The 115,343-nt window shown below is 56.9% G+C and carries 74 protein-coding genes (2 of these 74 only partly in view); 44 read left to right on the top strand and 30 right to left on the bottom strand.

Annotated elements, in window-relative coordinates:
• Positions 1-222, bottom strand: partial view of a HEAT repeat domain-containing protein gene (locus Poly21_RS22130; RefSeq protein ID WP_146409217.1) — the 5' end (the start) only. The gene continues 1,449 nt to the left of window position 1, outside the view; the window shows 222 of its 1,671 coding nt (coding positions 1-222); its start codon is at positions 220-222; its stop codon lies beyond the left edge, outside the window.
• Positions 223-440: 218 nt separating this feature from the next.
• Between Poly21_RS22130 and Poly21_RS22135 the strand changes: the two genes are divergently transcribed.
• From Poly21_RS22135 to Poly21_RS22220, 18 genes are all read left to right on the top strand, one after another.
• Positions 441-1,487 (top strand): AAA family ATPase, encoded by a 1,047-nt coding sequence (locus Poly21_RS22135; RefSeq protein WP_146409218.1) that lies wholly within the window; start codon positions 441-443, stop codon positions 1,485-1,487.
• Positions 1,477-2,343, top strand: coding sequence for a DUF58 domain-containing protein (locus Poly21_RS22140; protein ID WP_146409496.1), 867 nt, complete (start codon positions 1,477-1,479; stop codon positions 2,341-2,343). The genes Poly21_RS22135 and Poly21_RS22140 overlap by 11 nt, the downstream gene beginning before the upstream one ends.
• Before the next feature lie 72 nt (positions 2,344-2,415).
• Positions 2,416-5,037 carry a BatA domain-containing protein gene (locus Poly21_RS22145; RefSeq protein ID WP_146409219.1) on the top strand — a complete coding sequence of 874 codons (2,622 nt, stop codon included), beginning with the start codon at positions 2,416-2,418 and terminating at the stop codon, positions 5,035-5,037.
• Positions 5,034-7,952, top strand: coding sequence for a VWA domain-containing protein (locus Poly21_RS22150; protein ID WP_146409220.1), 2,919 nt, complete (start codon positions 5,034-5,036; stop codon positions 7,950-7,952). The genes Poly21_RS22145 and Poly21_RS22150 overlap by 4 nt, the downstream gene beginning before the upstream one ends.
• Before the next feature lie 416 nt (positions 7,953-8,368).
• Positions 8,369-8,815, top strand: a complete 447-nt coding sequence (locus Poly21_RS22155; RefSeq protein WP_146409221.1) for a hypothetical protein — start codon at positions 8,369-8,371, stop codon at positions 8,813-8,815.
• Positions 8,816-9,043: 228 nt separating this feature from the next.
• The gene (locus Poly21_RS22160) at positions 9,044-9,886 is read left to right on the top strand and encodes a transglutaminase-like domain-containing protein (protein ID WP_146409222.1); all 843 of its coding nucleotides are present in this window, start codon (positions 9,044-9,046) and stop codon (positions 9,884-9,886) included.
• A 183-nt stretch (positions 9,887-10,069) separates the two neighbouring features.
• On the top strand, positions 10,070-11,422 hold the full coding sequence (locus Poly21_RS22165; RefSeq protein ID WP_302120151.1) for a glycoside hydrolase family 130 protein: 1,353 nt from the start codon (positions 10,070-10,072) through the stop codon (positions 11,420-11,422).
• Between the two features lie 176 nt (positions 11,423-11,598).
• Entirely contained in the window at positions 11,599-13,854 is a 2,256-nt protein-coding gene (locus Poly21_RS22170) for a glycosyltransferase family 4 protein (RefSeq protein WP_146409223.1), read from the top strand.
• A 119-nt stretch (positions 13,855-13,973) separates the two neighbouring features.
• Entirely contained in the window at positions 13,974-15,455 is a 1,482-nt protein-coding gene (locus tag Poly21_RS22175) for a glycoside hydrolase family 130 protein (RefSeq protein ID WP_146409224.1), read from the top strand.
• A gap of 229 nt (positions 15,456-15,684) precedes the next feature.
• Positions 15,685-16,758 carry a cytochrome c oxidase subunit II gene (coxB, locus tag Poly21_RS22180; RefSeq protein ID WP_146409225.1) on the top strand — a complete coding sequence of 358 codons (1,074 nt, stop codon included), beginning with the start codon at positions 15,685-15,687 and terminating at the stop codon, positions 16,756-16,758.
• A 3-nt stretch (positions 16,759-16,761) separates the two neighbouring features.
• Entirely contained in the window at positions 16,762-18,426 is a 1,665-nt protein-coding gene (ctaD, locus tag Poly21_RS22185; RefSeq protein WP_146409226.1) for a cytochrome c oxidase subunit I, read from the top strand.
• Positions 18,419-19,030, top strand: a complete 612-nt coding sequence (locus Poly21_RS22190) for a cytochrome c oxidase subunit 3 (protein ID WP_146409227.1) — start codon at positions 18,419-18,421, stop codon at positions 19,028-19,030. The genes ctaD and Poly21_RS22190 overlap by 8 nt, the downstream gene beginning before the upstream one ends.
• A 30-nt stretch (positions 19,031-19,060) precedes the next feature.
• Positions 19,061-19,885, top strand: coding sequence for an aa3-type cytochrome oxidase subunit IV (gene ctaF, locus Poly21_RS22195; protein WP_146409228.1), 825 nt, complete (start codon positions 19,061-19,063; stop codon positions 19,883-19,885).
• A complete protein-coding gene (locus tag Poly21_RS22200) occupies positions 19,882-20,592 on the top strand; it encodes a cytochrome c (protein WP_146409229.1) in 711 nt (236 codons plus the stop codon). The genes ctaF and Poly21_RS22200 overlap by 4 nt, the downstream gene beginning before the upstream one ends.
• Positions 20,585-21,115 (top strand): QcrA and Rieske domain-containing protein, encoded by a 531-nt coding sequence (locus Poly21_RS22205; RefSeq protein WP_146409230.1) that lies wholly within the window; start codon positions 20,585-20,587, stop codon positions 21,113-21,115. The genes Poly21_RS22200 and Poly21_RS22205 overlap by 8 nt, the downstream gene beginning before the upstream one ends.
• Positions 21,112-22,719: a cytochrome b N-terminal domain-containing protein gene (locus Poly21_RS22210; RefSeq protein ID WP_146409231.1), complete on the top strand. Its 1,608-nt coding sequence runs from the start codon at positions 21,112-21,114 to the stop codon at positions 22,717-22,719. The genes Poly21_RS22205 and Poly21_RS22210 overlap by 4 nt, the downstream gene beginning before the upstream one ends.
• The gene (locus tag Poly21_RS22215; RefSeq protein WP_146409232.1) at positions 22,716-25,043 is read left to right on the top strand and encodes a cytochrome c oxidase assembly protein; all 2,328 of its coding nucleotides are present in this window, start codon (positions 22,716-22,718) and stop codon (positions 25,041-25,043) included. Before Poly21_RS22210 ends, Poly21_RS22215 begins: the two co-directional genes overlap by 4 nt.
• 31 nt (positions 25,044-25,074) lie before the next feature.
• Positions 25,075-25,569 carry a hypothetical protein gene (locus Poly21_RS22220; protein ID WP_302120156.1) on the top strand — a complete coding sequence of 165 codons (495 nt, stop codon included), beginning with the start codon at positions 25,075-25,077 and terminating at the stop codon, positions 25,567-25,569.
• Here Poly21_RS22220 and Poly21_RS22225 read toward each other — a convergent pair.
• The gene (locus Poly21_RS22225; RefSeq protein ID WP_146409234.1) at positions 25,566-26,921 is read right to left on the bottom strand and encodes an outer membrane beta-barrel protein; all 1,356 of its coding nucleotides are present in this window, start codon (positions 26,919-26,921) and stop codon (positions 25,566-25,568) included. The two genes, Poly21_RS22220 and Poly21_RS22225, sit on opposite strands and share 4 nt — an antisense overlap.
• Positions 26,922-27,490: 569 nt before the next feature.
• Here Poly21_RS22225 and Poly21_RS22230 point away from each other — a divergent pair.
• A complete protein-coding gene (locus Poly21_RS22230) occupies positions 27,491-31,312 on the top strand; it encodes a DUF7133 domain-containing protein (protein ID WP_302120158.1) in 3,822 nt (1,273 codons plus the stop codon).
• 69 nt (positions 31,313-31,381) lie between these two features.
• On the opposite strand, the gene Poly21_RS22235 is transcribed toward Poly21_RS22230, so the two are convergent.
• Together Poly21_RS22235 and Poly21_RS22240 are read right to left on the bottom strand one after the other, a co-directional pair.
• Positions 31,382-32,038 (bottom strand): class I SAM-dependent methyltransferase, encoded by a 657-nt coding sequence (locus Poly21_RS22235; protein WP_302120160.1) that lies wholly within the window; start codon positions 32,036-32,038, stop codon positions 31,382-31,384.
• 8 nt (positions 32,039-32,046) lie between these two features.
• The gene (locus tag Poly21_RS22240; protein WP_146409237.1) at positions 32,047-32,571 is read right to left on the bottom strand and encodes a gamma carbonic anhydrase family protein; all 525 of its coding nucleotides are present in this window, start codon (positions 32,569-32,571) and stop codon (positions 32,047-32,049) included.
• Positions 32,572-32,787: 216 nt separating this feature from the next.
• Between Poly21_RS22240 and Poly21_RS22245 the strand changes: the two genes are divergently transcribed.
• The 5 genes from Poly21_RS22245 to Poly21_RS22270 all read left to right on the top strand — a co-directional run bounded on the left by Poly21_RS22245 (position 32,788) and on the right by Poly21_RS22270 (position 42,021).
• Positions 32,788-33,615, top strand: a complete 828-nt coding sequence (locus Poly21_RS22245; protein WP_146409238.1) for a ThuA domain-containing protein — start codon at positions 32,788-32,790, stop codon at positions 33,613-33,615.
• Between the two features lie 201 nt (positions 33,616-33,816).
• Positions 33,817-34,722, top strand: coding sequence for a DUF6655 family protein (locus Poly21_RS22250; protein ID WP_302120163.1), 906 nt, complete (start codon positions 33,817-33,819; stop codon positions 34,720-34,722).
• A 905-nt stretch (positions 34,723-35,627) separates the two neighbouring features.
• Positions 35,628-40,388: a VWA domain-containing protein gene (locus Poly21_RS22260; protein ID WP_302120165.1), complete on the top strand. Its 4,761-nt coding sequence runs from the start codon at positions 35,628-35,630 to the stop codon at positions 40,386-40,388.
• Between the two features lie 415 nt (positions 40,389-40,803).
• Complete coding sequence (locus tag Poly21_RS22265; protein ID WP_302120167.1) at positions 40,804-41,391, top strand: hypothetical protein; 588 nt, start codon at positions 40,804-40,806, stop codon at positions 41,389-41,391.
• A gap of 225 nt (positions 41,392-41,616) precedes the next feature.
• On the top strand, positions 41,617-42,021 hold the full coding sequence (locus tag Poly21_RS22270; RefSeq protein ID WP_146409240.1) for a DnaJ family domain-containing protein: 405 nt from the start codon (positions 41,617-41,619) through the stop codon (positions 42,019-42,021).
• Between the two features lie 686 nt (positions 42,022-42,707).
• Here the strand turns inward: Poly21_RS22270 and Poly21_RS22275 are convergent.
• The 3 genes from Poly21_RS22275 to Poly21_RS22285 are packed head-to-tail and all read right to left on the bottom strand — an operon-like array spanning position 42,708 to position 47,529.
• The gene (locus Poly21_RS22275) at positions 42,708-44,669 is read right to left on the bottom strand and encodes an ICP22 family protein (protein WP_302120170.1); all 1,962 of its coding nucleotides are present in this window, start codon (positions 44,667-44,669) and stop codon (positions 42,708-42,710) included.
• The gene (locus tag Poly21_RS22280) at positions 44,666-46,558 is read right to left on the bottom strand and encodes an ABC transporter permease (protein ID WP_146409241.1); all 1,893 of its coding nucleotides are present in this window, start codon (positions 46,556-46,558) and stop codon (positions 44,666-44,668) included. Before Poly21_RS22280 ends, Poly21_RS22275 begins: the two co-directional genes overlap by 4 nt.
• Positions 46,555-47,529: an ABC transporter ATP-binding protein gene (locus Poly21_RS22285; protein ID WP_302120347.1), complete on the bottom strand. Its 975-nt coding sequence runs from the start codon at positions 47,527-47,529 to the stop codon at positions 46,555-46,557. Before Poly21_RS22285 ends, Poly21_RS22280 begins: the two co-directional genes overlap by 4 nt.
• A gap of 33 nt (positions 47,530-47,562) precedes the next feature.
• Here Poly21_RS22285 and Poly21_RS22290 point away from each other — a divergent pair, with 33 nt between their 5' ends.
• Positions 47,563-49,323, top strand: coding sequence for a bifunctional folylpolyglutamate synthase/dihydrofolate synthase (locus Poly21_RS22290; protein WP_146409243.1), 1,761 nt, complete (start codon positions 47,563-47,565; stop codon positions 49,321-49,323).
• Here Poly21_RS22290 and Poly21_RS22295 read toward each other — a convergent pair.
• Positions 49,311-50,093: a 4'-phosphopantetheinyl transferase family protein gene (locus Poly21_RS22295; protein WP_146409244.1), complete on the bottom strand. Its 783-nt coding sequence runs from the start codon at positions 50,091-50,093 to the stop codon at positions 49,311-49,313. The genes Poly21_RS22290 and Poly21_RS22295 overlap by 13 nt on opposite strands.
• Here Poly21_RS22295 and Poly21_RS22300 point away from each other — a divergent pair.
• From Poly21_RS22300 to Poly21_RS22325, 6 genes are all read left to right on the top strand, one after another.
• Entirely contained in the window at positions 50,092-50,799 is a 708-nt protein-coding gene (locus tag Poly21_RS22300) for a putative signal transducing protein (RefSeq protein WP_302120173.1), read from the top strand. The genes Poly21_RS22295 and Poly21_RS22300 overlap by 2 nt on opposite strands.
• A 460-nt stretch (positions 50,800-51,259) precedes the next feature.
• Positions 51,260-51,574 (top strand): response regulator, encoded by a 315-nt coding sequence (locus Poly21_RS22305; protein WP_302120175.1) that lies wholly within the window; start codon positions 51,260-51,262, stop codon positions 51,572-51,574.
• Between the two features lie 5 nt (positions 51,575-51,579).
• Positions 51,580-52,065 (top strand): aspartate 1-decarboxylase, encoded by a 486-nt coding sequence (gene panD / locus Poly21_RS22310; protein ID WP_146409246.1) that lies wholly within the window; start codon positions 51,580-51,582, stop codon positions 52,063-52,065.
• 17 nt (positions 52,066-52,082) lie between these two features.
• Complete coding sequence (locus Poly21_RS22315; RefSeq protein WP_146409247.1) at positions 52,083-52,718, top strand: Maf family protein; 636 nt, start codon at positions 52,083-52,085, stop codon at positions 52,716-52,718.
• A gap of 81 nt (positions 52,719-52,799) precedes the next feature.
• A complete protein-coding gene (locus tag Poly21_RS22320; RefSeq protein ID WP_436967518.1) occupies positions 52,800-53,819 on the top strand; it encodes a DUF1573 domain-containing protein in 1,020 nt (339 codons plus the stop codon).
• An 82-nt stretch (positions 53,820-53,901) separates the two neighbouring features.
• The gene (locus tag Poly21_RS22325; protein WP_146409248.1) at positions 53,902-54,558 is read left to right on the top strand and encodes a ribonuclease H1 domain-containing protein; all 657 of its coding nucleotides are present in this window, start codon (positions 53,902-53,904) and stop codon (positions 54,556-54,558) included.
• 38 nt (positions 54,559-54,596) lie between these two features.
• Here the strand turns inward: Poly21_RS22325 and Poly21_RS22330 are convergent, their stop codons facing one another.
• The 4 genes from Poly21_RS22330 to Poly21_RS22345 form a co-directional block, all read right to left on the bottom strand.
• A complete protein-coding gene (locus Poly21_RS22330) occupies positions 54,597-55,028 on the bottom strand; it encodes an FKBP-type peptidyl-prolyl cis-trans isomerase (RefSeq protein WP_302120178.1) in 432 nt (143 codons plus the stop codon).
• Between the two features lie 74 nt (positions 55,029-55,102).
• A complete protein-coding gene (locus Poly21_RS22335) occupies positions 55,103-55,960 on the bottom strand; it encodes an ABC transporter permease (RefSeq protein ID WP_146409501.1) in 858 nt (285 codons plus the stop codon).
• Positions 55,961-55,965: 5 nt separating this feature from the next.
• Positions 55,966-56,877, bottom strand: coding sequence for an ABC transporter permease (locus Poly21_RS22340; protein WP_146409250.1), 912 nt, complete (start codon positions 56,875-56,877; stop codon positions 55,966-55,968).
• Between the two features lie 91 nt (positions 56,878-56,968).
• Positions 56,969-58,009: a Gfo/Idh/MocA family protein gene (locus Poly21_RS22345; RefSeq protein ID WP_146409251.1), complete on the bottom strand. Its 1,041-nt coding sequence runs from the start codon at positions 58,007-58,009 to the stop codon at positions 56,969-56,971.
• 115 nt (positions 58,010-58,124) lie between these two features.
• Here Poly21_RS22345 and mfd point away from each other — a divergent pair, with 115 nt between their 5' ends.
• On the top strand, positions 58,125-61,544 hold the full coding sequence (mfd, locus tag Poly21_RS22350) for a transcription-repair coupling factor (protein WP_146409252.1): 3,420 nt from the start codon (positions 58,125-58,127) through the stop codon (positions 61,542-61,544).
• A 125-nt stretch (positions 61,545-61,669) separates the two neighbouring features.
• Here the strand turns inward: mfd and Poly21_RS22355 are convergent, their stop codons facing one another.
• A complete protein-coding gene (locus Poly21_RS22355; protein WP_146409253.1) occupies positions 61,670-62,161 on the bottom strand; it encodes a 6-pyruvoyl trahydropterin synthase family protein in 492 nt (163 codons plus the stop codon).
• A 375-nt stretch (positions 62,162-62,536) separates the two neighbouring features.
• On the opposite strand from Poly21_RS22355, the gene Poly21_RS22360 reads away from it, so the two are divergent.
• Positions 62,537-63,628: a DUF3500 domain-containing protein gene (locus Poly21_RS22360; RefSeq protein WP_146409254.1), complete on the top strand. Its 1,092-nt coding sequence runs from the start codon at positions 62,537-62,539 to the stop codon at positions 63,626-63,628.
• A gap of 151 nt (positions 63,629-63,779) precedes the next feature.
• On the opposite strand, the gene Poly21_RS22365 is transcribed toward Poly21_RS22360, so the two are convergent.
• The 5 genes from Poly21_RS22365 to Poly21_RS22385 all read right to left on the bottom strand — a co-directional run bounded on the left by Poly21_RS22365 (position 63,780) and on the right by Poly21_RS22385 (position 76,101).
• Entirely contained in the window at positions 63,780-67,898 is a 4,119-nt protein-coding gene (locus tag Poly21_RS22365; RefSeq protein ID WP_146409255.1) for a CheR family methyltransferase, read from the bottom strand.
• Positions 67,899-68,079: 181 nt separating this feature from the next.
• Complete coding sequence (locus tag Poly21_RS22370; protein ID WP_302120184.1) at positions 68,080-70,524, bottom strand: hypothetical protein; 2,445 nt, start codon at positions 70,522-70,524, stop codon at positions 68,080-68,082.
• Positions 70,521-73,286, bottom strand: a complete 2,766-nt coding sequence (locus Poly21_RS22375; RefSeq protein ID WP_146409256.1) for a BatA domain-containing protein — start codon at positions 73,284-73,286, stop codon at positions 70,521-70,523. The genes Poly21_RS22370 and Poly21_RS22375 overlap by 4 nt, the downstream gene beginning before the upstream one ends.
• On the bottom strand, positions 73,283-74,056 hold the full coding sequence (locus Poly21_RS22380) for an alpha/beta hydrolase (RefSeq protein WP_146409257.1): 774 nt from the start codon (positions 74,054-74,056) through the stop codon (positions 73,283-73,285). Before Poly21_RS22380 ends, Poly21_RS22375 begins: the two co-directional genes overlap by 4 nt.
• A gap of 131 nt (positions 74,057-74,187) precedes the next feature.
• Positions 74,188-76,101, bottom strand: a complete 1,914-nt coding sequence (locus Poly21_RS22385; protein WP_302120186.1) for a sigma-54-dependent Fis family transcriptional regulator — start codon at positions 76,099-76,101, stop codon at positions 74,188-74,190.
• A 281-nt stretch (positions 76,102-76,382) separates the two neighbouring features.
• Between Poly21_RS22385 and Poly21_RS22390 the strand changes: the two genes are divergently transcribed.
• Positions 76,383-77,210: an enoyl-ACP reductase FabI gene (locus Poly21_RS22390; protein WP_146409504.1), complete on the top strand. Its 828-nt coding sequence runs from the start codon at positions 76,383-76,385 to the stop codon at positions 77,208-77,210.
• A gap of 5 nt (positions 77,211-77,215) precedes the next feature.
• Here the strand turns inward: Poly21_RS22390 and Poly21_RS22395 are convergent, their stop codons facing one another.
• The 3 genes from Poly21_RS22395 to aroB form a co-directional block, all read right to left on the bottom strand.
• Positions 77,216-77,953 (bottom strand): class I SAM-dependent methyltransferase, encoded by a 738-nt coding sequence (locus Poly21_RS22395; protein ID WP_146409258.1) that lies wholly within the window; start codon positions 77,951-77,953, stop codon positions 77,216-77,218.
• Between the two features lie 468 nt (positions 77,954-78,421).
• Positions 78,422-79,192, bottom strand: coding sequence for a carbonic anhydrase family protein (locus tag Poly21_RS22400; protein ID WP_146409259.1), 771 nt, complete (start codon positions 79,190-79,192; stop codon positions 78,422-78,424).
• Between the two features lie 396 nt (positions 79,193-79,588).
• On the bottom strand, positions 79,589-80,701 hold the full coding sequence (aroB, locus tag Poly21_RS22405) for a 3-dehydroquinate synthase (RefSeq protein ID WP_302120188.1): 1,113 nt from the start codon (positions 80,699-80,701) through the stop codon (positions 79,589-79,591).
• A gap of 181 nt (positions 80,702-80,882) precedes the next feature.
• Here aroB and Poly21_RS22410 point away from each other — a divergent pair, with 181 nt between their 5' ends.
• Entirely contained in the window at positions 80,883-81,566 is a 684-nt protein-coding gene (locus tag Poly21_RS22410) for a hypothetical protein (RefSeq protein WP_302120191.1), read from the top strand.
• 224 nt (positions 81,567-81,790) lie between these two features.
• On the opposite strand, the gene Poly21_RS22415 is transcribed toward Poly21_RS22410, so the two are convergent.
• From Poly21_RS22415 to Poly21_RS22425, 3 genes are all read right to left on the bottom strand, one after another.
• A complete protein-coding gene (locus Poly21_RS22415; protein ID WP_146409506.1) occupies positions 81,791-82,780 on the bottom strand; it encodes a collagen-binding domain-containing protein in 990 nt (329 codons plus the stop codon).
• Between the two features lie 229 nt (positions 82,781-83,009).
• Positions 83,010-83,219: a hypothetical protein gene (locus Poly21_RS22420; protein ID WP_302120193.1), complete on the bottom strand. Its 210-nt coding sequence runs from the start codon at positions 83,217-83,219 to the stop codon at positions 83,010-83,012.
• Between the two features lie 70 nt (positions 83,220-83,289).
• A complete protein-coding gene (locus tag Poly21_RS22425; protein WP_302120195.1) occupies positions 83,290-83,958 on the bottom strand; it encodes a tetratricopeptide repeat protein in 669 nt (222 codons plus the stop codon).
• 431 nt (positions 83,959-84,389) lie between these two features.
• On the opposite strand from Poly21_RS22425, the gene Poly21_RS22430 reads away from it, so the two are divergent.
• Positions 84,390-85,382 (top strand): hypothetical protein, encoded by a 993-nt coding sequence (locus Poly21_RS22430; protein ID WP_146409261.1) that lies wholly within the window; start codon positions 84,390-84,392, stop codon positions 85,380-85,382.
• Positions 85,383-85,562: 180 nt separating this feature from the next.
• Here the strand turns inward: Poly21_RS22430 and Poly21_RS22435 are convergent, their stop codons facing one another.
• The gene (locus Poly21_RS22435) at positions 85,563-88,229 is read right to left on the bottom strand and encodes a coiled-coil domain-containing protein (protein ID WP_146409262.1); all 2,667 of its coding nucleotides are present in this window, start codon (positions 88,227-88,229) and stop codon (positions 85,563-85,565) included.
• Positions 88,230-88,729: 500 nt separating this feature from the next.
• On the opposite strand from Poly21_RS22435, the gene Poly21_RS22440 reads away from it, so the two are divergent.
• From Poly21_RS22440 to Poly21_RS22470, 7 genes are all read left to right on the top strand, one after another.
• A complete protein-coding gene (locus Poly21_RS22440) occupies positions 88,730-94,141 on the top strand; it encodes a non-ribosomal peptide synthetase (protein WP_146409263.1) in 5,412 nt (1,803 codons plus the stop codon).
• The gene (locus Poly21_RS22445) at positions 94,138-95,898 is read left to right on the top strand and encodes an NAD(P)-binding domain-containing protein (protein WP_146409264.1); all 1,761 of its coding nucleotides are present in this window, start codon (positions 94,138-94,140) and stop codon (positions 95,896-95,898) included. The genes Poly21_RS22440 and Poly21_RS22445 overlap by 4 nt, the downstream gene beginning before the upstream one ends.
• Complete coding sequence (locus tag Poly21_RS22450; RefSeq protein WP_302120198.1) at positions 95,874-101,276, top strand: non-ribosomal peptide synthetase; 5,403 nt, start codon at positions 95,874-95,876, stop codon at positions 101,274-101,276. Before Poly21_RS22445 ends, Poly21_RS22450 begins: the two co-directional genes overlap by 25 nt.
• 332 nt (positions 101,277-101,608) lie before the next feature.
• Complete coding sequence (locus Poly21_RS22455; RefSeq protein ID WP_146409265.1) at positions 101,609-102,976, top strand: outer membrane protein assembly factor BamB family protein; 1,368 nt, start codon at positions 101,609-101,611, stop codon at positions 102,974-102,976.
• A 1,141-nt stretch (positions 102,977-104,117) separates the two neighbouring features.
• Positions 104,118-104,924 carry a PEP-CTERM sorting domain-containing protein gene (locus tag Poly21_RS22460; RefSeq protein ID WP_146409266.1) on the top strand — a complete coding sequence of 269 codons (807 nt, stop codon included), beginning with the start codon at positions 104,118-104,120 and terminating at the stop codon, positions 104,922-104,924.
• 225 nt (positions 104,925-105,149) lie between these two features.
• Positions 105,150-106,565, top strand: coding sequence for an arylsulfatase (locus Poly21_RS22465; protein WP_302120201.1), 1,416 nt, complete (start codon positions 105,150-105,152; stop codon positions 106,563-106,565).
• 286 nt (positions 106,566-106,851) lie between these two features.
• On the top strand, positions 106,852-107,205 hold the full coding sequence (locus tag Poly21_RS22470) for a VOC family protein (RefSeq protein WP_146409268.1): 354 nt from the start codon (positions 106,852-106,854) through the stop codon (positions 107,203-107,205).
• A 119-nt stretch (positions 107,206-107,324) separates the two neighbouring features.
• On the opposite strand, the gene Poly21_RS22475 is transcribed toward Poly21_RS22470, so the two are convergent.
• Complete coding sequence (locus tag Poly21_RS22475) at positions 107,325-108,164, bottom strand: glycerophosphodiester phosphodiesterase (RefSeq protein ID WP_146409269.1); 840 nt, start codon at positions 108,162-108,164, stop codon at positions 107,325-107,327.
• A gap of 204 nt (positions 108,165-108,368) precedes the next feature.
• The gene (locus Poly21_RS22480) at positions 108,369-109,304 is read right to left on the bottom strand and encodes a 2-hydroxyacid dehydrogenase (RefSeq protein WP_302120203.1); all 936 of its coding nucleotides are present in this window, start codon (positions 109,302-109,304) and stop codon (positions 108,369-108,371) included.
• Between the two features lie 342 nt (positions 109,305-109,646).
• Between Poly21_RS22480 and Poly21_RS22485 the strand changes: the two genes are divergently transcribed.
• On the top strand, positions 109,647-111,308 hold the full coding sequence (locus Poly21_RS22485; protein WP_302120205.1) for a serine hydrolase: 1,662 nt from the start codon (positions 109,647-109,649) through the stop codon (positions 111,306-111,308).
• Between the two features lie 134 nt (positions 111,309-111,442).
• Here the strand turns inward: Poly21_RS22485 and Poly21_RS22490 are convergent, their stop codons facing one another.
• The 3 genes from Poly21_RS22490 to Poly21_RS22500 all read right to left on the bottom strand — a co-directional run.
• Positions 111,443-112,525, bottom strand: a complete 1,083-nt coding sequence (locus Poly21_RS22490; protein ID WP_146409271.1) for a helix-turn-helix transcriptional regulator — start codon at positions 112,523-112,525, stop codon at positions 111,443-111,445.
• A 15-nt stretch (positions 112,526-112,540) separates the two neighbouring features.
• Entirely contained in the window at positions 112,541-113,413 is an 873-nt protein-coding gene (locus tag Poly21_RS22495) for a fumarylacetoacetate hydrolase family protein (protein ID WP_146409272.1), read from the bottom strand.
• Between the two features lie 236 nt (positions 113,414-113,649).
• Positions 113,650-115,343, bottom strand: the 3' portion of a protein-coding gene (locus tag Poly21_RS22500) for a S9 family peptidase (RefSeq protein WP_146409511.1). The gene runs 739 nt beyond the window's last position; the window shows 1,694 of its 2,433 coding nt (coding positions 740-2,433); its start codon lies beyond the right edge, outside the window; the stop codon is at positions 113,650-113,652.

Below are 115,343 nucleotides of genomic sequence, written 5' to 3' on the forward strand. Positions count from 1 at the left end.
TTGATTGATGACGGCTACACCATCGACACTGATGGGCTGCATGCCGTTGGGGATGGCTGCTTCCCGAATCAGATTGGGCAACTCAGGAACATGGAGCAACTTTTGCAGATGTTCCGAATCGTCTGTGGCATTTCTCCCCAGCCAGCTCGCGCAGCCGACCGGCACGACGACCCAAACAGCTAGCAATGCTGTAGAGAAAAGGCGGTATTGCGAGCGATACATGGCTGAATTGTGGTGGCGGGGAGGAACGGAACGGCATTTAACAGGAACGCACCCATGATTTGATAAAACCGCAGAGCTAGCGAATTTGCGTCCTTGAGCACAAGATCAAGCTAGGAAAACCCGCGGGGAACCGCTTCCCCCGGCATCACAAACCTGCCGCGTGGGTTAAACTGCGTTGACTCATTGATTAACATTTGTCCTCGATCGAGACCGTCTGAATGAACCAACCCCCTGTCAGTGAATCCGACGTGGGCTTGCTCCATGCCGCCCGCGAGCGGGTTTTAGCCCAATTGGGCAAGATCATCGTTGGCCAAGAACACGTGATCGACGAGATTTTGATCTGTTTGTTCAGTCGTGGACACGTGTTGCTCGAAGGCGTGCCGGGGTTGGCGAAAACGCTGATGATCAGCACGCTGGCTAAAACGCTTGATTTGTCGTTCAGCCGTATCCAGTTCACGCCTGACCTGATGCCGGCGGACGTGACGGGGACGGAAATCATCGAGGAGGACCGGGCGTCGGGCCATCGTGCCCTGCGGTTCATGCCCGGACCCCTGTTCGCCAATATTGTTTTGGCCGATGAAATTAACCGGACCCCCCCGAAAACTCAGGCCTCTCTGCTCGAAGCGATGCAAGAGCGGCAGGTCACTGCGGGCCGCGAGCGACACGTGCTCGACGACCCATTCTTCGTGCTCGCGACCCAAAACCCGATCGAGCAAGAAGGCACCTATCCGCTGCCAGAAGCGCAGCAAGACCGGTTCATGTTCAAGATTTTTGTCGACTATCCCAGTTTCGATGAGGAATTTGAGGTGGCTCGGCGGACGACTGGTACCGCGACCGAGGTGGCCGAAGCGGTGTTGACTGCGGAGGAGATTCTGCGACTGCAGCACCTCGTTCGCCAAGTTCCGGTGAGCGACCATGTGATCCGTTACGCGTTGTCACTCGTCCGGCAAACACGTGTTGGCGGCGCGGGCGTGCCCGATTTCGTTGACGACCTCGTCGGCTGGGGGGCCGGCCCCCGAGCGGTCCAGTTCTTAATCTTGGGCGGCAAAGCCCGCGCGCTGCTCCAAGGGCGACACCACGTGCAAGTTGACGATATCGCCGCCCTTGCGGGGCCGGTCCTCCGCCACCGGATGGTGGTAAACTTTACAGCCGAGAGCGAAGGTATCACGAGCGATGACGTGATTGAACGAATCATCGGAGCGACCCCTACGACCGAAGACGAATTGTCACGCGATGCCCGATTCCAAAAAATATTTGCGACCTGAGGTCACTGCTCGCATTCGTCGCTTGGAACTGACGGCCCGCCGGGTCGTCGAAGGGTTTCTCTCGGGGATGCATCGCAGTCCGTACTTTGGCCAGTCGATCGAGTTCCTGCAGCACCGACCTTATGTGGCCGGCGATGAGTTGCGGCACATCGACTGGAAGGTGTACGCGCGCCAGGATCGGTTGTCGATCAAACAGTACGAGGAGGAGACGAACCTTCGCTTGCATCTTTTGGTCGACTGCAGTGGCAGCATGGGATATGGCGAGGGCGACCGGAACAAATTCCAGTATGCCGCTTCGATCGCCGCTTCGCTGGCTTACCTCGCGCTGCGTCAGAAAGATGCGGTGGGACTGTTTACGTTCGATACCCAAATTCGCGACAGCATTCCAGCACGCAGCAACCAACATCAATTGCATCGGATGCTGCGGTCATTGGCGTCGTCGGACACCGATGGTGATACGGAGCTACCCAAAGTCACCCGCCAAGTCGCTGCGACAATTCCTCGGGGCGGTTTAGTGTGCGTCATCTCAGACTTGCTCGGTGTGGAGTCGCTCACCGAAGGTCTGCGTTTGCTACGTGCCCAAGGCCATGACGTGGCCCTGTTTCAGGTCTTGCATGACGACGAAGTGGATTTTGAGTTCACCGGCGCAACGCGGTTCGAGGGACTGGAAGATCCCATGTTTTTGAACTGCAACCCGGCTGCCTTGCGTGCGGGATACCTCGAGGCCCTCGATCAGTTTCTGGAGCAGGTTCGTCGAACGTGCGGCCGACTGAAGATCGATGCGATGCAGGTCCGCACCTCGGACCCACTCGATGCTGTCCTCGCCAAATTCCTCTCGGCAAGACAACGTAAATAAGAAATAGATAGTTCGTCGGAAGTTCAGCCGTCGCACTCCAGCCTCTCCCGCTCTCCCCGCTCCTACTCTCCCTTGTTTCTCTACCCCACTCTCGCCGCTGGTTTCCTGTTTGTCGGTGTTCCGTTACTGGTTCACTTGATCAATCTGCTGCGCCACCGTCGAACCCAGTGGGCGGCGATGGATTTTTTGCTGGCGAGTTACCGCAAACAGCGGCGCTGGATTGTGTTGCGGCAGCTGTTGCTGCTGTTGGCTCGATTGGCTGTGGCGGCGTTGCTGATCGCGGTGTTGGCAGGGTTGATTGGCGGCAAACGGTTGATCGGCGCGATTGGTGGACAGACGACGCATCACGTGATCGTGCTCGATGACAGTTACTCGATGCGGCAGCGGGTCGGGGGGCTTAGCGGTGAGAGTGAACAGACCGGCGAACCAGCATCGGACGCAACTGCCTACGATCGCGCCTTGGGGGCGATCGGTACCTTGGTTCGTCGGCTAAGTGCGGATGAAGGTGTGCATCAATTAACGGTGATGCGGGCGAGTCGAGCGGCGGTGCTCGGGAACTCGCAGACCGGGACGGCGGATGCGGCAGCAGACATAGCCGCCCAGACGGTCACGCAAGATGCTCGTCAGATCGAGCGACTAATGAGCACCCGGGCTTCAACGCTACGCACCGATCTCGTTCCAGCGATCGACCTTGCTGGTGACCTGCTCGATGCGAACCCATCCGACGAGCGACGTCTGTACGTGATCAGCGATTTTTCGCGGCGGGATTGGCAGTCCCCTCGCCGCTTGGCGGCCTCGTTGGAGAAGGCTGAGAAGAGCGGCGCTGAAATTCGCATGATTGATTGCGTTGACAGCGCGGACATTGCGTCGCCACGCAATCTGGCGATCACTGATCTGGCTCCCGAACCGGATGTTTGGGTCGCTGGAGTCCCGGTGATGGTCAATGTAACCGTGAAGAATTACTCGGACACCGAAGTTAAAAACGTTGCGTTGTCGGCCGCGGTGATCACCTACGGTGACGATGTTAAAGTCGCCGATCCGACGTCAGCAATCAGCGGTAAGACGCAGAGTCTGCCAGCGATCATGATTGAGTCGATTCCTGCCGGCCAGCAGTTAACAAAGTCGTTTCAGATTTACATCGACCGTCAAGGAACACATGTCGTTCGCGTGGGACTGCCCGAAGACGCGCTGTCGATTGACAATACCCGGGTCTGCACGATCCCATTGGCCGACGCTCAGCGCGTATTGGTCATCGACGGCAACGCCGATGGGCTTGGTGCCTACCATGTTTCATCGGTGCTCGATCCAGGTAGCCAGGTTCGCATTGGAGCGATACCGGAGGTGCGTCCCGCGGCGATGCTCCGCGACGCGTCGCTGGAAACGCTCCAGCGATACCGCGCCATCTACCTGATTGATCTTCCCGAGATCAGAGACCGAACGGCACAGATTCTCCAGCAATATGTGCGTGATGGCGGTGGGCTCGCGTGGTTCTTGGGAGCCGACGTTTCTGGTGAGAATTACAACCGAGTGCTCGCTGGCGATGATCGCCGTCTATTGCCATTTGAACTTGATCGTGTGCAGGGCGTTCAAGATGTGTCTCCGGCGAGCGGTGATGCCGTCACGCCCCGTGAATCGCAGCGGGGGGGCCTCGTGTTTGGCAAGGATGGTGAACTGCTCGGCCCTATCTCTCGCGCCGGTAATGCCGTTTTTGGTCTTGTCAACATGCAGCGAGCTTGGGCTCCGGTCGAACCAGTGGTAACAGACGACTTCGATGCTGCACCGGCGGATGTAACGTCAGCAGCGACGTCCGAGCCGGACGGCGTGTCCTCGGATCCGAAGACCGCCGAGTTGCTCGATACTCGTGTCTTACTCGCACGCTCCGATGGCCAACCGATTGCGGTACGTCATGGGCTGGGACGTGGCCGTATCGTGACAGTGATGTCGGGTTTAGACGGGGCATGGAACAACTGGCCAGGTGATCCAAGTTTTGTCGTGTTTTTGTTACAGACCAATGCGATGTTGTTCAGCGGGGCGGCTCCTCCCACGTCCCGGTTGATCGACGAGCCGGCGACCTTGCCAGTACCCGGCGATGCCTATCTGCCGACGGCAATGTTATTTCTGCCCGCGGATGAACCGCCACGCCTGTCGATCGAGTTAGAAGCCGATGATCAGTCGCCGCTGATCGAAGTTTCTCCGGCGGAGATGTTAATCGCGGATGAAGCGGGGCTGGACGATTTTCTGATGCCTGGTGTCGACGAATGGCAGCGGACAGGCGTTGATGGACAAACCAGTGTGCTGCCGATGGCGTCAGCGTTGAGGCTCGGTGAAAGCGATTTGGCGACGATGCCACACGCCGAAATTCTGCGGGACCTGCCCGGGATGAACATCGAGTTCATCTCCACGACGCAATGGGAAAACGATTCCAATGTGGGTGGGATGTCCACGTTCCTTTTGGTGCTGCTGTTGTTGTTGGCGATTTTGTTGGCGATCGAGCAAGCTTTGGCGGCGTGGGCTTCGTATCATGTCAAGCCGTCCGCCGCGGATGCCGGCGGTCGCAGTTTTCTCCGCCGCGCCTCGGCGCTCGACAGTGCAAATTCCAGGGGTGATTCGCAGCCCCATTCGCGGTCCAGGCACCGGCGGGTGAAGACGGCCTCCACGCCTCCAGGTACCGATTCTGCAGAGGTGAACCGATGATCGTATATGAATTTGCTCGTGCTGCAGCGATCGACGGATGGTGGTTGTGGGCGTCGCTGGTCGTGGGCATCGTTGCCGCCCTGGCGATTTGTATGTTTTACTATCGTCGCGATGTCGCCGAACTGCCGCGACCGGTCCGTTGGACGCTCGTGGGGTTGCGGTTGGTCGCCGTGCTCGCCCTCGTGTTTTTGTTTTTTGATTTGGTCCGCCGCACCGAGCGCAGCGTGACACGCCCCAGCGAAGTCGTCGTCTTGGTGGACACGAGTCAATCGATGTCTCTGCCCGCAAACGACACTCCTGATTCGATGAGTCGTACGCAGGCAGCTGTCGATCTGCTTGCCAATTCCAGCCTGTTGGAGACATTGGAAGCTGATCATCGCACGAGCGTCTACGCAGTCGGAGGTGCTGGGGGACCGCGATTGATTTCGACTTCCTCGAACTCCGGTGCAGAGGAAGGGAGGGACGCGAAGACACGCGTCCAGCCGACTCAGCCAGACGCGGGAACTAGTGAGAGTGACGGTTCACCGCTGAGTCCCTTTGCGTTGTTCGGTTTGTTCTGCTTGGCCGTCTTTTCAATCGCAAGTGTGATGGCATTGGCCACCGGAGCCACTGCGTCACTCCGGCCAGCCCGTGTGGCTTCGGAGGGCAATGAGCAATCGTCTAAGCGTAATAACCGCAGCGAAACGGTGGGCTGGATGTTGTGGGTCGCGGCGATCACGATGGTGATCGGTATCATTTCGCTGGGCAGCGTCTATAGCGTTCGCACGGATCAGTCATTTCCAGCGGTGATTGGGCTTGCCTCGCCTGGTTCCTTAGATGCCTCTGACGATGGGCAGAATGTTGAGGCGGGCAATGGCGGGGCATCTGACACAGTCAACCCCACCGGTGATGACCTGGAGACGCCGGATGCCGGCGACGATTTGGATACATTGCAGGCCCCTGAAGCGATCTCGATTGATTGGGAGGCGCGTTTGGCCGCGACCGATCCCCAGAGCCCCCTGGGTGACGCGTTGCGCTCGATTTTGGTCGACCATGACGCGACGACGTTGGCTGGTGTCGTATTAGTTAGCGATGGTCAGAGCAACGGTCCCACTCCACTATCGTCGGCCCTGACGATGGCTCGCCGGGACGAAGTGGCATTGTATCCGGTGGGTTTGGGCAGCAGCCAGCCTCCGACCAATGTTCGCGTAGTCGATCTCGAAGCACCCCGGCGCGTTTATCCAGGTGACAAGTTTGTCGTCGCGGCTGTACTGCAGGCCACGGGCAGGTCCACCCTGGAAGTCGACGTCGAGCTGATCGATGCCTTGGACGATGATGGTGAGGACGTCGCTGCGGGAGATAATGAGGATGCGGCAGTGACATCGTTGCCCGGAGGTGAGGTGCTTCAGAGTCAGCACGTGCGATTGGAGCCGGACGCCAGTCTGACGGATATCAGGTTCGAGATTGAGCCGCAAACCGTTGGCCGGCGGCGTCTAGCGGTGCGCATCGTTGCACCTGCGGACGACCACAATCGCATCGACGACATGCAAACCGCACGCTACGAAGTTGTTGCTCGTAAGTTGAAGGTGCTTGCGATCGCGGGCGGGCCGACCCGCGAGTATCGCTTTGTGCGGAACCTATTTTACCGGGACGAATCAGTCCAACTTGACGTTTGGTTGCAGACCGGACGGCCCGGTATGAGTCAAGACGCCGACGCGATGTTAACGGCGTTCCCAGAGACGGCAGAGGAGCTCTTCGAGTACGACGCGGTGGTGATGTTTGACCCCGACTGGGCGGCGATCGGCACGGCATCTCTCGACCTCATGGATCGCTTCTTGACCCAGCAAGCTGGAGGGATGGTGTTGGTGGCCGGCCCTGTCTATCACCCCCGAATCACGGCTGATCGCGGTGACGCCAGGACAAATCAAATCCGCGGTTTCTTTCCCGTTAATCTCGCCACACGTGGTCCGCTGCTAGGCGGCGGACGGCAAGGTGGGCGGAATGCTTGGCCGTTGCAGTTCACCCCCGAAGCGGCCACTGCCGAGTTTTTCTGGATCGCCGATACGCCTCAGCAAAGTTTTGAGATTTGGCAGGAAGTCGGCAGCGTCTACGACTTCGTGGGCGTCAAGAGCGCCAAGCCTGGAGCGAAGGTCTATGCGTATTTCTCAGACCCGACGACGGAAATCAGTGGGAATCTGCCGATCTACTTCGCTAGCCAATTCTATGGTGCCGGACGGGTGTACTTCCAAGGCAGCGGTGAGATGTGGCGGTTACGAGCGGCCGGAGATCAGTATTTTGACAATTACTACACCAAACTCATTCGTTGGGTCAGTGAAGGGCGATTGCTTCGCGACAGCAAGCGTGGCGTCTTGTTGGCCGACGCCAGTCGGGCGATGGTGGGGCAGACCGTCACGCTGCGTGCGGTGCTCGTTGACGATCAATATCAACCGCTCAACGAGCCTTTTGTGACTGCCAAGTTGCTCTCGCCGGATGGTAGGTTCCGCGATCTTCGGCTGACACCGGCTGCCGATTCGCCACGCGGCGGCACGTATACGGGCAACTTCGTAGCCACGAAGAGCGGAGGTTATGAAATCCAGCTGACCGTAGGTGACGCACTCGACGAAGAGGTGCTGCGGCAAAGTGTGCAGGTGCGGTTGCCGACCAGCGAATTGGAGCGTCCACGGCGCGCCGACGACGAGTTGATGCAGTTAGCAGCAGCGACCCAAGGTATTTATTTTCCTCTTCAAGACAACGAAGCCACTGCTACGCTGGCGAACAAAATCACCTCCGAAATCGTGCCCCAGCCTCAAGTCACGGTGCTGGCGGGGACACCGGATTTTCTCTTTGGGGAGCGACGCAACGCTGTCTTAATGTGGTTGATCGCGTCAGTACTCACATTTGAATGGGTCACTCGGCGATTGCACCGACTGGCATAGGTACCGACTGGCGTAAGTACCGACTGGCGCAGGAGCAGAGACTCAGCGGGAAAGGACGCGCACCGCAAACGCTGTATGGGAAGGATCGCGTGCCCCATGCAGACGTATGAAACGCTCTACGAGGCAGCGTGCGCCATGATGGGCGCGTGGGCATTGATCATCGTTGACGAGATCACGGTTTCCGTTGGCAGGATGCTTGAGGAGCGTTGCCCGCCCGTGGTTTCATTCATCGTAAAAACTTGCGTGTTGGGCTCGGAAAGAAGAATGGCATTGATGCATTGATCGATCGCACGGACGCCGCCGGAGTTTGAGATTACAATGTAGTTACGCAGTGCGAGACGATGCTGTGGAGGCAAAGCACGTGATCCGTCCATACGTTCCCCGGCAGCGAACCCGAGTGAAGACACGAAAGCACAATGGAGACTGAATCGAAGAGAATATCGACCTCCGAGTTATCGACTGCCGTCGCTACGCTGCTCGAACGTGAAGAGGCCAGGGCAGAGCTGGCACGCCGCCGGCGGCGTCGGCGCATTCGCAACGAACGCCGGGACATGCGCGCCCAGGCGGTTCAAATGGCCCGGTCGATCGAACTGATTAAGTGGTACCTAAGCGGCATCGCGACGGTGATGACGTTGTCGATTTTGATTCTTATTGTCGTTGTTTGGAAGATTGGCAATGAGGCGCAGCGGATTAAGGGCGAGGTCCAAGAGGTGAAGGCAAATGCCGAAAGCATCATCGACGGGATCGAGCGTGAAGCAGATTCGATTCGTGACAAGCTGCAGCGCCCATTTCAGGCCATCGGGGGCGCCGTAGGAGGTCAGATCGGACATCGTTTAGGCCAGGCGATTGGAACCGACGAATAAAGAGCACGGCGGATTTCAAATCCGAATACGTCCACAGGGTCTTTCCTTCGACGGTGGACAACGCCTGTTACTGAATCACTCGCAAAGCAAAATTAGACCAGCCAGGATGCGATTGCCATATATACAAAGTCCGCCGGACTCTTTCTGCTATGTGACGCACATCAGTCTCCTCACGCAACACGTCCGCTGCGGTCGGATAAGTCACCATTTCAATAAGGAAGTCCCGATATGAGTTGCATCGAAGTTGGTTGTCGACTGAATTACTCGGTTCGTTCCCCGGCGATTTTTCTGTTGAATGTTTCGGTTGCCCGCAACATTCACCAAACGGTGAGTTCAGAAGCGTTGGAAGTTCATCCGTTTCAGCAGGTCGAGGAATGCGAGGTCGGATCGCTGGGGAACCGGATTGTTCGGATCAACGCTCCGCCGGGCGAATTGACCATTCATTATCATGCCAGCGTCCAACTCCAGGCCGCTGCCGTTGATTCTACGAATGTTTGCGAGACGGACTACGAACTGCTTCCCCCCGACATGCTTTCGTACCTCAATCCGAGTCGCTACTGCGAATCGGACAAATTGTACCGGTTTGCGTTCGAGGAGTTTGGTCAATTGATTCCGGGCTACTCACGGGTCACGGCGATCTGCAATTGGACCTTCGAGCAACTTTCGTACACGCCCGGCAGCACTGGCCCAACGACGACGGCGTGCGACGTGTTGTTGCAGCGGACGGGGGTTTGTCGCGATTACGCTCATGTTGCCATTAGCCTTTGCCGTGCGATGGGAATTCCCGCGCGCTATGTGTCCGGCTATGCCGTCAATTTACAACCGCCAGACTTTCATGGATTCTTCGAAGCGTACCTGGACGGACGGTGGTTCTTATTTGATGCCACACGCTTGGCACCCGTCGGAGGCTTGGTTCGCATTGGAACCGGGCGGGACGCGGCGGACGTCGCCTTCGCGACAATTCGTGGTGACACCCAATGCAACGAGGTTGATGTCTGGGCCCATGATCTGAACCCCGGCGACGATTTGCTGAGTCCTGATAATGTGCAAACAGGCGTGAGTTCGGCTTAGCAAGTATCGAAAGATTGGTGAATTCCGAACTTTGCAATTGCGTAGAGATAGGAGCGTGCTAGGATTCGCCGTTGGTCTGCATCGAATCGATCCGAAAGATGCTAACTGCCTGTTGATTTACTAACGCGACGCGCCAGCGAGGCACTCCATCTCCTCCCTCGCTTGAGCTATGGGTTTGTATCCGTGCGTTCGTATCGCGAAAGCAACGGACTCAACAGGCTGTTAAGCCGAGTTGCCATTGCATTTGCGATCGGCGACTCCGTTTCTGTAACTCGCGATTTGCTTTCGCCGAAGACTCTCTTCGCCTGGCGAATCTCAGCAGGCCACGGATTCGTCCAAGGAGGCGAACATGCAGGCTGGCACGTCCGCGCTTTCCATTCGGCAGGCGCGACCTACATCACAGGGACTGGAGAGCGGCGGATGACTCTCAGGCTGTCGACCGCACTTTTGCTCCGGCCGCGCGACGTCCAACCATCGCAATGCGGATGGGAAGTTGTCGGCGTATTGAATCCTGCGGTCGTCGCGGTCGGTGATGAGCTTTTCATGATAGCGAGAGTCGCCGAACGTCCTGCCGAAAGGCGTCCCGGATGGACCGCACTACCTCGCTGGACGGCAAGTGGCGGCACCGCGGTTGATTGGATTCGCGATGGGGACTTACTGCCTAGTGACGCGCGTGTGGTCACGACGAAAATCAATGGCAATCTGCGCCTGACATCGATTTCACACTTTCAGTTACTTCGTCAATCCGTCGTTGACGGAGACTGGGAGACGGTTGGTGTGCTGCGGCCCGAGGGGCCGTGGGAGGAGTACGGCGTTGAAGATCCGCGAATTACCCGAATCGATGGGATGTACTGGATTACCTATGTCGCTGTGTCTCGATCGGGCGCGGCGACAGCGTTGATGTCTTCGCGTGACCTAGTCACCTACGAGCGACATGGAATTATCTTCCCGAGCGAAAACAAAGATGTGGTTCTGTTTCCTGATCGTATCGCCGGTGAGTATGTGGCATTGCATCGCCCGACTCCCAAGTCGCACTTTCACCCACCGCAGATTTGGATTGCACGATCCCCGGACCTCGTGCACTGGGGCCGGCACGCGCCGATTTTAGGTGGATGGCACCCCTGGGAAGCGGATCGCGTGGGCAGTGGAACGCCTCCGGTTCTGATCGACGAGGGGTATTTAATGCTTTACCACGGCAGCGCAGTGTCGCAGATCGCTGGCACGGTAGGCGCCTATGCCGCAGGTGCATGTTTGTTGGATCGGGAGGACCCCAGTCACGTAATCGCTCGGTCGAGGGAACCGATCATGTTGCCGACGACCGACTTCGAAAAGAGCGGCTTCGTTCCGAACGTCGTTTTTCCGACCGCTCAGTTGGACCTTGGCGAGCACATCGGAGTGTTCTACGGGGCTGCCGACACCTGTATTGCCATGACGTTGCTTTCAAAACGGTCTATTTTGGACTCACTTGAACAGGCCGGGACTCAATCTGACGCAGTTTTCCGCAAGGGGGAGCCGTCAGGGGGTAGCGGCATTTGAAACGGAGTCGTTCCAGTGACAACCAGCCCCGGCAGGTAGATCGAGTGTGATTCTAATCTCGTCCCATATCGCATCGCCTCCGTCCCGCAAGGCAGCGAAGCGATAAGAACGATGGGCACTCCGTCGGACGCTCCCCCTGCGGGCAAACTTTTATCTTACAAGGCATCCACCATACTATGACCACGCCCGGCTTACAAAAAATTGCTTTCGTTGGCGACTATTTGCCACGCAAGTGCGGCATCGCGACTTTCACTCATGACCTGCGTCGCGTCATCGCCGCTACGTCAGGTGCAAAGTGCATCGTCATTCCGATGGACGACATTGCAGGCGGATACACGTACGAGCGTGAAGTCCAATTTCAGGTCGTCGAACAAGAACTCGAGGACTACCGCGCGGCGGCCGATTTCCTCAATTTTGGCAATGTCGATGTCGTCTCATTGCAGCACGAGTTTGGCATTTATGGAGGTTCGTGTGGTAGCCACGTTTTGGCACTCATGCAAGATCTACGGATGCCAGTTGTCACCACACTGCACACCGTCTTGTCTGCTCCCAATCAAACGCAGCGTGCCGTGATGAAGGAGTTAATTCGGCTATCAACACGACTGGTAGTGATGACCGAGCGATGTCGCCAAACTCTGATCGACACGTACTCGGTCGACAGCGACAAGGTAGATTTGATTGCACATGGAATTCCAAGCGTTCCCGACACCGATCAGCGGGTTCTCAAAGAGCAGTTCAACGTCGAAGACAAAGCAGTGGCGTTGACGTTCGGCTTGCTTTCACCCGGCAAAGGTATCGAGCATGTGCTGCACGCGATTCCCGAGATCGTAGCTAGCTTTCCCAATTTCGTGTATCTCGTACTGGGAGCAACGCACCCGAGTTTGATACGCGAGCAGGGCGAACGGTATCGCATCAGTTTGGAGCGGATGGCGAAGGAATTGGGGATTACCCAACACGTCAGCTTCTATAACCGCTTCGTAGAACTCGAGGAGCTGACGGAGTTCATCGGTGCCGCAGATCTCTACATCACGCCTTATCTGAATGTCCAACAGGCGGTATCGGGAACATTGGCATACGCGTTTGGATGTGGGCAAGCTGTTATCTCCACGCCTTACTGGCACGCGGAGGAGCTACTCGCCGATGGTCGTGGAGTGCTCGTGCCCTTCGCAGATTCGGGGGCGATTGCCCGCGAGGTCATCGATCTGCTCGGTAATGACGAGAAGCGGTTGGCGATGCGGTCAGAAGCTCACAGGCTCGGCCGGAGCATGACCTGGGACCACGTCTCAGTCAGTTATATCGCGTCATTCAATCTCGCGCGAGCGGAGCACAGCGCCCAGCGAAAGCGATTGGCGGTGCGCACGCTCGACGAGCAACCATTGGCACTGCCCAGGATGCAGCTGGACCATCTGCAGCATCTCAGTGATTCAACGGGTATCGTGCAACATGCTATCTATACAATCCCCGATCATGCTCACGGTTATTGCACTGACGACAACGCGAGGGCTTTGATCCTGACGGTATTGATCGAAGAGTTGGGACAAGATTCGCCGGAAGTGCATGCACTGGCATCGCGATACGCTGCATTCCTCAACGTCGCGTTCGATAGGGACACAGGTCGATTTCGAAACTTCATGAGCTTCGATCGGAAATGGCTCGAAGAAGATGGCTCGGATGATTGCCAGGGACGCGCGCTGTGGGCATTGGGGACAAGCATCGGTCGGTCACGTCGCGCTGGATTGACCGCGTGGGCGCGAGAGCTGTTTCATCAAGCTTTGCCTGCGTGCGAGAAAACAACCTCACCGCGGACGTGGGCGCTCGGCATCCTTGGAATTCAGGAGTATCTCAGGCGGTACAGCGGCGATCGCGCTGTGGTCACGATGAGTCAGCGACTCGCTGATCGGCTGATCAATATGTACGAGTCGACCGCCACAGAAAGTTGGCCATGGTTTGAGGATGCCATGACTTATAACAACGCGAGGTTGTCGCAGTCGCTGATTGCGCACGGCCGCTCTACAGAGAATCACCGTGCGGTCGAAATTGGCATGAAGTCTCTGCGATGGCTCTGTGCGCAACAGCTTTCACCACAAGGCCGATTTCGACCGATTGGATCCAACGGCTTTTTTCGAGAGGGTGGCGTGGCTGCCGTTTTTGATCAGCAAGCGATTGAGGCCCATGCCATGGTAGCAGCAGCCATCGAAGCATTTGCGGTCAGTAAAGACCCGTTGTGGATGGAGCAAGCTCACCTCGCCTTCGATTGGTTTTTGGGACGCAACGACCTCGGTGAGCCGATCTACGACGCGTCGACAGGCGGTTGCTATGACGGCCTGATGGAAAACCAAGTTAATGAAAACCAGGGCGCTGAGTCGACTCTTGCCTTCTTGCTCTCGCTAGCTGAAATGCGGCAACTCGCTAATTTGGCTTTAAAACCCTAGTGACTGATGGTGACGATCGTCGCGTGCAGATGATTGTGCATTGGCCATGGATCGCACCCCGTGGCCGCGTCCGCCACGAGATTGAATGACATTCTCCCGTAACGTTCCTCTGGCATATTATGCAAATCAATCGAACTGGACTCGTGCTCTCGCCCAGCAAGCAACGCGTCGTCTTGCGGCCGTTCCAGCCGCCGGGTAACGAGCGGGTGCTGCGGGTGATCGCCCGTGTCTCGACGCTCTCTGAACGAGAGGTCGACATCTTGCTCGAACGGGTGCTCACAGAGTTCCACGGGCGACATCAGAAGCCAAAGGAATTTTTTCGGCGACGGTTTGAAGATATGCGGCAACACCTGCTGACAGATACTCCGCTGAGCGAGAATCGAACGATGCTGTTGGGAGCGTACTTTACTCAAGAATACGCACTGGAATCGGCGGCATTATTCAATCCCTCGCTGGTATGGCATCCTGACCAAACGAACCTGCCGTCTGGGACGCGACGGTTTGCAATGAGTCTGAGAGCGGTCGGAGAAGGCCATATCTCATCCATCGTTTTTCGCAGCGGGACGATTGACAGAGACTTGCAGATCAGAATCGATGAGCCTATCCGGTTCGTCACCACGCCACGCTATGTTCCAGATTCATGTTACGAGAACGCCCTCTTTCGGCGTAAACTGATCGAACTGGGCTTGGGAAACCCGTTCACTTATGACGTGTTGGCGGAGCTTCCGAGTGAGTTTACGCTTGAACAACTCGAAACACGCTTGACGGCCGCACTCCGTGAGCAGCGATCACGTCACCACATACTTGCTCCCCTGGTAGAGCGAGTCGTGATGTTGGCGAAGTCCAATTACGAGATTCAATACACCCCGGATCATGCGTTATCCGAGCGGGTCATTTTCCCGTTCAGTCCGACGGAGACCAACGGCATCGAGGACGCTCGGTTCGTCGATTTTCACGACGATGATGGCAGCCGTCGCTATTATGCAACGTACAGCGCCTACGATGGCGAGATGGTGTTGCCGCAATTGCTAGAAACGAAGGACTTCCTGCGGTTCAGAATGCACACGCTCAATGGGCCGGCCGTCTCCAACAAGGGGATGGCGTTGTTCCCCCGGAAGATCAATGGTCACTACGCGATGCTGGGCCGGCAAGATGGTGAGCATCTGTATTTGATGTACTCTGACATGCTTTATTTTTGGCATACGAAAGAGCTTATCGTCAAGCCCACCAATCCGTGGGAATACGTTCAGATTGGTAATTGCGGTTCGCCAATCGAAACAGACGCCGGTTGGCTCGTGTTGACCCATGGTGTGGGCCCAATGCGAAGATACTGCATCGGCGCGATGCTGCTAGACCTAGAGGATCCATCGAAAATTATTGCCCGATTGCACGAGCCTTTAATCACCCCCAACGAAATCGAGCGAGAAGGCTACGTGCCCAATGTCGTCTACACCTGTGGTGCTATCATTCATGAGAACAACCTCATTATCCCGTATGCGATGTCGGACTACGCCACCACATTCGCTACGATCAATATCGCCGAGCTCATCTCAGCAATGACATCGCCGGCAACTGCTCGGGACAAATCGAGATCATCGTGATCGCCGTCGGGGAGGACTCGATCCCCATGCTCCCCTTTCTGTCCTCGTCGGATCCGCCTATGCTGAGACGAGACAATAGGTCGGGCGTCCGTGGCATGATGTGGTTATTACAGTGGCGGTTGCGTCAGCGGTCAGGACATCGCGTCGACGTCAGATTCGGATTTTGTTCTTTTCGGTATTCCTCCAGGGGACTGCGGGCTCAGTGATCACCATCCCAGCCACTCACCGAATGAGTTTTCGATCAGTTCATCCGTTGATGCAAGTCATCGCGAGTGTGTTTGCGATTCTGGTGGCGACGGTGAACGCGGACGCGCAAATTCCGGAAGTGTTTCATCCAGCGGGACCGGCAGCCGAGTCGATAGCCGATTTATTTTGGTTGGTCATCGCTGTCTGTAGCGTGATCTTTCTGGTCGTGACGGGCACACTCATCGTGTTCATTCATCGGTTCCGTGAGCGTGCGGACGATGGAGAAACTGAGCCGCCCCAGTTGTACGGCAGCCAACCGATCGAGCTTGCGTGGACGGTTGCTCCCCTAATGATCGTGTTGGTGTTGGCGTTGGTCGTCATCCGGTCGGTAGTCGATCTCAGGGGGGAGCCACCTGCTCAGAACGCCGAGCGTGTGCGTGTGGTGGGGCACCAATGGTGGTGGGAATTCGAATACCCTCAACATGGATTCACGACCGCCAATGAGTTAGTGATCCCAGTCAGTGATGAGGCCACGAATCGACCAGTCTATTTGCAACTTGAGTCCGCCGATGTCATCCATAGTTTCTGGGTGCCGAGGCTGGCTGGTAAAACTGACTTGATACCTGGCAAGACGAACCAGATGTGGATTCAGGCTGATCAGGAGGGCACGTTTGCGGGTCGCTGCGCGGAGTATTGTGGAACGCAACACGCTAAAATGTTGATCCGTGTGCGTGTCGTTTCGCCTGCGGATTATGCGACATGGATTTCGCACCAGCAGCAGAATGCGCTGCCACCCAGTACCGAGCGTCCCGCTGAATCGCCCTCGGAAACAAAAACAACAGGTGCTCTCGCAGGGCACGCCCGGTTCATGGAACTGGCGTGCGCCAATTGTCACACCATTGGAGGCACGCATGCGACTGGGAAATTCGGGCCGGATCTTACTCACTTGATGAGTCGAGAAACATTGGCTGCGGGGATTATGGACAATGATCGGGAGCATTTGACGCGGTGGATCAAGGATCCCAACTTGGACAAGTCCGGGTGCCGGATGCCAGATATGCGGTTATCGGATACTGATGTCAAGCAAATCGTCGACTACATGATCACGTTGGAGTAAACCATGGCGATTGCCGAACCCACCATCGAATCGCCCGCGCCGCCTCTGGTCACGCGGTTGCATGGATGGGTGACGACGGTGGATCATAAACGCATCGGCTTGATGTACCTGATGATGAGTTTGTTTTTCCTGGTTCTGGGAGGCTTGGAAGTTATCTGGATCCGCATGCAGTTGTGGTCGGCCAATAACACGCTCGTCGAAGCCGACACGTTCAACCAGCTGTTTACAATGCACGGCACCACGATGATTTTTTTCGTCGTCATGCCGATGATCGCAGGGTTTGCCAACTACCTCATCCCCCTGATGATCGGTGCCCGTGATGTGGCATTTCCGCGACTCAATGCGTTCGGGTTTTGGATGTCGTTATTTGGCGGCATGATTCTTTACCTCAGCTATTTTACGGGCGAGGCTCTCTATGGCGCCGGTTCTGCGCCCGATGTGGGGTGGTTCGCGTATGCGCCGTTAACTTCTCCCGCGTATTCACGCGGCAGCAGTGTCGACTATTGGATTCTGGCGACGCTCGTCAGCGGCGTGGGGACGCTCACTTTCGCGATCAATCTGATTGCCACGATCGTGTCGATGCGTGCACCGGGGATGGCAATCGGTAAGCTGCCGTTATTCGTGTGGATGATGCTGGTCGATGCCTGGTTGATCGTGTTTGCATTTCCGCCCTTCACCGCCGCCCAAGTTATGTTGTTGATGGATCGACATTTGGGGGCGCACTTCTTCGATACCCAGGCAGGAGGCTCTGCGATTTTGTGGCAGCACCTATTTTGGTTTTTCGGGCATCCCGAGGTATACATCATGGCCTTGCCAGCCTTTGGAATCATTTCGGAAGTGGTGCCGGTATTTTCTCGCAAAGTCATCTTTGGCCACACCACGCTGGCGATGTCGACGACTGCGATTGGATTCATCAGCATGGGGGTGTGGGCCCATCACATGTTCACTGTCGGCTTGAACGACGGGTTGGATGCATTCTTCTCAGCGGCGAGTTTTTTGATCGCGGTACCCACCGGAATTAAAATTTTCAACTGGACGGCGACGCTGTACGGAGGTCGCTTGCGGTTGCACACCCCGATGTTGTTTGCACTTGGGTTCCTATCGATGTTCTTGATTGGCGGACTGACGGGAGTGATGTTAGCGGCGGTTCCAGTCGACTGGCAGGTTTCCGATAGTTATTTCTTAGTCGCCCACTTTCATTATGTATTGTTCGGGGGGAGTTTGTTCGCGTTGATGGCAGGCCTTTACTATTGGTACCCCAAAGCCACTGGGCGGATGCTCGATGAGACGTGGGGTAAATGGCATTTTTGGCTGCAATTGATTGGCTTCAACCTGACGTTTGCACCCATGCACATCTCGGGGCTGATGGGCATGCCCCGGCGTGTTTACACCTACCAGGCCGGACAGGGCTGGGAGATTTGGAATCAAATTTCAACGGTGGGCGGTTTCGTGATGGGGGCCGGTTTTGCGGTTATGTTCGTCAATTTGCTGTGGTCGCTTCAGCGGGGCAGGATTGCCGGTGACGATCCTTGGGACGCGTGGACGCTAGAGTGGGCGACGAGTTCGCCGCCAGCATCCTATAATTTCGAAACAATACCCATCGTTCGAAGTCGACGCCCCCTTTGGGATAAAAAGCACCCTGAAGATCCGGACTGGATACATGAGTGAAACCATCGCCGTGAGCGAGCTATCAACACCCCAGCAGCCCTGTCCTCCACCGGACAGCGTCACGCTTTCGGCTACGCGAGTGGGCGTGCTCACCTTTCTGTGTTCGGAAGCTGTGTTTTTTGCGACATTGCTGATTGCTTACGTGACCTATCGAGGGGCGACACTTCATGGTCCGACTCCCGAAACATCACTAAGTTTGCCCCTGGCGATTTTGGATAGCGTGTTTTTGCTCAGTAGCAGTGTGGCGATCGGATTGGCGGTCAAAGCGTTTGATCGCAGCGATGTGCCCCGGTTCACGCGATGGATGCTGGTGACCATTGTGCTGGGAAGCTTGTTCCTGTGTGGGACCGCATACGAATGGTATCAATTGATTGTGCATGATGGGCTGACGATTAGCCGCAATTTATTCGGCACTACCTTTTTCACATTAATCGGCTTTCATGCAGCGCACGTGACGATCGGTTTGGGTGTGATGAGTTTGTTGCTCTGGAAACGGCGACGAGGAGATCTGGCAGTCGATAGCGAGGCACCTGAAATGGTGTCATGGTACTGGCACTTGGTTGACACGGTGTGGATCGTGATCGTGTTAGTGGTGTATTTGTAGTCCTGGTGGGCGGAGACGAGTGAGTAGTTCATGAGTGAAGTCAACGAAGAGTCGGAATCAATTGGCATGCCTGCACCTACGGCATGGCCGATGGTATCCGCTGCAGGCGTGGCGTTGGCGGCGGTGGGTATCGCAACCAATCCGTTCATTTCAGTGGCGGGCGTGATGGTGTTGATGGTCGCCATTGGAGGATGGTTGCGTGAGTTGACGCCTGGTCGAGGGGAAATCGAGGAGACGTGGGTTCCCGTGGATCAGCGTGCTCGCGAGGTCGTTGCGTCGTCGCGCCGTGTTGCCCAGCCACGCGCTGGCCTACCCGGCAACCGCAGTCACTTTCCCGAACGAGTGCACACCTATGCCTCCGGCGTGGTGGGCGGGCTGCTTGGCGGTGGCGTGATGGCTGGTACTGCCATGTTGTATGGTGTCGTCAGTGGCCGCGGAATTTGGTACCCCATCAATATGCTCGCGGGAATTGTCCTGACACGATTTGACGACGTCAGCAAGTTGGAACTGGAGCGGTTCAGCGTGACCGCGTTCATCATCGCGTCGCTGTTGCACCTGACTGCTTCCGCGTTGGTCGGCTTGTTTTTCGAGATTGTCTTGCCGACGCTGCCAAAGTCACCTGTATTTTGGGGCGGCGTGGTCGCCCCTCTGATGTGGACGGGCGTGGTCTATGCGTCCATCGGCATTCTCAATCCGCTGATGAGCGAGCACATTGTGTGGTCGTGGTTCATTGCATCCCAGTTCGCATATGGATTGACAATGGGGATCTACGTCGTGAACGCCAAGAAGGTGCCGGCCAGCCACATCGAGGGTGCTTCAACCGCTGACGGCCGCGATCATGAGAGCCAGTCATGAAGTGGAGTGATATCTCATTTCTGATCGTGCTTGCGGTCGTCACAGGCTGTGGAAAACCAAACCCGGCGGATCGCTATGTTCGTCCGGATCAGATCAGCAATTTTGAAACTCTCTTCGGTCAGAACTGTGCGGGTTGCCATGGAGCAAGCGGGCAATTCGGACCAGCACCCCCGCTCAATGATCCCTTGTTTCAAGCGATCATTTCCGACGAACAACTGACCCACCTCGCCGTGGCCGGCCGAGAAGGCACAATGATGCCAGCCTTTGACAAGGCCCAGGGCGGGACACTGACCGACAAGCAGATTGAGATTCTCGTCCAGGGTATTCGAGCTCGCTGGGCCGGACCTCCCCCGCGGTTAGCAGAGAAGCTTCCCGCATACCAGGTTGATGTCGACGATCCAGCGGGGATTCGGCAGGGAAGCGTCGCCACCGGAGCGGACCTGTTTGCGACTGTCTGTGCGAGGTGCCATGGCGATGAGGGGCACGGTGGTGACGCTGGTTCCATTTCCGGCCGGGTGTTTGGCCAACTCATCAGCGACCAGCTTTTGCGACGGATCATCATCACCGGCCGCGCGGACTTGGAAATGCCGAATTTTATCGACAGTGGTATGGAGTCAGAGTTGGGGCGACCATTGACCGCGCCCGAGATTATCGACATCGCGACCTACTTGCGAGCGATTCAACAGGAGAACGACGAAAATGAATGACCAACGCAATGGTGACTGCCCCTGCCAGGGTGGTGGGTCGGTTTCGCGACGGGGTGCCTTGGAGTGGGGGACTTACGTGCTCGGTGGCTTGGCGGCGGCTGCTACTGGAATCCCGATCGTGGGATTTTTACTGGGGCCATTGACCAAGCATTCCGACCGGTGGATCGCCGCGGGAACCGTCACCGAATTTCCTGAAGGTCAAACGCGGCTGGTCGACTTGGTCAATCCGCTGGGCAAATCAGACGACGGTGAAAGTGGCAAAATTGCGGTCTACGTCCGCCGTGTGGCGGGTGAGCAGTTTCAAATCTTCGCGGTCAATTGCACTCACCTGGGGTGCCCGGTCAATTGGATTCCAACGGCTGGTCTCTTCATGTGTCCCTGCCATGGAGGCGTGTTTTACGACGACGGTTCGCATGCCTCGGGGCCACCGCCGCGGGGACTCTATGAATATGAACATCGCATCGAGGAAGGCCGGTTGATGGTCAAGCTCGGTCACCTCCCCACGCTGCAGCAGCCCGCATGAATACTCTCACCGCCATCAAGAAGAGAGCAATCGCATCGGTTGGCTGGTTGGAATCGAGGCTGCAGCTGCGGCAGTCGATCTGGCCGGTGATGCGGCACCCGATCCCTGCCGAAGTCGCCCACAAGAAAGGGTGGTGGTATGTCTTCGGCAGTGTGACAATGACGTTTTTTCTGTTGCAGGTGGCCACCGGAATCTGTCTGGCAATGGTTTATGAGCCGACAGCTCAATCCGCGTATAACAGCCTGATCGAGCTCAACGAGGTGACGCCGCTGGGATGGCTGATGCGATCGATTCACTATTGGTCGGCCACCGGGATGGTCGTCATGCTGATCGTTCACATGACTCAGGTCTTTTTAATGGGAGCGTTCAAATACCCCCGTGAAGTCACCTGGTTATTCGGGGTGGGATTGTTGGTCCTGACTTTGGGGCTTGCCTTTAGTGGGCAGGTGCTGCGTTTCGACTCCGATTCCTACTGGGGTGTGAGCGTTGCCGCTGCCGCCGCAGGACGCGTGCCCTGGGCCGGGCCATCGATCGTGCACTTGATCTTGGGTGGTGAGATCATTGGTACCAGCACGCTGGGGCGATTCTACGCACTGCATGTGTTCGTGTTGCCGGCGTTATTGGTTCTGCTCCTCGTCGGGCATATTTATTTAGTCGTGAAACGCGGCATCTCAGAACCGCCTGATCCAGACGAGCCAGTCGACCCTGCCACTTACGACGCCAAGTACGAAAAGCTGCTCGACCGCGGTGTGCCTTTTTTTCCGCATGCCGTGTACCGGGATGGGATCGCCTGCGCTGCTGCGGTATTGATCGTGGTGGCGTTGGCTGTGACGCTCGGTCCCAAGGGACCGTTGGCATTGCCGGATCCCACGATCGTGCACGCGGAGCCGCGTCCTGATTGGTACTTCCTGCCTCTGTTCGCAGTGGCGGCGTTGTCACCGGCATCCATGGAAACGTTTTTGATGCTGGGCATGCCTGTCCTCGGTTTGATGGTCCTCGTCGCGATCCCGTTTGTCTCGGGCTCGGGACAACGCAGTGCCAGTCGTCGTCCGGTCGCCGTGCTGTGTGTGACGGTGATGTTCGTGTGTTTGACACTGTTGGGCTGGTACGGTCAGGTCTCGCCGTGGTCACCCCAGATGGACGCATGGAGCAGTGAGGCGGTTCCGACTCGAATCGTGCAACGTCTATCACCACTTGAATTGCAAGGTGCCGTGGTACTGCAGAATAAGGCGTGCCGGAACTGTCATGCGCTCGATGGCAAGGGCGGCCAACGCGGGCCAGACTTGACTGACGTGGGCACCCGACTGAATCGTGATGCGATGATTCGACAAGTTGTCCAAGGCGGTGGAAACATGCCCGCCTACGGTCAGAAGCTCAGCAGCGCAGAGACGAAGGCATTGGTTGCCTTCTTGATGGCGATGCGGCCAGCGGGGCGACCACCGGCAATGATTCCGGCGGCGCCGGCCCCATTGCAAGGCGATCCAGTGCAAGTCGAACCAGTGCAGACTGACACAGTGCAGGCTGACTCAGTGCAAACGGCTCCGCTAGAGGCGGCAGCACCGACTGCTCCAATCGACGCCGACTCCGCAAAATCGGCATCATGAGTCAGGCCGATTGGGTCGCGATCCTGAGTTCGTGGCAGTTCAGTCCGATGGTTCTGCTGGGCCTGACGTTGAGCACGATCATGTACATGCGGGGTTGGTGGCGGTATCGCCAACGACGAACGTCACCGTTCTCGCTGGGACAGGCTGTGTCTTATGTGGCGGGGATGCTCGTCGTTTTCGTCGCCCTCCAGTCGCCGCTGGACACCCTGGCTGGGTTTTCTCTGCAGGTCCATATGGTTCAGCACTTGCTGTTGATGATTGTCGCACCACCGCTACTTCTTTACTCCGCTCCCATGCTTCCGATGATTGCGGGGCTTCCCAAGCGATTGCGCGACGGGTGGATCACGCCATTTGCAACATGGCGTCCACTTCGCCGGGGCATCGCGAAACTCGTCCATCCGGCATGGGCGTGGTGCCTGTTTGTGGCATCGCTATGGATTTGGCACGCCCCTTATTTTTATGGCCTTGCGCTTGAGTCAGATGTGTGGCATCGGTTTGAGCATGGGTGTTTTTTAGCCACATCGGTCTTGTTCTGGTGGCCGGTCGTGCAGCCGTATCCTTCCCAGCCGGTTCTATCCCAATTTTGGCTGGTCCCGTACCTGTTCTTAGCAGGGGCTCAGGGCACCGCGTTGGCAGGCATTTTGACCTTCTCGGACCACGTCTTGTACGCGAACTATGAGACGACGCCCAGCCTGTGGGGAATCGATCCGTTGACTGATCAAGCGGTCGCCGGTGCCATCATGTGGGTGCCGATGTCACTCGCCTTTTTGATCGGGCTGGTCTGCGTGGTGAGTCGACTGATGGCAGGGGGACCAACGGAGCGGCGGAGGAACACGCGTCGCCTTTCACCGCAGCTGGTGGCTGGCCAGCGAAACTTGCCTGTTCACAATCAGGCAGCCAGGACATCGTTCGCTCTCGCCGCACCATTCATCCACGCGGCTAGCCCAACTCGCATCCACCGACTATTTCGCTCTGGTACCACACGGATGTTATTGCGTGTGGGCATGTTTGTGTTGGCATTGCTCGTCATTATCGATGGGATTCGCGGCCCGCAAGTCTCGCCCCTGAACCTCGCCGGCGTGCTGCCATGGATCCATTGGCGCGGTATCCTGGTGCTGACCCTGCTCGTGGGAGGAAACTTTTTCTGCATGGCGTGTCCGTTTACGTCATTGCAAAAGTGCGTGGCCTGGCTAGCGAGGGTTTGTCATGTGCCGTTGCCGCGGCGTCGGCAGTGGCCGATAACGCTCCAAAATAAATGGCTTGCCATTGGGACGCTGGCTCTCTTTTTCTGGGCGTACGAGGCGTTTGCATTGTGGGACCGCCCCTTTTGGACTGCGATGATCGCGATCGGTTTCTTTGTCACCGCGGTTGGGTTCGAATTGTTTTTTGTCCACGCACCTTTCTGTAAGTATGTCTGTCCGATCGGACAATTCAATTTTGTGCACTCGATGATCTCACCTACCGAGATCGCTGTGACCGACTCCTATGCATGCTCGAATTGCAGGAGTAAAGACTGCATCGTGGGAAATGCCAGCTCGCCGGGCTGCCAGACGCAGTTGTTCCAACCGCGCAAGCATGGGAACATGGATTGCACCTTTTGCTTTGACTGCGTGACGGCCTGCCCGCACGATAACGTCGCGTTGATTTCGGTGCCCCGCACTTTGGACTTGACGAGTGATCGGTCGCGTTCGAGCATCCGGCGATACAGCGAGCGTCCGGATTTGGCGGCCGTGATTGTCTTTCTTTTTTTTGCCTCACTGGTGAATGCAGCCTGGATGACAGGCCCGGTGTTGGCTTGGGAAGACCAGCTCGTGCAATGGCTCGGGGTGGGGCGGTTGCCGGTACTGACATTGGGGCTATTCGCTGCGCTGATCGTCGGTCCGTGGATCATTGTGACAACCATGACGCGACGATCTGAAATTGCTCGCTTCGCTCCGGCGCTCATACCACTGGGCTTCGGCATGTGGCTGGCGCACTACTCATTTCATTTTTTTACCAGTGCCGATGCGATACAGGTAGCGGGAGCTCGCATGTGGAGCGACTGGACAGGTGGCGAGTTTTCAGCCGGTCCCGTGGCGTGTTGTTGCTGTCGGGCGGACTCGATTGCGTGGTTGCTGCCGCTGGAGCTGGTTTTTCTGGGGGTGGGATTCTGTATGTCGTTCGTGGTGAGCTACCGGATTGCGCATCGCGAGTCTGAGCAAAATCGAAGGGGATGGCGACCACTGCTGCCCTGGATCTGTTTAATGGTTGTCTTCTATTTCAGTTGCGTGTGGGTGCTGTTGCAGCCGATGCAAATGCGCGGTGCCTTAATGACGGGCATGTGAGATGCGGCCGGTCCTACCTCACACTCCGCTCGTGGTTTTACTCGTCGTTGGCTTGATGACTTCTGCGATGGCATCCCGCGCGATCGCCGACGGTGGCAAGGTGCAGTGGAGTGGTATTGTGGACGGCCGTCGTTATACGGTCTTCACGTCGCCCACACCGCTTCAGCCTGGGATGGTGGACATCAGCGTGTTGATCCAAAACGAATCGGATGGACGCGTGATGCGAGACGCAACGCTGAGCGTCAGGTGTCAAGACCGGCAGAGCGAGCGGGTCGTAGAGGGCCGTGCCAGTCAAGCCAATTCAACAAATCGGCTGCTGCAGTCGGCGAAGCTAGATTTGCCCGTGGCGGGGCAATGGGAAATCGAGATCTGCGACCTTGGGGCAAAGCCCTCGAGCGGACCGCTCGTCAGCTTTGTGGTTATGGTCGCGGATCAACGATTCAGTATCCCATGGACAGCAGCGCTGGTGACAGCGCCGCTGTGGTTCATTGCCATTTATCTACTTCGGGAACGGATCCGGCGTTAGAACGTGAAGATCGCGTCCATACCGAAGATCGCCTTGTTGCGAGCGTTGTCTTCGTTGACGCCTGTTCGGTCGTAGTCAACAATCCAACGCATTTCAGGACGAACCATCAGGTTTGCATTGATGTTGTAGTTGATCCCGACAGTTTGGTTGAACAGGTCAGCGCTGTTGAGTCCGGGGTTAGCTGCCCGTACTTCAGGCGTCGCCCAATTGAAGTATTCCGTACGGCTGCCCAAGGCCAACCGGTCGGTCATCTGATAGATGAAGTAGGTGTTGAGGCCGTAGGTTTGACGAACGAGCGCGTCGGTGGCATCCGTGGTATCGAGGTAATCGAACTGGGTCAAGTTCAGCAACTTATCGGTCAACTGGATGGTCGCGATGAAGCTGTGAATGGAACCTCGCTCGCCGCCAACGTTAGGAGTATTGGTAGCGTTGCTGAAGCGTCCAATGCACGTGGTGTAGAGCAAGCTGAAATTGTCGGTGAACTGGTGGCCAATCCCGCCCAAGAACGCGTCGCCATTATCTTCGAATCCACTATCCCAACCGGATACCCAACCGCCGTACAACGTGGTTTTGTCGTTGTTCATGGTGTGCGTTGCCAGGACACCGGTGTGGGTGAAAGGCTCGGCATTGTAGAAGGTGAACTGGCGGCTGTAGAAGAAGTTGCCGGTTGCTGCCACAACTTCATTGCCGACGATCGTAAAGAAGTGACCGAATTTCACCTTGGTGTCACCGTAGGCGACTTCACCGTAGACCTGTGGGAGTGCGTTGCCGTACGCACCGCCGTTGTCCCACGAGTTGTCCCAGCTGTCATTGGTGACGCCAAACGCCTGGGTATCTGGGGCGTCGGTACCATAGAGATAGTCGATCCGACCCCCGAAACTCAGCCCGTCCGAGCCATCGGTTGCTTTCTCCAGGTAGAGCCACTGCTGCTGCAGTTGCACGCGGTCAGCGTAATTATTGAAGTTAGCGGGGGCACCGCCCGTTCCCAGGATGCCGTTCCCTGTATTGTTGCTGGAGTGGTAGCCGATGTCCGTCCAACCGCCAAAGGACCAACCGTTTCGCTCTTCGAAGAGCGTCCACGGATCGCCAAGTTCCTTTCCGCAGCAGGAGCCGCTGCCGCACCCGCCTGCTGAGTCACAACCGGAGTCGCAGCCGCCCTCACAACTACCTAGACCAAAATCGCCGAGCTCATAGATGGGTTCGACGGATTCACATCCACAAACCGGTTGGCCGCAATCGCACTGCGCCGCGTGCGAAATTAATTGGATTTCGTTATTCTGCTCTGCTGCCGCGGTGCCCGTGTGAATGCCACACGCGATGGCTGCGATGAGCGCAAGTTTAGTAAGCTTCATTGCTGTTATTAACTCCCAAAGTCCGTAATGGATAGTAGTAAAAGGTTCGATAGCATGGGTCCGAATCGCTATCTGATGCCGCCTACATACAGAGAGAAATAACCGCCATGGATCGCTGTCGCCCCACCATCAGATTCCGCAACGCGGAACTTGCGTTTCTCACTGCGTAGGCTGGAGGTGATTCGGCGCCATGCGTCGGTGCTGCTAGGATTGCATATCGGACTCAAGTCAGAAACAATGCAGAATTGTGCACGATTGACCGGCAATCAGTCGCATCTCTGGTTGCGATACGCAGCTCACGAAAAAGAAGCCAACGAGGCTGACTTTGCCGATTACCAAAGATGTGCGGCTGCGCGTGCGGTGGATTGGCGGTGATTTGCACACTGTCGACTGCCAAGGAGCGGGGATCCTTCACTTGACGCGCGAGAGCCGGTATCGGCCTTGCGGCGGCGGCCTAGTATTTGATACCGCAGGGTGTGAAATAATCAAACAGCGGAAATTTGGGGTCGCGGCTCCTAACGCGGTTTTTAGAAGAAGTCTGATTTCTCGCCATGGAAGGCCAGTCAGGAATGTTTGCAAGACGTCAATGGTCGCTGTTTGCCGTATTTGCGGTCGGCATTGCCTCCCCCTTGGGATTGGGGTTACCCATATTCTCTCCTTTCGCCACCGGTTCGGTTGCCGCGGCGACGGAAGCCCAGTGGATTTGGGCCGGTGGGACGGCGGCCGGTCAGGACATCGAAGTCGGTGAGACCTGCTGGTTCCGCAAAGTTCTGAATCTGCGTGTCCGCGGTGAAGGTTTTGTCGAGATCGCGGCCGACGATGATTACGAGGTCCGGGTCAATGGTCGTGTGATTGGCAAGGGGCAATCGTATCGCCAGATGCAGGAGTTCGAAATCTCCGACTACCTGGAAACGGGCCGCAATGTCGTTGCGATTCGAGTCAAAAACACGTCCGGACCAACCGCGGCGCTAGTCGCCCGCGTCTCAATTCGTCCCGAAGACGAAGACAAATGGTACACATTCAGTTCCGATGAAACTTGGCGGACGAGTCTCGAAGAGCAGGGCATGTGGGACAATCCCACATTCAACGATCGGACCTGGGAGTCCGCTTCGGCGTTCGGCGTCTTGGGCGAGACGGTGCCTTGGGATCGTGAACAGACCGTAGCGGTCGAATCAGAAAAGGAGCAGAGCGAACGATTCCAAATTCAACGGGGCTTCGGCGTCCAACGCGTGCTCAATGACGAGCAAGTCGGTTCCGTCATCGCGATGGCATTCGACGAGTTCGGTCATGTCGTGTTGTCGCAAGAACAGGGGCCACTGCTGATTGCCGTTGACCGTGACGATGATGGCGTCCCCGAGGATGTCCGCACCTATTGCGACCAAGTTGAATCTATCCAAGGCATCTTGCCGCTCAACGGTGAGGTGTTTGTCACAGGCAAAGGCCCCGATGGCACCGCACTCTACCGGCTCAGCGACAAGAACCGCGACGGTACGTTGGAAACAGTCAAAACACTCATGAAGTTCCGAGGCGAAGGCGGCGAACATGGCCCACACGGGCTGCGTCTGGGACCTGACGGGATGATCTACGTATCTCTAGGCAGCTATGTACAACCCGTCGGCAAGACCGGCGAAGGGGAAACATTGCGAGATACTTACGAAGGCGATCTATTGCCCCGGTATGAAGACCCGGCCGGACATGGCCGTGGCATCCAGGCTCCGGGTGGGACGATCATCCGGACCGACATTGAAGGCAAAGTGGTCGAGCGTGTCGCCGGTGGATTACGGAATACCTACGACCTGGCATTCCATCCATCAGGCAGCCTGTTCGTGCATGATGCCGACATGGAAGCCGATTTGGAAACGCCGTGGTATCGACCCACCGCATTGATGGAGATCACCGAAGCGGGTGAGTTTGGGTGGCGTCCAGGTTGGGCAAAATGGCCCGAATACTACTACGATCGATTACCAAACCTGCTTGATACCGGTCGGGGAAGTCCCACGGGCATCGAATGCTATGAGCATCACATGTTTCCCGTGCGGTACCATGACAGCCTGTTCTTGGCAGATTGGTCGGAGGGACGCATCCTGAATGTTCGGCTCAAACCCGATGGCAGCGGATACTCAGCCGACAGCGAAGTCTTTCTCAAGGGCACACCCCTAAACGTGACCGACCTCGCCGTCGGCGCCGACGGTGCATTGTATTTTTGTACCGGCGGGCGCGGGACTGCCGGAGGTGTGTATCGCGTTGTCTATCAAGGCAAAGTGCCGGACGCGATGAAGCAATTAGGTACCGGTATCGCAGCAGCAGTTCGTCAACCGCAGCTCGACGCCGCGTGGGCCCGACAAGCCATTGCCACCGTCCGTCATGAACTTGGAGATGACTGGGACCGCCAGGTCGCAGGCGTCGCCTACAGTGACGAAAACCCGGCCGCCTACCGCATCCGCGCCATCAACTTGATGCAGATGTATGGACCCGTTCCCAGCGAAGAACTTCTCGTTGAACTCTCCAGGACTGCCAATGAAGCGGTTCGTCGCCGGGCGACGATGCAGTTGGGTTTATCGCCGTCCAAGGGTGCTGCCAGACGATTGGAGGAACTGCTCAGCGACGGGGACTCTCGTGTCGTTCGCACCGCCTGCGAAGCGATTCTCCGCAGCGAGCAGTTTCCCAGTGATCCCGAGGCTGTGCTGGCATTGCTCGCCAGCCGCGACCGCAATGTCTCCTTCCTGTCCCGGCAGGTACTACAGCGATTGGCCGTCGATACCTGGAAAGATACCGTTCTCAGTTCCGACGATACTCGCACCGCGATCGTTGGCATGCTGGCCTTGGTCGCTGCCGACCCCACCGCCCAGACAGGCCGTGAAGTGCTGCAGCGAACCGACAAACTGATGCAGGGTTTTCTCAGTGATAAAGACTTTGTCGATACGCTGCGATTGTGCCAGGTCACGCTGGCTCGTTGTCAGATCGAGCCCGCTGAAGTTCCGTGGCTGAGAGATCGAATCGCAGCGGAATTCCCATCGGGAGATTCCCGCATCAACCACGAATTGATTCGCCTGGCGACATATCTTCAGGCGGAAGCGATTGTGCCTCGAGCGATGGAGTACATCGAATCGGATGCTCCCAAGCTCGATCGAGTGCTGACGGCGATGTGCCTGCAGTTTATCGATCGCGACTGGTCGGCCCAAGAACGTTTTGCAATGCTGAAAATGTACGAACGTATCGCCAGCGAAGACTCCGAAGGATCGCTGCCGATGTACATGGTCGCCGTGACTCGCGACTTTTCTCGCCACCTGTCCATTGACGACGTCCAAGCTATCCTCGATGAGGGAGCTCGTTGGAGAAATGCGGCTCTCGGAGCGATCTTCCGTCTCCCCCGCCCCATCGATGACGCGACCGCTGCCAAGCTGCGAAGCCTAGATGACCAACTCGTTGCTGAACCGCAGATCGATGATGTGCACCGCCGACTGCGGACCGGCATCATCGCCATGCTCTCAACGGCTGAGGACGACGAGTCTGCCGAGCACCTTCGTAAAATATGGCGTACCGAGCCGGAACGGCGTGCCGTCGTATCCTTGGCACTGGCGCAGAAACCCGACGGTGAGAACTGGGACTACCTCGTTCGCAGCCTGAACATTCTCGACGGTCCCTCGGCCGAAGAGGTCGTGACGAGGCTAAAGGAAGTCCCCATTGCCACCGACGATCCGATGGCACTTCGCGCCTTGGTGTTGATGGGACTGCGTGCCGAGCAGCAGGGCACTCCGTTTGAAAAAGTCGAGCGGCTACTGGAACATTGGACCGGCATGCAGCGCCCGACCGGCGCCGCCCCGACGATGGAATTGTGGCAGCGTTGGTATGCGAAAACATTCCCCGATCGCCCCGCAGCCGAGTTGCCCAGTATCGACGAGTCGAAATGGGATCTCGAACAACTGCTGACCTATCTCGAGTCTGACGACGGTGAGGCGGGTGACACCAATGCGGGGCTGGCGATTTTCCAATCTGCCCAATGTGCGAGTTGCCACCGCCACGAGGGAACAGGAGTGTCCATCGGTCCCGATTTGACCAACCTCGCCAAACGCTTTACCCGGCGCGAGATTCTCGAGTCGATTCTGCATCCGTCGCACGTCGTCAGTGACCAATACGCCAGCAAGCAAGTTGTGACCACATCTGGTCAGGTTCACGTTGGTATGGTCAGCAATATCGGTGATGGGCTGCAAGTCCGAGATGCTAAGAACGAGATCACGATGATTCCGCATGATGAAGTGGATTCGGTGGTACCCAAGGGCACCAGCATCATGCCGAGCGGTTTGGTCGACAATCTCACGCAGACTCAAGTGCGGGACTTGATGGCGTACTTGGGGCTGGTTCGTCCCATCGAAATCGCCACCCGTCCGTAGGATTTCGGAAGTGACTGATGTCTTGCCTGTGACCCACCCGTCCGGGCGAGACGGTGCGTTTTTGCCGTTTCAGGCCCGTGAGACGGCACGCCAGGCCCTCATATCGTTGGGGCCACAGAACTGCAACAGGATCGCGCCGCGGGCGGCGTACCGGTCGAATACCTGTTCATGAAATTGGTCTTCTCCCGGCCAGGGGTAGCTGTAGACAACGGCAAAATCATCGACTCCCAACCCCAACTCGCGATACGCCGATTCGGTAAGGTGCCCCAAACTGGGGAGTGTCGGGTCATCGGCCAGATCTTCTGCTCCGGGTGGCAAGAAGTTTCCCAACACCAGTTCGGGTGAAGACGCAGTGGGCCCAGCGGTATCCGCTCGCAGTGGCCCACACCAATCTGCGAGCGTCTGCCGACCATGCTCGATCAGAACGGCTTCGGATTCGATCCCCACAGCCTCCCAACCAAGTGCATCAGCCATCAATGTGACGGCAGCAAAACCGCAGCCCCACTCGACAAAACGGTTGCCGATCAGCATCTGGGATTCACGAATCCATGCGAGCGTCTGGTAGACGAGCTGGTAGTCGGCCGCAACAAATTGCTCGATTTGGGGCATGTCCCAGCGGTCTTGGAACGCCTCGATCCGACATCGCAGGTCGTGCACCATCGCGTGGACAGGCGCTGGAAGGGGCCGAACGTCGAGCTGACGGGGCAGTTCAATGGATTGCAACATAGGGGGCTTTACGAATTCTCGTCCTGGTACCAACTTGCGTACATCAGGTAATTGGTGGCAATTTTCTCGATCATCTCACGGGCTTGCTCAGGATCGACATCCTTGATACGCCGCGCCGGCGTGCCTGCGTAGAGGCTGCCGGGTTCGATTTGAGTTCCCGACAAGACAACCGATCCGGCCCCAATGATCGAGCCTTCGCCAATGTGAACGTGATCGAGGATGACGGAGTTAATACCGATCAAGCAGTGCTGGTCGATGCGGGCGCCATGGACACACACGTTGTGGCCAATCGACACATTGTCGGCGATTTCGATCACCGATTTCTGATACAGTGTGTGGAGTACCGTCCCGTCCTGAATATTGACGCGATTGCCAATTCGAATCGAGTTAACATCCCCGCGGACCACGGTGCTGAACCAAACCGAACAATCGTCGCCCATGATCACGTCGCCAACGACGACAGCATTGTCTGCGAGGTAGCAGCCACGTCCAAACTGGGGGGTGAAGCCGCGTACGGACTTGATTACAGGCATATCGGGTTGGGACGACGTGGGCGGCGGTAAGTAACTGCAAATGACAGAGCGGGTAACCGCGTTCATCTGAACGAGGACTGCGTCAAATTAGTAGTGGATTCCATGCTTTGGCGCGTGCAACTACCCTGGATGGGACGCGTGTTAGTGGCTTGTTGTCGCGTTATAAGCTGAAGCGTCTGAGAGTGTAGCGAAATTTCCAACTGAGACTGAGTACCGATGCAACTACTGAAAAACGCCCTCCTCTGTCTGAGCGTACTGCTGATCTGTGAGACCGCCTTCGCGAAAGCGACGTTGGCGGATGACGCTAAGCCACACATCGTGATGCTGATCGGCGAGCGGGAATACGACACCAAGACCACTTTGCCGAAGTTTGCCAGAGAGCATCTTGCTGGCGATTACCGCGTTTCGTTTGTGTACGCCAATGAAGACGATCCCAATGCTTTTGATGGGATTGAAAAAGTTCGGCACGCAGACGTTTTGTTGGTCAGCGTCCGGCGACGCACTCTGCCTCAAGAACAGCTTGACGTCATTCGAGCATACGTGGGAGGCGGGAAACCAGTGATTGGCATTCGCACCGCCAGCCACGCGTTTTCGGTTCGCAACCAAGACGTTCCCGAAAAACACGCCCAGTGGCTCACCTGGGATCAGGATGTCTTTGGAGGCAACTACACCAATCACTACGGCAAGGATCTCGAAACAACCGTCGACCTAGTCGCCACGGGGACCGTACCGTCAGCGTTATTGCGTGGGCTATCCGCTGATCTGCCGGCAAAGGCCGGTGGCACGCTGTACAAGGTCTCGCCGTTAGCGGCCAACACGGGTGTACTGCTGGATGGTGAGGTTCCCGGCCACGCCAGCGAACCGGTCGCGTGGACATTTCGACGCGGTGACGGCGGAGTTTCATTCTATACGTCGCTCGGGCACGCCGACGATTTCGCCGGGCTAGTCCTGCCACGATTGCTGGTCAACGCGATCGCCTGGTCGATAGTGGAGACGGCGAAGGCGGATGGAGGGACGGCACTCGGCCCGGTGGAATCCGACTGAAACACGGCAGTCGGGTGCGCTCCAGGAATGGGGCGGTTCACAATGAGCTTGCTCCGGCCGAGTTGAATTTGGTATCCCCATCAGCGTTGAGATCCAGCTTCGACCAATTGTCGCCCAGGTTGTTATCAGTAGCCTCTGGTGGTGATTGCCCACCCCGAAACTCCATTGTTGTAGCGAACGTCTTGCGTTTGCGTCCCACCCGTGCGTTTGCATCCCGTTGTTCTATCGCCTCGTCATGAAAACAAACTCGCTTGGCAGGGCGTGTTTCTGGTGATGCTATCGGCCTGGATCATGGTGTGCGGTGGTTGTGGGACGACCAAAGAGCAACTGGCCACCCAGCAACTGCTCTTGTCTGATGCGGTGGACCGCAGTGTTTCGACCATCGATTTCCGACCGCTTAGCGGTCAGAAGGTCTTTCTCGATGCGAGCTACCTAAAGTCGGTCAAAGGCGATTTATTTGTCAACGCAGACTACGTGACGAGCTCGCTTCGGCAGCAAATCATGGCTGCGGGATGTTTGCTGCAGGAAACTGACAAGGAAGCAGATATCATCATCGAGGCTCGAATCGGTACCCTCGGCGCCGACGATCACCGAGTCACCTATGGTATTCCAGAAAACAATGCGCTCGGATCAGCTGCGACGCTGGTGCCCGGGGCCCCTCAGGTCCCCCAGATACCCGAGCTGGCGCTCGCTCGCCGCGATTCTCGTGAGAGTGCGGCGAAAATTGCGGCATTCGCCTATGATCGCGAAACACGCCATGCTGTCTGGCAGTCAGGCATCAGCCAATCCCGCTCGACGGCGAGGGACACGTGGGTGATGGGTGTGGGGCCGTTCCAAGCGGGGTCGATTCGTAAGGAGACTCGCCTGGCGGGCAGCAAACTCCTTAAATTTGGGCGATCCGAAACGGGGTCGCCGCCGAAATTCTTTGACCGGCCGCCCGTCGACTACACCGCCGAGACGAGATTCGACGACGGCTGGCCCGTTCTGTCGTCGCCCAGCGATAAAGGAGATGGGATGATCCCCGGAGCGGGCTTGGTTCCCGGCGACGACCTACCACCCATGATCGCCGCCGAGGTGGATGCCGAGCCGAAAGTGGTCACGCGCTGATTGCGCGACTGCAGTGAGCGGCCACGAGCTCGATCGATTCCGCTGCGCCGTTGCCGGATCGCCGGCTCCTTACGCGACAGCTGATTTGGCGGCCTGCGCCGCGTTCCCGTGCCGATACGGACCGGACGTACTAGCGATGAGCGGTCGGTTCCCAAGAAAAACTTGACGCGGCTGTGCGTCGAAACGCGGGAACCTGGCCGGCGCGCCGGGTATTGAATCAGCCCCACGCCGGGCGTGACGATGGATAGAACCTTCCATCGCGTTGACCCTTGGTATAGCATAGAGGGCTGTCAACCCCCGATAAATGCGTTCGAAGGTGTGTTTGTCGCGAATAACTGCAGCAGAAACCGGAGCCTAATGTGATGAGCGCGGATTGGTTTTACATGAGCAGCGGGTGGTTTCACAAAGCCAAACGTGTAGGACCACTCACGGACCAGGATCTGCTTCTGCGGATTGATCAAGGTAAGATCCGACCTGAGACTTTGGTTCAAGGGCACAAGACGCGTGGGCGATGGGTACCGATGAGCTCCGTCGGCCCCGCGATGGCCAGATGGCGTCAATCGCATCCAGACAACGAGGAGCGCGCGAGCTAGGCTCGCCTCCATGCTCCATTTCGGGGTGGTCAGGCCAGTGCACCCCCGCTGTCGCGATAACTTCGCGTCCACAGCCTTCTTTTGGCATCAAAATCGCGTTATCTGTGCGTTGGAACGCTCCTCGGGAGCAATTGCAGCGGGTCGCTGTGGTGTTTCGCAACACGTGTTGCAAAATAATACACCTCACAACCCGACCTTTTCTGCGCTCGCTAGCCGATAACAAGCGTTTTTTCGTGGAATCTCCGTTTTTAAGAAATAAACTGAGAGTAGCGAGTCTCACACCTCTGTCCTCTTCTCCATCTCGAGCCACTGATGAAGATGCTATCAGCCTTTTCTCCTCCGACGGTCCCGTCATCGGCACCTCTGCCACCGAAATCTCTGCTGCACCACGTGCCCCGCATCACCGCGGCGTTCGTGCCCGGCAGCGTTCGTCTGCACCGATTCACCCGGGTTGTCGTGGCTGGGGTCTTGTTTGTCGGAATTGGCGCGGCGGCGGCACCTGTCGAGGCAGCCTCGCCAGCGACCGGAGAGTCTGGTTTGAAGGTGGCCACCACCACGCGGATCGCGAGCAACCAAGGCCAGGCAGATTCGCAAGCCATCGCGATTTCAGTCCAGCCGAGTGCCGACGAGGCGATGATGGCGGCGGCCTCGAATATCCCAACAGATGTTGTCGTGATGGTGGACACATCGGCAAGTCAAGTTGGCGATTTCCGAACGGATTCGCTGACGGCCGTTAAGATGCTGCTGCGTCGACTGGAGGATCAGAATACTCGCGTCCAGTTATTCGCCGGCGACGTCGATGCGGTTGCGTTGACGGACCAGTTCACTCCCGCCCTCGCCTCGGAGGTGATTGCGGGCGTCAAGCAACTCGATCGCAGACTGCCGTTGGGCAACACGAATCTGGGTGCCTTGCTTGACCGGGCTGCGTCTTCGTTGGCTCAACGCAGTGACGACCACGCTCGTTCGATCATTTACATCGGTGACGGCACCTCATTGGACTCGACTCAAGATGCGGCTCGTTTTGAGCGATTGGTTGACTCGTTGCGAGCTGAACACATCACTGTTCATGCGATCGTGGTAGGTCCGACCAAGAATCTCGCGACAGTCGGAATCCTGGCAAATCAGACTGGCGGAGTCATTGGAGTGGTGGGAGACGATTCCGCTCAGAGTGGTGCTGCGGTGATCGCCCGCGGTGTCGCAGACTCTGCCCACATGGCACCGATCTGGATTGAACATGTGGGGAACAACGACGCCTCGGCAGAGGCGGGGTCGATCAGCTGGGTACATGGGGACCGATTCCCACCCCTGCGACTCGATCGCGATGCAATCTATCTCGGAACTCTGCCAGCTGCTGCGAAGGAAGTGTCCTTGACGCTCAGTGGGCAGGCGGGCGGACAAGCGATCAAGCTGCAACTCACTGGCGATATCGAAGCCAGCAACCCTGACATGGCGTTCCTGCCTGGCTTGATTGCGGACCACAACGCCGGCCACGGATTGATGCTGCCGACAGCGGGATCACCGATGCTACGACAGACAGCGGCGATGCTCACCCAGCGAGCCGAAACACTCACCGAAGCAGGCAGCATGGCGTTGCAGCAGGGTAACTTGCGAGGGGCCAAAGCGATTGCGGAAAAAGCGTTGCGTGATGATCCTAATAATCCGCAAGCAAAAGCACTATTGGAACTATCGGACCCTTCTCAGCAAACCCTCATCGTCCAAAACCCCGGCGGTGAGGAATCCATGGAGGATTTATTCGGCGAAGATGCGGGCAACCCCTTCGGCAACGCTGCCGACGACGCGTTCGGTGGTGATGCCGCCGGCGAGGCCAGCGACCCGTTCAGCGATGACTCGGCTGCAGCGGCAGAGCTTCCCGCTGGCGGCAGTGATGCTGCGATGGACAGCGATGATCCGTTCAGTGAACCCGCTGGAGCAGGCCAACCGGCCGAAGCCCCTGCCGCTGACGACCCATTCGGCGCAGCCGAGCCGGCTCAGCCAGCCGCTCCGGCGAATAATGCGGGGCTCGACGAGGCAGCAGCACCGTCGGCAACGGTGGATGATCCCTTCGGTGCCGGTGATGCACCAGCTCCCGTGCAACCACTTGATTCACGTCCTGTGAATCCGCCAGCTGGGATGGGAGCCCCTGGGAATTTCGGTGGCTCGATGATGGACATTCCACCGGGTGATGACGAACTGCGCGAAACCGGCGGGGAATTGCTGCAGAACGTTGATAGCCTGCGTTCACGTCAAGAAGGACGACTCCGCGCTGAAGTCCGAGCCCAACTCCGCGAAGCGACGCGTCAGATTCGACAAGATCCCGTCGGTGTGGCGGGGCGGCTGAAGAGTTTGCTCGCACGTGTGCAAACGACTCCCGATATTGATCCTCAGCTGCGTCGGGAATTGGTCGGCGAAGTTCGTGCCGCGATTCAAAACGCATCCTCGCGAGAAGCTCGGTTTCTCGAACAGCAAGTGAACTTGGAGGCTCAATCGGCTGCCGCGACCTCACAGGCTCGTCTGCTCGACGAAACCTTCCGGCGTGAGGCCCGCTTGAAAACACTCACCGCCCAGATGAATGCGTTGATCGATGAAGGTCGCTACACCGAAGCGGACGGGGCGGTTTCGTTGGAGATTGCTAGAATCTCAGGCGATACGATCACTTTCGATAGTGTGTTGGGACGTCACGTGACCGATCAAACACTCGCGCTGCAGACGTTCGCACGAGATCGTCGCTACCGCGAATTGCGGGAACGTAACTTCATCGATGCCATGTCGCTGGTCCTGAAATCTGCGATCCCGTTCGTGGACGATCCCCCGATCGTTTATCCCGATGCCGACGTGTGGCAGCGGCTCAGCCGCCACCGGATTGAACGTTATGGTGCGATCGAATTGGTCGGCGATAGCGAAACGGAACGTCGCATTGAGTCTTCACTCGATGATGAAACTTCACAGCGATTCCCAGACACGCCACTCAATGAAGCGGTGCGTATCATCGCCGAGGCTCATGACATTCCTATCTTGATCAATCGGACGGCTCTGGAAGGCATTGGATTGACCGAGGATACCCCAGTTAATATTTCACTGGAAAACGTTTCCTTGCGATCGTTCCTGCGGCTGATGCTGCGGGACCTCGAATTGACGTACATGATTCAGGACGAAGTGTTGAGCATCACCACCCGTGACGATGCCGATACCAACCTGGTGACCAAGGTTTACCCTGTCGGTGACCTCGTCGTCCCCATCATTCAGATGGGCGGCATGGGCGGCGGCATGGGTGGCGGCATGGGTGGCGGCATGGGCGGCGGCATGGGCGGCGGCATGGGCGGCGGCATGGGCGGCATGGGTGGCGGCATGGGCGGCATGGGCGGCGGCATGGGTGGTATGGGCGGCGGTATGGGGGGCGGCATGTTCGTGATCCCCGACGAGCATTCCCTACGTGACAAAACTGGCCAGGCTGCACCCAAATCAGCCGACCAGACGACCAAGCCGGCGATCTCACGCGATGCCAACGATTACGCTCCGATTCGATTAACCGCCAAGGAGGGTCAGTCTGTCGACGATCTGTGGCGTAGCTACTTCGCTGGACTCAAGATCGATTCGGTCGAACAGTTGACCGTGCTCGATCGACGCGTCAAAGCGACTGTGGGCGAACTGAATGTCAAAGCAGCGGCATTCCAAGCTGACGGTGACGATTCGAGTTCTCGTGCGAAATTCGATGAAATTCGCGCAGTCATTGCCGGTGCGATCTCAGCAGGTCAGATCCAGCCCTGGATGTATCAAGCCTACGCAATTGCGTTGGTGGCGATCGACGCACCTGACTCTGAGGTGGAGCGTGCGTTGCTCTCAGCAGTGGACTTCGCCGAAACCCCCGATGACGTGCTCAACGTGATTGGGCGACTCGAATCGATTCGCCGTGATGCAGTGGCGTTGAAATTGTGCCGACAGTTGTCAGCAGTCGATCCCGACCGCCGCGAACCCTACGTGACGGGCCTGCGGCTGGCCAAACGACTCGATAGTCCCAGTGATCTCGCTTGGGCTTGCGAAGGCGTGCTGGGACAAGCATGGCCCGAACAGATGCAACCACTGGTTGACGAAGCTCGGCTGCTCGCTCGGGCGACGCACCAGGAACTCGTCGAGAGCGGCGATACCGAGGCTGCAGCTATGTTTAGCGAGGCACTCCGGCGTGCCACCTCGCACGATGTGATCGTGCGGGTGTGCTGGACTGGCGATGCCGATATTGACCTGGCCGTCGAAGAGCCTGCGGGAACCGTCTGTTCGCTCGATACACCCGTCAGCGCCGGAGGTGGAACGTTGTTGGGCGATGCCTTCCCTGGCGTGGGAAATGATCCGTCCGGGCAAATCTGTGAAACATATCTCTGCCCACGAGGTTTCAGTGGCGAATATCGTCTTTCACTCAATCGGATCTGGGGCAACGTTGCTACCGGTAAAGTCACCGTGGACATCCTCACGGATGTGGGACGGCCCACCCAACGTGTGATTCACCAGCAGATCCCATTGATGGAGAAAAACGCTCGGGTAATCTTCGAGGTTAAATCGGGACAACGGCATGAGGAACTCGCCCAAGCCCAACTCGCTCACCTCGCCGACTTTGGTCGCAAGGCAGAGCGGGAATTGCTCGGTCAGTTTGCCGGTCCAACTGTGGGCGGTGGCAACAATGCCGCGATGCAGCAGTTTCTCCGTGATTTCCCAGCTTTGGCGGCTTCATCTTCCTCCGATGGTTATTCCCCGATTGGTGGGGGCGCGTTGGGCCTCGGTCCGGGCGGGTTCGGCCCGGGAGGATTCGTCCCGCAGGGCGCCGTAGGATATCAGCCGGTCATCGAGACCATTCCCGAAGGAGCGATGTTGATGGCCCTCGCGATCATCTCGGCAGACCGCCGCTACGTGCGAATCACACCTTCCCCTAGTTTCATGCAGATTGGTGAGATCTACACGTTCAACTTCGTCTCGGGTGAGACGGGAACGAGCGGTACCGGCACCGGCGGTGGTACTGGCGGCACGGGAGGCGGCACTGGTGGTGCTACGGGAGGCGCAGCCGCCGGGGGCGGCGGCGTGTTCTGAGCCCCAGCACCGCAGTTACGTTGGGCTGCATCTACTCTGCAGCATGGCGTCCCAATGGGCTCATTTGTGTCAGCAACGGTCTACCAAGGCCATTTCATTCGAAGCCATCGGCCCACCGCGGGTCGGTGGCTTTTTGCATGCCATACCGGCGACGCGATTCGCCCGCAGCACAGCCGTTTTCCCGCCACGACGCTGGGCCCTTCGCCCGAAATAACGAGCAAAATTGCTTTGAGCTGGTGATTTCACGGCGATGCGACGGAAATTCGATCGAAATTCCGGAATTATCCGCAAGACCGGCACAGTTTGACACGATAGAGGTAGTACGCAAGCGAACTGCATGAATTGTCGACAGCGACTTTGCTCATCGCAGTCGCACGCCTTTTAAAACATGACGAAACCACGGAAGGTTACTCGGATGACCCGGATACTCAACTCGACACTGACTCGCCTCAGTCTCTGGTCAGCAGCCTTGCTGACGCTAGCCTGCAGCGGTTGCTACGGTCTCGGTGGAAACAATATCAGCCTGGGCTTTCTGGAGTACCCCATTCCGGTCAGTCCTTACTACCAGTTTCTGCAGGAACAAAAGTTCCACAACAAGGAACGCTATGATCGCGTGCCGATCTTAGGGCCGACCACCTCGGGTGGCGCACCGGTGGCACTTGATCCGCCGAGCGATGATGAAGTGATGGTCGCCCTCGAAGAGGCGCGTCCCGTCCAAGGCGGCATCCCTTTGATCTGGGAAAAGCAACGCAACGACGTGCGAATCATCAAAGAGAAAATTGCCGATTACGTCGATCCACCGCGTTTCTATCCGTTAATCGGCCCCGCTCAACTGCACCACGCCCACTACAAGTGCACGATCTACTTCGACGAACGCACAACGGTTGGCTATCCTGTTCCCCACACGCTGCATGACCGCGAAGCGATTGAATGTGTCTATATCGACCACAACCACTTTCACATGGTCGGCGACGTCGATCCCTACACCACGCCTAATCTCTAGGCTATTGGGTGGGTACCAACAATCTCGCTTGGCCCAGCCGAGCTAACGGAGTCGGGCTCTCTTGCCCCTCCGTCGTTGAAGCTGGTGCGATCGCCACCTGTCCACTGCATTGCAGTTGGCACCGCATCGACGGCACGGCTATCATGGGGGTTGGCACCCTGGGGAACGCACCCAGGGACACAACAGCACTCAGTGACATGATACAAGTGATTCAAGGAAGTTCTGATGACGGAGCGCAAGCCGCCCGGCATGAGCTTTGATGACTGGATCGAACAGCAGATCCAGGCCGCTCAGCAGCGAGGCGAGTTCGATAATCTACCGGGTCTGGGCAAACCGATTCCCGATATCGATGAGCCATATCATGAGGGACGCTGGCTGGCTCAGAAACTGCAGCGTGAGAATATTGACACCTCTGCCGTGCTCCCCACCGCCTTGGCACTCGCCAAAGAGCTAAACGAATTGCCCGACAGGTTACGCTCGCTACAGACGGAATCCCAAGTACGAGATGTTGTGCAGGATTTCAATGCGCGAGTCCTTCAAGCAATCCGCCGGCCGCCTGCAGGACCCTTGCTACGAGTAAAACCTGTCGACGTCGACGATGCCGTTGATGATTGGCGGGCCGATCGCTGAGTCCCGCTTAGGTGACGGCGTTTAAGCAGGTGATACTTGATTGCCGATCCAAGACGGTGGAACAAACCCGGTGAAGGCGATGTGCCTATTGGATGCCTAAACGAGCAACCTGTTTCGCTGGACGAGACCACTCAACTCCCGATCGCTGTAACTGGAGAACATCCTTTGCGACTGCAGCATAGATATGCGGTAGCTGCCAAACGTGTGGATGTTCACTGCGTCCGTGCCGGTCTGAGGCGAGGTGATGGTCCGCGAACAGACGCGACTGCGGACTGCCGGTCACCGTGGCTGAGCTGAAAGCGGCGGTCCGGCCCGTGCCGCAAGCTCAGCGACGTGTGCGGAAATCGCGATGCTCCTGCAATCGGAGCGTGCCAAGAAAAGCTCGAGCGCGAGCAATCCAGATCGCTGGTTCGCCGTCTCGAATTCTTTCACCCGCCCCGCCATGGCCGTCTCTTGACGACTGCCGACAACGAGTGACGAAGCATGACGCGATCATGCAATTCCGGGATCCGAAATCGCTGGCCTCCGACATGGTGATATCGCTGCGATCGGGTCGGAGCCGCAAGCGGGCGTATGCAATCGAACCGAAACGCAACGCGGGGATGGCGCCCCGGCGAGAGCGACAACCCCGCATCGAACTGGCGTCAGTCATCCTGAAAATCACGCGGTGAGCCGGCGTTAGCGGCTCAATCGTCCTCGGCCTTCGGGGAGTCACTCTCGCTCTCAGGGGGCGACTCCACGACAGGCTTCTCGGGTGCTTCGGCAGGCGATGGGGCGTCCACGTCAGCATCAGCCTGCATTTCAGCACTCGCCGCCGATGCGTCCTCCTCACCTTCCTCGTCGGACTCACCGGGTTCCGAGTCACCGGGTTGTGGGTCACCGGGTTGTGGGCCTGCGGGTTCCGTCACCTCCTGTGACTCTTCTGCCTCCGTGTTCTCTGTTTCCATCGCTTCTTCGTCCGCCTCTGGCTCGTCCTTGTCTGCCTCTTCTGCGTCTCTCTTCTCGTTCAGCAGTTCCTCTTCACGTTGCCGTTCTTGTTCGGCTAACTCTTGTTTTCTCGCCTCGAGCTTTTCGCGTTGGGACGTTCTGGCTTGTTCATAGACGGCGGCGTCGACGTTGCCGTACTCACCCATCATCTCGACGAAGGTTTTGAGCGGGAAATCTTCGGGGATTTCGTCTGAATCGATGGCCTTCATATAGTCGCGGACAGAGTCAAAGAGATCTTCAGCGCTGGTGTCGATAACCAAAATGGGGTAGTCATCGAAGATTTCCGACCACTGTTGGAAGGATTCCTCGTACAAGTCAATCGCGCGCTCGAGTTCACCTTCCTTGCTGAGGGCCTCTTTGGCTTCATAGATTAATCTCCGCGCATTGACGGTGCGTTCTTCTTGCTCGGCCTGTGCAAGTGTTTCCCAGTAGGGATAGTTGATCTGCTTGCGATGTCCCTCTGTTTTGATAATTCGCTCGTCGAGATCGTTGACTGCCTCCACCAATTGCAGGGCTTTCGCACGGACGCTGGGGTCGGCGTCGCGGGCGACCTGAGCCAAGTTGGGCTCGATTCCATGTTGGTTTTTCTCTGCAATCGACTGTTGCGATTTGGTGCGTTTCTCGGGTGGTGTCATGAGCGCATCTTGAACGACCGGTTCGAAAGACATGATCATCTTCGTTTCAGCACGTTTGTAGACGTCGCCGGTAATCTCGCGAATCTCGTTAACGGTCTCCGCACGTCGTCGCAGCAGTTCGTCGATCTGCCCCAATTTGATGGTGAATGACTCGGTTGTGGGAACGGAGCGATTGCCTAGAGCTCGCCAATCTTCGGATGCTCGCTGCCAGGCTTCACGAGCCTGATCGTTGAGGACACCTTCTTTTTCGATCGCTTCGGCAAAGCGGATCCGCCATTTCGGTCCGGTTTCGTAGAAGTTGATTGGTGTTTGCCGGCGGATGGGGACGCCTGCTTCGACGAGGTCATATCCGGAATTGAGCCACAATCGCCCGACGAGCCAATTGTCAGGTTTGCGATATGGTCCCAGCGCTTCGGGGCCATCGATCGCGATTCCCTGTTCGAGCAAGCTCTTGTGCAGAACTTCATCGTCCGCGAACAATCGACGAAACTGGCGTTTTTCATCGGAGGTGCCGAGTTTCGAGCCATAGAACCAGCCGGTGTACCAGATCAGCCGCGGCGCCTTGGTATTCTGCCGAACACCCTTGGTCAAAAACTCAGTGCCTTCACGCACCATCTCATAGCGTTGGCGGTAATCGTCAAACTCCGTGGAGACGTTGTACGCCAAATTGTGAGCTTGAAACTCCCATACTTTATCAAAGTGTGGCTGCAACAGCAGGATGTTGTTAAGCGTCGCTTTGAGACGATCCCATTCGTGCGCGACGTGATACTCGTGGGATTTTTTCCACAGCATCGATGCTGCGACCCCACGCATCCCCAGCGAAGCGAGTTTCATCGTTTCGCTGGCTGGGCTAATTTCTCCCAGATCGCTCTCAGAGATATCGTACGCATCTCGCATTTGAGCGAGGCGTCCGCCGCCATCACCTCCCCCGCCAGCGGGTTGACCGAGCAGGTACAGCGGGATCAACATCACAACCAAAATGGCGAGATATATGAGTTTTCGACGAAATTGAGTCTTGCGATTCATGCCGCGATCTCACGTGCTTTCAAGGTAAAATAACTGATTAGGAATGCGAGCAGGACGTAACCAAAGGTGGCTACGGTGTGGCGAGCCAATAACGCGCCGAAAATATCGAAACCTGACGCTGCGTATTCCGCGGTGTTGACCATTTTGGGGAGGTTGGGCAGCGATGTGGCGAGCGCGTCGAGCGTGTAGACAATGCCGGCATCGACCGTTTTGATCACCGTTGCCGTCACGCTGTCCACGTCCAACTGGGTCGTCATCGCATCTTGCTTGGCTAACCGCACGACGGACTCGATCGGTCCGCCCCCCGCGTTCTGACCAATGTCGATGTGATAGCGAGTGTTGTAGATCTGCTCGGCCGAGAACCCTAACAGCACGCATACGGCGGTGGCCACCATCGCGACCGGACCGGTCAAAAAGGTGCTGAACATGACGCCGAACGCCGTCACCATGATCATCTGCAACCAAATCGAGATATAGGCCTTGGTGAGGTTCCAGGCGAATGCATGGTCGGTCGGCCGCAAGTAGACGCTGGCGGGGGTCATCCCGAGGTATTGTGCGTCATCGAGACAGCGAATCACCACGGTCATGTTCCCGTTTTCATCGACGAGATCCTCAAACACGTTGAGCATGCGGGCGTTCGTGCCGTCGCTGCCTTCCATTTCCAGCGGGAGCATCTTCTGGTCGACTTCATACTCGTTGACAGTAAAGCCAATCGGATTGCTCTCGATAGGTTTGGTCGGGTGTTTCATGGTGATCGACCCGCGAATTCCCTTCTCGATATTTCCCTTGTAGGAGCGATAGGCTCGTAGCGTCAAATCGATTGGGATCATGTCTGGATACCGCTCGGGGGTTACATCGGCGAACGTGTACTCAGCAGTCCCGAGCCCACCACCTTCGACATAGCCGTGCTCAATCTTACGACTCCCCTTGGACATCCCGATCAAGCGTGAAATACCAGCGCTGCCGTAACCACCGGACATCTGTTCGTTACCAACATCGATTCCCTTTTCTTGCAAGTGTCCCGACCGGTCGCGAAAAACTAAACTGCCGTACGAGGGAACTCGGGCGCGGAGCGCCCCGGTGGCCTCGCCGATTTCGAAACTGCCGTCAGGATTGCGGGTGACCAAGTGGCGGTGACCACGCACCATTTCGGTTGCACCGATGCCATTTTCATCGAGTGTGAACTCGTGAGAGTGGAACTGGGTATGGTCAGTTTCACCTTCAAATCCGCCCCCATCGAGCTCACGTACGTCGGCAACTTCGGCGTGGGTGTGATCGAGTCCACGCGTTACGAAGACGTAGCTGAGCAAACCCATTGGGATCAAAATCGCGGTCCCCATGGCGGCGAAACCAAGCATTCGCCCGATCACGATTTCGGTGGCGCGTACCGGTTTGGTCACAATCGTGAAGAGGGTTTTGTTCTTGATGTCCTCAGGCAGCGAGAACGCACTGATGAACAGCGCTAGCGCCAACACGAGATAGTTCGTTGCCGTCAGCACGAAACTGATATACAGCCGCGCGGGATCGTCGCTCTGTGGGTTCAGGTACCAACCCGCCAGGAGCAATAGAACGATAAAAAGGCCCACAATGTACAGGACTTTGCGGCGAATCGCCTCGCGAAACGCCAATGCTGCCAGTGCCAGGATCCGTCGCGGCCGCGTGCCGGGCAAATCGAAGCGAAACAGGTCGCGAACGGCCCGAGCGACGGCGAAGAAACCCTCTCCCGAACCGTAGCGGGACGCGGAAATCACATACCCGACGATCAGTCCGAGGACGATTCCCAGCACCGCCAACACGATGCCTTTCATCGCAGCGCTCTCTAGGAACGCGTCGTCGGGGCGGAAGAACCATTCATAAAACGACCAGAAATCCTCACGCTGCAAATTCATGCTTGCTCCCCGTCATTCGCCGAGCTAGCTGAAGTGTCCTGGGCGTCGGTCGACTGGGATACCCGGCGGGCGCCTGGACGAGCTTCACTTTCCCGCACGATGTTGAGGAACAGGTCCTCCATGGTCGCGGTGGGATTGTCGATGGACTCAACCTTGCCGCCGTGGCGTGCAATCACCTCCGCGATTTCACGTTTAGCAGCTTCGTCAAGGCCCGTGGCATGAACCTCGGTGACATCTTGGACTTTCAATAGATCGGTGACGCGTCCGAGTTCCTTCAGCTCACCCTGGTGCAGAATCGCCACTCGGTCGCACACGTCCTGGACGTCAGCGAGCTGGTGGGAACAAAGCAGGACCGTTTTGCCTCGATCTCGCAGGCCCAAAATCAGATCCTTCATCTCGCGGGTACCAATCGGATCGAGTCCGGTGGTGGGTTCGTCCAGCAGGATGAGATCGGGGTCGTTAATCAATGCTTGGGCCAGACCGACCCGGCGGGTCATGCCTTTGGAATACTCCTTGAGCTGCCGGTGCTTGGCACCCTGCAAACCGACCATTTCAATCAGTTGCTGGACCCGCTCGCGACGAACGGCCGCCGACAAATCGAACAGACGGCCATAGAAATCGAGCGTTTCCTCAGCGGTGAGGAACTTGTACAGATACGATTCCTCGGGCAGGTAGCCGATCCGTTCGTTCTTGCTGGTTTCACTGGCGTCTTGATCGAACACCAGCACTCGCCCGCTGGTCGGAAAGAGCAACCCCAGAATCAGCTTGATCGTGGTGGATTTCCCGCTGCCGTTGGGCCCCAAGAGACCGAAGATCTCTCCCGGTCGGACTTCGATATCGAGGGATTTGAGAGCGTGGACTTTTTTCCGCCCCCAAAAGTCTCGATAGATTTTGCTCAGGTTGCGGGTCTCAATGACCACATTGTCAGACGAACTGGTAGCGGCTGGCACGGTCTCGGCGGACGGCTGCACAACGGCCGTGCTGGTATCGGTATCCACGAAATATTGATCCCGACGGATGGGGAAGAAAAACTTGACAAAGAGAGTCCGATCGCTACGGCGGCGGCCTCGAAACGGTTCGCAATTTTGTTTCAGTGGCGCACCGATGGGGCGGGTGGCAACTCACGTCGTCACGCTACAATGCAAACTTGGCTGCTTGTCTCAGCCCTCGCACTCATCACTCTTGCGACGTTTTCCTACATTATGCCGCCTTCGAAACTGGCCGCTCGCGATGCTGCCGTCCGCGACTCGGCCGCGGATGATCCCACCACCGACCCCGGGGCGGCCTATCACGCTGCGACGCGTTGGCTATACGACCGTATCGATTACGAACGGTTGGCGCGGTCGGGTTCACGATATCGGTTCACCCTCGACCGGATGCGTGACCTAGTCACGCGGTTGGGGCACGGGCGATATCTTTACGAGGCCGCTGGAGGCCGCGCCGAGCCACCCCCGGTGGCGGTTTCGCCCAGTGGCCGTCCCCCGAAAGCAAAGCTTGTCCACGTCGCGGGGACGAAGGGCAAGGGGTCCGTTGCCACCATGACCGCCCACATGCTGGCGACTGCGGGATTTCGGGTGGGCCTCTATACCTCGCCGCACCTTGTCGATCTGGAGGAACGGTTTCGTGTCAACGGACTTCCCGCTACCAGGCTTCAGATGATCGCATTGGTCAACTCGATGCGGCCAATCGTCCAAGAGATGTCTCGCGACAGAATCGGAGGACCATCGTTCTTCGAACTGACAACCGCAATCGCGATTGAGCACTTTCACCGCTGCGAATGCGATTACTGGGTGCTCGAGACGGGCCTGGGCGGGCGGCTGGATAGTACCAATGTCTTTCAGAGCGATGTGACCTTGATTACCAGTATCGGTCTGGATCATCAGAACGTCCTCGGTGATACACTCGAGTTAATCGCCAAGGAAAAAGCCGGCATCCTCAAACCTGGCGTTCCGGCAATCAGCGGCGTGACCAAATCACCCGCTCGTGAAGTGATCCGGCAAACGGCCGCAGAGGTGGGGGCACCGTTGCTCGAGCTCGGACAAGACTTCGATGTGCGAGATTGTACCAGCGCCAGCTTCGCGCTCACTGACGTGGGGGAGGCACCTGCCTGGGGAAGTTCATTCGAGTTGCTCGGGGAGGACATGAACGCCACATCGAACTTGCCGGTGAAGTCAGTCCACCTCTCGCTGGAAGGGCGACATCAAATCGGCAACGCCGCCGTTGCCTTGATGGGCCTCAAAAGACTGGGGGTTTCGCTTGATGCAGCGGTCCTGGATGCACTGGGGCAGTTGCAGATCGAAGCCCGTTTGGAGCGATTTGTCCTGCCGGCGGGCGAGACTGCAATTCTCGACGCTGCTCATAATCCTGACTCGATCACGGCATTGGTCGAGACATTGCAAGCTCGCTTTGCTGGGCGGCGACTGATCGGTGTGTTTGGTACTAGCGTCGATAAAGATGCTGCCACGATGTTGGATTTGCTACGCCCCTGCCTCAGCGCCGTCGTGCTCACTCAGTATCACGGCAACCCGCGATTTGTGCCTGTGCAAACGCTTGCTGGGTTAGCTGCCGCGACAGTAGCCGGCTCATCCGCATCGCCAGGCCCCTTCATCTCGCCCGCGACCGCGTGGTATGTCATGGAGGACGATCCGGTGGTCGCCTGCCAAACTGCGAGGGAACTGGCGGGGCGGGACGGGATTGTAGTGGTGTGCGGTTCGTTTTTCCTCGCAGCCGAAGTTCGTCCCTGGTTGGTTACTCAAGTAACGTAGGTTTCGAACGCGGCTAGTTTCAGTCGCGTTGGCGCCTCGCTCTTTTCGACTGACTTCGCATCGAGACCCACGGCAATCGCAGCGACAAAGCCTGGCCGCGGCTCAAAACTCTCGAACCGCCAATGGCGGCCCCGGGTCAGTTTGGGATCACGCACCACCAACTGGGGAGAATCGCTCGCCGCAGCTGTAAATGCGAATTGGTCCAGGGGCGTGAACAATCCAGTACCGATCGCTTTGATGAAAGCCTCTTTAAGCGTCCATAGCCGTAAGAATAATGCAGCATGCTCCGCTTCGCTCGAGGTTGCATCGAGTTGGCAGATCTCCTCCGGAGCGAAATATCGACGTGCTAACTCGGGATCGGTCCGGCGATCCATCCATTCGACATCGACTCCGAGCCATTGGTGGGGGGCGCCGAGTCCGCACAGCACGAGGCCTCTGGTATGGGCGATGTTGAAGGCGCGGCAGGCGATGGCCGGCGTCGACACAATGGGTTTGCCATGGTCGAGGAGGCGGAATCCGATCTCATGTGTCTGACAACAGCCCGCTGCCAGCAGGGTGCGCGCCATCCCCCGGCCGATGATATGTTGATGGCGAGCGGAAGCGACACGAAATCGATCCGCCCGAATTCGCTCGTCTGCTAACAGTAATCGCTCGCAGAAATCTTCCGTCGGCCCCGGTTCCGTCAATGCGGCAGGGGCATGCCAGACCTCCACCTGTTGGCTGTGCGCGGCGGATGCCTGGTCAGTTCGGTCGCTGGCAGGAGAGTTCATGGGTACTATGATCGTCAAAAATACGAGCTCGCGTCAATTAGCCCCCCCCCTTCCGATCAACTTCTGTCCGTCTTTAGCTCCCGTCCGTATCACGCTCATGCAACTCAACCAGCCCGTCGTTGTCTACACCGCCAACAGCAATCTCGAAGCACAGAGTGTGGTGACGTGGATTGAGTCCCACGGTATCCCAGCTCATGCGGTCGAAGATAACTCGGGCGTTAGTACGTTTGCGTTTGGCACGATCAGCCAGTTCCATCAACCTCAGGTTTTCGTCGATCAAAAAGACCTCGCTGCAGCCACTGAACTACTTCGCCAGTTCGAACAGCAGCGTGATCAGCGTCTTCGCGACCAAGCTGATGCCCCGAAAATTTCTTCTCAATGTGAGCAATGTGGTGCCACGAGTGATTTCCCGGCCTCTCAAGATGGGACCACTCAGAGTTGTCCCAAGTGTCACGCCTTTATGGATGTCGGCACGTTCGACTGGCCCGAGGACTTTGATTTTGGTGCCCCCGAGTCTGACGTCGAACCCGTCGCGATCGACAACGCGGATGACGCCCTCGATGCGGCGGCCGACCTGGATACATCGGGTGAGTGGGACGCCGCGATCATCGCATATCGCGAAATCTCCGAACGCTGGCCGGAGCACGCAACGTATACTCAGGGATGCATCGCCGACATCCAACGCAAACGCGACCGCGCTCAGTAGCCGAGTCTCTCTGTGGCTCCGACCCCAAAGATATCGCTTTTAGAGCCCAGGAAATGCTTGCCCTTTCTCCGCAGAACCAATCCTCCATGCCCCCCACTGGCCAGCAGTCGGCCGTTCCACTGACCTTAACGCCCCCAACTCCCAACCCTATAACGGTACGCCGTGACTTTCTTAGGTCCGGATGGTAAATTGTGCTGCACAGACACCCGCGGGGCATCGAGTTCGTGAGCCGGCGCCACTGGCGCCGGACCTTTCGCGTGGTTAGCCCTTCGAATTACCTGCCGCTCCGATGATGAATCGTAATAGCGACTGAGACTCGGCCATGGCGGCTTTTCAAGCTTAGGTACCGGGTGCGACTGTGCCAATTTGTTTATTACTCTGACGCCTTTAGGCAACTGAAATGGTGAAAACGCTTGTCGATTGCGGCAATTGCGGTCCTGACTTCAATTCAATCCGAAAAATGGTTTCGTCTCACTTCGACGCCACTGTGCTGCAAACGCATGGCGCGGAGGACACGATCGAATTGCTCCGCAACCGCCACATCGACCTCGTCACGGTCAATCGCAAACTCGACCGCGACTACAGCGATGGGCTCGAAATCATTAAAAAGATCAAATCGGATCCCGAGATCGGGAGTGTTCCGGTGATGTTGGTCACCAACTATGACGAGCACCAGCAAGCTGCTGTTGCAGAGGGGGCGACCTATGGTTTCGGAAAACTAGAGATTGGCACGCCGGCGACGGTCGAAAAACTAGAACCCTTTCTCAAGAGTTAACCGTCTTGGATGCTCTCCCACGCTATCGCAAATTGCTCGCGGCGAAAATTCACCGTGCGACCGTGACCGCTGCCGATGTCAACTATGAAGGCAGCCTCACAGTGCCCCCTGAGTTGCTGGTCGCCGCCGGAATCGTTGCCTACGAGTCGCTGCATGTTTGGAACGTAACCCGTGGCTCGCGACTGGAGACCTACGCGATCGAAGGTTTGCCGGGGTCTCACGATATATGTGCCAACGGTGCCGCCGCCCACCTCATTCGCCCCGGTGATCATGTGATCTTGGCGGCGTACACGTTAGTGCCTGAATGCGAAGCGAAAACGCACCAGCCACGATTGATTTTCGTTAATGAACGAAATGAGATCTCGCACACCGGTCCTGAAATAGCAGGTCCTCAGTTGCCCCCGGCAAGCGATCAGCGTACCGCTGCCGCCTCTGATACCTCAGGCCCGCATCTCGCCGCCTCACGACACCATGCGTTTGCCGAAGAATGAGTGAACCATTGCCTTTGATGAAAAACCTGCCGCGCGCAAGTATTCCCACAGCCGAGCCATTTGTGCTGGCCAGTGGTTCGCCGCGCCGCGCCGAGCTGCTTCGCAGTGCTGGCTACGAATTCGAAATCTGTCCAGCCTCCGACTCGGCCGAATGCGGTGTCGACTATCCTGAAACCGCATCGGAAATGGTCGCACGGTTGGCGTTTCAAAAAGCGGTCGAAGTGGTTCGCCGGCGGAAAGGTAGTTTCATACTTGCCGCCGATACCCTGGCCGACTGTAACGGCAAGATTCTCGGTAAACCTACCGATCGCGACCATGCCGAATCGATGTTGCGTTTACTATCGGGGCGTGAACACGACGTTTATACCGGTGTGTGTCTGTGGTCGACCGGTTCGGACCGCTGCTATCTCGATGTCGTTCGCTCGCGCCTGAAGATGGATTTGCTCAGCGACGAAACGATCCAACGATACCTGGATACTGAACGCTGGAAGGGCAAGGCGGGTGGATTTGGGTATCAGGATGACAATGACTGGATTCATGTCATCGGCGGCGATAGCGAGAGCAATATCGTGGGTTTACCCATGGAACGCTTGGCAGAATTACTGGAAAAATTCGACTCACTGGCCGACAAGGTATACAAGTCGATCCATTAACGGTTATGCGGCGTGGAGTTTTGATTTCATCAAACACTCCAACATTTTTTGTTGAGAAAACTACAGTTGGGAACGTAAGGCATGATTTTTCTCCCGTTCGGACGACTGCGAGTCGGCTGCCTCATGATCACTGCGATGGTCATTAGCAGTGCTTTTCTTGCCCCTCCGCTCGCCTCAGCGGATGACAATTGGGCAAAGAAAATGTTCGCGGAGACTGAGCATGACTTCCGCACGGTGGGGCGTGGTACGACTGCCCAGCATTACTTTAAATTCCAGAATCTCTACGAAGAGACCGTCCATGTCGCTGCCGTCCGGAGCAGTTGCGGCTGTACGACGCCCACGGTCAGCAAGGACACCGTGGCCACCCACGACACCGCCTCGGTCGTGGCGACGTTCAACACAAGCACCTTCATCGGCTCCAAAGCAGCGACCATTACCGTCGTGTTTGATCAGCCCTTCTATGCCGAAGTTCAGCTGCAGGTCAGGGGCGTGATTCGAACCGATATCACATTCGATCCTGCCGAAATGGACTTCGGCGAAGCGAAGTCGGGTGAATCGAAAACCCGCAGCATCAAAATCACACATCGTGGCACACCGGAATGGCGCATCCAAGATGTCCGCAGCCACTGCAGCGACCTGGCTGTCAAACTCAGTGCCCCGCAAATTCAGCCGGGAGTCGTTGAATACGACATGCAGGTGAGAATGAAAGAATCGATGGCTGAAGGTGACATTCACGAACAATTGACTTTGGTCACCAATGACTCGCAATTCCCCACCATCGAAATGTCGGTCGCCGGCCGTGTTCGCCCCACCGTCAGCGTCTCCCCTGCTGCAGTGAGTCTAGGCACCACATCCTCCGGCGAAACGATGAGTAAACGGCTCCTAGTGCGAGCGGATGAGCCGTTCGCGATCCAGGAAGTCCGTTGCGCCGACAAGCGGTTCTCGTTTGAAATCCCTGAAGGCAAAAAGAAGATTCAATTTGTGCAGATGAAATTCACCGCCGGTGACGCGCCCGCCCGCATCGCGCAGAAAATCGAAATCGTGACCGACCTGCCCGGTGAGAAAACCGCCGAGTGTGTCGCCACGGGAACCGTGCGATGATCGGCTGATGCTGGGAATGTTGATTTTTTAATTGGCATACCGACGGGAAAGTTTTGAATTGGTTTCTACACGAATCGGGCCGATGTCAGCAAAGAAACCGAAATCATACGTCGTCTGGAATGGATTCCACCCGGGCATCTACACCACCTGGGAACGATGCCAGCAAGAAATCCTCGGTTTTTCCAACGCCAAGTACAAATCATTTTCAAGCCGCGCGGCGGCTGAGAAAGCGTACGCGGAAGGTCCTGATCCCTACTGGGGTCAGGGCGGCGGTGCGGGCAAGAAAACTCCTACGCCGAAAATAGATCGCGAGGATTTGGCCGCACTTGGTGTCGACATGACCGCCTGGGCCGTCGACGCAGCCTGCCAAGGCAATCCCGGTCCACTGGAGTACCAGGGTGTGGAGATTGAATCGGGGACCAACCTCTTTCATATGGGCCCGTACCCGGAGGGCACTGTCAACATCGGTGAGTTCCTCGCTATCGTCCATGCGCTAGCGCTGCTCGATCATGGCGAGCAGTTCGACACCGCCATCTATTCCGATTCGCAGATCGGTCGCAGCTGGGTGAAACAGGGCGTCTGTAAAACCAAGTTGCCTCGCACGCCCCAGAACCAGCGATTATTTAACCTCGTCCGCCGCGCCGAAAAGTGGCTCGCTGAGCACCAAGTGCGAAACCCCATCCTGAAATGGGAGACCAAAAAATGGGGTGAGATCCCCGCTGACTTTGGGCGAAAGTGAAACGTCATTGCACATGACCGTCGGCCATGACCGGGTAGCTACCGGACATCCTGCAGTTCGACTTTGAAATGCAGCGTCGCGTTGGGTGGGATCGCCCCAGGCATGCCCATCTGTCCGTAGCCGAGTTCCGGTGGAATCTCCAGCTCAATCATTCCTCCCTCACTGACCAGTTGCAGACCCTCGGTCCAACCGGGCACGACACCATCTAAATTAAAACTGGTCGCTTCGCGTCGGTTGTACGAACTATCGAATTCGGTGCCGTCATCAAGCCAACCGGCGTAGTCCACCGTGACAAAACTCTGTGGCCCCGGTTTGTCGCCACTCCCGCGGCGCAGAATACGGTATTTCAAACCCGAGTCAGTGGTCGTGAACTCCTTGGGCGCATCGGGATCCTCCGGACCTGGAGCACTGCTCCGTAAGTTCTGGGAGCAACCGGCCGTGAGGGTGAGCAGTAGAAGAAGTACACGCATGGTCATTTTTCTAGAGTGGAATAGGGAATAGGGGGGCTTCGTCCTGTGATTGCTCTGGAGCTGGCGCTTCGAGATTAGGAGCTAGCGCTACGATAGCTGCGGAGCGCCGTGCGGAACACCCAGCGACTGGCCAGGATGCTGAGGACGGTCGCAACAGCCGTCCATCCGACCAGCCACCACTCAGCATCACTCCGCGGTGAAATGGGGCGGGCGAGCAATCGGGCGGGCACGTTGACGACGACCAGCACGGGGATCACAAACGTGAAAAAACCATAGAGTGGCTGCCCCCAACCACGGTTGTAGATCTCCATGGGGTAGCGGCTGAAGTTCGTGATGTAAAACCAAAAATTGTAGAGCGTTTGATTGCGTCCCAACCAAATGCTGGTGGCCGACAGGCAGATCATGAGGCTGTACATGATCGCGACTCCGCAGCCACAGAACACGACATACAACGCCACCGATATCGCCGTAGGGACATAGGGATCGACCTCGCGGTGGGCCAGATTCCAGAGGGCGACGGCGGCGATCACCAACCCCGCACCAAAGTTCGCTAGCGAACTCCAGCTCACCCGCCGAAACGAAATCAGGAATTGGGTGTCGATTGGCTTGAGCAGGGCAAAGTCCAAACCGCCGGTGCGAATCAACTCACTGAATTCCTCAGCATTGGGCATGAAGAATGCCTGCACGAGCGAATTGATGAACCACGTTGTTGCTAGAAACAGGAAAAATTTCTCACGGTCCCAACCCGTGTCGGCGCCAATTGATTTGGTGTGCTCAAAAATAATCATGTAGAACCCGACGTTCATCAAGGTCCACCCGAGTGAACTTAAGCACTCGATCACAAAGTTGGTACGAAACGTCATGTCTCGTACCAAACTATTCTGGGCGAACGTCAGGAATACGCGTCGATAACGATCCAGTTCAGCAAACATAGGACTCACCCTCCGTATCCGCTGTAACGGGCGACGCCGCGCTTATACGCCATTCGACAAACGACCATAAAGAAAATCAACCAAGCCGCTTCGATGGCCATTTCCATGGGTAGGTCTTCCGGGGGGATCTTCCCCAGGAACACCGCAGCAGGGAAATACGCGAGATATTTTAAAGGAAGAAAATTAACGAACGGTTCGATCGAGTCCGGTAGCAACGTCAAAGGAAACATGTGCCCGGAAAGAAAGAAACTGAACAGCATGTAGAGAAACAGCAGCGAGGAAACTTCCAGGAACCAGAAACCGATCATCCCGATCGCCGCCTCGAGAAAGAATCCAATTAAAAATCCCATCAGGAGCGACGCCACAAACGCAATAAAAAGATGCGGCGGTGGAAAGCCGTCGACGAAATAATCGCGGCAGAGATAAAACACCAGGGCAAAGGGGGCAATGGCGACAGCGTAGTATGCAACTTTGTGAGCGATGCGATTGATCAGCAAAAATCCGATCAGATCGATCGGTTGGATCATGTACCGTTTGATCTCGCCTTCGCGGATTTGCAACGCGATTCCCGATGCCAGGTTCGGCATGCTCGAGAAGGCCCGCGCGATCATCGTGATGAGGTAGTACGCGACCATCTCGCGGAACCCGTAGCCACCGATGCGAACTGGCTCGCTGGCGTCTCCACTACTGTCCCCGGGCTTGACGACTCCGGAATGCTCGATCGAGTCGAAGATCGCCCACCACAGGAAGATCTGCGTGATGATGGGCAAGAAACGCATCAGCGTGCCGAGAGCAAAATCGCCGCGATAGGCCAGACGTTCTGAGAACGCCGTCCTGAAAATCATGGTCCACGTCCGTACCCGTCCCATCCAACCGATCGGTGCGAGGTGCGAATGAGAGGCGGAAGCTGTCGACATGAAGAATTAAAAGGTTCGGAGTTCTGAGCGACGAGTGCGATCACAGCCATCAACCGCGCTTAGGCGAGCGTGGCAACAACTTTTCGAGTACTTACAGAGTCACAGTCTGCCCTGACCGAGCACTTTCGTAAATCGCACAGATCACTTCCACACTCCGCCGGCCTTCGGGACCATTGATCAAGGGTTCACGGTCGTGCTCGATTGCCTCGAGGAAATCATTGAAGACCTCCGTGTGGCCATGGTGGCCAATGGCCGCAGGATCGGCGGCACCACCCCCCGTTTGCGTTTGGCCGGACATGGATTCCCGAATCGCCGCGTCGTCGGCTGTCTCGTCGGCGAACTGCCACTGTTTGATGTCTTCTTCCTCGAGCACGGCACTGCCCTTGTTGCCGGCGATTTCGACTCGCTTGAGAGCTCCTGGGAACGCCGTGGTGGTCGCTTCGATCACGCCCAACGCACCGTTTTCAAACTGCACATTGGCCACAACGATATCCTCGACCTCGATGCGCTCGTGGGTCATCGTGCCCATCATGGCCGACACCCGCTGGACCGGACCCATTAGCCACAACAACAAGTCAACGCTATGAATGGCTTGGTTCATGAGCGCCCCGCCCCCATCGAGGGCCCACGTTCCACGCCAAGCGCCACTGTCGTAGTACTCCTGGCTGCGGAACCATTTGACGTAGGTATCGCCCATCGTGATTTTTCCAAATCTTCCCTCATCGACAGCAGCCTTCATTAACTGTGACGAGCGGTGGAAGCGACTCTGAAAGGTGACCGCTAGCTTCACGTTGGCCTGCGCGCACGCGTCAATGATCTGGTCGCATTTCTCGGGAGTGACTTCCAGCGGTTTTTCAACGATCACGTGTTTACCAGCTTGGGCGGCCGCCAGGGCTGGCTCGAGATGGGCTCCGCTAGGGGTACAGATCGCTACCGCACTGATTTCTGGATCTGCCAGCATGTCTTCGAGTGAGCCATAGACCTGGCAGTTATGGGCTGCGGCGAATTGTTGTGCGCGCTCGCTGCTACGGTTGTAGCAGCCGACGAGCCGCCCGTTGGCTGAGTCAGCGATTGCCTTAGCGTGAAAGTTTGAGATCATGCCCACGCCAACAATGCCGATTCCGATACTCATGTTATCTCTATGTGGAGAAAGGTGGTAAAAAGCTGAACTAGCCGAATTTTGTCGATCAGGATACGTTTTCAACTAGCCCACCGCCACCGCCGCTTTTCACCCCAGGCTGCCTGACGTGCCTCCCGCCGCCAAAACCTCGTCGAAATCCGGACCGAAAGCCAAAAAAGCGTCGCAAAAGGCGGCGAAAACTCAACTGCGGTCACTGCATGACGTGCCGGCGGTGTTGGATGCCGCTGCCGCGGTGGGGTCTGCGCTGCACCGCTCACATCGTGACGCTCCACTCGCTTTCTCAGGGGTGTGGGGCGGTATCCGCGGTTTGCTGGCCGCGACCCTCACGCGGCACACGCCGCACGTGTTGGTACTGCTACCCCAAGCGGTTGACGCAGACATCGTGGCTGGGGATGTGCGGGCATTCGGCATTGCCGACGTCGTCGCGCTGCCCCTGTCGGCTGGAGATGGCACGGGATCGTCGATCCGCGACGCTGACTACGCCGCCCGCCTGCAAGTTCTGCAGTCGCTACGCGCCCGCGACAACGATTCCCCTGAACCGCTCGTCGTGACCGCTTATATCGGCGCAGCGATTCAGCGGGTGCCGTCGGTGGAACGCCTCACCCGCGCCACGAGAAAACTGAGTGTGGGCGACGAAGTTGATCCTGCTGAAATCAGGCGTTGGCTCGCCGAAGCCGGGTTTGCGGCGACCACTGCCGTCCACCTCCCCGGCGAATTTGCCAGTCGCGGTGGGCTGCTGGACATTCACTCCCCCGATCAGACGACGCCGATCCGCATCGAATGGTTTGGCGACGAGATTGAGTCGATCCGCCGCTTTGATGCCGCCACACAGCGGAGCAACGAAACCCTCGATAGCGTTGAACTCGCCGCCATCGGAGCTGACGGTGTCTCGACCGGCGAAATCCTGGAGAACCTGTTCCCTACCGAGTTCGATGAAGATGCGGAACTCGACGAGGATGATCAAGCGAACATCGCGGGTGATTTCTCGCAGAGCGATGACACCGTTGGCGCCGAAGCGACCGTGGTCGACTATCTGCCCAGTGACACGGTCGTGCTGGTCGTCGATCCCGCTGAGTGCCGCGTGACAAGCGAAGCACTGTTGGCGCGCGTCGCCCGCACTGATCGCTTCGTCAACATGGAAGAATTGCTGATGGAACTGGCTGGGCACCGAGTGGTTACCGGCAGCCAGTTTGCGGAGAGTTCTGAGGACAACCACATCGACCTTCAAACGGCCGGAGCCGATAGTTTTGCCGCGTCGCTCGACGAGACGAAATCCCGCGTGGATAGTGTCGCCGCGGGACATGAGGTTGTCGTCGTCGGCGACACCCCCGCCGACGGCCAGCGGTTGACCGAGCTGCTCGCCGATACCGATGCGGCCAGGTCCGGTCGGCTGCACATGACCGTGGCCCCGCTCAGTGGTGGATTCCGCTTGAGCTCCGCAGAGGTTCTGGTGCTGACGGGAGCGGAGTTGTTTCACCGCAGCCCAGTCCGGCGAGTCAGTTCTCGAGTCCGCGGCAAACCGATCGACAGCTTCTTGCAACTGACTCCAGGCGATCTGGTGATTCATCTTTCCCACGGCATCGGTCTATACCGTGGGCTCAATTCGATTGAGAAGAATGGACAGCACCAAGAACATCTGACCATTGAGTTTGATGGCGGTACAAAAATTCACGTGCCCGCCACCCGGATACAGTTGATCCAACGTTATGTTGGCGGCACCAAGCATCGCCCCCGATTAGCAAAAATCGGTGGGATCTCATGGAGTAACCAGCGCCGGGCCGCGGAGTCGGCGGTTACCGACATGGCCGACGAGCTACTCGAACTGCAAGCCCAGCGGGCCACTCGGCGGGGGATCGCGTTTGATCCGGACAACGAATGGCAGCGACAATTTGATGCTAGTTTTCCCTATCTGGAAACACCTGACCAACTCACTGCGATTGAGGCGATCAAAGCAGACATGGAGTCCCATCAGCCTATGGATCGCTTGATCTGCGGTGATGTTGGTTTTGGCAAGACCGAAGTGGCGATGCGGGCCGCATTCAAAGCCGTCACGTCAGGCTATCAGGTGGCGGTGTTGGTGCCCACGACCGTACTGGCGGAGCAGCACTTTCATTCGTTTTGTGATCGGATGGCCGAGTTTCCTGTTGAAATCCGCAAGCTTTCCCGATTTTGCACCGCAGCCGACCAGCGACAATCCATCAAAGATATCCGTAGTGGAAAAGTCGATATTGTCATCGGCACCCACCGCGTGGCGAGCAAAGATGTCCAGTTCCAGAACCTCGGACTCGTTGTTATCGATGAGGAACAGCGATTCGGAGTCGCCGTGAAGGAGCGTCTGAAAACTCGGCATACCAATGTCGATGTACTCACACTCTCGGCAACGCCAATTCCCCGTACACTTCATATGGCTCTGGTCGGTGCCCGGGACATCAGCAATCTGGAGACCCCGCCGGCCGAACGGATGCCGGTCGAGACGAAGGTCACCCGCTGGGACCCGAAACAGATGCGGTCGGCGATCGTGCGAGAGCTTAACCGAGGCGGGCAAATGTACTTCGTTCACAACCGCATCGGCGACATGCATGAACTCGCCGCCAAAATAAATGAAGTTGTCCCGGAGATTCGCATTGGGATCGGACACGGCCAAATGGGCGAAGGCGAGCTCGAACAGATTATGGTCGATTTTATCGACCATAAGTTTGACATGCTCCTGGCCACCACGATCATCGAAAGCGGATTGGATATCCCCAACGCGAACACGATGTTTATCGACGAAGGGAATCGCTATGGACTGAGCGACCTGCACCAGCTCCGTGGTCGCGTCGGACGCTATAAACACCAGGCCTATTGCTACCTGTTGGTTTCACCGACCAAACACCTCACGCCCGAGGCCAGCAAACGGCTACGCGCTATCGAGGAGTATTCGCAAATGGGCGCGGGATTCGCGATCTCGATGCGAGATCTGGAGATCCGCGGCGCTGGGAACTTGCTCGGCAGCCAACAGAGCGGTCATATCGCCGCGGTGGGCTACGAGCTGTACTGTCAACTGCTCGAAGACGCCGTTCGGCAAGCTAAGAAATTGCCGCCCAAACTTTCCGCCGACGTCGATATCGACTTGCCCATCGAAGCCTACCTGCCGGACGACTACGTTCCGGACCTGCGTCACAAAATCGACTTGTATCGCCGGATGACCCGCATCAACCATGCCGCCGAAATCACCCAGTTCCGGGAGGAGTTGATCGATCGGTTCGGACCGATCCCCGACGCGGCATCTCGCATGACCCAGCTCTGCGAACTGAGACTCGATGCAGCCGCCTGGGGAATTCAATCGATCTCCCACAACGACCGTTTCATCGTGTTGCAGTATGCCAACAAACGGCGGCTCGAAGAACTGGTTGCCAACGCATCGGTTCCTGTACGGATCGTCGATTCGAGTAAAGCCTACATCCCCACAAAAGGTTTTGACATGAGTCATCCCAGCGGCGAGGCGTGGCTACAGTTGGCCCGCGCGGCATTGTGGATTGGCTGAACGTCGGCGGATGGGGACCTTCTGCACGCCCAATGATTGCGTCCCTCCAGACCTTGACCGCATCCCCACCGGATCCTAATTCAAGCCGATGGATAGTTGGGGACATTGCTCCCCAGGGAGATCGGTCACCATGGCAAACGGCACACGCCCCACTGTCCGTAGTTCTCATCGACGGCGACTTCGATCATCGATAAAGCGTCTCCGAATTTCTCTTTCGTCGCGTTGCGAACCCGCTCTGCGATGACGCGTGCGAGCTCTTCGGCCGTGGTGTTGACGACTGGCAAGACAATCGCATCATCATTCGGGAATACCCAACGCCGCTCTCGAAAGCGGACAGTCGTTTCTTGTTCGTCGTTCGTTACTAAGATCTCGCGGTGGTCCTGAGGCAGGAGCACGTGATGATCCAACGCTTGAGTCTCGTTCAGTACCGCGTCGCGTAATGCGATGAAGTCGACGACGTAGCGATTCTCGTCGAGAGGCCCTTCGACGCTCACGCGAACAGCATAGTTATGGCCATGAATGCGTTCGCAGATATCACCAGCAAACGTGATGAAGTGTGCCGCTGAAAAGACAAATTGTTCTTTGGTCAAATCAACACGGAAGCAGGGATCGGACATAGACGGAGAACTGCAGATGAGGGGCTCGAGTCGCGAAACAAGGTCAGAATACTTCAACTTGTTTGCGAGTGCGAGACATGGGGAAAGCCGCAGCACGACGCACGAGGTTTCCGCAGACGTCGAATCTCGCCGTTATCCCCAATCGCTACGGATCGCCGCACTCCCCGGCGTACCTCGCCAGATCGCCGCGCTGCGGTTGCGGAGAACTCAAATCTTTCGAAGTCTTACGCGAATAGAAGTTGGTGGGCGGCAGTCCGCCGCCGCGAACTGTGCACAACCCCGCGAGATCGTGGCAGTTGGCGGTGGCAAGACCATGACGTTATACTGTCGAGCTGAATCCCCCTCCCACCCTGCGTAGTAAAGAAGTCCCGCCGTATGAAATTCGCTCGCTTTCCCAAGTCGTTTGCTGCCCACTCACGTCGTGCCGGTCTCCTAGCAGTAGGTTTGCTAGCTGTGGGGGCGACGGGGCTGGATTTGCAACAGTCTCCGGCCACGCAGATGCAGGCCTACGCCTACGCTTACCTCGACACTCTCGACGACGGACAACGCCAAGCCACACTGCAGGAGTTTGACTCGCCCACGCGAGTTGGCTGGCACTTCATACCGAAGGACACGCGGAAAGGCTTGAAGATCGAGGACATGAACGATGCGCAGCGAACGGCCGCCCTGCGGTTGGTGCGAGCGGCACTCAGTGAAGCTGGCTATCGCAAGGCGAATCAAATCATGTTGCTCGAAGAAGTGCTCAATGAACTTGAGCAGGGCAAGGGTGGCAACGAACGCAATCCACTGAAGTACTTCGTGACCATGTTCGGCACCCCAGGAAAGGCAGATGCAATCGATGGCGACAATCGCTGGGGATTGAGCTTTGAAGGGCATCACCTGTCGCTCAACTTTGTCTGTCGTGGCAATGAGATGCTCGATAGCACTCCTCAGTTCATGGGCGCCAATCCCGCAGTGGTGATGGATGAAACGAACGTGACACTCGGTAAAGGCACCGCGGTGCTGAGTCGTGAGGAGCAGTTGGGTTTCAAACTCATCAACTCGCTGAGTGATGAGCAAAAAGAAGTTGCGATGTTTGCCGACAAGGCGCCCCAGGAAATCCGATTTGCGGGAGAGGCGCAGCCTACCCCTGGACCCGCACAAGGAATTGCGTTCGGAAAGTTAGAACCTGCCCAGCAAGAAGTCATGCGGGATCTCGTACTCACTCACGTGAACATCGTCGCGGACGAAGTGGCAGCAGCCCGACGAGAGCAAATCAAGTCCGATGGTTGGGATGATGTCACGTTTGCCTGGGCAGGAGCCCTCAAGCCTGGCGTTGGCCATGCTTACCGCATTACGGGAAAACGATTTTTAATCGAATTCAATAACACGCAGTCGGATCCCTCGGGTAACCCTGCCAACCACATTCACTGTATTTATCGTGATTTGACCGGCGACTTTGACTTGCCGGTTGATAGTAGCAAGTAGTTTGCTTGGGTGGTTACGTTCGCGCGAGCGTAGGCCTCCGTCGATTGAGCGAATCTTAACCGCGAGCACGTGAGTTTCCCTACTGGAAGCGCCAGTTCACGTGCTTGCGCAGCGTCCGAGGATCCGTCTGCTGAAGGATCACGATCACGACTCATTGAAAACGCTGCACCATTTTCAGCAGCTTTTTGGCGTCGATGGGCTTGCTGAGATAATCGTTACAGCCCGCTTCGAGACACTCATTCATGTCGCCCTGCATGGCGTCGGCGGTGAGTGCAATGATCGGCCCTGCATACCCAAGTTTGCGAATTTGGCGTGCCGTTTCATAGCCATCCAAGTTGGGCATCTGCATATCGAGCAAAATTAAATCGGGGCATTTTCCCGTTTTCCGACACTTCAGGAAATAATTCACGGCGATCTGCCCGTCTTCACATTCATCCACCACAGCACCCGCGGCAGTGAGCAGCCTCTTGCTCAGAAAGCGAATGTCACGTCGATCATCCACGACGAGAATGAGACCATTCAAACGCGTCGGTTCGCTGTCATCAGCGGTATCCTCAGGCGGATGGGTTGGTAGGGTGCGCGGGTATTCTGTGCGCTCGACACCGACCAGATCGCCAGTCGCGATTCTGACGAAGAACGTGCTACCAACGCCCACGGTACTACTGACCTGAATTTCGCCGCCGAGCATCGCCGCTAGCCGTTGGCTGATAGCCAGTCCCAGCCCGGTGCCGCCAAACGTGCGGCTGACGGTGGCGTCGCCCTGTGAGAACGCTTGAAACAAACTTCGTTGTTGGTGCACTGTCATCCCGATGCCGGTATCCGCTACTTCGATGTGCAAGATAGGCTGGTCAGCATCAAGCCGCACGCGAATGTTCACTCGTCCTTCACTGGTAAACTTGACAGCATTGCCGACTAAGTTGATGAGGATCTGCTTGAGTCTGATGGCGTCGGAAATAATGGAGGTAGGCAGTTTACCGTCATAGTCGACCGAAAGTGTTAGGCCCTGCTCGACCGCACGGACCTCCATAATGCCACGGACGTCTTCAATGACGTGACATGGGTCAAACCTCTCAGACTCGACATCGAGTTTTCCGGCTTCGATTTTTGACAGGTCCAAAATGTCGTTGACGATATCGAGTAGGTAGGCACCGTTGCGGCGGATCGTCTGCAGGTACAGCTTGGCCTCGTCATGCTCCACAAATTCTTGCAGCAGATCGGCATAGCCCAAAATTGCGGTCATCGGGGTCCGAATCTCGTGGCTCATGTTCGCCAGAAACTCACTCTTTGATTTGCTGGCTTCCGTCGCGTGTCGTTCGCTTTCTCGAAGTTCGATTGCCTGTAGTTTTTCTTGAGTCGAGTCCCAGTTGAGACCATACATTCGAAGGACCTCTCCTTCGCCGTCGCGGATGACTTGACCCACTCCTTGTAACCAGCGAATTTCTCCGTCGGGACGTACAATGCGAAACTCACAGTCGTATTCTGTTGTTCCCGTGATCGCGTTTTGCCACGTCGCTTGAAGTTGGTCTTTATCATCCGGGTGGACGTGGGAAAAAAACAAGCTGGGAGCGGGTTTCAGGCTACTGTCGATTCCCAGCAACTCAAAGACCTCTGCGGTCCAGAAACTTGCGTCTGGCGTCCATTCCCAGGCGGCCATTCCACCCGCACGCAGAGCGAGTTCCAGACGTGATTTGGCATCTGCTAAGGCAGTCACGTCGACGAAGTTCACGACGATTCCCTCATGATCACCACTGGGCGTGTGGTAGGGAATCACACTGCGGATGTAGACCTTTCCAGACGTCGAAGTGAGTGTGTCTTCGATCACCGCATCGTCGGCAAGTTCGTCGGGCTGCGGTAAGGCAGGCATGGGATGGATCTCGGACACAAACTTCGCCAGTGGCCTGCCGATATCCGAGTCAATCAGGTCGTAGATAGCGGTTACCGCCGGCGTGAAGCTGCGGATGCGTAATTCATTGTCAAGAAAGATCGTCGCGATGTGAGTGCTTCGCTGCAGGTACTGAATGTCGTTATTGCTCCGCACCAGCATCTCGTTGCTCGCTTGCAGTTCCTCCTGCGAGGTTTCGAGTTCCTCGTTGGCGGACTGCATCTCCTCGTTCATGGAGAGCAATTCCTCATTGGAGGACTTCAATTCCTCGTTGGAAGTTTCGAGTTCCTGAACGGTGCGTTCGAGGGCCTCTCGGGTGCGTGCTAGCTCCGATTCCAATTGCTCGATCACATGAGCCGCTGACGTTTGCACGACGCGGCTTCCCGGCACGCGCGTTGGTTCGTCCTCTGCACTATCCACCTGCAGTGGTGTGCCGATGCGGTGAAAAACCACCAAATGCAAACTTGCGTCTTCTCCCATTTCCGGCATCGGTTGAACGGTGATGTGAACCTTTTGCAGTCCACCCTCGACATGCAATGACATATCTTCGGCAAGCGCGCGGCGGCGGTGTTTTTTAGCTTCCGCAAACGCTGCACGAAGGCCAATGCGGAGCGATTCATGAGCCATCGCAACAATGTTATTCTTGAACTTACCGCCGGACATTTTTAAAAACGGAGCAGGGTCGGACGACAAGGTCTGTATTTGTCCGTCGTCATCAACGACTGCCCACTGCGGTGAAAACTCGCCGAGGATGATCTGTTGGGCATAACGAAACAGATCGAATTCCGCCGACGGGTCGCCCTCGTCGGTAACGCCAAAGCGACCGAGATTGACCATCGGAATGTCCCACCCTGTCGAACGGTCCAACGTTGTCACGCGTCGTTGATAGAGGCGGTGCTTGATATGGACAGCGCGGAACAGTTCCTTGTTGACCGATAGGGTCTCCGCTGGACCCAGAAAGAGAAATCCACCGGGTTTAATGGCGTAGTGGAATAGCGGAATGAGTTTTTTCTGCAGGTGGCTTCCTAAGTAAATCAGGAGGTTACGACATGAAACGAGGTCGACCTTGGTAAACGGTGGATCACTGATCAAGTTGTGTGAGGAGAAGATGACCATGGAACGAATGCGTTTACTGGCAAAGTAGCGGCTGCCTCGCTTGACGAAGAATTGACGCAGCCGCGGCGGGGGAATCTCGTCCTGAATCCCAATCGGATAGCTTCCCGTGCGAGCGACTGAAAGAGCATGCTCATCCAAATCAGTTGCGAAAATCTGAACATTAATATCCCGTTGCGTTTGATCCAAAATCTCGGCGAGCAGCATGGCAATCGAATACGGTTCTTGTCCCGTTGCGCAGCCAGGCACCCATATGCGGAGGGCGGCGTCGCCCCGGTGTTGCTCGACCAGCGGCATGAGTACCTCGCGAGCGAGCGAATCAAAAGCGTGGGCGTCTCGGAAGAATGCTGTCACACTGATCAACAGATCGCGGAAAAGTCGCACTGTCTCCTCGCGTGACGAATTGAGCAGCTCAACGTAAGCATCCACCTGTTCGATCTTGAGCACATGCATGCGTCGACGAATTCGCCGCACCAACGTAGTCGTCTTGTAGTGCTTGAAATCGTTCTTGGTGTGCTTCTCCAACGCCGCGGCGATCTGCGGGATCGCCAGGATTACTTGCCGATTGAGGTCGTCGGCGTCGTCAGTTTCGTATTGCTCCTGCATGTGTTGAGCGTGGTTCCTGATTTCGCCTGCAATCGCCTCGGGGGGCAAGACATGATCGACACTGCCGAGGGCCGCCGCTGAGCGAGGCATTGAGCGCTCGACGGCCGTATCGATGCTCTGAGCAATTGACATGCCTCCTGCGTCGCTGATCGCTCGTAGGCCGAGGGTGCCATCGCTGCCGGTACCCGAAAGTATCACTGCGATGGCATGCTCTTTGTGAGAACTGGCTAAACTAGTGAACAGATGATCGATGGGCGCCGCGTGTTCGTCAGCGGGCAGGTCTACCGAAACTAACTTTCCATCACGAAGTTCTAACGCGAATCCGTTGGCAGGGAGATAGACCTGGCCAGCTTCGACGAGGACCTCCTCGCCACCCGATAATTCTCGCCACGCTGGTGGGGCTCGGTGAGGCAGCCTTGGTTGGTGCGCGAGCGCAGTGGCAGAATTGGAGTCAGCGCCGTGCACGTTCGTGTTTTCTCGGCTCGTTGCCAGGACGAGTGCGATCGCAGGCGTTATCGCTGACGATCCTCCGTCCCACGCATCTGCGGCAAGCTCCTCAGCAACTTGCGCCGCCAACTGCCAGCCGTTGGCTCCCACGCCAATGCCCACGATAAGTGGTCGCGTCGAGTTACTGCTCGAAACCGAGAGCGCCGGTTGGTTTGCATCCATTAACGAGCCGTCAAAATCGTAGGGCGGGAGGATCTCAACAGTGTAGCCATTTCAACAGTGTAGCCATCTTTTCCACAAATTGAACCGGAAACGGCTTTGTATCAGCCATCACCCACGAACGACGTCGCTCGCTCGATGATGCCCCATTGGTGCGGTGACGGTAAAAACTTGCACCTGCGCGTCAGGCGAGGCCCCACCGTCGACGCAACGTCCACTCACCACAGAGGCAGCCCGCAAACAGAGCGAATACGATCCACCCGCTAAGCGGGTTGTCACCCAGCCGCCATTTTTCAATGACCACGCGTTCGGTTCGTCGCCGCTGGGTCTCGATCCGAGTAATGAGTTCCGGGATTTGGTCGGCGCGGAACGCTTCGCCCCCGGACGCTTCGGTCATGAGAGCCAGTCGGTCCAGCAGCGCGTGATCAGCATTCCTGGCCGCCAGTTCTCGTGTGTCGTCCACTACCTGAAAGGGCTTTACTGCCACCGCTGTCTCGCTGCCCTGGTTATCCAATGTCACCTGCAACTGGTAGATCCCGGGGGGTAATCCATCCGGACCGCTGTCGTCGCGTGTACCCGCCGCGTTCCCGCTGATTTCGCCGGTCGCCTCCGTTCGCGTTCGCCCGCCGCCACTCTTGCTTGTTGTTGAGATTTTAACAGGACGTCGCTCGCCGGAGTCGGACACGATTTCCGCCGTCCAAGACCCTGAATTTGATGCTGTTGGATCGCCGCCGACCTGTGTGGCAGTGAACACGCTAGTTTCGGTGGTGCTCAATCGCTGCCGCGTCAGGGCCAACTCGAGTTCCCCGTCGGTAGACTCTTCTCGCGAGAGCAACCACAACATCAATTGGCGCCAGAAGCGACGGTGGAATTCGCTGGCTCCGCTCGTCCACCAAATCCAGGTCGAGTCAAAGGCGAGCGAAGCCACACGGCCTTGGCCGAATTCACCCACGACCATCATCGGGACCGCGGTGCCATTATCGAGTAGCACCTGCACACCGGGAGCTACTTTCGCTCCCGCCAGCTCGTTCGCACCCGGCATGTCGGGCAAGGCGGACCATTCCTCGCTGGCAGATAGCGACGCATCCACATCGATATTGGTGATTGGATGCGGGGTCGCGATGCGGAGCGGAACCGGTCCCGCCAATTGTCCCGGCAATAGAACGTCGTCTCCCGCTTCGCCCGAGAGGTTTTCAGGCATCACACCGGGCCGTTGAGAGGCTCCCTCATCCATTTGCACGGGAAACGTCTTCGCCAGCGGCGTGTTGGCGTACCCGCCAGGGCCGTACGCCCGCTCGCCACCCAGGGTCAGAAGTGCTGTGCCCTCCGCCACCAGTCCGGCGATCCGCTCCAGTTGTTCGTCGCCCACTGCAGCGGAGTGCAGATCTCCAAGAATGATCACATCGAATTGACCGGGCTGCAGGTCATCCGTCAAGTCGATCGGCCATCGCGATGAGGTGTCCCGTGGTATCCAGCGATAGGTGAGTTCCAAATCTGGAAATCGCCGCAATGCTCGTCGGAGGTATCGCTGCTCCAGGCGCGGTGTGCCTTCCAAATACAGCACCCGCCCCCCTCCGGCTCGAACATCCACGAACGAGAGTTGCTGATCGTTGGTGATGTCGGTTTCGCCCGCCGGCGAACGCGCACCGACAATCAATCGGTATTGCCCTGGCTCCGGTGCAATGACAGGCACCTGCATCGGCTCGCGATGAACATCGTGATCGGGAACAATCGTTCGAGTCGCGGCGATCGATTGCCGTCCGGTGTCGTCAATCCACATCATGGTCAGTTCGATCGGGGTTCCCTCGTAACCGCGAGTTTGAATCTCGAACGATATTCCTGTTTCGTTGCCTGTGAACATCCGAAAGGTTTCCGGAAGCGAGCTGATCGCTACATCTCGATTGCGGCCGCTCAACGCCGTCGGTCCTAAGGCCACCGTCCACAACGGCACTCCAATCGCAGCTACCCATTTCGCGGACGAAACCGGATCGATCGTTTGCCCGGTTTCCCCCATCATCGTTTGCGTGCCATCGCTGAGCAGCACGATCCCTGCCAGCGGTGTTGATCGTGATGTTGCCAGAGCGGACTCCAACGGGGCAGACAAGTTTGTCTGCCTACCGTCCGGCTCAAAACTTTGTAGGGATGCGAGTGATTTGGAAACCTCTACAATCGACCCGCCGACGAATTGGTCGCTAACTGAATCGAAGCGATAAAGCGCCAGGTTGAGGTTGCCATCGAGCGAGGATAGGCCGGTAGTGAGTGACTCCAGTGCGCGGCGTTGTTGCTGCCACCGATTCTCGCCACCACTGATCCCTTCGGTCTCTGCCGTGGAAGTCGCATCGGTCGGAGCAGATGGATCTCCCGATGCAAGCGTCATGCTCCGTGATGAATCGAACGCGATCGCGAGCGTGGCTGTATCAGGACGATTATCTGTTCGAACGAACGAGGGCCGTAGCATCGCCAGTACCAATGTTAGGGCTGCGACGCCGCGCAGTGCCAATAAAATCCTGCGTCGGCGACGCGACACCCCGATTGGCATGATCCGAAACAACAACGCGATCACGACCGTCGTCAGAATCAATCCGGTGATACCCGAGTTGTAAATCGGGTCATAGCTCAGCCGCATCATTCAGCCTCCGCGGCGGGCGATGAACCGTAGAAACGATTGCTCAAAAGTTGTTCAGTTAGAAAGATTAGCACCGCCAGCAACATCAGTGGCCCGTGCAAGGACACAGGTGCACCGGCACGCCCCCCCGCTTGCAGCGAAAGGCCGTTGAGTTCATTGGCAATCGACCACCCGTCATCACCAAACCATTGAATCAGGGTGTCGAGCTGAGTCGATTTGTCTTGGGACCAGATCGCCGGAAGGTTCGCAGAGAGCCCGCTCCATATGTCCGCACCTCTCAGGAAATACGTTCCAGGGGTCAGGGTGTCGTCGATCAAAACACTCGAATTTTCAACCGGGAGCGATCGCCCGCTCGGCTGGCCCGGTGTGTAGAGTTCAACGGTGGGAGTTGTCTCGTCAATTTCGGGTTTCACTGACAGGCGTGGCGAGGCAACGACGACGTCCTCATCGGCGGACTCGTTAAGGTGAAGTAGAGCGGTTTGCCCAGCGAGAATTGTCGTCTCGCTGCGATCGATTCCCGCCGCCCACGCCGCCAGTCCTCTGACCGCCATGAACGCAGGCCAGGCGTCGCCTGCCCCAAACAGATCGTTCCAACTTCGAGTGTTGGCGCTGAGTGCAGGTAGTGGTGTGGTGGTCAGGGCAATTCGCCCCTGCTCAAACTCTTTAACGAGCACGGCGGGGTTACCGCTGGTCGGATCGTCACGGTTGGCAGGGTATCTCGCGATCACCTTCCATGTGGCGTTGGCGGCCGGGGGTGTGGCGGATGCCGTGGCAGGCTGATTGAAGGCACTGCCGTCGCTGACCTGCCAATACCTACGAATGCGAAAATCACTCCAGTTCGGCGGTGAGGTCGGTCGCATTAAAGTAGAAAACACGGGATGCGTGCTCTCAGTGACTTGCCAGAACGTACCCGGCACAGGGATCCTCCATAAACGCACGATGGGAGGAATGATCGCATCGGCGGGTGACACCTCCGTGCGCACTTGATCATCATCGCTGGGCACGCCGAGCATCTCAGTCGCTGGCCCGAGGCTGATGACCAAGCCGCCACCACGCGATACCACTTGTGCGATGTCGTTCCACATCGTCGTGGTGATTCCGGCAGCCGATCCGACGTTGGCTTGCGCTCGCGCGTCGAATCGCAGGGGTGGGTCGATCAGCATGACCAGATCAAACAGGTTCCAGTCCACGGCCGCGAGGTCACGATAACTCACGGTTTCGATGTGGTAGCTCGCCGATGGATCACCGGGCGCATGCGGAGCTGTCATCGCAGCAGCCATGACCGTCGTTTCATCGGCATCGTCGCCCACCATCAGGACGTGCGGCGGCGCCGGCAGGTCGACGGTCACGAATCGAATGTTGTCCCATTCAAAACGATCGCTCCCGATCAGTTCCACGACGGCGTGATGGGTACCTCGAGGCAGCGGCGGAAGTGTCAGCGAGACTTCTTTGGCTGTGCCGTTGCCAAGTTCGATGGAGGCGCGGTCAACGGTTTTGAGCGGTGGAAGCACAACCTTTCCGTCTCGAACGACCGGCAGAGAAGGATCCTGCTCATAGAGACTCAATTGCACCGTCGCCGAAAATGCTTGGGGTGATTTTGTTTCGGTACTAACGCGTTTGGTGTCGCCGGTGCCCGTGGTCGCCTCGGCATCCCAGACACCGACATCAAAGCGAATCGGGATGGCGGTGCCTGGCGCAGGTGCCACCTCGCCAACTTGGGGTGGAGAGATCCACGGATTGATCGCCGAAGCCGCGCTGGCTGCTACGCTTTCAGCTGATTTGCCACGGCCATCAAGATCGGTTCGCTCGTGGGTATTCAAGATGCTGATCGGCACGTCGTCGTGTTGGTCCGCCATGAGGGGCGACCGGTCACTTGAGGTCGGAACGTTCTCGTCCCAACTCGCCGCAGCCATGTCGGAGATCACGACAACCTGTCGGTACGGCAGGTTGCTGGTACGAACCAGTTCGACGGCCGTCGTAATCCGCGCGGTGATCGGCTCGGGGACGGCATGCGGTGTGATCCGATCCAGCCGTGCTCGAGCAGCCCTCGGGTCGAGTGAAAATCCCGCCGGAGAGGCCGAGCGGTCGATGATGGCGACGCGGCTGCCCTGGGGTAGAGCGTCGATCAGTTCCCCGGCACGCTCAAGTGCAACGGATAATCGAGTGCCTGCTAAGTCCAGCCCCTGCTGCTCACGAAGTTCCTCGGTGGTACCGCGGGCGGTCACTTCAATGCTCTCCACCGCACCGCGGAATGGATCGCTCGTTCGCCAAGCTGAGGATGGTGAATTGTCGATCACAATTGCGACCGCCATCGGACCACCGTCCTCAAATTGCGGACCCGTGGTAGTGAAGGCTGTGCGAACCCCCGTGAACACACTGATGCAGGCCAGTAAAATGGCGGCAAACAATAGCGTCCACGCGAGCGATCGAGCCATTCCCCGAGAAAATGCGGTTGACGCCATTCCCAGCATCCCCACCCCTGCGATCAACAGCAACCCCATCGTGAGCCACTGCGAAGTGGCTGCAGCATTGATGTGAGGGCGAGCTAACACCATCGCAAACACGATCAGGGCGAGTACGCGTAGCGCCAGCAACCACCAGCGACGGACCCGCAAACGGCTGCTCTGAGTCGTCAGTCGCTGTCGCAGAAACGACACTGCTGGAAAGACCACGCGTCGCGGCGGTTGACGTGCCAACAGATGCAAGGCGATGGGAACCCCCGCCGCCAATGTTCCCAACAGCAATGTCGCACTGAGAAAGCTCATTCCTCGATTGATACCGCCAACAATCGCAGACGCTCGACTAAGCGGAACAGCGTGTCGGTCTCGATTGTGTGAGGACCTTGGAACGCCATGAATTCGACATTGACTTCACCACCTCGGAGCAGGTCTCGCAATGCCTCGGCACTGGCAAACGGCAGAATGGGATCGATTCGCCCGTGTGACTGCAGCACATGAGTATCCGCCAACCGCGAAAGATTCGCCTTCCACAATGACTCGCAGATCAACGTCCCTGAGAATTGGACGAGGATGCTGGGAGGGCGTACCTCTCCGCGCAATGCTAAATCCATCGTCAACATCGAGCCTTGAGAAAACCCACCCAACACGTACGGCGTGCCCTCGGGGAAATTTGCTAACACCTTCGAGACTGTGTCGGCCAAGGTTCCACGTGCCTCATCGAGGCCCGGGGGAACTTCGTCGTGTAATTCAGCGAAGCGATTTGTCTGCAATAGCTCCTGCAGCATGCCCATATTGAGTGGCCACCATGCTCGGCCCTCCGGCATCCCCACATCGGACAAGTCATGAGGGGCTTCGGGGTAGATAAACTGCAATTGGGCTGAATCTCGACCGATCCACTCGATCAAGTGCGGCGTCAGCGAGGCGAGGTCATCGCCAGGAGCACCATAGCCATGGCACAGAATGACGGGAATGCGTGGCTCCTCGGATCCGTCGACGACGAGGCAGCGGAGTGAGCCGATGGTTTCAATGCGAGGCCGGGCGGCATATCCGTCGGCCGAATGGTTTGGTTTGTTCATGCCAATAGGTTACGCGAAACACCGTGTCCCCTGCCAGCCACACTCCTAAACTGGTCCCAGACTGGGCCGCCAGTCTATCCTGAGCCCCGCGACACACGCGAAGCCTTCCCAGCATGCACAAAACACCTCCATCACTCCACTGTCGACATCCCCAATTGCCGCATTTTTCGATACAGATTCGACCGATCTAACCCCAGACGCCGCGCTGCCTTCGTCATGTTGCCATCACATGCGGCGATGACGGACTCGATATGCGCAACCTGAAACTCGCGTGTGGCGTCTTGAAGGTCTGGGGCCACGCCGTCGCCCGCGAGCGTCACCGCATTGCGGCGGGAGGACTCGCTTCCTTGAAGCATTAAATCCGCTTCGCCAATCGTGTCGCCATCGCTCAGGTAGGACACCCGCTCAATCGTATTGCGTAGTTCCCGAACGTTGCCCGGCCAGGGGTGAGCGAGCATCGCTCGGGTGGCCGATTCGTCGAGCGAAGGCACTGCCCGTCCAATTTCGCGGCAAAAATGGGCCAAGAAATGTTCTGCTAGCAGAATGACATCACTGCCTCGGCCCGCCAATGGCGGCAGCGTCAATGAGACCACGTTGAGCCTGAAAAATAGGTCTTCCCGAAATCGTTTCGCCGCGATCAATTCCTGCAGGGGTTGATTCGTCGCAGCGATGACTCGTGTATCGACTGGAATGGTTTGAGAACCGCCGACGCGAACTACCACGTGTTCCTCAAGTACACGAAGAAGCTTCGCTTGTCCCCCTAAACTCATGTCTCCGATCTCGTCCAGAAACAGGGTGCCGCCGTGGGCGAGTTCAAACTTCCCTGGACGTGTCCCTGATGCATCGGTGAAGGAGCCTTTCTCGTGACCGAATAATTCGCTTTCGAGCAACGACTCCACCAACGCTGCACAGTTCACGGCCACGAATGGCCCATTTCGCCGTTCGCTGTGGTAATGAATCTGCTGGGCGAGCACCTCTTTGCCCGTGCCATTTTGCCCTAGGATCAGCACGCTCAAATCTGTCGCGGCAACCTTTGCAGCTTGTTTGCGTAATTCGCCGATCAACGCATGTTTCCCGATCAACGGATTGGACTCCGCGGCCTGTGCGACCAATCGATCTCGCGTGCGAGTCAGTTGGACACGTGTTCGCTGCGAATCGATCGCGACGACCGCATGTCGTGCCAATTCGGTCAGTGTGTCTGCGTCGGATGTATCAAAGACGGGGCCGCGGTCTTTACCCGGGCTGGCGTTGATGGCTTCGAATACACCGGCAATCTGGTGGCGTGAATTGAGCATGGGCACCGCCACCAGAGATCGGGTGTGGAACTGCTGGGCTTGGTCGACCCGACGATTCACACGTCCCTCATCATCGCCGCCTGCGGCCCACCAGCACGGACGCCCCGATTGCAATACCTCGCCGACGATCCCCTCGCGATCGTCCACCTCGAGCACACCGCCCTCGATTCCAATCGCAGGCCGACCGATTAAACGGTGTTGGCCCTGGTCCCAAAGAAAGATGGTGGCCCGTTCGCAAGCGAGCACTTCGCAGGCGCAGCGAGCAATCGATTCCAGCAAGGCCTCATCACCATCAACCTGCTGCCACTGGGCAGCCGCCTGCAGCATTTTGCTCAGTTGCCACAGACGGCGAGTGTTATCGCGCCGATCACGCCGGAGCCGGAACCACTGGCCGAACGCCTTCGCCAATGACATCAGTCGTTCAGCAGGTGCGGGTTGGGATCCGATTGACAGGAGCATCGCCATGTTGGGCATTTCCCATGCCGCGTCGTCGCGGCCAGATTGCGCGCTATCGATCCCAATCGCCGCAAATTCGCCATCCACGACCACCTCACCCCGGTCAATCGCCTCGCCCGCGAGAGTCGGTGCGGACGGCCAGCTGGGACCGCTCCAGAAATCGATTACCCAGTCGCTACCGTTCTGCGAAACGACGCCGCATCGCACCGCCGCGTCGCGAAATGCTGCCGGGCGGCGTGCTTTCGGGGCACTGACTCCCTGTTGGAGCGGTACCCACGGGAGCAATTCGGACATGATTTCTTCCATGATCGCCTGGTCCGACGAGCGGCACATGTCTGGCATTTCAACGTCCCCGGAAGCGGCCGTCGAATCGAGCAATCGCGGATTATCTTGGGCAGTCGATGCGGGCCTTGAACTACCCCTGGGCGCTCTCGAAAGTGGATTGGGGGGGCCGATCACGTCGTTTTCCATTTTGGAGACTCAAGGATGCCTTGTGAGCACGCACGCATCCGGCGATGATAGTCCACCCCCACAGCAAAATTCGACCCAATCTAGCCGCAAAAAAGGTGATGGAAATGCAATTTGAAGGAAAAAAAGGACTTATTGTCGGTGTCGCGAACGATCACTCGATCGCTTGGGCTATCGCGCAGCAAATTCTCGCCGGCGGTGGGAAGTGTGGATTCACACATTTACCCGACCGTCCCGATGATGAAAAGAAAAAAAATCGACGTCGGGTGGCCAAGCTCACCGACCAGTACGAGGGTGCTGAATTCCTCCTGCCGATGGATGCTAACAACGATGACGACATTCGTAGTGTGATGGAGCATACCGAGAAGACCTTTGGCAAGATCGACTTTCTGCTGCACTCGATTGCGTTCGCAGATCGCGACGACCTCGGCCGGGAAACACTGCACACTTCCCGCAAAGGCTTCAAAATTGCGATGGAAGCTAGCGTGTTCTCTCTGATGGCGGTGACCGCTGCTGCCGAGCCGATCCTCGCACCGGGGGGGGCAGTGCTGACAATGACTTACTACGGAGGCGAGAAATGCGTCCCCGGATACAACGTCATGGGCGTCTGCAAGGCAGCTCTGGAGGCTTCGATGCGTTACCTTGCGTTCGACATGGGCGCCCGCAAGGTCCGCGTCAATGCGCTTTCAGCAGGACCGATTCGGACCCTCGCTGGACGCGCCGCAGGCGTCGAAGACATGCTGCAGATGTACGAACATATGGCACCGCTGGGCCGCAACGTGACCCACGAAGAAGTCGGGCGGACGGGCGCATTCCTGCTCAGCGACGATAGCACCGGTATCACCGGCGAAGTCCTTCACGTCGACGGTGGCTACAACGCCATGGGCAGCCCAGGTCGACTGCTCGACGAAATCAAAAAGTCGAAATCTAGCTGACAAGCTTACTCTGGCTTGCGAAATCGCATCAGGTAGTTTTCCTCGAACGAGTCTATCTCGATTTCATCAACGAACTGCAGCCCGGCCCCTTCGACCTCCTCGCGGAAGACGTCCTGGCCGGCACGCACGTGGCCGAGGATGAATTCCCGGGACGTGCCCGGGATGCGATGGAAGTCAATCAGTACCAACAGCCCACCCGGCTTCAGTGCCCGTTTGATAGATGCCAACATCTCCTCGTAGTTTTCGAAGTGATGGTACGTATCGCAAATGAACACGAGGTCCACTGACGCCGGTGGCAGGCGGATCGAAACATCGGTCCCCAGCACGGGCGTCAGATTCTTGATGCCATCGGCCGTCGCCTGAGCTGCGATGTGTTGAAGGAATTTGGGTGCTACGTCGACGCTGTATACCCAGCCATCCCACCCGGTCGAGCGAGCGAACAACCGGCTGTAAAAACCTGTCCCGGCTCCGATGTCAGCGATGCTTTCGCCCGGTTGGATGTCACAGGCTGCCAGCACCTCTTCGCGGGCGCTGTACACCTCGCGGCTCTCAACCTCAAAGCGTGACAACCACTCATCGACGTCGAGATCGGGATCTTGAAAGGTGGCATTGATCCCAGGTGGTATCTTCGTGCTATCGATCGCGGGAGCGACTGTGGAGTCCTGGCCAGTCGCCCCACGAGGGCCGATTGCAATCAAACTGGCGAGCAGCGATGTGGATACGAGAATGTATGACAGTCTCATGTTGGTAACTCATCTACGGAAGGGGGACTACTCTGCGACGATCATCAACGTGGCCGCAGATCGATTAAGAGTGTAACCTGAGTGGACCTGGACGGGCGACCTGGAAACCCAGTCGAGCGAAGGTCGGTCGTCAAGACTTTCCTCTCTCCGGTACGTGCACCCTCCGGGCTCGTCCAACAAAAGCCAGTGCGTTCAAAGCCAGTGCGTTGAAGCTAGTGATATTGACGTTTTTCTTTCCTCTCCGGCCGGCATGTCCAACCGGAAAGGAAGCCTCTAGCAGCCTGTTGAGTTCGCTGTCCGGATGCACAAATACCTACCGGCAGCACAAGCGAGGGACGAAATGGACTACCTCGCTGGCATGTGGGGTTAGAAAATCAACAGGCTTCAGGCCCAACAAGCGGGCGAGGTGAGCATCGAATATATTCGGCGATCATTTCCACGCCTCGCGTGCTATCCAATCGAAGTTGTTTACTCTTCCATGAAGGTGACGATTCCCGTGTCCATATTGTAGATCCCACCGACGATCTTAATCTCTCCCTCGGACTCCATGTCTTTTAAGATGGGGCTCTTGGCACGGATCGCGTCCATCGTCAATCGCACATTCTCTTCAGCTACCATGTGGACGAACTCATCGTTCGTACTGGATTTTTCACCGTCGTAATCAGCAAAGTGTGCAACGGCAGGTCGAATGTTTTCGAGCATCGAGGTGATGTTTCCCAGTTCGACATTGTCGATCGCGCCCTTGATCGCACCGCAGTGTTCGTGGCCGAGGACCAGAATGAGCTTGGAGCCAGAAACCCTGCACCCAAACTCCATGCTGCCGACGATATCGGTATTCTCGAAGTTGCCAGCGATCCGTGCTACGAACAGGTCTCCGATTCCACGGTCAAAGGCATCCTCGACTGTAATGCGTGAATCCAGACATGACAGAATGACGGCCTTCGGGAATTGACCCAATGCCGCTTCGCGAACCTGTTTCGAATGGTCTCGTTGGGTCAGCGTTCCAGCTGCAAATCTTTGATTGCCTTCCTTGAGCATCTGAAGAACATCATCGGGGGTCAGTTTGTCGCGTTCTTCCTCGGTCAAGACTCGCACCACGAGTGGTTCTTCAAATTCGGAGTCGGGAGCGGAGTCTGATTGGATCGCCTGAGTTTCGTTCTCGGTGCAACCAGTTGCATGCAGGCATGCCAAGCACGCGATCGCGAGTAGAGTGGAACCCAGGTGTGTTGATGCTGTCATGTTAGTGTCTCGTGTGTTTTGGTTTGTGTGGCGTTAATTTGAATGTTGCCAATCATACTCGATCGAAACCAATCACTTGCCGGGCAGAGTCAGGATCCAGGTAATTTTTAGTGACCTTTGATATCGACCGCTCGATCCTTAGCCCAACAGCCGTAGCAACGGCAAAATGGCTCGGGCGCGTTTTCGCAGGGCTGTCGGACGTTGACCGGCGTGCCCCGATCGTGAAACGTGAGCATCTTGACCAACGACGCGTGACGCACCGGTTGCATTTCGAGTATTTGTTCTCAACGCGATTTGATGAGTCGAATTGGCGAAACTCGTGATCCACTCGACACGAACGCACTCTTAGTTCGCGTTCAATCGGTGTGCGATTGACCCGTTGATCAAGTGAGGGATCTAGATCCACGCCTGAATCGCTGCGACGACGTTCTCTTCCGGTACGTCGCCCACGAGTTTGACGCTGCCAATGGACTCAGGAAGCACGAAACGCAGTTTTCCGTGGGCGACCTTTTTATCGCGAGCCATGATGGGGATCATTTTTGCAGGATCCGCTTCCGGCCAGCTCCTCGGTAACTCAGCTGCCTCCAAGAGTGCGGTCTGCCGAGTGAGCAACCCGGCATCGCAGTAGCCGAGATCCACGCTGAGACTCGCGGCCATCTGCATCCCAATCGCCACAGCTTCTCCATGCAGCATCGCGCCGTAGCCAGCAGTCGCTTCAATCGCGTGTGCGAAGGTATGACCGTAATTCAAGATCGCGCGCCGGCCGCTCGTTTCAAGTTCATCATCGGCAACGACACGAGCTTTCGATTGGCAGCTCCTCGCGATTGCTAGTCGCGTCGGTTCAGGATCACGGCGGATGATCGCCGCGATATTGGATTCTAAAAATTCAAAGAACTCAGCATCTTCAATCACGCCGTATTTGATCACTTCTGCCAGCCCACTGACGTATTCGCGTGTGGGCAGCGTGCTGAGAAAATCCGTATCGATCCAAACCAAATGTGGCTGCCAAAAAGCACCGATCATATTTTTCCCACCGGGCAAATTAATTCCGGTTTTGCCGCCCACGCTGCTGTCAACCATTGCCAGCAGTGTCGTCGGGACTTGGACGAACCGTAGACCCCGGGTGAATGTGGCGGCGGCAAAGCCCGCTAAGTCACCGATCACCCCGCCGCCGACCGCGATCACAACACTGCGACGATCCGTCCCGCAGGCGAGCAACTCGCCCCATAAATCGGTCAGCCGATCAGTTGATTTGCTCGCTTCGCCCGACGCCACTTCGAGGATGCTGACCCGCACGCCATGATGAGGCAGGGATTCAATTATGGCTTGGCCAGCCGACGCGGCAACCGATGCGTCCTGAATGAGGATCACGTGGGTGCAGTCCCCTATGGCCTCCGCCAATCGACTGGCGAAACCCATCTTATCCGTGCGAGAAGTCGCGCCACTCTGAATCGAGATTGGGTAGCTCCGCAGTCCAAGTTCCACTGTGATTTCGGTAGACGATTCCAAGGACCTGAGGCGAGATGGATGTGTATCAGGTTGAGTGGTTTCGGAGCGGGGAGGGATAGACACGGCGAGTATGCTAAAACGAGGAAATAGATGGAAGCTGGCTCTATCGTAACCTCGACCCTACCGATTGAGCGACCTGCCCAGATCTCGATGTTCCCCCACCTCTCAGCCGGAAGCAAAATTGTCTGACACACCCTCCACGCCCGACAAGCCGACCGCGTCTGCGGAAGCTCCAGTTCACGACGGTTCCGTTCCTAGAGACGCTGCTCAGGAATTTCCTGTTCAGGGAGCCCCCGCCCCGTCCGATCCGCATGCGGATAAGTACAACGATCCCCGGGCTCATTTTGGACGGAAAGGTTGGGCCGCTGTGGTGGCGATTTTGATCGGCGCGAGCATCTTTACCGCTGCGAGCATTTACGCCCGGCGGACGCGATTAGGCGAGACCACTCGTTTCTGGGGCGCGCCGACGATCGAGGCGCTCCAGCTTGGAGATCACGTGATGCTCTTACCACTGGAGGGAAGCGATTTCGAACCCGTAGAGCTGACGGCCTTTCCGGGTCTGGGGCACCTCCGCAAGGCGCTCCTCGATGAGCGGCACTACGATTGGAGCACAGAAACCAGCGACGGCGTGAGCGACTTTTGTGAGCAGGCCAGTGACGTGCAGTGTGTCCGCTTGGAATTCTCTGATCCAACGCTGCGACGCTTTCCCATGGCTCAGATTGATCTGGAATTGAATCACGGGGTGGTTGGCCCCACCGACCAGTCGAGGCGGGTGAGCGTCAATGATCGCGTCCGGCCCGCGTTGAAGTATCAGATTGGTTTACTGACGCACATCAAACAAGAAAGCTACGACCATCGCGACTGACCGCGTCATCGTCATGACGTCATCAAAGCCATAGATTCGCTGAAATAACAAAAATAGACCACGCTCATCAAACCCAGACGCATGTCGGATAGCGAGCGGGAACCTGGCGGATGATTGAGCGTCGCGAAGCCAGCTGTCAAGAGATCATCAGCAACACCGGTGCTTGGCCGCACCGGGCTAACACACATGCGTCACTACGATAGAAAGACGAGCGACGGGGCCACTCACGCAGCCTTCCGCTGTTTGCGGATACGTCGACGGCGGCCGATGAGCGCACCGCACAGAATCAAACCCACCGACGCAATCGTCGCCGGTTCGGGAGCTGCGCTGGTGCTCGTCGGAATTGGTGGCAGTGCTAGTGAAGGTAGGTGAATTTCACCACGAAGATTGACATCGTTGGCGACGACGGTGCCGCCCATCTGAGAATTAAACGTGATGCTGGCGTCCGGCGCGATCACGGCTCCACCAATGCCATTTCTCAGATCCAGCGTCTCGGTGCCAGGGAAATACCAGACAATTTTTTGCTGAAACGATTTTTGGCCGAACTCGTTATTGAATGCATTGAACGACGAACTCGCCTTGATGCTCTCCATTTTATACTTGTCCGTCGCGTCGAAATCCGTCACCCGGAATAGAAACAAGTCAGCAGACAGATCACCCATCAGATCAGGTCCACCATTGCCCATGAAGAATTTCAGGTCGACGTCAAACACCGCGATGCCATCTACTGGGGTACTGGTGAACTGCGACGAGTTCATCCCCAGCTTGACCATGCTATTGGCGGTAAGGCTGTCGAAGTAATCCGTCGTGCGGGCAACTTCCGCTCGCGCGTCAGCAACAATGCCTGCAACGGACTTGTCGTTGTACGAGATCGTGTTCGGCGAATTGACGTTGTTGACTCGACCACTCGCCGAGCCTCCAACCCTCACGTTTCCATTGTTCACGTGGGTTTCGCTCAAGATCTGGCCGCCCACGACAAGACCATCTGCACTGCTAACGCCGGGCGTCTTTGCCAGACTGGATGTCGCACCCGACTGCATTGCGAGAACTTTGGTGCCACCACTGATGTTTCCACCCACCAGCACTCGTCCATCGACATGCTGGTTACCAGTCACGTTTCCAAATGCAATGAGATTAAAGTCACTCAGCACGCCAGCGGACGCAGACACGGACGACAGTAAAACGGCAAACACAACACCCGAGTAACGAAACATCTACGTTTTCAAACTTTCAGAGCAATACGTATTGAGAGCGAACAACCCGATGTGGGCCTTCACGAAAAAGAACGGTCAACTAGTACGCACGTACTCACCAAGAAAAATCACCCGATTGGCGGCGGATCTGATTTCCACGTCGTGCACCGGCGTACGGCGGCGTTTCTCACGCAATGGGCGGGTTATACACGCCATGGTCCAAGGGATTCGCATTGATCCCGGCCATGTTTTATCGCGGTGGTTCGCGATGGACACTCGGGGCTGCGTAAGCGGGGCGAACGCCGTTAAGGATTGCTATCCCGCTACCCCCAGCGATGATGGCGACTGCGAGCCAGACACCGCGCGCAGCGGGTTTACCATACTTGTCATGTACGTACTTTACTGAGCGAATTTCGTAGGGGGCCGCCCAGGGCCCGATCGCAATCGCGGTGGCAGTCACCGAAAAGAGGAGTGCCAGGCAACCGACAAGAACTTCATCCGTACTCAAAGCGTATCTCAATTCTCGGCGTTCAAACGTCGCTTTGGCGGAGTTGGCGTCGGATCTGCCGGCGCTGCATGCGGGCGGTTTCGAGATCCGGATTGATCGCCAAACAATGATCAAGGGCTTGCAATGATTTCTCTAAGTGACCATTCAAATAGCGAATTTTTGCCAAACTCTGCCATGCCAGATAATGGAACCGACAATGCCAGAGGCAGTTCTGATAAGCCTGCTGAGCCCGCGAGAAGTCTTCGAGTCCGTGCCAACAGATGGCTAGCTGATGATGGGCCTCGGAGTAGCAGGGCGCCTGATCGATTAAAATCATCGCCGGGGACAGCGCCGCAGCATATTCACCCCCATCATTGAGATGCATTACACGAAGCAATTGCTGGTGATGCAACGGAGCAGCGTCACGAACCAAAACGGCACGGAAAGAGTCGTCCGCGACCAAGCGGACCCCGCGATCGGAGTCTGAAATCGCTCGTCCCAAAGCGTCGACGCTGCAGCGGTCGCCAAGCATCCCCAAAGCTAGCGCCGCAGCACGACGTTGCTCGACCTGGCCGCGACTCAGCAAAGCATTGAGTGTCGCGGCGGTGTAGGATTCGTCCACCTCATGAGCAAACCGACACGGATCAGCTGACTGCAGGTAGCGCCGGTAGGCACCTGCTAAACGCGTGGTGTGGACAAGAGGTTTCGTCATGTTGGTTTCCAAGGGGTCGGTATATTCGATGCAGGCATCCAACAGTGGGGGCAAGCCGAGGGATTTGGCTTCAAAATCTCCCCCCGTGTGACCCTTCGATGTTAGACTGATCAGGCTGACAGGCAAGACAACAAATGAAAAAAGAATTTGATCGAAATTCAACCGGATTTGCGCAAACCGCATTCTTTTTGCTGGCGGTTTGGGGCTCGGTTGCGCCGGCATCAGCGGTTGGGCAGCCGCCCCCAAACAGCGTCCTGGCCTGCGAAACGCTGGTTCAGACCGGGATTACGCTGAGTGTAACGCAACAGCCGCTCGGCGAGCTACTACCGCAACTCCTCCCTCAGGCTAGCCGGGAGAATGTTTCTAATCGCGGTCCATGGCCACCGATCAGGTCACTTTGGCTTGACAGGCAAATTGACCCCGGAGTCCACGTGAGTCTGACCGCAGCGGCTACTCCGGCCGCCAAAGTGATTCTAGAGGTGGCGGAAATGAATGATCTCGCCGTCTTTCCGCTCCCTGGCGTGCTGATCGTCGGACGCCCCGACTGGGTCGATTCAGCGGTCAGTCATCTGACGTCCAATGAGTCCTCTCCGGGCGATCTGATTTCGGTGCGATGGCCGACGGGCAGCACCGCGGCCGAGGTTTTGGCACTGCTGCTCGCCGCCCCAGCCCGTTCGAAAGGCAGCCAAGTTGTGACGGATTTGGCATCCATCGTCCCCACAACTGCTGATGCAGGCAGATCAGATCAGGTGCCCAGTTGGCTGCCCCATGACATCTGGACTGCCGGTAGCCTGGTCGCAGTCGACCGGAGGCTGGCGGTGGAGTTGCTGCTGGCCCAGTTTCGGAACGCCCTCCGCCGAGGGACACGGCTGGAAACACTTACCGCCCGGGGGGGCGGCGTTGACAGCAGCGATGCTCTCGGTGAGGCCGTGTCAGCGCCCGAGGGCGTACTGGCCTGGTCCGCATTGCCTACCGAGCGTCCGTTTACCTTGGCGTATCCCTCCGGTGACGGGGCCCTCGCGATTCGCTCCGCGCTGTCAAAATCCCATCCCCGTGCCTCCATTGGCATGGTGAAAAATCAGCTGTTGGTCAACACGACTGCTGAGAATCATCGTCTGGCAATTGCGACTCACTGGCGCGCGGCCACGGGTGAGCCCGCGGCTGCCAGACAAGGAAATGTTGGAACCGTGCCGGTGTTTGATTTGCAGTTGGTCGACAAACCGGCCGTGGAAGTCCTCCGACAACTCGCCCAGGCGGCGGGCAAGAGCTTTCAGGTCGACGAGGCAGCGGAATCGGCAGGGAATACACCAGTGACGCTCGATGCCAAGAAGAAAACTCTGCAACAGCTCGCCCAACTTGTCGCGGAGAAAGCTGGATTAGAGGTGCAGTGGGGCGACACCGACGTCATCGTGAGGGCGCGATAACATCGTCAAGATCAGTTCACTCGTCTACCAAAACGAGGGCATGGCTGATGTTGGGGTGTCCAAGAGCCTGGCCCACCTGCACGCCCCCAACTTGATCCACTCGCAGCCTCGGCATGTTGTTTTCCATTACCTGGTGTGGCGAACTTCAACGGCGAATCCAATCGTTGGTTCGGGTGGTGGTCAGGCCGCTTTGCTCTGGTCGGGCGAGGAGTTCGTATTGAGTGCAGGAACGTTCGCTCGCTTGCGGCGGAGATCTCGCATCGCAACGGCGTTCTCGTGCAATTGACCTTCGATTTGGCGCAGCCGATGCTGCATCGCTGCGTTGGCGTCGAGGCTGGCGTCGAGCTCAGCCGACACGCGGTGGAGCTGTTCTTGCAATTCCACGCCGTGAGCTTGCAATGCATCCGCCTTCGCTTGAAACTCGGTCGCCTGCACTCGGTACTCCTGGGCGCGTTGAAACCTCTCCGTAGCATTCTCTAGGTCGTGCTTCAGGTGATCGACGACACTGGTCTGGTCGGCAAGTTGCACGAGAATCTGCTGCTGGTGCTGGTTCAGCAGAGAGATCTGACCATCACGATCCTCGATTTCACCGCGCAGTGTGGCAACGACGTCGCGGTTGAGCTGCAGGTCGTTCTGGGCAGCTGCTAACGCTGTTGACTTTTCCGCTACGAGCTCTCGAAGTCTATCCAGTTCGTGACCGCCTGCACGGAGTCGTTCGGCTTCGGCGAGATGTCGACCGATCGCCTCTTTTTGCTCGTCGATTTCTTGTTCGAGATCGACGATCCGTTGATCTTTTCTGCTGATGGTGTCTTGGAGTTCCTGTGACTGCGTCTGCAATGCGTTACCACTGAGCTGAATTTCGGCTAGCTTCGATTCGTATTCTATTCGAGACTGGCTGGCCTCGGCGAGCTCCGCTAGGAGCGATTCGGTTCTCGCCTCCATTTCGCTCATCGCTGTTTCGGCCGTCACCCGCCCGTCGATTGCAGTCTGTATTCGCGAGGTTCGCTCATCGAGTTGGTCCAGTAGCTCGTCATGCTCACTCTGCAGCGTTTGTACCTGAACGGTGGACTCATTGAGTGATTTCTCAAGTCGCTCGATCTCTGCTTGATGCGATTCAAATTGGATTGCTTGTTCGCGATTGGCTTCGATTGCGACAGCGTGTTGATCACGCAACATTCCGTATTCTTGCTGCAGTTCAAGGTATTTGTCTTCATATTGTCCGGCCTGTGCATCGTCAGTCGCTCGCTCGCTGACGAGTCGATCTCGTTCCTGGAGCAGATCATCGTGCTCTGCGGACAGATGGGCGTTCCGCGCGGTCACGATGTCCAACTCAACCTTGAGTTGGTCTCGCTCGCTGGAGAGTTCTGCCTCTCGATTGACGAGTTGAACTTGTCGTGAGACGGCCTCGTCACGCTCGGTAACTAGCTGGGATTGCTCCTCCGCAATTGCTTTTAGATCCTCAGCGACTTGATCACGCTGGCCAACGAGTTCTTCCCGCTCACGGGTAAGTTGATCACGTGTACTGAGCAGTTCATCGTGCTCTGACGCTAGGAGCGTATGCTGCTCGGTGATTGACGTCAGCTCCTCCAAAATTCGGTCACGCTCGCCAACGATCTTATCATGCTCACTGGTAAGCTGGTCTCGTTGTTGGAGAGTCTGGCAGTTTTCTGTGGTCAGTACGGTATAGCGTTCGGTAACAATTGCCAGTTCGGCGGTGAGTTGGTCTCGCTGGCTAGCAATCCCATCATGGTCATTGACGAGCTGTTCCCGTTGTTTGACAAGTTCATCACGCTCGGTGACAGTTTGATCTCGTTGGACAGTGAGTTGGCCGTGCTCTGCTAATAGTTGATCATGTCGACGCTGGATGTCATGACACTGATCGGCGAACTGGTCACGCTGGCTGGCGGTTTGGTCGAGCTGTTGGCTTGCTTCGTCGCGAAGAGTGATGAGTTCGTCGCAGCGACTGCGCAGCTGCTCGATTTCCACAGTGAGGTGCTCGCCACGACGGCTGCTGAGCCCGGCTTCGTGGGCGTCTTGTTCCCGGAGCTGAGCGAGGTGATCGCGTTCCTGCTCCAGCTCGTCACGCTTGGTTCGGATTTGGTCGTACGCGTTGCTTAGTTCATCACATTTTTCGCTGAGCCGGTCTCGCTGCATCCGCAGCTCGTCTCGATCTTCGGTGAGCTTGATGCTGGCAACTTGATGATGGTCTCGCTCACTGACCAGTTGATCGTGACGCTGTTGGACGCCTTCGAGTTGAGAGCGAAGCTCGCGAATGTCGTGTTGAAGGCTTTCGTTCTTGGTGGCAAGGCCATTGCCACGCTCGCGTTGTTCACTGAGTTCAGAGCTCGCCGCCTGCTCCGCTACCGCCTGTTCCTGGATTGTCTTGGCTGCTTGTTTCAGCTGAGTGTCGGAGGCCTGGAGACGCGTCTGGAGATCAGCGATTTCTCGGCTAGCGGTCTCGGCTTGGCTAAGGGAGACATCGCGTTGCTGCTGTGCATCCCGGCAGGCAAGTTCGTAGCGACTCTGCTCGGCGTGCAGTTTCCCCAGCTCACTCTGCAGCGCATCGGCACGTTCGGTATGGGTGGCTAAGGTTTGACGGAGCGATTCAGCTTCGCCACGATGCCGATTGGAGTTCACCTCAAACGCTTTGGTATCACGCGACAAGAGAATGAATTTGCGTTTACGACTACGGGCTGCTGCCTTTGCCCGGCTGTACTTCGTTTCGGCAGCCTTAATCGCTTGAAGATCCCGACTGCGATCGCGATACCACAACAGATGGCCAATCAGGATGCCCCCCATAAACAGCATGAAGACGGATATGAACGAGCTTCCAATCCAAGTACTCATCGGCGACTCCACGGGCAAATGCGCGCCTCGACGGAGGCCACTCTATTGGTTTTAGCTGGCATTTATCGAGCCGGCCGATTTGGGGACATTCCTGCGACCGGAGCCGCAACCAATTCGGGCTGTATCAACTTTACCGCTGCTCTGTCCAGCCCAGCCCATCGCTAGAGCGATCGATGGTTCTAGTTTGACTGACACGGCGGATCGAGTGATCCGTTACCGGGGAGGCACGCGGTGGCACGAGTGGGGGACACGAGTGGGGGACACGAGTGGGGGACAGGGCATTCCAAGCGACCCGAAGCCCCTAAAATGCCTATAACCGCTTATTCCTACCATTGTCGCCGACGACGAGGCGGTAGTGACGGAGTTCCCCCACTCTTGTTCGCCGTTTTGTGGGCTACATTAGGAGGTCTGGGTAAACCGTGCGCGGACGGTTGCGATAATGGCGGCTAGCCAATGGGGGTTGGCCGTATCCGATGGCCCCATTTTCATATAATTGGCTCGTGGACTACGAAACCGGAATCGAATTGCCAACGCAAGTGTCGGACGTTTGGACGCCGAGTTCTAATGAGGCTTCCAATGTGTCGACGCTCGTGCACTATTGCCGAAATCACGCGCGTGGAAAGACTGCTCAGCTGCCCGCGTTCACGCATGTGATTGGGGAACCAGGCGAGCATGAGCGGCTGAGTTTCCGGCAACTCGATGCTCGAGCCCGGGCGATCGCGGCAGAGATTCAGCTGCGGGGTGGTGTGGGAAAACCTGTGCTCGTTGTGCTCGACCCGGGAGCGGATTACGCCGCCTCGCTGTTTGGTTGCTTGTACGCGCGGGCGATTGCGGTGCCGATCTATCCCCCGCAGATGCTGCGTTTGCAGCACACCCTGCCGCGGCTCAAGGCGATCATCGAGAATGCGGGTGCGAAGATCATGCTGAGCGACCGGGCGACGATTGGCGACTCCGTCAGCTCCCTGTGGCAGATGCCCGACGATGGCGCCATTGCGGTGGATGAGATCGGCATCGCGGATGCCGATCGTTGGGACTGCCAACTGCCCAAACCCGATGACGTTGCGCTGCTGCAGTATACGTCGGGATCGACTGGCAACCCACGCGGAGTCGTGCTCACGCACCGCACGTTGCTCAGCAATCTATCGGCGATCATTGAACGCATTCATTTTGATGGTGCCCGCAGTGTGCAGTGGGTGCCGCCCTATCATGACATGGGATTGATTGGGGGGATTCTGTTGCCGATCTGTCGAGGTGTGGAAACAGTCATCATCTCGCCTGCGGATTTTGTGCGCAATCCCCTGCTATGGCTGCGTTGTATTGACTACTACAACGGCTCAAGCAACGGTGCGCCGAACTTCGGCTACGAATTGTGCGTGCGACGGATTGATCATGCTGAATGCGATGGGCTGGATTTGAGCTCGTGGAAGGTCGCCGTTGCGGGGGCAGAGCCGGTTCGCGCGTCGACGCTCCGTCGCTTTGAAGAAAAATTTGCGAGATATGGCTTCGGGTCAGGTGTTTTCTCACCAGCCTACGGGATGGCCGAAACCACCGTGATGGCCACAGGATCCCGGTTGGGAGAACCTTACAAGACATTTCACGCCGATGCCGAAGCACTGCAGTTGGGGGAAGTTCAGCTGGTGTCGCCGAGTTCAAACCGGCTGCAACCATCGATCAACAATCCAAATCGGACCACTTCGTTGTTCCGACCTGACGGCACGGTACCGACGTTGGAACTCGTGAGTTCCGGTACCCCCATCTCTGGGCTTGACTATGAAATTGTCGATCCGCAGACGCACCAAGTCTTGCCGGACGGTCGTGTTGGAGAAATCTGGATACAAGGCAGTTCGGTGGCCTCGGGATACTGGCGTGACGAGGAGGCGACAGAGTTCGCCTTCCGAGCCAAACTCGCTCGGTCGCCAGACGAAAAACTCGCCCGCGGGACAACCGGAAGCTATCTGCGTACTGGGGATTTGGCGGCGCGAGTCGAGGGCGAGTTGATCGTAACCGGCCGGCTCAAAGAGTTGATCATTGTCGCTGGGCGTAACTTCTACCCTCATGACATCGAACAGATCGTCCAATCGACCAGTGAAGCTTTCAAACCGGACACTGGCACTGCTCTGAGCATTGATAACGGTGAGAGTGAAGAGATGGTGGTGATCCAGGAACTATGGCGCCCCAAGAAATTTCCTGCCGCTGAATTGTTACCCCTCGTAGTAGCGGCGATTGCCGAGCAGGCTCAGGTCACACCTCAGGCCGTCGTGCTCGTCCGGAGCGGATCGTTACCCAAAACATCCAGTGGCAAGTTACGGCGGACCGACACGAAGAAGCTGTTCCTGGACGGTGAACTGATCGAGATCGCGCGCTGGGAATCGGGGGACTTGCGATCAGCACCCGCTGGCGAGTTCGATGCACCTCGCACTTCGACTGAAAAACGCATTGCCGACATTTGGTCGCGCATCCTCGATATGGAGACGATTAGTCGCGATGATGACTTTTTTCATCTAGGCGGTGAGTCGCTGTTGATTGCGAACATGCTGCTGGAAGTCAGTGAGCAGTTCTCGACTTCGGTTCCCATGTCGGCACTGTTCCAAAGTCCCAAGCTAGTGGATTTTGCCGCGACCGTGGATTCGCGTAGTTGCGATGAAAGGTCATCGGCGACCATCTCGTCAACGGGAATGTCCCTGAGCGACAAGCACCCGCTGTCGACGGCGCAACAGCGGTTCTGGCTGCTCGATCAGCTTGGGCAAACAAACGCATTCATCCACGTTCCTATCAGTATCCATCTCGATCAACCGATTTCAAAGGCGCGTCTCGAAGCGGCCTGTCAGCGTATGCTGGATCGGCATCCCATGCTGCGAGCCCGCATCATCGAAGGCGATGGGGATGTCTGGCAGACGATCAGTGATGCCGAGGCGGTTCCGATCGAGAGCTTCGACGGCAATTCACACCCCGAGAACGAGTTGGCCTCGGCATCGCGTGATTTTTTGACGGCGCCGTTCAATCTGAGTGACGCACCGCTGATGCGGGTGGCGACAACCCTCATGCCGTCGGGCGGCAGCCGGATCGACATGGTGTTTCATCACCTCGTCTGTGACGCGAGTAGTTTGCAAATCTTGCTCGGTGAACTGCAAAGCTATTTTGCGGATGATGCCAGTGAAATGCTGGGCGGCGGAGCAGACGGCAAACCAGCGTCCGCGATGCACTATGTTGATTTCGCCGCGTGGGACCGGGGAAGCTCACGCTGTACGCTCAACCAGTCGCGACTGAATTACTGGATCCAGCGCTTGGCCGGCATGCCTACCGAGTTGAACTTACCCCAACTCGGTTCGCTCAGAGAGGGAAGGCAGGCTGCCGCAACCACGTCCGGTCGCGGTCCGATATCAGCGTCCATCTCCGAATCGATCGCTAAGCGGATTGATCAGTTGGCCACGTCATTGCAGATGACACCGTCAATGGTGTATCTGACTGCATATGAGTTAGTGCTGGCAAGATACAGCAATAGCACGGACTTTGGCATCACGATCCCCACATCGAATCGCCCGTCTTCGGATCTTCAAAACACGATTGGCTGTTTCGTCAATCCTATAGTTTATCGAGCCCAAGTCGACCACGAGCGAACCGTCGCGGACACACTATCGAACACGCGTACCTCGCTGCTGTCTGATCTTGACCACGCCGACGTGCCGTTTCAAGATGTCGTAACGGCCACAGGCGGCAGTCGCGATCCACTGCGGATGCCACTCTCCCAGGTGATGTTCCTGTATCAACCTCCAGTCGCATCGATCACTCACATCGGTGATGTCAACGTCGTCGCCGTGAGTCCAGACTACTCGGCTGTCACTGCGTACGACCTGTCGCTCATCATCCAACCGGCAGTTCAAACCGAGTTAACGCTGGTCGTTGGCGAACAGGTTTCTCGTGATCTGGGTGAGCGAATTTTGGCGTCGATCGAAAGCGTGATTCACCAGTTTGCAGAAACCATCGATGCTGTGGATGGACCCACCACCGTGGTTGCTGAGCGAGGAGTCAGCCGCGACTTTTCGCCCGTGGATCTTCCCGCCAGACTAACCACCATTTCTGCAGCAGAGAAAGACGTCATTGCAGCTGCCGAGCAGGGCACGACGCTTGGTCGCGACACTGACGAGTTCGTAATTGACCGACTGCGTGAGCATGCTGCCCAGCAACCTAACGCGATCGCAATTCGAGACGATCAACGTGGTCTGACCTATCGTGACGTCAACGAGTTGAGCGACTTAATTGCGGGGGCTCTGCTTCGCGAAGAGGTGTCTGCGCGTTCGCTCGTGGCACTTGAAATGCCGAGGTCGGTCGATGCGATTGTTGCCATCATCGGGATCTGGAAGGCTGCTGCTGCCTACGTGCCAATTGAACTGGATCTGCCAACTCAGAGGCGTGACCAGATCATCGCTGACGCCGGACCCGTGCTGGTGCTAAACCAGGTCCGTTTTGATGCATGGACCCAGGGCGCCGAGCAATCTGAGGTCGCTGCCAATTCGCTTCCAAACCATGCCTCCGATTTAGCCTACGTGATGTACACGTCTGGGTCGACAGGTACACCGAAGGGTGTGGCGATTACGCATGGCAACCTATCTAATCTATTGGCCTCTTTCGCGGATCAGCCTGGCCTGACAGCAACGGACTCAATGTTCGCCGTGACGACGATGTCGTTTGATATTTCGTTGCTGGAGATGTTTTTGCCGCTGTGGTGTGGAGGTCATGTTTGCATGACGGCGCATCGTATTGGTGATGACCCGGAATCGGTGATCGAGGCAATTGCGCAGTCGAGACCTACGGTGATTCAGTCAACGCCGTCAGGTTTCAGAATGTTATTGTCCACGAACTGGCAACCCGCCCCAGCGACGCGGTTGTTCTGCGGTGGCGAACCGTTACTTCCCGACTTGGCACGCGACCTGCTCGCGACCAACTGCGAGCTGTGGAATGTTTACGGGCCGACCGAAACAACCGTGTGGTCCATGATCAAACGCATTGAATCGGCAGACGATATCACGATTGGCCGTCCTATCGCAGGCACAATCTGCCGAGTGGTTGACCGTCACGGACAACGCACACCGTTTGGTGTCGCCGGCGAGTTGGAGATTGGGGGGGCAGGCGTGGCAAGTGGCTATTGGCAAAATGAAACGCAAACCAATCAACAGTTTTTTACCGATCAAGGTACGAGATTCTACAAAACTGGCGACCATGTTTGCCGACGGCCCGATGGCGACCTAGAGTTTTTAGCCAGGAGCGATCGTCAGATCAAACTGCGCGGTTTCCGGATCGAACTCGACGAGATTGAGTCGGTATTGCAACAGTGCGACGGCGTCGACCGTGCTGCTGTGGTACTGCGTGAAGGCGACGTTCCCGGTGGCAGCCGAGTCGTCGCGTTCTGCTGCGGTCCGGGGAGCGTGGCGAGTACCGTTGATCAGTTAACCCTTGCGTTGCCTGACTACATGATCCCAGCGAGCATCGTATGGCTAGACAGCCTCCCACAGACTGCCGCAGGCAAAACCAATTACAAGTCGTTGCCAATCGATTCTCAGGAAGGATCTGATAGCAGTAGTTTACCACCGCAGACGCCATTGGAAGTTGCCTTGGCCGAATTGTGGTGCGAGGTTCTCGGTTGCCAAACGGTAGGACGCCACGATCACTTTTTTGATTTAGGCGGCAATTCCTTGATGGCGGCTCAACTGTTTGCGCGATTGCGTCAACGTTTTGATGTGCAGTTACCGCTAAAAGAAGTTTATCTACGACCCACCATTGCTGCGTTGGCCGAGGCCATCGTCATGCACCAGGCCGAAACCGAAGAGGACGATCTCAATAGCCTGCTCGGCCAACTCGACTCACTTTCGGACGACGAAGTTATCCGTGCTCTCGACGAGACATCTCAATCATGATCACACAAAATCAAGAACGCGAAATTGATTTCCTTGTCATTGGTGCTGGACCCGCCGGTGTACAGTTAGGTTATTTTCTGAAAAAAGCCGGCTACGATTATCTGATCCTCGAAGCGAATGATCGTCCTGGCACTTTTTTGGAGAAGTACCCCCGGCACGGAAAGCTACTGTCGATCAACAAGATCCACACCGGCTACACCGATCGTGCTTCTCAATTGCGATACGATTGGAATTCATTGCTATGCGATGACGACGAGATGGCGTTCACGAAGTACTCCAAAGAATACTTTCCGAGTACGTTGGATTACGCCCGCTACACGCGAGACTTCGCGGAACGCTACGACCTCGATATCCAGTTCAACACGCGTGTCGAGTCGGTGGAAAAGGCTTGTGGTGATGACGAAGGCTACGTGCTCCGCGATCATCACGGCACGATTTATCGCGTCCGCTGTTTGGTCGTTGCTGTGGGGGTGCAGAAACCCTACATTCCTGAGATCCCGGGCATCGAGCTGACCGAAAACTACATGGATATGTCGTTGGATCCTGATGACTATGCGGGTCAACGTGTACTGATTTTGGGCAAAGGCAATTCCGCATTCGAGACCGCCGATCACCTTACCGCAGCGACACGGGTGACTCATCTGTGCAGCCCCAGCCCCATCAAGATGGCTTGGCAAACACACTTTTTCGGCCATTTGCGGGCAATCAATAATAGTTTTCTTGATACCTATATTCTGAAAGGACAGAATTCGGTTCTCGACGCGACTGTTGATAGCATCCAAAAGGTGGATGGTGAGTACCACGTCGAAATTACATTTTCGCATGCCGAGGGCCAGCGAGCTTCGCTCGCTTACGACCGCGTCCTGTGCTGCACCGGATTCCGATGGGATCCGACGTTTTTTGCTGATGATTGTCGTCCCGATATGGGCTGCGAAGATCGTTTGCCTGCAATGACGAGTGCCTGGGAATCGACCAATTTGCCAGGCGTATTCTACGCTGGGACGATCACGCAGATTCGGGACCTTAAGAAGACGATGTCGAGCGTATTGCACGGCTTCCGTTTCAACACGGCGGCATTGTTTAATATTATTGCTGAGCGATATATGGGCGCACCGCTGCCCGCCGACCACTTTTCGGCAACAGCCGAGGAAATAGCAGACAAGATTACCGCACAGGTCAGCTCCGCGGCTGGATTGATGCATCAACCTGGATTTCTGGGTGATTGTCTCGTGGTGGATGATGAGACCGGCGAGGCCAGATATCACGAGAACTTAGCGGTCGATTACATCCTCGATAGCGATTTGAGCGGCAATGCACATTACTACATCGTCACGATGGAGTATGGCGAATTTGACGGCGATATTTTCAATAAACATCGTGTCCCCGACGCCGCGAAGGGTTATGACGATGCGTATCTGCATCCCCGGATCCGCCGGATGTGTCGCGGCCGGTTGCTCGCCGAACATCACATTTCCGAGTCCCTTGAGAATGATTGGCGAGTTGGTGAGCACCCTGGTGAACGCCCTCTGATTCGCGCGATCGACTTCATCGGGCAAGCGGATCCGACAGACTATCAGCGTACTCATCGCGATCAATTGCTCTGTTTCCTGAACCAGCAATTGGCAGTCGGCTCGCCGTCACCGAACGAGTTGTCTGACTCCGCGGAATGCACCTCGAGGAGCCCAAACGCACCAACGACGATGCCTACGTCCATTCATTCGACAGGAAACACATGTCCGATATCCAGAAACGGCTAGCCTCGCTCTCGCCGGCAAAGCGGGCATTGCTTGAGAAAATGCTGCTCGAGCGCGCGGGGGCACGGAGCTCCCACATCGTTCCACGTCCGGCTGGATGTGACGAGCAACTTTCCGATGCCGAGCGTCGATTGTGGTTCGTTGATCAAATTGCCAAGGATGATCCATTCTACAATATGCCGCTCGCAGCCCGACTGCGCGGTCCGCTCGATCGTGATGCGCTGCAGCAGGCTGTTGATCAATTGGTCATCCGGCACGAGTCGCTGCGTACAACGTACCACCTCGTCGATGGCGAGCCACAGCGAACCATCCATGCTGACATGCGTGTTCGCTGCGTTTGGTTTGACATATCGGCCAGTTCAGATGTTGAGGCTGAGCTGAAACGACGCATGCGCGTGGCAGGTCGCTCACCCTTTAACCTTGAGCACGGACCATTACTGCGCGTCACCGTTTACCGGACCGGCAATGACGAACACGTTATACTGCTCGTCATGCATCATATTATCTCCGACGGTTGGTCGATGATTGTGATGCTGCGTGAGCTCACGCTTGTTTACGAAGTGGCCCGAACCGACCTAGCAGCCAACGCATCAAATTCGCCAACGCTCCCGCCATTGTCGATTCAATACGCCGATTTCGCCCATTGGCAACACGAGCGGATGTCGAGCGACCGCATCGAGTCTCAAATGGATTATTGGCGATCGGCACTCGCGGACGCTCCCGGTGTGCTCGATCTGCCGACGGACCGAGCACGTCCGGCGATCCAGGATTTCATGGGGGCAACGGTCGAATTTGAATTGTCGCTCGACCTGACCAAGGCAATCAATGATCTCGCGATGCGACTCAATACAACGGCGTTCGCCGTGCTGATGGCCGCTGAGGCTGTCCTCCTCGGTCGGTATTCCCGCAGCCGAGATGTGGTGCTCGGTACTGCGTCGGCTGGACGGGTGCATCCCGAGATCGAGCCGCTCATCGGTTTCTTCGTCAATACTTTGGCGCTGCGAATTCGTTTGGATGATGCCCCCACTTTCGCTGACCTCATTGGGCAGGTTCATCAGCGAACACTAGAGGCTCACGAGCACGCTGACGTCCCGTTTGAACGACTTGTCGAGGAACTCGCGCCGACGCGTGACCGTAGCTTTTCACCGATTTTTCAATCGGCACTGGTGATGCAGAATTTGCCCCGCGACATCAGCGAGAAAGGCAGTTTGGAGGTGTCACCCATTCTCGTTGATAACGGAACTGCTAAGTATGATTTGACATTCTTCCTATGGAAGGAATCCGAGCAGTTGATCGGCCATGTTGAGTATCGATCGACGCTGTTCGATCGGGCAACCATTGGGCGTTTGATCGATTCATTTCGTACGTTATTGATCGCGGCAACCGAGTCCCCGGAGACCTCGATCGACCACTTGCCGATCCTCTCACACGACCAATGCGAACAAGTCATTGAGACCTTCAATAGGACGGAAAAAGCCTATCCAGCACCCTACCTATTGCACGAATTGGTCGAATTTCAGTCAGCGAGGTTTCCCGATAAGGCTGCGGTGATCCATGGCGATCAGACCGTCAGCTATCGTGAATTGATCTCGCGCGCTGATTGGTTTGCTGGGCACCTGATAGCGATGGGAGTTGAGCGTGAATCGGCCGTGGTTATTTCTTTGCCACGATCGGTGGACCTGTTTGCTGCCGTCCTGGGAACGCTCAAAGCGGGAGGCACGTTCGTTCCGGTTGATCCTACTCTGCCCGCGGCACGCATCGAGCAAATCTCTGCTGATACCGCTGCAGTCGCCGTGGTGACTGCGGAATGGATTGCCGCTCGCGGTCACGTGTCGAGCACTCCGGTGTTTCCACATGTCGACCCAGGTGACCGCGCGTACGTCATTTTTACCTCCGGATCCACCGGGCGTGCCAAGGGCGTCGAGATTGAGCATCGCGGTATCGTCAATTTCATTCGCGCCCAGATCGATCGCATGGGGCTTTCTTCGGACGATCGATTTAGCTTCGGATTCTCTCCTTCCTTTGATGGGGCGATCTCGGAAATGTTCTACTCCCTCGGTGTGGGTGGGACGAGTATTGTGCTGGATCAGGCAACGCTGCTGGTGCCAGATGCACTGACGGATATTCTTCATCATCAGAGCGTTAGTGTGGGCAAGTTCCCACCCGCTTTGCTCTCGATGCTCGATCCCAAGAAATTGCCCAATTTGCGCACAGTGGCCTCGGCGGGGGACAAACTCAGTGGAGAGCTCGCTCGCCGCTGGATCACTGGGGGCCGGCGCCTCTTCAATGGCTATGGACCGACCGAGGTCTCCGTGGGCTGCTCGATGATGCCGCTGCATGAAAATTGGTCGAGTGAGAAGCCACCGATCGGCAGCCCGATGCATAACATGCGCATGTACATCCTGGATGAACATCGCCAACCGTTGCCGATCGGTGCTACGGGTGAAATCTACATCGGCGGACGCGGTGTTGGCCGAGGCTACTTAAATCAGCCCGAACAGACCGCTGCGGTGTTCCTGAAGGATCCCTTTGCTTGTGATGCCAGTCCTGGTGAATCGGACGCCCGCATGTACCGCACCGGCGACCTGGGACGGTGGTTGTCAAACGGCGTGGTTGAGTTTGTCGGTCGAGCGGATGATCAAGTCAGTCTGCGGGGCTTCCGCGTTGAGCCTGGAGAAATCGCAGCGACCCTCGAGACGCTCGATGAAGTTCGGCAAGCCGTGGTGATCGAGCGAAATGATAGCGACAACCCGCAGCTAGTTGCCTATATTGTCCCACAACGAAACGGATTGAATCAGTCTTACGCTGCACAACTGCAGTCGGAGCATGTCACGCAGTGGCGGAGCCTGTTCGAGCAGACACACCGACTGGCACCACCCGTACTCGACGCATCGTTCAACATCGCTGGTTGGGTCAGCACGTACACCGGCAATCCGATTCCGGCCGACGAGATGCGACAGTGGACAGACGCAACCGTCTCGAGGATCCGTGACCTGCAACCACGCAATGTACTGGAAATCGGCTGCGGCACCGGACTGCTGCTCCTGAGACTCGCCGCGCATTGCGATAGCTATGTGGGGTCGGACCTGCTGGAGTCATCGCTTGAGAACATTCGCGGGGAACTTGCCCGCCGGCCTGAATTGAGCGACAAAGTCACGTTGCATCAAGCTAATGCGGACCAATTTGATCATCTTGCTGGTCAAACTTTCGACTGCATCGTTCTGAACTCAGTCGTCCAGTACTTCCCCAGTATGGACTACTTGTTTCGTGTGCTCGACGGCGTGCTCGCCCACTTAGCACCTGGTGGCAAGATTTTTCTGGGCGACTTGCGCAATCTGCGGCTGCAGTCCGCGATGGCTGCATCGATCGAAGTGCTTCACGCCGATGACACGCTGTCGGTAGACGAACTCCAGCATCGAATCGCTGCCAGGATTGAGCATGAGGAAGAGTTGTTGCTCGATCCACGCATGTTCGATCATTTGACAGCATGGTTTCCCCGGATCTCTGCCGCAGGAGTCATGTTGAAAGACGCGGCTGTGACGAACGAACTCGGTCGTTTTCGCTACGACGTCGTGTTGCAGACCGATTCGCTTGACTCTCCACCGAGGGTGGAAAACATCGCTTGCGATCCGACTCGAAGTCTGTCGCAGCAATTTGATGGTGAAGCCAAACATGCCCGCTACACCGGCCTCCTCAACCAACGTGTGGCGCTTGATTGCCATTTAGCGAAACTGATCGAGTCGCTTCCCAAGGCAACGACTGTTGCCGAGCTGAAGGTACATTTGGAGACGCACGCTCAATCGCAATTTTTACACGAACCCAACGATTTGATCGCTGATCGTCCTCCGATTGGAACGAGCGATCGCGGTGCGATCAACAACAAGAATGATCACCCCGCTCCTGAGCGTGCCATCGCAACTTGGAATGACGCTGACCCCGCCGCATTTGACATGCTCGTTGACCGTGGTAACGACATCACGCCGGTGTTGTCGACGATCACCGACGAGGCGTCGACCTCCCCGCCACTCGATCTTAGCGTGTTTGCCAACAACCCGATCGGTACCGAATCGTCGCGCCGGTTCACCCAACACCTCCGCGATGAGTTGACCACGCGGTTACCGGCCTACATGATCCCTTCCGCATTCGTCGTTCTCGACGAACTACCGCGGACGATCAATGGGAAAATCGATCGGGCTGCACTGCCGCGTCCCGCTGGTCGACCGGCATGGGCGGGACACTTTGAGGCTCCCGCGACACCGACTCAGCAGACGCTGGTGACGATTTGGGAAGAGTTACTCGACACGCGCCCGATCGGCATTCAAGATGACTTTTTTGATCTCGGCGGTCATTCCATGTTGGCTGTGCGGATGACTAGTGAAGTCGAGCGTTTGATGGGCAAACGTTTGCCGCTGGTGGCGTTATTTCAGAATGCGACCATCGCCCATCTATCCGCACTTATCGATCAGGATGAATTGGCAGCGTTAGGATCGACACTCATTCCGCTGAGAATGAGCGAGCATACGGCTCCGCGTGAGCTCAATGAATCCTTGCCGCCACTGTTCTGTATTCATCCAGCGGGCGGGACCGTGTTTTGCTATTTGGAAATGGCCCAGCACCTCGCTTCGGGAAGACCCGTCTACGGAGTCCAGGCTAACGGGATCGACGGCAATCAGCCGCCCCATGAGACGCTCGCAGAAATGGCCGCCCACTATGCCCGCGTGATCCGAGAGGTTCATCCCGAAGGCACCGTGCATGTCACGGGCTGGTCCTTGGGTGGCAATATCGCGTTTGAAGTCGCCCGACAACTTGACTTGCGAGGAACGCCGGTGGGTGTGATTGCGTTGCTCGATTCAGGGCTCTTGTCACCTGAGGACGATTTCCGCGAAGAAGACTTTTTACCTTTATTGTCAGCGTTGTTTCCCGGAGCGATGAATTTGGACCTGGAGGAAATTCGCCAGCAGAGCCAGGCTGATCAACTTCAATTCTTCGTCGAGCGAGCTTCGCAGGCAGGGATCGTTCCCGACGAATTGAATGATATTGTCGCCACCAAGAACGCTCCGGACGCCGCGCACGTGTTCGGTGTGTTCCAGTCCAACGTCAAAGCCGTCCACGACTATGTAGCCGAGCCATTCGCTGGCGATGTTCATCTGTTTCGACCGCGCGATCAAGGCAAGACCAACAACCTGTTTGATGATCCATTGTTGGGATGGCGTGAAGTCACACGAGAAACCTTTGTTCATGAAGTTCCCGGTGACCACGCTCACATGCTGCAATCGCCCGCTGCTGAAGCGGTCGCTCAGCAGCTCGACGAGCTCATGTCAAAAAACGAAACCGAGTCAGTATGTGAGAGTAATCCTGTATTACAAAGACTCACCAATTGATCACGAAGCGAAAGCTGCAGACGGATTCTTTGCTCGATGGTGTCGACCGTCGGCGCTGCTCGTAGTCAATGGCACTATCGCCTGATTCGTCTTTGCTCGCCGATACCTCGCTTGCAAAAGCAGTATCGAGGCCAGTCCGGCAGCAGTGATACCCGATCGAAGCATGATCAGGTCTAATGGTGCGTGCGGTCCGACTTTGAGAAAAAGAGGTTGGACGTGGGGCGACATGACTTGTTATCCGCAATCACTGGATTCTGCCAAGCCTTCTGGCACTTTCTTACGTTCGACCCAAAACGCGAAATAAGCGACTATTGGATACAGGAATATTACCGATGAAGATTTGTTTCGGATTGTTGCTCGCAATTAGCCATTTTGCAGTGGCAACGTGCGGCATCAGTGAAGATAGCAATTGGCCCCAGTGGCGTGGTCCAAGCGGCACTGGCAAAACCTCCGCGACGGACGTTCCATCCACCTGGGGACCGGAGCTCAACGTTCAATGGCGTGTCGATCTACCCGAAGCGGGTAACTCGACACCGATCGTGTGGGGTGAGCGAATATTCTTGACTCAACCCATTTCGGAGTCCAATCTTCGGACACTGATTTGTTTCGATCGACAAACCGGTCGAGAAAGCTGGCGGCGCGGGATCGCCTACGCTGGGCCGGAATCAAGCCATCGAACCAACCCATTCTGTTCATCATCTCCTGTGACGGATGGCCAGCGCGTTATCGCGTGGTTCGGCTCAGCAGGATTGGTTTGTTTTGACTTCGATGGCAATGAATTATGGCGTCGGGACCTGGGGAAACAAAACCACATGTGGGGCTACGGTTCTTCCCCGATCCTGTACAAGGATTTGTGTCTGCTGAACTTCGGCCCGGGCGAGCGGGAGTTCATGATCGCTGTCGACAAGTTCACTGGTGAAACACGCTGGGAAATCGACTCGATTGATGACGAGGCCGAGCGAATGCTGAGCGGGCCTGAGAATGACGGCAGTGCGAACGATTTCAGTAGCGATAAGCCTCGCAGTGAGCGACTGCGGGGCTCCTGGAACACGCCGATCATCGTCCACGTTGATGGAACCTCCAACAGTGGTTCGGCTAGCGGTCACGATGAACTGATCGTCGCATTTCCGCGTCGTGTGGAGGGACTTGATCCATTGACCGGCGCGCGTCTTTGGACGTCTGGCGACGCAGCACCTTTGGCATATGCATCGCCGATGCAATCCGGCGACACGATCGTCGTGCTGGGAGGTTACGGCGGAGCTTCACTCGCCGTACGTGTTGGCGGCCAAGGCGATGTCACCAGATCACATCAGGTGTGGCATCGCCCGAGAGATAAAGGATGGTTGGGCACTGGCGTCGCTCACGACGGTGCGATCTATATCAGCGGTCTGGAAGGAATCTTGAGCTGTATCGATGTCCTGTCGGGCGATGAACTATGGAGAAAACGTATCGGAGGCGGGGGGACTTGGGCGAGCATTACCCAAACGGACGACGGGCGAATGTTCTTGCTAGATAAATCCGGTAGGACAACCGTGTTTGCGCCCAATCGTGACAAATATGAGGAGATCGCTGTTAACGAACTCAACGAACCCACCAACGCCTCGGTGGTCATAGCGGGAAACGACCTGCTGATTCGCACCGACCGGGCACTCTGGTCGTTTGGATCGGGCACGCCACCGCGGCCGTCTGAATCGAATTGACCCGACGGAGGACGCCAACAATACAGGCAGGACAACGCACGGCCAGCCATGTATCGTTGGAGACCAGGAGTACTTTTGACTCGTTGTCTAGTTTCTTCATCAAACGAAGTACCCTCGAGTCGGATTAGCCCTCTCAAAAACCCTCGCAGCGATATCACGGATTGTTCTAAGAATGGAATCGTTTTTGGGCGACGCGCCCGCGAACAGATTGACCCCACCAATCTTGTGATCGAAGGAAACCGGATCTTCATCACTGGCATACAGCGAAATGGCGGCAAATCTCATGCGATTTATGTCTAAGCCAGCGATAGTCAGATCCTGAATGATCAAATCGGCGGTACGCGCAACGGGAATGCAATTTCCGTTCGATCACCGAGACAAGCGATCGCGAACCAGATCTCGGACGACTTCCGGCAGTCCCCCTACCAAGTCAGCGTCGTTGCCAAATCGAGTCAGGATCTCCTCGGCGACTTGCACCACCGTGGTTCCGCGTAGCCGTATAGTCTCTACGCACGTAATAGGATGGGGGAAATGTCGCAGCGCTGTCCTGCGAGATCAGGACGGAGAGAGACGTGATTGGCAAAGCTGAACGAGATTGACGCAGAGTCGCAAGTGGCGGGGAGAGAGGAAGACGCGGGAGGTCAAAAGGAGGTGGTTGATTTTCTTCGCATCCCAGCGTGTCTCCGTCTCTGTGTTTAATTTTTTTCGCTCGGGCGAGAGAGCGGCAAGGTTTTTTCAAATGCGAGGTGGGTGATAACTCCAATGGCGAGCTGTGAGATATTGGTACCGGATACCACGTGTCTCAGTGCCTCTCGAAGGTTTCCAGAATGTCGCGTCACTGCGCGGCGGCTCACTCGATTCGCGGCCCACGAATAAATACGAATCTGAATTCCGCGAGTCGTCGGGAGATAGTTTTCGGTGAGATGGATTTGCGACCATTGATAGATCCTTGATCGCGCACTTGGACGGTGATGCATCACGCCGCGATCTCGCTTATGGGGCGAATTGCTTGGGCATGGGGGACCGATCCCCCCACGGCATGGCATTTGCGTAAACGAAATGGCTGATACCTCTCAGTCTTTCGCTGAGTGTCAAACGATCTATCTGCACCCCATTTCCTAGTTTTTCCAGAGTCATTTAAATGTTCGATCGCCGATATCTAGTTGCCCTCGTAGTGCTATCGTGCACGGCTATTCTCGCGTCCAATTCGACTGCCGGTGTCCTGGTGACCACGCCGCCCGGCGACGGAGTCAGTGGAAACGGGCAATCGGAGGCGCCATTCAACCTTCGTGGTGATGGGAATGGAAACCGCTACCAACAGGTCTATTCCGCATCATTCTTCGCGGGAGTGGGACCATTGCAATCCATCAGCTCGGTAGCCTTTCGCCCCAAGCAAGGAGCTTTCGGAAGTTTCATTTCAAGCACGGTGACGTTTGATAATTTGATCGTCAATCTGTCCACGACGCCGCGAACGCCCACAATCGATTTCCGCAACGGAATCAGTTCGGATTTGGATTTGAATCCAGGTGCGGACTCGCAACAGGTCTTCGGTGGCCCCATCACATTGACGACCGATCGACTCTTATTCGACTCGGACGTAGAAGACTTCGACTTCAAAATTGCATTCCAGACTCCATTTCTCTACCGGCCCTCGCTGGGCAATCTGCTACTGGAAGTTATCGTTCCTGCTGGAGTCAGTGCCAGCAGCAACTTCACTCGATTGGATACGATCATCGGTGGAGTTTCATCGTTCCCTGGTGCCACTGGTATGGCATCGGCAAGGGATGCTAACTTGACTGATGGAATTTCGATAGGTTCGAACACCCGTACAGGACTGGTGACTCAGTTTGAAACTGAAGCTGTACCAGAACCCGCTACCGCAGCAATGTTCATCGGCATGGTAGTGTTGGTCGGAGTCCAGTCGCGACGTCGTCGCAAACGAGCCTGAGTAGGAGTGGCCCCTTGTCCCGTCACGTCTTGGTGAACTGTCGAAAAGCTGTTCGCTCGGGACGATGGCGACGAGGTGCAGCACCAACCTGGCGCCGCCGCTTTGCGGTATAGATGCTACCATTGTGGTCTCGCCCGCCACGTGCATAGGTCAAGCATCGTGATGGATCGCGAAGTCGGAAAGTGCCAGGCACTTTCGTTCATGCCCCGCACCTCTAGGCGCCCTATGAAACTCTATCGAGCACTTGTCGTTGCTACATCGCTACTTTTACTTTTCTCGTCACGAACTTCTCTTGGTGCGCCTCCCACGGATGAGGAAAAGCCAAACATCGTCTTCATCCTCGTTGACGATGCGGGCATCGGGGATTTTTCTACGTATGGCTGTCAGTATGGGGTGACCCCCAACATTGACCAGCTCGCCAATGAGGGTATGAAGTTCACCAATGCCTACAGCGGCAATGCCGTGTGCGGACCGTCGCGATGTGTCTTGATGACCGGTCTGCATCCCGGTCATGCCCAGCGTCGGGCCAACCAGAGCAAGGATGGGCTGCTGGCACTGCCCACCGGCCAAATGACGGTCGCAAAACTGTTGCATGAGGCAGGCTACGCGACCGGTGGCTTCGGCAAGTGGGGCCTTGGTAATCCTGGCACGACGGGCGTTCCCGAAAAGCAGGGCTTTGACACTTTCTTTGGGTACTACGACCAGAGGCATGCCCACGATTACTACACCGAGTATCTGATCCGCAACAGCGTCAGAGTCCCGATCACACAATCGGGCGATCAGAGTTGGGACGACTATTCAGCCACTCGCATCGCCGATGAGACAATTCAGTTTATCGAAGCGAACAAAGACCGTCCCTTCTTTTGCTATGCCGCCTGGACGCCGCCTCATGGAGCTTATGAAATTCCCGATAACTCGCCTTACGGTGAGCGGTCCTGGACGGAAACGGAAAAGAACTACGCCGCGATGGTTGCGCTCGATGACACCGACGTGGGGCGGGTAATGCAGAAGCTGAAAGACCTCGGAATTGATGAGAAAACGCTTGTTGTCTTTACGTCTGACAATGGTGCCAACGCAAATTTCATCAAGCGACTCGGTAGCACGGGACAGTATCGCGGCTACAAACGAATGCTTTATGAGGGCGGCATCCGTGCCCCATTTATCGCTCGCTGGCCCGGGAAAATCCAGCCCGGTTCGATCAATGATGTCCAGACTACTTTTGTGGATGTCTTGCCGACCATCGCCGAATTGATCGGTGTACCCGTGCCTGCAGGAGCGGATGGCTATTCCATTCTACCGTCGCTCTTAGGACGTGAGCGACAGGTCCGTCCCACGCCGCTCTATTTCGAAATCTATGAACCGTATTTCCAGCAATCCGTTCGATTAGCAGATTGGAAGGGCTATCGCACCGGCACCCGGGATGCGCTTGAGCTCTACGACCTCAAAGCTGATCCAGGGGAAGCCAATAACGTCGCTGAGGCGCACCCAGATATTATCAAAGAAATCGAAGCGATCATGACGGCGGAGCACACACCCTCCCCGCACTACACCACGCCTGAACATCGTCGCCCCGCCAAGGCGAAGCGGAACAAGAAAAGGCAGACAACATCGCTGAAAGATCTGCTCGATGACAAGGAGTGATCATCGCGGTTGGGCAGGTCGAGTTTTGGTCCAGCCGCAATTACCGAAGGCTTAATTGCGGTCATTGAAGAGTGAGCGATCCTCTAAAATTCGAAATGCTAGATTTAACCAGATACACCCGGCTGAGACCGCTTTTATCAGCGAAAGATTTGACCTCGTTCACAGGCTCCGGTCTAGGAACGAGCCAACGGAGTTGAGATATTCAATATTTGAAACAATCTCGCTGCGATCCAAGTTCCCGACATACCTGTTTTTGCAAACTACGATTACCGCGGAGTTCCATGGAATGAATGAGCATGAAAAACTGAATTACGTCGAATTCCCTTGCAAGAATCTAGCCGCCACGAAATCGTTCTTCCAAGAGGCATTCGGATGGTCGTTTGTGGACTACGGCCCGGAGTACAGTGCGTTCGCGGGCGAGGGGCTCGATGGCGGGTTCTTTCAGTCCAACCAATCCGCATTGACCACCAATGGATCCGCCCTGTTGGTTTTCTACAGCCGCACCTTGGAAGCGACGCAGGCGAAGGTGGAAGCCGCAGGCGGGACAATTCTTAAACCAATCTTCACATTCCCTGGCGGACGGAGATTCCAGTTCAGCGAACCGAGCGGCAATGAGTTTGGCGTCTGGTCGGATCAGTAGCGGGATCTCTAAAGCGGGGCCTCCAATGAGATGGCGACGCCGCGTCATGTCCAATTTCAAGGCAGTGGGATAAGCGGTCGCTCACTGCGCAGGGACGTGTGAATGCTATGCTCACAAGATCACTCGGGAGTATCTGGGTTGCGCGCGGGCAACTTCTCTTTAAACCGCTGAATTGCTAAGGGAATGTCGGTGCACGCCACATCCAATCCCAAGCCGATCGCCAGGTGGTAGTCTTCCACTCCGTGGCCAGGCCAGCCGTTGATCTTGTAGCCGAGTTTCTGCGCCTCCTGCACCCATTTCCGAGATGTTCCCGAAATCTGACATGCGATGTGCGTGGCGTGCAATCGGTTTGCGCGTTCAATAAACTCCAGCGACAGCGGTTGGCTGGCGATGATTGCAATCGGCCAGTTCGCATCGAGCGTGCGCATCACCACTAAGGGCCGTTCGTCAAAGGACGTGAACAGATAGTCTGAGTTTGCTGGCTTGTACTTGCTGGCCATCGCATAAAGCTTGTCGCAATACTCCGCAATTCGAGCGTCGGGGTATAAGTTCTTATTGCTGGTCTTCATCTCCAATTCGAGGTACACACCCGGTTTATTCTGGAAGTATTTGAGGTAGTCCTCCAGCAACAGAAACGCCTGGCCTTTGTTGGTGCGCACTCCCTTCAGCTCGTCAGCGGTTCTCTCTTCCACGGGGCCGCTGGCATTGTGGGTGCGGTCCAGACTATCGTCATGCAGCAACACCAGGACCCCATCCTTGGTCATTCGAATATCGGTTTCAAATCCACGGATACCACGCTCGTAGCAGGCTTCGAAACCCTCCATGGTGTTCTCTTCGAACTCGTACGCACCTCCCCGGTGCGCAAGGATCAGTGGCAACTGCGTTGGCTCCTCTGCGGAGCAGTTCGTAGCAAACGCGAGCCCGGCCAGTAACTGGCACACCAAAGCGAACCGTAACATGTGAATTCCGTCATCTGAGTGAAACGAGGCGTGGAACGACGCAGATTCTAAACCCTGGTCGCGATTGCGAGAAGCATGTAGCTGGACAATCCCGCTCCGACAGCCATGCACGCATCAGCTGCCATGGATCGTATGAAAAGCACAAGCGGATCATCATGGAAAACGCACTCTCTTGCGTGATTCGGAGAACGCGTTTTTGACGTGTCAGTTCACTGGGGTGGTTAAGGTGTCACCTCGAAGTCCTGCCAGTAGATTCTCAACGGAGAGCTCCGCCATTTTTCGCCGTGTTTCAAACGTAGCACTGCCCAGATGTGGCGTGATCACGGCATTGGATTGGCTCAGGAGCGGATGGTCGCGCGGCAAGGGTTCGGGATCAGTGACGTCCAGCCCAGCACCTCGAATCTTGCCCTCCTGCAATGCCCGTGTTAGCGCAGCTGTATCCACGACGGGACCTCGCGCGACATTGACGAGTACTGCTGTTGATTTCATCAATTCAATTTCACGCGTACCAATCATGCCCGTGGTGCTCGATGACAATGGAACCGTCAAGACGACATAATCGGATTCTGCCAACAAGCGGTCGAGCGATGCATAGGTTGCCGCGATATCGCCGTCAACTATTTCGCGGCGATTGTAGTACAGGACTCGCATATCGAATCCAAGAGCTCGCCGAGCAACTTGTCCACCAATTTGCCCTAATCCAACGATGCCGATCGTTGCGCCGTGAACCTCATGCGCCATCAGCACTTGCGGTCTTTGGACGTCAAAATCTTCCGCGCGAGCGAGGCGGTCGCTTTCGACGATTCGTCTGCCGGCTGCCAGGATCAATGCGAACGCCATATCGGCGGTCGCTCCATCTAATACTCCAGGCGTATTGCCGACAGCAACATTCCGCTGTCGCGCCGCTGCCACATCGATGTGGTCAACGCCGACGCCGTTATTGCTGATCACTCGCAAATTCGGCAAGCGATCAATCATCTGGTGATCAACCGTCGGATGTCCGTAGGTATAGATGCCGCAAACTGAATCGTCGCGATCCGCATCGGCTGCTGACCAAGGCAGCAGTTCCACGTGACCGTGAAGCATCCTGTCCAAATCTGGCGAAAGCGGACCATCGGTGATGACTCGTGGCAAACTCACTGCGGGTTCTCTCTCAGTTGGACGGGGGACGAGCGTGGAAGGGGGCGGATGCTCGATTGTAGTTGTTCCCGGTAGTGGGATGTCATCATACCTGAACTGGAGAACCTCGACTCACCGGCGGGAGTGCAGGAATCTCTTTCAAGTCTTTTACCAATCCGTAAGATTCTCAGAATGCGGCGTCAGCGTTCGAGCTGTTCACCAGACGGCAATCAAGGCTCGGGCGAGTCGGCCGCGTGGTGTCGACTGACGCGCGATCATTGGACACCGAGTTGTGGACACAGTACGCTTTGGATGGTTTTGAGAATCAGTTCACGCTCACACGAATTTAATAAAAAGACAACTATGCCAGCGTTTCTCTTGGTGTCAGGTTTTCGTTACCGCAGTGGTTCGATGTCAGTGGACGCAATCCTGAAAGCCGCCCTGCGGCCTGCCGTGTTCGGAGTGGCGGTTGCGATCGTTGTGGTCGCGTGCTCAAGTGCGATGGCCGACGAGGGCTCGGCAGCGAATCAGGCCCAAACCGGCCCGCCTGGTGATCCTCACCAGAGCGTGACGCGAGAGAATGTTGACACGGCGCTCGCCGGCATTCCGGAACTTGTCGAGAACATGCGTCGGGCGACTGGGGTGCCGGGCATGGCCATCGCCGTCGTGTTTGAGGACGAGGTCGTGTACTCAGCAGGATTTGGCGTGTGCAAACTGGGCAGCGATGATCCAGTCGGACCAGACACGGTCTTTCAGATTGCCTCATTGTCGAAGGCACTCAGCGCCACGGCAGTCGCCGCGATTGTCGGTGACGGTACGATTGCGTGGGAGGATCCGGTGGTTGATCACCTACCTGATTTTAGGCTGTCGGACGCCTATGTCACTGAGCACGTGACCTACGCGGACCTATTTAGTCACCGCAGTGGGTTGCCCGCGCATGCTGGAGATCTGCTGGAGGATCTTGGCTTCGACCGCCGTGAGGTCCTCGCTCGACTTGCCCAGCAGCCGCTCTTTCCCTTTCGCGCCCAGCACGACTACACCAACTTCGGACTGACCGCAGCCGCCGAGGCTGCGGCGGTCGCGGCGGGCATACCATGGGAAGAACTGATCAAGTTCAGGCTGTTCAATCCCGCTGGCATGGAACACTCCTCGGCACGATTTGAGGACTACGTGGCCGCAGAAAACCGTGCCACTCCTCACCAGCGGGACGTTGACGGCAACTGGATCGTGACGACTCACCAGCGAGACCCCGACGCACAATCGCCCGCCGGTGGTATATGCTCCACGGCAAATGACCTCGGCCAATGGCTGCGTCTGCAACTCGCCGGCGGCGTGCTCAGTGGCGAGCCCATTATCGACCCAGCGGCACTGCTCGCCATGCAAACGCCGCACAGCTTCAAGGGCCCCTTGAGTGCACCGAGCGCGCACGCGAACCTGTACGGACTCGGCATGGGCATCAGTGTTCGAGACGACGGATACACCAGCTGGTCCCATTCAGGAGCATTTCTGCTCGGGACTGGAACCAACTTCTCCATGATCCCGGGGCAACGTCTGGGTGTGGTGACCATCACCAACGGCCAACCTGTTGGACTGGCCGAGGCCACCGCGGACACGGTGCTCGATCTGATCGTCCACGGCAAAGTCTCGCGTGACTGGCTCGGTGGATACATGGGGTTGTTTGCAAACCTCTACCAATCGGAGACCCCCACAGACTGGACTGAGCTCGTCAACAATCCGGTGGCGCCGGCTTCGCTGGGCACCTACGCCGGAACTTACGAGAACGATTATTATGGCCCGATGATGATTGACGATTCGTCGGGGACGCTGGTGATGACTCTCGGCCCCCAGGCAATGACGTTTAATTTGACTCCATATGACGGCGACACGTTTCTCTTTACCCCACCAGGTGAGAATTCGGTTGGGCCAACCGGGATCACGTTCGAGGTTGAAGATGGCCAGTCAGTGTCGGTATCGTGCGAGTTCTACGACATGACGGGCCTTGGTACCTGGACGCGGTCGCGCTGAGCCTGGGGACTCCTCACCACTGCAATGTCGCTAAAAACAGTTCAAGGCTATATCAGGATTCGAATCGTTTAGGAAATGCGTGTTCGACCGAACCTGTGTGCGGCCCGATCACCAGTCCGTGTACCTTCTTCGGCTCACTCGGTCGGACGACCATATCGTTCCGCCAATGTGGCGATGGCGGAAGCGACGGCCTCGCGGTATTCAGGTGGTGAGAGGACTTCCGCATCGGCGCCCAACGCAAGAACCTTTGGTAACAATTCCCGGGGATGGGAGGCGGGGACCGTCAACAGAAAATCCGCCGCCACATTGGGTTCGTCGATCTGCTCTGTGCTAGACGTATCCTCACTGGACGGCTGCTTTGGATTGATCGGCTGCAGTTCTTGATCGGGATGCCAAGGATCTTCTTTTAAGTAAGCGGCAGATCGAGCACCCAGCCGGATTTGCACCTGTGTCGAAGATTCTCCCGAGAAGATCCCGATGCTCTTGCTGAGAAATTTACCCAGATCCACTTTGGAATCGGGTTTGAAATAGTCGTCGGTAACTTGGGCGTGTTGAAAGCGGTCGAGCTTCCAATTACGTAACCTCTCAGCGGCATCGGTAACCTCAGGCGCCGCCGCGACGACATAGATACTACTTTGATGAACCGCGAGGGCGTAGGGCTCGATTTTGCGTCGCGTGGCAGGACGGCCAACCGATTTGTATTCGATTTCGACCACACGGTGTTCCAGGATACTCCGGGTGATCGTTTTAAGCATGCCCGCTTGGGCAGCGTAGGTCTTCGATGGCGTTCCCGATACGTAGAGTACCTTGCGGTATCGCTGGTAATGTTCATAGACACCCTCTGGAATTGCCTCCTGAACTTTATTCCAGAACGTCTCGATACCCTGCCAGTACTGGGTGCCCATCAGTGGCGTCAGTAGTTCGCGACCGATCGACAGAGCAATCAGCTCGGTCGCCGAAAACGCAATCTCATGTACTGCGGTGTGATTGCGGCCGAGCTTATATACCTTGCCTCGCTCGACCATCTCGTTCTGAATGTCATACCCTGCCGCTTGCAACGCCTCCATGTCACGGCGCACCGTCCGCCCATGCAGCGTCGTCAGACCGAGGTCGGCGACCAAGTCGGACTTGAGCTCATTGACTGTCCGCCCGAAGCGTGATTCTTCGAGCAATTGCAGCAACTTGTGTTGACGGATCAGCTGTTCGTTGCGTGCCACGTCAGTTCCATCGGTTTAGGGAGCGGTAGGTGATGTGGATTGCACGATTGGATTGGAGAGCGTGCCAATGCCAGCGATGGTGACATCGACGACGTCGCCGGGATGTAGCGTGAAATCGTTATCGGGGATGATTCCAGTACCCGTCATCAGGAACGCTCCCGTGGCGAATGTGTTATCTCGTCCCAGCCATTCGACCAAATCTTCGAACCGCCGGGCCATCTCCGCGGCGCTGGTCGCTTGTTCAAAGACGGTTGCACCGTCGCGGCGAATTTTCAAATCGACTGTAATTTGGTCGACGGGCGGCAATTCGTCGTAGAGACGGATCCACGGTCCGAGGCCGGCGCACTGGTCGTAGCACTTGGCCTGGGGCAAATACAAAGGGTTTTCGCCTTCAATGTCGCGTGAACTCATGTCATTTCCGATCGTCAAACCGACGATCTTCAGCTTGGGCGAGAGCACCAGTGTGATTTCTGGTTCGGGGACGTTCCAAGTTGCGTCTTGACGGATACGCAGCGGCTGGCCGTGACCGCTAACACGGCTGGGGGTTGCTTTGAAAAACAACTCCGGTCGGTCGGCTTGATAGACGCGATCGTAACACGATGCCGCTGCCTCGGATTCTTCCATCCGTGCGGTTTGACTGCGCAGATAGGTGACTCCCGCCGCCCACACTTCTTGTTGGTCGATCGGTGCCAACCAGGCGGTCTGCTGATCGATTGCGATGGGTTCGCTACGAGCCAATGACTCAACCGCGGATATCGGTCGCTCCGCGGCGAGAATGTCAGCCAGAGTCGCTAATTCCGGCGTCATCTGCAGGGGAGTCAGCTGGGCGTCCTCGACGAGGGCGACGCGCGATCGTCCCGTTGCGTCGGAATATTTGCAGATTTGCATGGCTATCCTAATGTCGAGGGAAAGTTTTCAAGAAATCCTACCGACTGCTGAGGCGTCTGGACCTCCACACGATGTGCTGGGACTATCGATTGGGGGAGGAAGCACGCACAGGCGACCGTGTGTGGCGAGGTTGTCGAACGGTACACGGCTCACATCGGCGTCGTCCAAGTTAACCAAATAGAAGCTTGGCGTACCGAATTATCGCAGAAGCTCCGTCGTTGGAACACCCAGCCTGATCATGGCTGGGGATGGAGCGTCCGGACGAGGAAATCAGTCATCAACTGGTGCAAATGCATCACAGTCCCTTCGCCCTCGGAAATAGCATGGGACCGACCAGGGTAGGCCATCATCTGAAATTGCTTGCCGAGTGCTACCAGCCGGTTGATCAATCGCTGCGTTGAAGCGAAGTGAACATTGTCATCGCCCGTGCCGTGAATGATCAGGAGCGGGTCGTCGAGACCCTCGGCATGCGTCAGCGGCGATCCATCGACGAATCGTTGGCGGTCATCTTCGACCAATCCCATATAACGCTCTTGGTAAATCGTGTCGTAGTCGAGTTGGTCGGAGACCGGAGCGACCGCAATTCCGGCAGCATAGATTTCAGGGTAGCGGAAAACACTGTGCAGCGTCGTTGATCCCCCGCCGCTCCATCCCCACACGCCGACACGATCTGGATCGATTTGGGGAAAGCGTTTGAGTAGTTCGCCAACGCCCGCGGCTTGATCGGCGGGCGGTAATACCCCCAACTTCCCATGGACAATCTGCCTGAATTCGCGTCCGCGGGGTGACGCTGATCCGCGGTTGTCGATGCTGGCGACTGCAAATCCGAGTTGCGTCAGATAGCGATGCCACAGATACGTACGACCTCCGTATGCATCACGAACAGTCTGGCCCGCCGGCTCGCCATACACATGCACCACCAGCGGTATGGAGTGTTCGAGTTCCTCAGCACTATCGGTTGACGTCGGCAGCATGATCCATGCGTCCAGGGAGATCTGGTCGTCAATCGGAAGCGATATAAACTGCTGCTCGATTGGATTTAATGCAGAAATTGCCGCCTCTGCAGCAGCGTTGTCCTCCAAAATCTCCATTCGCGAGTAGGGGGCAAGGTGTACCAAACGGATGACCGGAGCTACCGAAAATGCTGACCAAGTTTCCAGTGCATAGCTTGCTGAGTGGCTAAGCTGGTACTGAAAGGTGCCATTATCTGCTGGCGAAACTCGTTGCGGGTGGGGTTCGGGCATTTGCCGGTTGCTCGCGGTCGTGTAGAGCGCTCGCCTAGTGGGGGCGTCTGGCGACGCGGTAAAAAAAACATCGCCCGTAGACTGGCTGACAGCACTGAGCTCGATCACGTCCCAGGGCCCCGTCGTGATTGGCTCCAGCGAAACCCCGCGATGCACGCCGGCTTCGGTTAGTTCTTCGCTCGTATCCACGGGGCTAGTCATTAACCACGGCATGATGGCGACCCGGTACAGATGCCGGTAGCCGGTTCGTTCACTCAACCAAAGCAGATCGATTGTTTCACGCAAGACACCATCACCCGAATCGGTTTCTTGCTCGGGTAAAAAGAGCATCTTCGCTTGGTGCATCAGCCATCCAGGACTGGTGTCTGTCAGCAACACTACGCAATCGCCCGTCAAGGCGTCGCACAACCATAAGCGGTTTTCATTTTGACGCCGATTGAGTTGTTGAACCAACAAACGTTCATTGGCACCGATTGCAGCCGGGGGTAACCATCGCAAGCCGGCGAGGTAGTGTTGGCGTGGATCACCTGCGATTCGCAGCCACACCGTTTGCTTCGTCTCAAAATCGTATACGCCGATCTTCGCGGCAGCATTGATTTGGCCGACTTTCGGGTACGCGAACCGTTTGATAATCGGATACCTTTCCGACGTATTATCGATCAGAGAGTGCATTGGAACTTCCGATT

The organism is Allorhodopirellula heiligendammensis, assembly GCF_007860105.1.
In the GTDB taxonomy this organism is placed as follows: domain Bacteria; phylum Planctomycetota; class Planctomycetia; order Pirellulales; family Pirellulaceae; genus Rhodopirellula; species Rhodopirellula heiligendammensis.

What these genes read in the sequence shown, in the direction of transcription:
- Poly21_RS22135 (WP_146409218.1), top strand. Translation starts at nt 441, where the DNA reads ATGAACCAACCCCCTGTCAGTGAATCCGACGTGGGCTTGCTCCATGCC.
- Poly21_RS22150 (WP_146409220.1), top strand. Translation starts at nt 5,034, where the DNA reads ATGATCGTATATGAATTTGCTCGTGCTGCAGCGATCGACGGATGGTGG.
- Poly21_RS22155 (WP_146409221.1), top strand. Translation starts at nt 8,369, where the DNA reads ATGGAGACTGAATCGAAGAGAATATCGACCTCCGAGTTATCGACTGCC.
- Poly21_RS22160 (WP_146409222.1), top strand. Translation starts at nt 9,044, where the DNA reads ATGAGTTGCATCGAAGTTGGTTGTCGACTGAATTACTCGGTTCGTTCC.
- Poly21_RS22170 (WP_146409223.1), top strand. Translation starts at nt 11,599, where the DNA reads ATGACCACGCCCGGCTTACAAAAAATTGCTTTCGTTGGCGACTATTTG.
- Poly21_RS22175 (WP_146409224.1), top strand. Translation starts at nt 13,974, where the DNA reads ATGCAAATCAATCGAACTGGACTCGTGCTCTCGCCCAGCAAGCAACGC.
- coxB (WP_146409225.1), top strand. Translation starts at nt 15,685, where the DNA reads ATGAGTTTTCGATCAGTTCATCCGTTGATGCAAGTCATCGCGAGTGTG.
- ctaD (WP_146409226.1), top strand. Translation starts at nt 16,762, where the DNA reads ATGGCGATTGCCGAACCCACCATCGAATCGCCCGCGCCGCCTCTGGTC.
- Poly21_RS22190 (WP_146409227.1), top strand. Translation starts at nt 18,419, where the DNA reads ATGAGTGAAACCATCGCCGTGAGCGAGCTATCAACACCCCAGCAGCCC.
- ctaF (WP_146409228.1), top strand. Translation starts at nt 19,061, where the DNA reads ATGAGTGAAGTCAACGAAGAGTCGGAATCAATTGGCATGCCTGCACCT.
- Poly21_RS22200 (WP_146409229.1), top strand. Translation starts at nt 19,882, where the DNA reads ATGAAGTGGAGTGATATCTCATTTCTGATCGTGCTTGCGGTCGTCACA.
- Poly21_RS22205 (WP_146409230.1), top strand. Translation starts at nt 20,585, where the DNA reads ATGAATGACCAACGCAATGGTGACTGCCCCTGCCAGGGTGGTGGGTCG.
- Poly21_RS22210 (WP_146409231.1), top strand. Translation starts at nt 21,112, where the DNA reads ATGAATACTCTCACCGCCATCAAGAAGAGAGCAATCGCATCGGTTGGC.
- Poly21_RS22215 (WP_146409232.1), top strand. Translation starts at nt 22,716, where the DNA reads ATGAGTCAGGCCGATTGGGTCGCGATCCTGAGTTCGTGGCAGTTCAGT.
- Poly21_RS22225 (WP_146409234.1), bottom strand. Translation starts at nt 26,921, where the DNA reads ATGAAGCTTACTAAACTTGCGCTCATCGCAGCCATCGCGTGTGGCATT.
- Poly21_RS22230 (WP_302120158.1), top strand. Translation starts at nt 27,491, where the DNA reads ATGTTTGCAAGACGTCAATGGTCGCTGTTTGCCGTATTTGCGGTCGGC.
- Poly21_RS22235 (WP_302120160.1), bottom strand. Translation starts at nt 32,038, where the DNA reads ATGTTGCAATCCATTGAACTGCCCCGTCAGCTCGACGTTCGGCCCCTT.
- Poly21_RS22240 (WP_146409237.1), bottom strand. Translation starts at nt 32,571, where the DNA reads ATGCCTGTAATCAAGTCCGTACGCGGCTTCACCCCCCAGTTTGGACGT.
- Poly21_RS22245 (WP_146409238.1), top strand. Translation starts at nt 32,788, where the DNA reads ATGCAACTACTGAAAAACGCCCTCCTCTGTCTGAGCGTACTGCTGATC.
- Poly21_RS22260 (WP_302120165.1), top strand. Translation starts at nt 35,628, where the DNA reads ATGAAGATGCTATCAGCCTTTTCTCCTCCGACGGTCCCGTCATCGGCA.
- Poly21_RS22265 (WP_302120167.1), top strand. Translation starts at nt 40,804, where the DNA reads ATGACCCGGATACTCAACTCGACACTGACTCGCCTCAGTCTCTGGTCA.
- Poly21_RS22270 (WP_146409240.1), top strand. Translation starts at nt 41,617, where the DNA reads ATGACGGAGCGCAAGCCGCCCGGCATGAGCTTTGATGACTGGATCGAA.
- Poly21_RS22275 (WP_302120170.1), bottom strand. Translation starts at nt 44,669, where the DNA reads ATGAATCGCAAGACTCAATTTCGTCGAAAACTCATATATCTCGCCATT.
- Poly21_RS22280 (WP_146409241.1), bottom strand. Translation starts at nt 46,558, where the DNA reads ATGAATTTGCAGCGTGAGGATTTCTGGTCGTTTTATGAATGGTTCTTC.
- Poly21_RS22300 (WP_302120173.1), top strand. Translation starts at nt 50,092, where the DNA reads ATGGGTACTATGATCGTCAAAAATACGAGCTCGCGTCAATTAGCCCCC.
- Poly21_RS22295 (WP_146409244.1), bottom strand. Translation starts at nt 50,093, where the DNA reads ATGAACTCTCCTGCCAGCGACCGAACTGACCAGGCATCCGCCGCGCAC.
- Poly21_RS22305 (WP_302120175.1), top strand. Translation starts at nt 51,260, where the DNA reads ATGGTTTCGTCTCACTTCGACGCCACTGTGCTGCAAACGCATGGCGCG.
- Poly21_RS22315 (WP_146409247.1), top strand. Translation starts at nt 52,083, where the DNA reads ATGAAAAACCTGCCGCGCGCAAGTATTCCCACAGCCGAGCCATTTGTG.
- Poly21_RS22320 (WP_436967518.1), top strand. Translation starts at nt 52,800, where the DNA reads ATGATTTTTCTCCCGTTCGGACGACTGCGAGTCGGCTGCCTCATGATC.
- Poly21_RS22325 (WP_146409248.1), top strand. Translation starts at nt 53,902, where the DNA reads ATGTCAGCAAAGAAACCGAAATCATACGTCGTCTGGAATGGATTCCAC.
- Poly21_RS22330 (WP_302120178.1), bottom strand. Translation starts at nt 55,028, where the DNA reads ATGCGTGTACTTCTTCTACTGCTCACCCTCACGGCCGGTTGCTCCCAG.
- Poly21_RS22335 (WP_146409501.1), bottom strand. Translation starts at nt 55,960, where the DNA reads ATGTTTGCTGAACTGGATCGTTATCGACGCGTATTCCTGACGTTCGCC.
- Poly21_RS22340 (WP_146409250.1), bottom strand. Translation starts at nt 56,877, where the DNA reads ATGTCGACAGCTTCCGCCTCTCATTCGCACCTCGCACCGATCGGTTGG.
- Poly21_RS22345 (WP_146409251.1), bottom strand. Translation starts at nt 58,009, where the DNA reads ATGAGTATCGGAATCGGCATTGTTGGCGTGGGCATGATCTCAAACTTT.
- Poly21_RS22355 (WP_146409253.1), bottom strand. Translation starts at nt 62,161, where the DNA reads ATGTCCGATCCCTGCTTCCGTGTTGATTTGACCAAAGAACAATTTGTC.
- Poly21_RS22360 (WP_146409254.1), top strand. Translation starts at nt 62,537, where the DNA reads ATGAAATTCGCTCGCTTTCCCAAGTCGTTTGCTGCCCACTCACGTCGT.
- Poly21_RS22365 (WP_146409255.1), bottom strand. Translation starts at nt 67,898, where the DNA reads ATGGATGCAAACCAACCGGCGCTCTCGGTTTCGAGCAGTAACTCGACG.
- Poly21_RS22370 (WP_302120184.1), bottom strand. Translation starts at nt 70,524, where the DNA reads ATGATGCGGCTGAGCTATGACCCGATTTACAACTCGGGTATCACCGGA.
- Poly21_RS22375 (WP_146409256.1), bottom strand. Translation starts at nt 73,286, where the DNA reads ATGAGCTTTCTCAGTGCGACATTGCTGTTGGGAACATTGGCGGCGGGG.
- Poly21_RS22380 (WP_146409257.1), bottom strand. Translation starts at nt 74,056, where the DNA reads ATGAACAAACCAAACCATTCGGCCGACGGATATGCCGCCCGGCCTCGC.
- Poly21_RS22385 (WP_302120186.1), bottom strand. Translation starts at nt 76,101, where the DNA reads ATGTCCGAATTGCTCCCGTGGGTACCGCTCCAACAGGGAGTCAGTGCC.
- Poly21_RS22390 (WP_146409504.1), top strand. Translation starts at nt 76,383, where the DNA reads ATGCAATTTGAAGGAAAAAAAGGACTTATTGTCGGTGTCGCGAACGAT.
- Poly21_RS22395 (WP_146409258.1), bottom strand. Translation starts at nt 77,953, where the DNA reads ATGAGACTGTCATACATTCTCGTATCCACATCGCTGCTCGCCAGTTTG.
- Poly21_RS22400 (WP_146409259.1), bottom strand. Translation starts at nt 79,192, where the DNA reads ATGACAGCATCAACACACCTGGGTTCCACTCTACTCGCGATCGCGTGC.
- Poly21_RS22415 (WP_146409506.1), bottom strand. Translation starts at nt 82,780, where the DNA reads ATGTTTCGTTACTCGGGTGTTGTGTTTGCCGTTTTACTGTCGTCCGTG.
- Poly21_RS22425 (WP_302120195.1), bottom strand. Translation starts at nt 83,958, where the DNA reads ATGACGAAACCTCTTGTCCACACCACGCGTTTAGCAGGTGCCTACCGG.
- Poly21_RS22435 (WP_146409262.1), bottom strand. Translation starts at nt 88,229, where the DNA reads ATGAGTACTTGGATTGGAAGCTCGTTCATATCCGTCTTCATGCTGTTT.
- Poly21_RS22445 (WP_146409264.1), top strand. Translation starts at nt 94,138, where the DNA reads ATGATCACACAAAATCAAGAACGCGAAATTGATTTCCTTGTCATTGGT.
- Poly21_RS22450 (WP_302120198.1), top strand. Translation starts at nt 95,874, where the DNA reads ATGTCCGATATCCAGAAACGGCTAGCCTCGCTCTCGCCGGCAAAGCGG.
- Poly21_RS22455 (WP_146409265.1), top strand. Translation starts at nt 101,609, where the DNA reads ATGAAGATTTGTTTCGGATTGTTGCTCGCAATTAGCCATTTTGCAGTG.
- Poly21_RS22460 (WP_146409266.1), top strand. Translation starts at nt 104,118, where the DNA reads ATGTTCGATCGCCGATATCTAGTTGCCCTCGTAGTGCTATCGTGCACG.
- Poly21_RS22465 (WP_302120201.1), top strand. Translation starts at nt 105,150, where the DNA reads ATGAAACTCTATCGAGCACTTGTCGTTGCTACATCGCTACTTTTACTT.
- Poly21_RS22470 (WP_146409268.1), top strand. Translation starts at nt 106,852, where the DNA reads ATGAATGAGCATGAAAAACTGAATTACGTCGAATTCCCTTGCAAGAAT.
- Poly21_RS22475 (WP_146409269.1), bottom strand. Translation starts at nt 108,164, where the DNA reads ATGTTACGGTTCGCTTTGGTGTGCCAGTTACTGGCCGGGCTCGCGTTT.
- Poly21_RS22485 (WP_302120205.1), top strand. Translation starts at nt 109,647, where the DNA reads ATGCCAGCGTTTCTCTTGGTGTCAGGTTTTCGTTACCGCAGTGGTTCG.
- Poly21_RS22495 (WP_146409272.1), bottom strand. Translation starts at nt 113,413, where the DNA reads ATGCAAATCTGCAAATATTCCGACGCAACGGGACGATCGCGCGTCGCC.